This is a genomic window from Pseudomonas sp. 58(2021) (assembly GCF_017491585.1).
Classification (GTDB): domain Bacteria; phylum Pseudomonadota; class Gammaproteobacteria; order Pseudomonadales; family Pseudomonadaceae; genus Aquipseudomonas; species Aquipseudomonas fluorescens_BT.
On sequence record NZ_JAFGYZ010000003.1, the window covers coordinates 230,686 to 346,028 of the forward strand.

103 protein-coding genes and 2 pseudogenes (2 of these 105 only partly in view) are annotated in these 115,343 nt (G+C 60.1%); 74 read left to right on the forward strand and 31 right to left on the reverse strand.

Features of this window, described 5'->3' with window-relative positions; translation table 11 throughout:
• The 8 genes from J5M72_RS04705 to J5M72_RS04740 all read left to right on the forward strand — a co-directional run.
• Positions 1-323, forward strand: the final stretch of a protein-coding gene (locus J5M72_RS04705; RefSeq protein ID WP_207864342.1) for a sugar ABC transporter substrate-binding protein. 988 nt of this gene lie to the left of the window's left edge; the window shows 323 of its 1,311 coding nt (coding positions 989-1,311); the start codon falls outside the window, past its left edge; its stop codon occupies positions 321-323.
• Positions 324-468: 145 nt separating this feature from the next.
• Positions 469-1,395, forward strand: a complete 927-nt coding sequence (locus J5M72_RS04710; protein ID WP_207864344.1) for a sugar ABC transporter permease — start codon at positions 469-471, stop codon at positions 1,393-1,395.
• An 8-nt stretch (positions 1,396-1,403) separates the two neighbouring features.
• Positions 1,404-2,234: a carbohydrate ABC transporter permease gene (locus tag J5M72_RS04715; protein ID WP_007957423.1), complete on the forward strand. Its 831-nt coding sequence runs from the start codon at positions 1,404-1,406 to the stop codon at positions 2,232-2,234.
• Positions 2,235-2,257: 23 nt separating this feature from the next.
• On the forward strand, positions 2,258-3,361 hold the full coding sequence (gene ugpC, locus J5M72_RS04720; protein WP_207864346.1) for a sn-glycerol-3-phosphate ABC transporter ATP-binding protein UgpC: 1,104 nt from the start codon (positions 2,258-2,260) through the stop codon (positions 3,359-3,361).
• Between the two features lie 16 nt (positions 3,362-3,377).
• Positions 3,378-4,850, forward strand: coding sequence for a mannitol dehydrogenase family protein (locus J5M72_RS04725; RefSeq protein ID WP_207864348.1), 1,473 nt, complete (start codon positions 3,378-3,380; stop codon positions 4,848-4,850).
• Positions 4,851-5,159: 309 nt separating this feature from the next.
• Positions 5,160-6,656: a xylulokinase gene (gene xylB / locus J5M72_RS04730; RefSeq protein WP_207864350.1), complete on the forward strand. Its 1,497-nt coding sequence runs from the start codon at positions 5,160-5,162 to the stop codon at positions 6,654-6,656.
• Between the two features lie 13 nt (positions 6,657-6,669).
• A complete protein-coding gene (locus J5M72_RS04735) occupies positions 6,670-7,608 on the forward strand; it encodes a carbohydrate kinase (protein ID WP_207864352.1) in 939 nt (312 codons plus the stop codon).
• Between the two features lie 44 nt (positions 7,609-7,652).
• On the forward strand, positions 7,653-8,273 hold the full coding sequence (locus J5M72_RS04740) for a hypothetical protein (protein ID WP_169430337.1): 621 nt from the start codon (positions 7,653-7,655) through the stop codon (positions 8,271-8,273).
• 143 nt (positions 8,274-8,416) lie between these two features.
• Here the strand turns inward: J5M72_RS04740 and J5M72_RS04745 are convergent, their stop codons facing one another.
• A complete protein-coding gene (locus tag J5M72_RS04745; RefSeq protein ID WP_207864354.1) occupies positions 8,417-9,718 on the reverse strand; it encodes an OprD family porin in 1,302 nt (433 codons plus the stop codon).
• 361 nt (positions 9,719-10,079) lie between these two features.
• Between J5M72_RS04745 and J5M72_RS04750 the strand changes: the two genes are divergently transcribed.
• From J5M72_RS04750 to J5M72_RS04775, 6 genes are read left to right on the forward strand one after another with little or no spacing between them, the layout of a single operon-like run.
• Positions 10,080-12,128: a type VI secretion system tip protein VgrG gene (locus tag J5M72_RS04750; protein WP_207864356.1), complete on the forward strand. Its 2,049-nt coding sequence runs from the start codon at positions 10,080-10,082 to the stop codon at positions 12,126-12,128.
• Positions 12,119-12,976 carry a DUF4123 domain-containing protein gene (locus J5M72_RS04755; RefSeq protein ID WP_207864358.1) on the forward strand — a complete coding sequence of 286 codons (858 nt, stop codon included), beginning with the start codon at positions 12,119-12,121 and terminating at the stop codon, positions 12,974-12,976. Before J5M72_RS04750 ends, J5M72_RS04755 begins: the two co-directional genes overlap by 10 nt.
• 29 nt (positions 12,977-13,005) lie before the next feature.
• Positions 13,006-16,536, forward strand: a complete 3,531-nt coding sequence (locus tag J5M72_RS04760; RefSeq protein ID WP_207864360.1) for a LysM domain-containing protein — start codon at positions 13,006-13,008, stop codon at positions 16,534-16,536.
• Between the two features lie 16 nt (positions 16,537-16,552).
• Complete coding sequence (locus tag J5M72_RS04765; protein ID WP_207864362.1) at positions 16,553-17,551, forward strand: sel1 repeat family protein; 999 nt, start codon at positions 16,553-16,555, stop codon at positions 17,549-17,551.
• A gap of 5 nt (positions 17,552-17,556) precedes the next feature.
• On the forward strand, positions 17,557-18,528 hold the full coding sequence (locus tag J5M72_RS04770; RefSeq protein WP_347709511.1) for a sel1 repeat family protein: 972 nt from the start codon (positions 17,557-17,559) through the stop codon (positions 18,526-18,528).
• Positions 18,474-19,502 carry a sel1 repeat family protein gene (locus J5M72_RS04775; protein WP_243433205.1) on the forward strand — a complete coding sequence of 343 codons (1,029 nt, stop codon included), beginning with the start codon at positions 18,474-18,476 and terminating at the stop codon, positions 19,500-19,502. Before J5M72_RS04770 ends, J5M72_RS04775 begins: the two co-directional genes overlap by 55 nt.
• A gap of 99 nt (positions 19,503-19,601) precedes the next feature.
• Here the strand turns inward: J5M72_RS04775 and J5M72_RS04780 are convergent, their stop codons facing one another.
• Positions 19,602-19,898 carry a hypothetical protein gene (locus J5M72_RS04780; protein ID WP_025109577.1) on the reverse strand — a complete coding sequence of 99 codons (297 nt, stop codon included), beginning with the start codon at positions 19,896-19,898 and terminating at the stop codon, positions 19,602-19,604.
• 491 nt (positions 19,899-20,389) lie between these two features.
• Here J5M72_RS04780 and J5M72_RS04785 point away from each other — a divergent pair, with 491 nt between their 5' ends.
• Together J5M72_RS04785 and J5M72_RS04790 are read left to right on the forward strand one after the other, a co-directional pair.
• Positions 20,390-20,659, forward strand: coding sequence for a DUF2790 domain-containing protein (locus tag J5M72_RS04785; protein ID WP_207864364.1), 270 nt, complete (start codon positions 20,390-20,392; stop codon positions 20,657-20,659).
• Between the two features lie 91 nt (positions 20,660-20,750).
• On the forward strand, positions 20,751-21,149 hold the full coding sequence (locus J5M72_RS04790; protein WP_207864365.1) for a hypothetical protein: 399 nt from the start codon (positions 20,751-20,753) through the stop codon (positions 21,147-21,149).
• Here the strand turns inward: J5M72_RS04790 and J5M72_RS04795 are convergent.
• The gene (locus tag J5M72_RS04795; protein WP_207864367.1) at positions 21,146-21,415 is read right to left on the reverse strand and encodes a DUF1652 domain-containing protein; all 270 of its coding nucleotides are present in this window, start codon (positions 21,413-21,415) and stop codon (positions 21,146-21,148) included. The genes J5M72_RS04790 and J5M72_RS04795 overlap by 4 nt on opposite strands.
• A gap of 371 nt (positions 21,416-21,786) precedes the next feature.
• Here J5M72_RS04795 and eco point away from each other — a divergent pair, with 371 nt between their 5' ends.
• Complete coding sequence (gene eco / locus J5M72_RS04800; protein WP_207864374.1) at positions 21,787-22,272, forward strand: serine protease inhibitor ecotin; 486 nt, start codon at positions 21,787-21,789, stop codon at positions 22,270-22,272.
• A 26-nt stretch (positions 22,273-22,298) separates the two neighbouring features.
• Here eco and ilvA read toward each other — a convergent pair.
• Positions 22,299-23,288, reverse strand: a pseudogene (ilvA, locus tag J5M72_RS04805) (threonine ammonia-lyase, biosynthetic); the annotation flags it as partial.
• Positions 23,289-23,538: 250 nt separating this feature from the next.
• Here ilvA and J5M72_RS04810 point away from each other — a divergent pair.
• Entirely contained in the window at positions 23,539-23,877 is a 339-nt protein-coding gene (locus J5M72_RS04810; RefSeq protein WP_207864378.1) for a DUF2834 domain-containing protein, read from the forward strand.
• On the opposite strand, the gene J5M72_RS04815 is transcribed toward J5M72_RS04810, so the two are convergent.
• Positions 23,858-24,781, reverse strand: coding sequence for a magnesium transporter CorA family protein (locus J5M72_RS04815; RefSeq protein WP_207864380.1), 924 nt, complete (start codon positions 24,779-24,781; stop codon positions 23,858-23,860). The two genes, J5M72_RS04810 and J5M72_RS04815, sit on opposite strands and share 20 nt — an antisense overlap.
• Before the next feature lie 7 nt (positions 24,782-24,788).
• Positions 24,789-26,363: a RimK family protein gene (locus J5M72_RS04820; protein WP_243433206.1), complete on the reverse strand. Its 1,575-nt coding sequence runs from the start codon at positions 26,361-26,363 to the stop codon at positions 24,789-24,791.
• Positions 26,364-26,455: 92 nt separating this feature from the next.
• On the opposite strand from J5M72_RS04820, the gene rimI reads away from it, so the two are divergent.
• Positions 26,456-27,559, forward strand: coding sequence for a ribosomal protein S18-alanine N-acetyltransferase (gene rimI / locus J5M72_RS04825; RefSeq protein WP_207864382.1), 1,104 nt, complete (start codon positions 26,456-26,458; stop codon positions 27,557-27,559).
• A 5-nt stretch (positions 27,560-27,564) separates the two neighbouring features.
• Here rimI and J5M72_RS04830 read toward each other — a convergent pair whose 3' ends face one another.
• Positions 27,565-28,710: a PQQ-dependent sugar dehydrogenase gene (locus J5M72_RS04830; protein WP_207864384.1), complete on the reverse strand. Its 1,146-nt coding sequence runs from the start codon at positions 28,708-28,710 to the stop codon at positions 27,565-27,567.
• 50 nt (positions 28,711-28,760) lie between these two features.
• Entirely contained in the window at positions 28,761-29,084 is a 324-nt protein-coding gene (locus tag J5M72_RS04835) for a hypothetical protein (protein ID WP_207864386.1), read from the reverse strand.
• Positions 29,085-29,277: 193 nt separating this feature from the next.
• Here J5M72_RS04835 and J5M72_RS04840 point away from each other — a divergent pair, with 193 nt between their 5' ends.
• Positions 29,278-30,138 (forward strand): Ku protein, encoded by an 861-nt coding sequence (locus J5M72_RS04840; protein WP_169430321.1) that lies wholly within the window; start codon positions 29,278-29,280, stop codon positions 30,136-30,138.
• A gap of 40 nt (positions 30,139-30,178) precedes the next feature.
• On the opposite strand, the gene lpxO is transcribed toward J5M72_RS04840, so the two are convergent.
• Together lpxO and J5M72_RS28895 are read right to left on the reverse strand one after the other, a co-directional pair.
• Positions 30,179-31,078 (reverse strand): lipid A hydroxylase LpxO, encoded by a 900-nt coding sequence (gene lpxO / locus J5M72_RS04845; protein WP_169430320.1) that lies wholly within the window; start codon positions 31,076-31,078, stop codon positions 30,179-30,181.
• A 572-nt stretch (positions 31,079-31,650) separates the two neighbouring features.
• Positions 31,651-32,127, reverse strand: a complete 477-nt coding sequence (locus J5M72_RS28895) for a hypothetical protein (RefSeq protein ID WP_243433207.1) — start codon at positions 32,125-32,127, stop codon at positions 31,651-31,653.
• Positions 32,128-32,401: 274 nt separating this feature from the next.
• Between J5M72_RS28895 and J5M72_RS28900 the strand changes: the two are divergent.
• The 3 genes and pseudogenes from J5M72_RS28900 to J5M72_RS04860 form a co-directional block, all read left to right on the forward strand.
• Positions 32,402-32,659: pseudogene (locus J5M72_RS28900) on the forward strand (hypothetical protein); the annotation flags it as partial.
• On the forward strand, positions 32,643-34,229 hold the full coding sequence (locus tag J5M72_RS04855; protein WP_169430318.1) for an ABC-F family ATPase: 1,587 nt from the start codon (positions 32,643-32,645) through the stop codon (positions 34,227-34,229). The pseudogene J5M72_RS28900 and the gene J5M72_RS04855, both read left to right, overlap by 17 nt.
• Before the next feature lie 138 nt (positions 34,230-34,367).
• Positions 34,368-35,555 carry an MFS transporter gene (locus J5M72_RS04860; protein ID WP_207864388.1) on the forward strand — a complete coding sequence of 396 codons (1,188 nt, stop codon included), beginning with the start codon at positions 34,368-34,370 and terminating at the stop codon, positions 35,553-35,555.
• A 3-nt stretch (positions 35,556-35,558) separates the two neighbouring features.
• Here J5M72_RS04860 and J5M72_RS04865 read toward each other — a convergent pair whose 3' ends face one another.
• Both J5M72_RS04865 and J5M72_RS04870 read right to left on the reverse strand, forming a co-directional pair.
• Positions 35,559-36,596 carry a dienelactone hydrolase gene (locus J5M72_RS04865; protein ID WP_207864390.1) on the reverse strand — a complete coding sequence of 346 codons (1,038 nt, stop codon included), beginning with the start codon at positions 36,594-36,596 and terminating at the stop codon, positions 35,559-35,561.
• 235 nt (positions 36,597-36,831) lie between these two features.
• Positions 36,832-37,443, reverse strand: a complete 612-nt coding sequence (locus J5M72_RS04870; RefSeq protein WP_207864392.1) for an FMN-dependent NADH-azoreductase — start codon at positions 37,441-37,443, stop codon at positions 36,832-36,834.
• Between the two features lie 131 nt (positions 37,444-37,574).
• Between J5M72_RS04870 and J5M72_RS04875 the strand changes: the two genes are divergently transcribed.
• Together J5M72_RS04875 and J5M72_RS04880 are read left to right on the forward strand one after the other, a co-directional pair.
• Positions 37,575-38,483, forward strand: coding sequence for a LysR substrate-binding domain-containing protein (locus tag J5M72_RS04875; RefSeq protein ID WP_169430314.1), 909 nt, complete (start codon positions 37,575-37,577; stop codon positions 38,481-38,483).
• Positions 38,480-38,839, forward strand: coding sequence for an MmcQ/YjbR family DNA-binding protein (locus tag J5M72_RS04880; protein ID WP_207864394.1), 360 nt, complete (start codon positions 38,480-38,482; stop codon positions 38,837-38,839). Before J5M72_RS04875 ends, J5M72_RS04880 begins: the two co-directional genes overlap by 4 nt.
• A gap of 2 nt (positions 38,840-38,841) precedes the next feature.
• On the opposite strand, the gene J5M72_RS04885 is transcribed toward J5M72_RS04880, so the two are convergent.
• Complete coding sequence (locus J5M72_RS04885; protein WP_207864396.1) at positions 38,842-39,270, reverse strand: DUF1294 domain-containing protein; 429 nt, start codon at positions 39,268-39,270, stop codon at positions 38,842-38,844.
• Complete coding sequence (locus J5M72_RS04890; RefSeq protein ID WP_169430311.1) at positions 39,267-40,097, reverse strand: undecaprenyl-diphosphate phosphatase; 831 nt, start codon at positions 40,095-40,097, stop codon at positions 39,267-39,269. Before J5M72_RS04890 ends, J5M72_RS04885 begins: the two co-directional genes overlap by 4 nt.
• Before the next feature lie 303 nt (positions 40,098-40,400).
• On the opposite strand from J5M72_RS04890, the gene J5M72_RS04895 reads away from it, so the two are divergent.
• From J5M72_RS04895 to J5M72_RS04935, 9 genes are all read left to right on the forward strand, one after another.
• Positions 40,401-42,035 carry a methyl-accepting chemotaxis protein gene (locus J5M72_RS04895; RefSeq protein ID WP_169430310.1) on the forward strand — a complete coding sequence of 545 codons (1,635 nt, stop codon included), beginning with the start codon at positions 40,401-40,403 and terminating at the stop codon, positions 42,033-42,035.
• Positions 42,036-42,116: 81 nt separating this feature from the next.
• Positions 42,117-42,680, forward strand: a complete 564-nt coding sequence (gene pnuC, locus J5M72_RS04900; RefSeq protein WP_207864398.1) for a nicotinamide riboside transporter PnuC — start codon at positions 42,117-42,119, stop codon at positions 42,678-42,680.
• Positions 42,677-43,201 carry an AAA family ATPase gene (locus tag J5M72_RS04905; protein WP_207864400.1) on the forward strand — a complete coding sequence of 175 codons (525 nt, stop codon included), beginning with the start codon at positions 42,677-42,679 and terminating at the stop codon, positions 43,199-43,201. The genes pnuC and J5M72_RS04905 overlap by 4 nt, the downstream gene beginning before the upstream one ends.
• A gap of 356 nt (positions 43,202-43,557) precedes the next feature.
• Entirely contained in the window at positions 43,558-44,007 is a 450-nt protein-coding gene (locus tag J5M72_RS04910; protein WP_169430307.1) for a hypothetical protein, read from the forward strand.
• 1 nt (position 44,008) lies between these two features.
• Positions 44,009-44,578 (forward strand): adhesin, encoded by a 570-nt coding sequence (locus J5M72_RS04915; RefSeq protein WP_207864402.1) that lies wholly within the window; start codon positions 44,009-44,011, stop codon positions 44,576-44,578.
• Between the two features lie 71 nt (positions 44,579-44,649).
• A complete protein-coding gene (locus tag J5M72_RS04920; protein ID WP_207864404.1) occupies positions 44,650-45,618 on the forward strand; it encodes a heme utilization protein in 969 nt (322 codons plus the stop codon).
• A gap of 63 nt (positions 45,619-45,681) precedes the next feature.
• Positions 45,682-46,362: a C39 family peptidase gene (locus J5M72_RS04925; protein ID WP_169430304.1), complete on the forward strand. Its 681-nt coding sequence runs from the start codon at positions 45,682-45,684 to the stop codon at positions 46,360-46,362.
• Positions 46,363-46,406: 44 nt separating this feature from the next.
• Positions 46,407-47,153, forward strand: coding sequence for a hypothetical protein (locus J5M72_RS04930; protein WP_169430303.1), 747 nt, complete (start codon positions 46,407-46,409; stop codon positions 47,151-47,153).
• Positions 47,154-47,198: 45 nt separating this feature from the next.
• A complete protein-coding gene (locus J5M72_RS04935) occupies positions 47,199-48,503 on the forward strand; it encodes a hypothetical protein (protein WP_207864406.1) in 1,305 nt (434 codons plus the stop codon).
• A gap of 81 nt (positions 48,504-48,584) precedes the next feature.
• Here the strand turns inward: J5M72_RS04935 and J5M72_RS04940 are convergent, their stop codons facing one another.
• Positions 48,585-49,910: a sigma-54 dependent transcriptional regulator gene (locus J5M72_RS04940; RefSeq protein WP_169430302.1), complete on the reverse strand. Its 1,326-nt coding sequence runs from the start codon at positions 49,908-49,910 to the stop codon at positions 48,585-48,587.
• A gap of 344 nt (positions 49,911-50,254) precedes the next feature.
• Between J5M72_RS04940 and J5M72_RS04945 the strand changes: the two genes are divergently transcribed.
• The 3 genes from J5M72_RS04945 to nhaB all read left to right on the forward strand — a co-directional run bounded on the left by J5M72_RS04945 (position 50,255) and on the right by nhaB (position 53,669).
• Complete coding sequence (locus J5M72_RS04945) at positions 50,255-50,521, forward strand: hypothetical protein (protein WP_096820315.1); 267 nt, start codon at positions 50,255-50,257, stop codon at positions 50,519-50,521.
• A 281-nt stretch (positions 50,522-50,802) separates the two neighbouring features.
• Positions 50,803-52,092, forward strand: coding sequence for a hypothetical protein (locus tag J5M72_RS04950; protein ID WP_169430300.1), 1,290 nt, complete (start codon positions 50,803-50,805; stop codon positions 52,090-52,092).
• Positions 52,093-52,166: 74 nt separating this feature from the next.
• A complete protein-coding gene (nhaB, locus tag J5M72_RS04955) occupies positions 52,167-53,669 on the forward strand; it encodes a sodium/proton antiporter NhaB (protein WP_207864409.1) in 1,503 nt (500 codons plus the stop codon).
• 46 nt (positions 53,670-53,715) lie between these two features.
• Here nhaB and J5M72_RS04960 read toward each other — a convergent pair whose 3' ends face one another.
• The 3 genes from J5M72_RS04960 to gnd are packed head-to-tail and all read right to left on the reverse strand — an operon-like array spanning position 53,716 to position 57,022.
• Entirely contained in the window at positions 53,716-54,525 is an 810-nt protein-coding gene (locus tag J5M72_RS04960; protein ID WP_169430298.1) for an HAD family hydrolase, read from the reverse strand.
• The gene (gene zwf / locus J5M72_RS04965) at positions 54,522-56,045 is read right to left on the reverse strand and encodes a glucose-6-phosphate dehydrogenase (RefSeq protein ID WP_207864411.1); all 1,524 of its coding nucleotides are present in this window, start codon (positions 56,043-56,045) and stop codon (positions 54,522-54,524) included. The genes J5M72_RS04960 and zwf overlap by 4 nt, the downstream gene beginning before the upstream one ends.
• Positions 56,042-57,022, reverse strand: coding sequence for a phosphogluconate dehydrogenase (NAD(+)-dependent, decarboxylating) (gnd, locus tag J5M72_RS04970; protein ID WP_169430296.1), 981 nt, complete (start codon positions 57,020-57,022; stop codon positions 56,042-56,044). Before gnd ends, zwf begins: the two co-directional genes overlap by 4 nt.
• A gap of 272 nt (positions 57,023-57,294) precedes the next feature.
• Here gnd and J5M72_RS04975 point away from each other — a divergent pair, with 272 nt between their 5' ends.
• The 4 genes from J5M72_RS04975 (at position 57,295) to J5M72_RS04990 (ending at position 62,225) form a co-directional block, all read left to right on the forward strand.
• Entirely contained in the window at positions 57,295-57,477 is a 183-nt protein-coding gene (locus J5M72_RS04975; protein WP_169430295.1) for a DUF6026 family protein, read from the forward strand.
• Between the two features lie 213 nt (positions 57,478-57,690).
• On the forward strand, positions 57,691-59,439 hold the full coding sequence (locus J5M72_RS04980) for a phosphoethanolamine transferase CptA (protein WP_207864413.1): 1,749 nt from the start codon (positions 57,691-57,693) through the stop codon (positions 59,437-59,439).
• A gap of 146 nt (positions 59,440-59,585) precedes the next feature.
• Positions 59,586-61,832, forward strand: coding sequence for a TonB-dependent siderophore receptor (locus J5M72_RS04985; protein ID WP_207864415.1), 2,247 nt, complete (start codon positions 59,586-59,588; stop codon positions 61,830-61,832).
• A 186-nt stretch (positions 61,833-62,018) separates the two neighbouring features.
• Positions 62,019-62,225 carry a hypothetical protein gene (locus tag J5M72_RS04990; RefSeq protein ID WP_169430292.1) on the forward strand — a complete coding sequence of 69 codons (207 nt, stop codon included), beginning with the start codon at positions 62,019-62,021 and terminating at the stop codon, positions 62,223-62,225.
• 81 nt (positions 62,226-62,306) lie between these two features.
• Here J5M72_RS04990 and J5M72_RS04995 read toward each other — a convergent pair whose 3' ends face one another.
• From J5M72_RS04995 to J5M72_RS05025, 7 genes are all read right to left on the reverse strand, one after another.
• Positions 62,307-62,804 (reverse strand): GNAT family N-acetyltransferase, encoded by a 498-nt coding sequence (locus tag J5M72_RS04995; RefSeq protein ID WP_207864417.1) that lies wholly within the window; start codon positions 62,802-62,804, stop codon positions 62,307-62,309.
• 97 nt (positions 62,805-62,901) lie between these two features.
• Positions 62,902-63,483: a DinB family protein gene (locus J5M72_RS05000; protein WP_207864419.1), complete on the reverse strand. Its 582-nt coding sequence runs from the start codon at positions 63,481-63,483 to the stop codon at positions 62,902-62,904.
• Positions 63,484-63,500: 17 nt separating this feature from the next.
• Complete coding sequence (gene zapE, locus J5M72_RS05005; RefSeq protein WP_207864421.1) at positions 63,501-64,619, reverse strand: cell division protein ZapE; 1,119 nt, start codon at positions 64,617-64,619, stop codon at positions 63,501-63,503.
• Between the two features lie 22 nt (positions 64,620-64,641).
• Positions 64,642-64,983: a nuclear transport factor 2 family protein gene (locus J5M72_RS05010; protein ID WP_169430288.1), complete on the reverse strand. Its 342-nt coding sequence runs from the start codon at positions 64,981-64,983 to the stop codon at positions 64,642-64,644.
• A 51-nt stretch (positions 64,984-65,034) separates the two neighbouring features.
• The gene (locus tag J5M72_RS05015; protein WP_207864423.1) at positions 65,035-65,751 is read right to left on the reverse strand and encodes a YafY family protein; all 717 of its coding nucleotides are present in this window, start codon (positions 65,749-65,751) and stop codon (positions 65,035-65,037) included.
• Between the two features lie 88 nt (positions 65,752-65,839).
• Positions 65,840-66,799, reverse strand: coding sequence for an agmatinase (speB, locus tag J5M72_RS05020; protein WP_207864425.1), 960 nt, complete (start codon positions 66,797-66,799; stop codon positions 65,840-65,842).
• A gap of 26 nt (positions 66,800-66,825) precedes the next feature.
• On the reverse strand, positions 66,826-67,917 hold the full coding sequence (locus J5M72_RS05025) for a polyamine ABC transporter substrate-binding protein (RefSeq protein ID WP_207864427.1): 1,092 nt from the start codon (positions 67,915-67,917) through the stop codon (positions 66,826-66,828).
• 99 nt (positions 67,918-68,016) lie between these two features.
• On the opposite strand from J5M72_RS05025, the gene J5M72_RS05030 reads away from it, so the two are divergent.
• The 4 genes from J5M72_RS05030 to J5M72_RS05045 all read left to right on the forward strand — a co-directional run bounded on the left by J5M72_RS05030 (position 68,017) and on the right by J5M72_RS05045 (position 71,634).
• The gene (locus tag J5M72_RS05030; RefSeq protein WP_207864429.1) at positions 68,017-68,916 is read left to right on the forward strand and encodes a LysR family transcriptional regulator; all 900 of its coding nucleotides are present in this window, start codon (positions 68,017-68,019) and stop codon (positions 68,914-68,916) included.
• A 99-nt stretch (positions 68,917-69,015) separates the two neighbouring features.
• Complete coding sequence (locus J5M72_RS05035) at positions 69,016-70,482, forward strand: nucleobase:cation symporter-2 family protein (RefSeq protein ID WP_207864431.1); 1,467 nt, start codon at positions 69,016-69,018, stop codon at positions 70,480-70,482.
• A gap of 70 nt (positions 70,483-70,552) precedes the next feature.
• The gene (locus J5M72_RS05040) at positions 70,553-71,026 is read left to right on the forward strand and encodes an LEA type 2 family protein (protein ID WP_169430282.1); all 474 of its coding nucleotides are present in this window, start codon (positions 70,553-70,555) and stop codon (positions 71,024-71,026) included.
• Positions 71,027-71,076: 50 nt separating this feature from the next.
• Complete coding sequence (locus J5M72_RS05045; protein ID WP_207864433.1) at positions 71,077-71,634, forward strand: GNAT family N-acetyltransferase; 558 nt, start codon at positions 71,077-71,079, stop codon at positions 71,632-71,634.
• On the opposite strand, the gene J5M72_RS05050 is transcribed toward J5M72_RS05045, so the two are convergent.
• Complete coding sequence (locus J5M72_RS05050; RefSeq protein WP_207864435.1) at positions 71,624-72,547, reverse strand: carbon-nitrogen hydrolase family protein; 924 nt, start codon at positions 72,545-72,547, stop codon at positions 71,624-71,626. The two genes, J5M72_RS05045 and J5M72_RS05050, sit on opposite strands and share 11 nt — an antisense overlap.
• Before the next feature lie 84 nt (positions 72,548-72,631).
• Here J5M72_RS05050 and J5M72_RS05055 point away from each other — a divergent pair, with 84 nt between their 5' ends.
• Positions 72,632-73,546 (forward strand): LysR family transcriptional regulator, encoded by a 915-nt coding sequence (locus J5M72_RS05055; protein ID WP_169430279.1) that lies wholly within the window; start codon positions 72,632-72,634, stop codon positions 73,544-73,546.
• Here J5M72_RS05055 and J5M72_RS05060 read toward each other — a convergent pair whose 3' ends face one another.
• The gene (locus J5M72_RS05060) at positions 73,547-73,801 is read right to left on the reverse strand and encodes a hypothetical protein (RefSeq protein WP_007957535.1); all 255 of its coding nucleotides are present in this window, start codon (positions 73,799-73,801) and stop codon (positions 73,547-73,549) included.
• A 154-nt stretch (positions 73,802-73,955) separates the two neighbouring features.
• Here J5M72_RS05060 and J5M72_RS05065 point away from each other — a divergent pair, with 154 nt between their 5' ends.
• Positions 73,956-74,273 (forward strand): DUF883 family protein, encoded by a 318-nt coding sequence (locus tag J5M72_RS05065; protein WP_096820293.1) that lies wholly within the window; start codon positions 73,956-73,958, stop codon positions 74,271-74,273.
• A 55-nt stretch (positions 74,274-74,328) separates the two neighbouring features.
• On the opposite strand, the gene J5M72_RS05070 is transcribed toward J5M72_RS05065, so the two are convergent.
• Positions 74,329-75,360 (reverse strand): Ldh family oxidoreductase, encoded by a 1,032-nt coding sequence (locus tag J5M72_RS05070; protein ID WP_207864437.1) that lies wholly within the window; start codon positions 75,358-75,360, stop codon positions 74,329-74,331.
• 75 nt (positions 75,361-75,435) lie between these two features.
• Between J5M72_RS05070 and J5M72_RS05075 the strand changes: the two genes are divergently transcribed.
• A complete protein-coding gene (locus J5M72_RS05075; protein ID WP_347709512.1) occupies positions 75,436-80,358 on the forward strand; it encodes a DUF6543 domain-containing protein in 4,923 nt (1,640 codons plus the stop codon).
• 229 nt (positions 80,359-80,587) lie between these two features.
• On the forward strand, positions 80,588-81,589 hold the full coding sequence (locus J5M72_RS05080; protein ID WP_207864438.1) for a FecR family protein: 1,002 nt from the start codon (positions 80,588-80,590) through the stop codon (positions 81,587-81,589).
• Positions 81,590-81,645: 56 nt separating this feature from the next.
• Here J5M72_RS05080 and J5M72_RS05085 read toward each other — a convergent pair whose 3' ends face one another.
• The gene (locus J5M72_RS05085) at positions 81,646-83,988 is read right to left on the reverse strand and encodes an acylase (RefSeq protein WP_207864440.1); all 2,343 of its coding nucleotides are present in this window, start codon (positions 83,986-83,988) and stop codon (positions 81,646-81,648) included.
• Between the two features lie 299 nt (positions 83,989-84,287).
• On the opposite strand from J5M72_RS05085, the gene J5M72_RS05090 reads away from it, so the two are divergent.
• Positions 84,288-84,665: a fe2+ zn2+ uptake regulation protein gene (locus tag J5M72_RS05090; RefSeq protein ID WP_207864442.1), complete on the forward strand. Its 378-nt coding sequence runs from the start codon at positions 84,288-84,290 to the stop codon at positions 84,663-84,665.
• An 18-nt stretch (positions 84,666-84,683) separates the two neighbouring features.
• Here J5M72_RS05090 and J5M72_RS05095 read toward each other — a convergent pair whose 3' ends face one another.
• Positions 84,684-84,872 carry a hypothetical protein gene (locus tag J5M72_RS05095; protein ID WP_169430273.1) on the reverse strand — a complete coding sequence of 63 codons (189 nt, stop codon included), beginning with the start codon at positions 84,870-84,872 and terminating at the stop codon, positions 84,684-84,686.
• A 156-nt stretch (positions 84,873-85,028) separates the two neighbouring features.
• On the opposite strand from J5M72_RS05095, the gene J5M72_RS05100 reads away from it, so the two are divergent.
• The 6 genes from J5M72_RS05100 to J5M72_RS05125 all read left to right on the forward strand — a co-directional run bounded on the left by J5M72_RS05100 (position 85,029) and on the right by J5M72_RS05125 (position 92,464).
• Positions 85,029-85,166 carry a hypothetical protein gene (locus tag J5M72_RS05100; RefSeq protein WP_167443772.1) on the forward strand — a complete coding sequence of 46 codons (138 nt, stop codon included), beginning with the start codon at positions 85,029-85,031 and terminating at the stop codon, positions 85,164-85,166.
• A gap of 262 nt (positions 85,167-85,428) precedes the next feature.
• A complete protein-coding gene (locus J5M72_RS05105; RefSeq protein WP_207864444.1) occupies positions 85,429-86,682 on the forward strand; it encodes an MFS transporter in 1,254 nt (417 codons plus the stop codon).
• Between the two features lie 9 nt (positions 86,683-86,691).
• A complete protein-coding gene (locus J5M72_RS05110; RefSeq protein ID WP_207864446.1) occupies positions 86,692-87,822 on the forward strand; it encodes an acyl-protein synthase in 1,131 nt (376 codons plus the stop codon).
• Position 87,823: 1 nt separating this feature from the next.
• Entirely contained in the window at positions 87,824-90,274 is a 2,451-nt protein-coding gene (locus tag J5M72_RS05115) for an aldehyde dehydrogenase family protein (RefSeq protein ID WP_207864448.1), read from the forward strand.
• The gene (locus J5M72_RS05120) at positions 90,258-91,547 is read left to right on the forward strand and encodes an AMP-binding protein (protein ID WP_207864450.1); all 1,290 of its coding nucleotides are present in this window, start codon (positions 90,258-90,260) and stop codon (positions 91,545-91,547) included. Before J5M72_RS05115 ends, J5M72_RS05120 begins: the two co-directional genes overlap by 17 nt.
• Positions 91,547-92,464, forward strand: a complete 918-nt coding sequence (locus tag J5M72_RS05125) for a GNAT family N-acetyltransferase (RefSeq protein WP_207864536.1) — start codon at positions 91,547-91,549, stop codon at positions 92,462-92,464. Before J5M72_RS05120 ends, J5M72_RS05125 begins: the two co-directional genes overlap by 1 nt.
• Positions 92,465-92,502: 38 nt before the next feature.
• Here the strand turns inward: J5M72_RS05125 and J5M72_RS05130 are convergent, their stop codons facing one another.
• On the reverse strand, positions 92,503-93,036 hold the full coding sequence (locus J5M72_RS05130) for a hypothetical protein (protein ID WP_169430267.1): 534 nt from the start codon (positions 93,034-93,036) through the stop codon (positions 92,503-92,505).
• A 382-nt stretch (positions 93,037-93,418) separates the two neighbouring features.
• On the opposite strand from J5M72_RS05130, the gene J5M72_RS05135 reads away from it, so the two are divergent.
• From J5M72_RS05135 to J5M72_RS05220, 18 genes are all read left to right on the forward strand, one after another.
• Positions 93,419-95,410: a methyl-accepting chemotaxis protein gene (locus J5M72_RS05135; protein ID WP_169430266.1), complete on the forward strand. Its 1,992-nt coding sequence runs from the start codon at positions 93,419-93,421 to the stop codon at positions 95,408-95,410.
• 157 nt (positions 95,411-95,567) lie between these two features.
• Entirely contained in the window at positions 95,568-96,014 is a 447-nt protein-coding gene (locus J5M72_RS05140; protein ID WP_169430265.1) for a DUF411 domain-containing protein, read from the forward strand.
• Positions 96,014-96,448, forward strand: a complete 435-nt coding sequence (locus J5M72_RS05145; protein ID WP_169430264.1) for a YqaA family protein — start codon at positions 96,014-96,016, stop codon at positions 96,446-96,448. The genes J5M72_RS05140 and J5M72_RS05145 overlap by 1 nt, the downstream gene beginning before the upstream one ends.
• An 85-nt stretch (positions 96,449-96,533) precedes the next feature.
• Positions 96,534-97,559 carry an alpha/beta hydrolase gene (locus tag J5M72_RS05150; RefSeq protein WP_207864452.1) on the forward strand — a complete coding sequence of 342 codons (1,026 nt, stop codon included), beginning with the start codon at positions 96,534-96,536 and terminating at the stop codon, positions 97,557-97,559.
• 13 nt (positions 97,560-97,572) lie between these two features.
• Positions 97,573-98,526, forward strand: a complete 954-nt coding sequence (locus J5M72_RS05155) for a D-2-hydroxyacid dehydrogenase family protein (protein WP_169430262.1) — start codon at positions 97,573-97,575, stop codon at positions 98,524-98,526.
• A gap of 529 nt (positions 98,527-99,055) precedes the next feature.
• Entirely contained in the window at positions 99,056-100,642 is a 1,587-nt protein-coding gene (glgA, locus tag J5M72_RS05160; protein WP_207864454.1) for a glycogen synthase GlgA, read from the forward strand.
• Positions 100,643-100,660: 18 nt separating this feature from the next.
• Positions 100,661-102,463 carry a malto-oligosyltrehalose trehalohydrolase gene (gene treZ / locus J5M72_RS05165; protein WP_207864456.1) on the forward strand — a complete coding sequence of 601 codons (1,803 nt, stop codon included), beginning with the start codon at positions 100,661-100,663 and terminating at the stop codon, positions 102,461-102,463.
• Positions 102,460-104,538: a 4-alpha-glucanotransferase gene (malQ, locus tag J5M72_RS05170; RefSeq protein ID WP_207864458.1), complete on the forward strand. Its 2,079-nt coding sequence runs from the start codon at positions 102,460-102,462 to the stop codon at positions 104,536-104,538. The genes treZ and malQ overlap by 4 nt, the downstream gene beginning before the upstream one ends.
• The gene (locus J5M72_RS05175) at positions 104,535-107,312 is read left to right on the forward strand and encodes a malto-oligosyltrehalose synthase (protein ID WP_207864460.1); all 2,778 of its coding nucleotides are present in this window, start codon (positions 104,535-104,537) and stop codon (positions 107,310-107,312) included. Before malQ ends, J5M72_RS05175 begins: the two co-directional genes overlap by 4 nt.
• A 29-nt stretch (positions 107,313-107,341) precedes the next feature.
• Positions 107,342-107,674 (forward strand): DUF2934 domain-containing protein, encoded by a 333-nt coding sequence (locus tag J5M72_RS05180; RefSeq protein WP_207864461.1) that lies wholly within the window; start codon positions 107,342-107,344, stop codon positions 107,672-107,674.
• A gap of 107 nt (positions 107,675-107,781) precedes the next feature.
• On the forward strand, positions 107,782-109,941 hold the full coding sequence (glgX, locus tag J5M72_RS05185; protein ID WP_169430256.1) for a glycogen debranching protein GlgX: 2,160 nt from the start codon (positions 107,782-107,784) through the stop codon (positions 109,939-109,941).
• Between the two features lies 1 nt (position 109,942).
• Positions 109,943-110,941 (forward strand): acyl-CoA dehydrogenase family protein, encoded by a 999-nt coding sequence (locus J5M72_RS05190; RefSeq protein ID WP_207864463.1) that lies wholly within the window; start codon positions 109,943-109,945, stop codon positions 110,939-110,941.
• Positions 110,938-111,696 carry a PIG-L family deacetylase gene (locus J5M72_RS05195; protein ID WP_207864465.1) on the forward strand — a complete coding sequence of 253 codons (759 nt, stop codon included), beginning with the start codon at positions 110,938-110,940 and terminating at the stop codon, positions 111,694-111,696. The genes J5M72_RS05190 and J5M72_RS05195 overlap by 4 nt, the downstream gene beginning before the upstream one ends.
• On the forward strand, positions 111,693-112,292 hold the full coding sequence (locus J5M72_RS05200; protein WP_207864467.1) for an SAM-dependent methyltransferase: 600 nt from the start codon (positions 111,693-111,695) through the stop codon (positions 112,290-112,292). The genes J5M72_RS05195 and J5M72_RS05200 overlap by 4 nt, the downstream gene beginning before the upstream one ends.
• On the forward strand, positions 112,289-112,948 hold the full coding sequence (locus tag J5M72_RS05205) for a glycosyltransferase (protein WP_207864469.1): 660 nt from the start codon (positions 112,289-112,291) through the stop codon (positions 112,946-112,948). Before J5M72_RS05200 ends, J5M72_RS05205 begins: the two co-directional genes overlap by 4 nt.
• A gap of 174 nt (positions 112,949-113,122) precedes the next feature.
• Entirely contained in the window at positions 113,123-113,884 is a 762-nt protein-coding gene (locus tag J5M72_RS05210; protein ID WP_169430251.1) for a PIG-L family deacetylase, read from the forward strand.
• A gap of 89 nt (positions 113,885-113,973) precedes the next feature.
• Positions 113,974-114,771 (forward strand): endonuclease/exonuclease/phosphatase family protein, encoded by a 798-nt coding sequence (locus tag J5M72_RS05215; protein WP_207864470.1) that lies wholly within the window; start codon positions 113,974-113,976, stop codon positions 114,769-114,771.
• Positions 114,772-115,156: 385 nt separating this feature from the next.
• Positions 115,157-115,343, forward strand: the beginning of a protein-coding gene (locus tag J5M72_RS05220; RefSeq protein ID WP_207864472.1) for an autotransporter outer membrane beta-barrel domain-containing protein. Its footprint extends 884 nt past the window's final position; only the first 187 of its 1,071 coding nucleotides appear in the window; its start codon is at positions 115,157-115,159; the stop codon falls past the right edge of the window.

Below are 115,343 nucleotides of genomic sequence, written 5' to 3' on the forward strand. Positions count from 1 at the left end.
TGGTTGCCAAGACCGACGGCATCGCCAACGTACCGCCGGGCACTCGCGCCTCGACCTACAGCGACGCCTATATGAGCGCCGCACCGTTTGCCAAGGTCACGCTGGAATCGCTGAAAGCCGCTGACCCGAGCAAACCGACCCTCAAACCGGTGCCTTACATCGGCATTCAACTGGTGACCATTCCTGAATTCCAGGGTGTCGGTACCCAGGTCGGCAAGCTGTTCTCCGCCGCATTGATCGGCCAGACCACCGTCGATCAGGCGCTGACCGCCGCGCAACAAACCACCGAACGCGAGATGAAGCGCGCGGGTTATCCGAAGTAATCCTGCGCATTTCCATGTGGGAGCGAGCCTGCTCGCGATAGCGGTAATCCGGTCTCAATAAATGTGGCGGATGGACCACCCTCATCGCGAGCAGGCTCGCTCCCACAGTGGATCGAGTCTGCCTTTTAAAACGGTTGTGATCACCATGAATACTTCAACTGCCAAAGCCCACATCGACCTGTCGCAGCCCCGGCGCAAAAACCGCGTGGCCAATCCCGGCTGGTTTCTGGTCAGCCCTTCGGTGGCCCTGTTGCTGCTGTGGATGATCGTGCCGCTGGGCATGACCGTCTATTTCTCGATGATCCGCTACAACCTGCTCGACCCGGGCATCAACGAATTTGTCGGGCTGGATAACTTCACCTACTTTCTCACCGATTCCGGGTTCCTGCCCGGAGCCACCAACACCTTGCTGCTGGTGGGCAGCGTGCTGCTGATCAGCGTGGTGTTCGGTGTGTTGATCAGCGCATTGCTGGAGGCCAGCGAATTCTTCGGCCGCGGCATCGTGCGGGTGATGCTGATTTCGCCGTTCTTCATCATGCCCACGGTCGGTGCGCTGATCTGGAAAAACCTGATCTTCCATCCGGTGTCCGGGATCCTGGCCTACATCTGGAAACTGTTCGGCGCGCAGCCGGTGGACTGGCTGGCCCACTACCCGCTGCTGTCGATCATCATCATTGTCTCGTGGCAATGGCTGCCCTTCGCGATCCTGATCCTGATGACCGCCATGCAGTCCCTCGACCAGGAACAGAAAGAAGCCGCCCGCCTCGACGGTGCCGGCCCGATCGCGATCTTCTGGCACCTGACCCTGCCGCATCTGGCGCGGCCGATTGCCGTAGTCGTGATGATTGAAACCATCTTCCTGCTGTCGGTGTTCGCCGAAATCTTCACCACCACCAACGGCGGTCCCGGCTACGCCTCGACCAACCTCGCCTACCTGATCTACAACCAGGCGCTGGTGCAGTTCGACGTCGGCATGGCCTCGGCCGGCGGCCTGATCGCCGTGGTCATCGCCAACATCGCCGCGATCATTCTGGTGCGGATGATCGGCAAAAACCTGACTGACAAAGCCTGAGGCCTGCCATGACTCTTCAACAATCCCGCCGGCTGCAAAGCCTGCTGCTCGGCACGCTGGCCTGGGCCATCGCGATCATCATTTTCTTCCCGATCTTCTGGATGGTGCTGACCAGTTTCAAGACCGAAATCGACGCCTTCGCCACGCCGCCGCAGTTCATCTTCACGCCGACACTGGAGAACTACCTGCACATCAATGAGCGCAGCGACTACTTCAGTTTCGCCTGGAACTCGGTGGTGATTTCCTTCAGCGCCACGGCTCTGTGCCTGCTGATTGCGGTGCCGGCGGCCTACTCGATGGCGTTCTACGAAACCCAGCGCACCAAAGGCACGCTGCTGTGGATGCTCTCCACCAAAATGCTGCCCCCGGTGGGCGTGCTGATGCCGATCTACCTGCTGGCCAAGAGTTTCGGCCTGCTCGACACGCGCATCGCGCTGATCGTGATCTACACGCTGATCAACCTGCCGATCGTGGTCTGGATGGTTTACACCTACTTCAAGGACATCCCCAAAGACATCCTCGAAGCCGCCCGCCTCGACGGCGCCACCCTCGCCCAGGAAATGCTCCGCGTGCTGCTGCCGATCGCCAAGGGCGGCCTGGCGTCGACCGTGCTGCTGTCGCTGATCCTGTGCTGGAACGAGGCGTTCTGGTCGCTGAACCTGACCTCGTCCAAAGCCGCGCCGCTGACCGCGTTGATCGCCTCCTACTCGAGCCCCGAAGGCTTGTTCTGGGCCAAGTTGTCGGCCGTCTCGACGCTTGCTTGCGCGCCGATTCTGATCTTCGGCTGGATCAGCCAGAAACAACTGGTGCGCGGTCTGTCGTTCGGCGCCGTCAAATAAGAATTCGCAAAAGGAGCGCCACCATGGCCAACCTGAAAATCAAGAATCTGCAAAAAGGCTTCGAAGGTTTTTCCATCATCAAGGGCATCGACCTTGAGGTGAGCGACAAGGAATTTGTGGTATTCGTCGGTCCGTCGGGCTGCGGCAAATCGACCCTGCTGCGACTGATCGCCGGCCTTGAAGAAGTCAGCGGCGGCACTATCGAGCTGGACGGGCGTGACATCACCGAAGTCAGCCCGGCCAAGCGCGATCTGGCGATGGTGTTCCAGACCTACGCGCTGTACCCGCACATGACCGTGAAGAAAAACATGTCGTTCGCCCTCGACCTGGCCGGCGTACCGAAAGCCGAAGTCGAGAAGAAAGTCGGCGAAGCGGCGCGCATTCTCGAACTGGGCCCGATGCTGGAACGCAAGCCGAAGCAACTGTCCGGCGGCCAGCGTCAGCGCGTGGCCATCGGCCGGGCGATCGTGCGCAACCCGAAAATCTTCCTGTTCGACGAGCCGCTGTCCAACCTCGACGCCGCCCTGCGGGTGCAAATGCGCCTGGAACTGCTGCGCCTGCACAAGGACCTCAAAGCAACCATGATCTACGTGACCCACGATCAGGTCGAAGCCATGACCATGGCCGACAAGGTCGTGGTGCTCAATGGCGGCAAGATCGAACAGGTCGGCTCGCCGCTGGAGCTGTATCACCACCCCGCCAACCTGTTCGTCGCCGGGTTCCTCGGCACGCCGAAAATGGGCTTCCTCAAGGGCAAGATCGCCCGGCTCGATGGTGCAAGCTGCGAAGTCTCGCTGGACGCCGGCACGCGCATCATCCTGCCGTTCAACGCGTCGAATCTGAGCGTCGGCAGCGCCGTGACCCTGGGCATTCGTCCGGAACATCTGGAACTGGCGCAACCGGGCGACTGCACCCTGCAAGTCACCGCCGACGTCAGCGAGCGGCTGGGCAGCGACACCTTCTGCCACGTCAAGACCAACGCCGGCGAAGCCCTGACCATGCGCGTACGCGGTGACCTGGCGAGCCGTTACGGCGAACAACTGAACCTGCACCTGGATGCCGCCCATTGCCATCTGTTCGATGCCGACGGCGTGGCGCTGACCCGCCCGTTGCGCGCAGCCGCCTGATTTCGAGACTGACCCGATGAAACTGAACAAGCAAAACCTCAACCGCCTCGCCGCCGAAGTGAAACTGCCGGCCTACAGCCTCAGCGACACCCGCCAGGGCATTGCACACATTGGCGTCGGTGGTTTCCATCGCGCGCATCAGGCGTATTACACCGATGCGCTGATGAACACCGGCGAAGCACTGGACTGGGCGATCTGCGGCGTCGGCCTGCGCGCCGAAGACCGCCGCGCCCGGGACGACCTCAAGGAGCAGGATTACCTGTTCACCCTGTTCGAACTCGGCGACAGCGACGACACCGAAGTCCGCGTCATCGGTGCGATCCGCGACATGCTGCTGGCCGAGGACAGCGCCCAGGTGCTGATCGACAAACTCGCCGACCCGCAGATCCGCATCGTTTCGCTGACCATCACCGAGGGCGGTTATTGCATCGATGACAGCAACGGCGAGTTCATGGCGCACCTGCCGCAGATTCAGCACGACCTGACGAACCCGCAACAGCCGAAAACCGTGTTCGGCTTCCTCTGCGCGGCACTGGCCAAGCGGCGGGCGGCGGGTATTCCGGCGTTTACCGTGATGTCCTGCGATAACCTGCCGCACAACGGCGCCGTCACCCGCAAGGCGCTGCTGGCGTTTACCGCGCTGCTGGATCCGGACTTGCGTGAGTGGATTGACGCCAACGTCAGTTTCCCCAACGCCATGGTCGACCGTATCACCCCAATGACCAGCACCGCGCATCGCCTGCAACTGGCGGACAAACACGCCGTCGACGACGCCTGGCCGGTGGTCTGCGAGCCGTTTGTGCAATGGGTACTGGAAGACAAGTTCGTCAACGGCCGCCCGGCCTGGGAAAAGGTCGGCGTGCAGTTCACCGACGATGTTTCGCCTTACGAAGAGATGAAGATCAAACTGCTCAACGGCAGCCATCTGGCGCTGACGTATCTGGGCTTTTTGAAGGGTTACCGCTTCGTCCACGAGACCATGAACGACCCACTGTTCGTGCGCTACATGCGTGCCTACATGGACCTGGACGTGACCCCGCAACTGGCGCCGGTGCCGGGCATCGACCTGACCGAGTACAAGAACACGCTGGTGGCACGGTTCTCCAATCAGGCGATTGCCGATCAGCTGGAACGGGTGTGTTCGGATGGTTCTTCGAAGTTTCCCAAGTTCACCATTCCGACGATCAATCGGTTGATTGCCGATGGGCGGGAAACCAGACGCGCAGCGTTGGTGGTGGCGGCCTGGGCGCTTTACTTGAAGGGCGTGGATGAGAATGGTGACACTTATTCGATTCCGGATCCTCGGGCGGCGTTTTGTCAGGCGTTGGTGGCGGAGGATGCTTTGATCACTGAGCGGTTGTTGGGAGTTGAAGAAATCTTCGGTACGGTGATACCGCGCTCGAAGGAGTTTGTGACGGCGTTCGAATGGTGCCTGAACAGCTTGCGCGAAGAAGGCGTGACGCGGACTCTCGAGCGTATTCTGACCTGAAAAGCCCCTCACCCCAGCCCTCTCCCAGAGGGAGAGGGAGCCGGCCGAGGTGTTTATCCGGGGTACATCGACCTGAAAGTCCGGAGTCGAACTCAGGAATTGAAAAGCACCGAGATCTGCTCCCTTTCCCCTTAAGGAGAGGGAACTGACCGAGGTTCTCTTTCGAGATACATCGACCTGAACGTTTTGAGTCGAACTCAGGAATTGAAAGGCTCCACAATCTGCTCCCTTTCCCCCTCTCCCCTCTGGGGAGAGGGTTGGGGTGAGGGGTGGCTTTAGAAGTCGCCAAAAAACCAACAGGTTCACACCATGCACAACCAACAGCTCTTCCTCGGCATCGACTGCGGCACCCAAGGCACCAAAGCCATCATCCTCGACGCTGTCAGCGGTCAGGTTCTTGGCCAGGGCGCCGCCGCCCACACGATGATCAGCGGCGCCAACGGCCGTCGCGAACAAGACACCCACCAGTGGCTGGAAGCCTTCGCCCTCGCCACCCGCCGCGCCTTGCTGGCGGCGAATGTCGACGGTCAGGCGATTCTCGGCATCGGTGTTTCCGGCCAGCAACACGGGCTGGTGCTGCTCGACGATCAAGGTCAGGTCCTGCGCCCGGCCAAGCTCTGGTGCGACACCGAAACCACGGCTGAAAACGACCGTCTGCTGGCTCATTTGGGCGGCGAAAACGGTTCGCTGGAACGCCTCGGCGTGGTCATCGCGCCGGGCTACACCGTGTCGAAACTGTTGTGGACCAAAGAACAGCATCCAGACGCGTTTTCCCGAATCGCACGGATTCTGTTGCCCCACGACTACCTTAATTTCTGGCTCACCGGCCGTGCGTGCAGCGAATACGGCGATGCATCCGGCACCGGCTATTTCAACGTGCGCACCCGCCAATGGGATTTGCAGCTGCTGCGCGACATCGATGCCAGCGGTCGTCTGCAATCCGCGCTGCCAGAGCTGATCGACGCCCATCAAGCAGTCGGCACGATCCTGCCCGCAATCGCCGAACAGCTGGGCATCAACCCGAACGCGGTGGTGTCCAGCGGTGGCGGCGACAACATGATGGGCGCCATCGGCACCGGCAATATTCAGCCGGGCGCGATCACCATGAGCCTCGGCTCTTCCGGCACGGTGTACGCCTACGCTGAAGCGCCGAAGGTCAGCCCGGACGCTTCGGTCGCGACCTTCTGCTCGTCCAGCGGCGGCTGGCTGCCGTTGATCTGTACCATGAACCTGACCAATGCCACCGGGGCGATCCGCGAACTGTTCGATCTTGACCTTGATACCTTCAACGCCTTGGTGGCCCAAGCGCCGATTGGCGCTGAAGGCGTGAGCATGCTGCCGTTCCTCAACGGCGAACGCGTGCCTCCCCTGCCCCACGCCACCGGCAGCCTGCACGGCCTGACGATCGATAACCTGACCCGGGCCAATCTGTGCCGCGCTGCGGTTGAGGGCACCACCTTCGGCCTGCGTTATGGACTGGATCTGCTGCGCCAGAATGGTTTACAAAGCCGCAGCATTTGCCTGATCGGCGGCGGCTCGAAAAGTGCGGTGTGGCGGCAGATCGTCGCCGACATCATGAACACCCCAGTGATCTGCACCGAGCAGAGCGAAGCCGCCGCCCTCGGCGCGGCGATTCAGGCGGCGTGGTGCAAGTCGTGGTCGAACGGCCACGAAGACACCCTGGCCGACCTGTGCGAGCGCTGCGTGAAGCTCGACCTGAACAGTGAAACCCTGCCGGTTGCCGCGAATGTCGCGGCCTTCCAGCAGGCCTATGAACGCTATCGACTGCATGTCGCAACCTTATAAAGAGCAAACAACTATGTACCTGGTGTGTGGCGAAGCGCTGTTCGATTTCTTCAGCGAAGACGATGCCGGCGGACAGGCATCGAAAGTCAATTTCAAGGCCATTGCCGGTGGCTCGCCGTTCAACGTGGCGGTGGGTTTGCGCCGTTTGGGTGTGGACTCGGCGCTGTTCGCCGGGTTGTCCACCGACTACCTCGGTCGACGTTTGCATCAAGTCCTGCAGGATGAAGGCGTCCGTCCGGATTACCTGGTGGATTTCGCCGCGCCGACCACCCTGGCGATGGTCGCGGTGGGCGCCAATGGCTCGCCCCATTACAGCTTCCGTGGCGAAGGTTGCGCCGACCGGCAGTTGAGTCAGGCACATCTGCCGACGCTGGGCCCGCAAGTGCGCGGCCTGCACTTCGGTTCCTTCTCACTGGTGGTGCAACCGGTGGCCGATACCCTGCTCGCGCTGATTCAGCGTGAAAGCGGCAAACGCCTGATCAGCCTCGACCCGAACGTGCGCCTCAACCCCGAGCCGAACATCGACCTGTGGCGCGAGCGGATCGCCACGCTGGTGCAACTGGCGGATCTGATCAAGGTCAGCGACGAGGACTTGAGCCTGTTGTATCCCGAGCAGGATCCGCAACGCGTCATCGAAGGCTGGCTGCAGCATCGCTGTCAGGTGGTTTTCCTGACCCGTGGCGGTGAAGGCGCGACCGTGTTCAGCCGTGCTCACGGTTCATGGTCGGTGCCGGCCTCTTCAGTGAAGATCGCCGATACCGTCGGCGCGGGGGATACTTTCCAGGCCGCGTTGATCACCTGGCTGACCGAGCATGAGCTGGATTCGGTGGAGGGTGTTCAGCACCTCGGCCGCGAACAAATCGACGCCATGCTCAGGTTTGCCGTACAGGCCGCCGCCCTTACATGCAGCAAAACAGGTCCGGATTTGCCTTATCGCCACCAGTTGACCTGACCGCGTAGACTGGCGCCCTTTTTTGCACGACGGGATGACGGCTTTTGAATTCGGGGCGCACGGTTGGACTGTTGGTACTGGCGACACTGTTGAGCGGCTGCGGAACATCGCCGCCGCGTTCGCCGGAAAACCTCTGCGAGATTTTTCGGGAAAAGAGTGATTGGTACGACGCGGCGCAAGTCACGCAAAAGCGCTGGGGCGTACCGATCCAGGTGCCGTTCGCGATCATGTATCAGGAGTCCGGCTACCGCTACGACGCCAAGACGCCGCGCAAATACCTGCTGTGGGTGATCCCGTGGGGCCGCGTCACGACAGCGTCGGGCTATGCGCAGGCCAAGGATGAAGTCTGGTCCGACTACCAGAAAAGCACCGGCCGCCACGGCGCCGATCGCGAAGACTTCGACGACGCCATCGACTTCGTCGGCTGGTACATGGACAAGACCACTTCGATCAACGGCGTGTACAAGTACGACGCCTACAACCAGTACCTCAACTACCACGAAGGCTGGGGCGGTTTTCGCCAGAAGACTTATGCCAGCAAAGCGTGGCTGCCGCCGGTGGCGCGCAAGGTGCAGAACCGCTCGGACATGTACGGCCAGCAATACGCAGCGTGCAAGGATGATCTGAATCGCGGGTTCTGGAGCCGGTTCTGGCATTGGCTATAGCGAAGACGGCAAAGACGCCTTCGCGAGCAGGCTCGCTCCCACATTGATATCTGCGTCGGACACATATCCTGGGTCCGCTGAAGATCCCCGTGGGAGCGAGCCTGCTCGCGAAAGCAATTGAACAGGCTCTGCAGTTCTAACGGTTACAACACCGAAAAGTTGTAACTCACAATCAACCGGGTCTCATCCACATCCCGGGCAAACTTCTCGTAGTTGGTGCGGTACGTCGCATTGCGCAAACGCAGGCTGACGTCCTTGAACGTGCCGGTCTGAATCACGTATTTCAACTCGCTGTCACGCTCCCACTCTTTGCCTTCCTGATCACTGCCCGGCACCTTGATATGGTCACCGTTCACGTAACGGGTCAGGAAACTCAGGCCATTGATGCCGATCGCCTTGAAGTCATAGTCGTAACGCAGCTGCCAGGAACGTTCCTGCGCGGCGGCGAAGTCGTTGACCTGCACGTAGTTCACCAGGTACGGGTTGCTGCCATCCAGATACGGCATCGAATTGTCGCCGTTCATGCGCTGCCAGCCGGCACTGAAGGTGTGACCGCTGATGCCGTAGGACAGCATGCCGCTCAAGGCGCGGTTGTCGATGGAGCCCGCTTTCGCATCACCGCTGTCAGCGCTTTTCAGCAAACGCAGATCGGCTTTCAGCACGCCGTCACCCAGCGGCTGATTGGCCAACAGACCCACGAAGTGCTGGCGATAGATGTCTTCCAGTTCGGCGTAGTGATACTGCGCCGTCAGACGATCGTTGATCTTGTAGTCGAAGCCGTACATGTCGAAATGATCGGCGGTAGTGTTGCAGGCATAGCGCTTGTTCTTGCAGTGCACGCGAATGTCCTGGGAATCGGTCGAGTCCCGGGCGGTGTACTTGTCCAGACGTGCAGCCATGAAGGTCAGGTCCTTCACTTCCTTTGAAGTCAGCATCGCGCCGTTGAACATGGTCGGCAGCAGACGGCCGTCGTTGTACTTGAGCAACGGCAGATCCGGCAGCAATGCGCCGTATTTCAACACCGTGTCCGAAACTTTCACCTTGGCGGTCAGGCCCATTTTCGCGTACTGACCTTTCGAGCCACGCGGGTTATCGCCGCTGGAAGGCAGCAGGCCGCTGTTGCTGCGGTCGGGGCTGGAATCGAGCTGGAAGCCCGCCATGCCCAGGGCATCAATGCCGAAACCGACGGTGCCTTCGGTGTAGCCCGATTGCAGATTGAGAATGAAACCCTGCGCAGACTCTTCGCGCTTGGACGCGCCCTGATCACTGGTGGTGTGCCCATCACGGAAATCGCGGTTGAAGTACACCGTGCGCGACTCGATCTTCGCAGTGGTGTCTTCGAAAAAACCGCTGGCCTGGACCTGTGCGGTAAAACCGGCACACAGCACGAAGGCTCCGAAGCCAAGCGACTGGCGCGGGGTGATGAGGGGAAATGGGGGACGCATTGAAAACTCCAACAGAACAACGATTGCGCGGGGGCGCAAACAAACTGAAATAGCTCCCGTCCCGGAACAATGAAGAACCGGAAGGCAGTGAACACGCGGGGGTGAACGGCAATGATGGCAGATGGCTTTGACGTGCTACAGGCGACTTTAGTCTGAAACTGACTGGTTGTTCTTGAACGCTGATGGTGGCGATTGCACGGAGTCTCTTGCGGGCAAGTGCCCGTTTCACGGGGGGACACAACCGGCCTAAGGGTTTTCCCTATGGCTTGAGGCCTGTGCTTCTACGGCATTTGCGCCTTGAACGAGGCGGTTTAATCCTGCACCATCCGCCCACGCTAATCCAAAGGACGGAAAACAAGGCATGCTGGACGCCAATGCTACCCACATTACCCTCACGCTCGAAGGCGCTTCGGCCGATCTGCAAGTCCTCAGTTTCACCGGTCGCGAAGCCCTCAACGAGCCGTTCCGTTTCGACCTCGAACTGGTCAGCGCCCGTCCCGACCTCAACCTTGAAGAACTCCTGCACAAGCCCGGCTGCCTGACCTTCGGCGCCACTGGCGAGGGCAAGATTCATGGCCAGGTGTATCGCATCGAGCAAGGCGACTCCGGCAAGACCCTGACCCGCTACAGCCTGAGCCTGGTGCCGCAACTGGCCTACCTGCGGCACAACCATGACCAGCAGATTTTCCAGCAGATGACGGTGCCGAAGATCATTGCCCAGGTGCTGGAAGATCGCGGGATCCTGGCCGACGCCTACAGCTTCCAGCTCGGCGCCGAGTATCCGGAGCGTGAGTACTGCGTGCAGTACGACGAATCCGACCTGCATTTCATCCAGCGTCTGTGCGAAGAGGAAGGCATTCACTTCCACTTCCAGCACAGCAGCAGCGGCCACAAACTGGTGTTCGGCGATGACCAGACCGTGTTCCGCAAACTGAAACCGGTGAACTACCAGCAAGACTCCGGCATGACCGCCGACAAACCGGTGATCAAGCGCTTCAACCTGCGCCTGGAAACCCGCACCAGCCGCGTCAGCCGCCGCGACTACGATTTCGAAAAACCGAAGATCCTGCCCGAAGGTGCCGTCAAATCCGAATTCATGCCGGACCTGGAAGACTACGACTACCCGGGCCGCTTCACCACGCGCGAGCGCGGCAAATTCCTCTCGACCCGAGCGCTTGAACGCCATCGCAGCGACTACAAACTCGCCGAAGGCAAAGGTGATGAGCCGACCCTGACCAGCGGCCACTTTCTGACCCTGGCCGAGCATCCCCGCGCCGAATGGAACGACCTGTGGTTGCTGCTGGAAATCTTCCACGAAGGCAAACAGCCGCAAGTGCTGGGCGAAAACGTCACCAGCGACGTCACCGACAACAAGAGCGATTTCCACCAGGGCTATCGCAACTCGTTCGTGGCCACCCCGTGGGACGCCCACTACCGCCCTGCCCTCGAACACCCGAAACCGAAAGTCCTCGGCAGCCAGACCGCCATCGTCACCGGCCCCGCCGGCGAAGAAATCCACTGCGACCAGTACGGCCGCGTGAAAGTGCAATTCCACTGGGACCGCGACGGCCAGGCCGACGACAAGACCACCTGCTGGCTGCGCGTCGCCAGCGGCTGGGCCGGCGCAGCCTACGGCGGCATCGCCATCCCACGCATCGGCATGGAAGTGCTGGTGACCTTCCTTGAAGGCGACCCCGACCAGCCATTGGTGACCGGCTGCCTGTACCACAAGGAAAACGTCGTCCCCTACGACCTGCCGGCGAACAAGACCCGCAGCACCTTCAAGACCCTGAGTTCACCGGGCGGAAAGGGCTACAACGAATTCCGCATCGAAGACAAGAAAGGCGCGGAACAGATCTACATCCACGCCCAGCGCGACTGGGACGAGAACATCGAGCACGACCAGAAGATTCGCGTTGGCAACGAACGGCATGACACCGTCGAAGCTAACACCTACAGCGAGTTCAAGGTCGAAGAACACCGCATCACTCACCTGGATCGCATCAGTGAAATGCGCGCCAACGATCACCTGACCGTCGCCGTGACCCAGCACCTCAAGGTCGGCACGGCGCAACTGGTCGAAGCGGGAACCGAGATCCACTACTACGCCGGCCAGAAAGTCGTGATCGAAGGTGCGATGGAACTGACCGCCAAGGCTGGCGGCAGCTTCGTCAAAGCCGATGCCGGCGGCGTGACCATCAGCGGCGCCGAAGTGAAGATCAACACCGGCGGCGCCCCGGGCGTGGGTACACCGGCAGCACCGTTGTTGCCCGGGCCGATGAAGGTGGTGGATGCGGATAAGGCCGCGAAAGCACCGCTGCCCGCTCGCCTGAACGAATCAGGCATCACACCGCTGTGCGGAAAACAGAGTAACGGCGCTTGCAGCCGTAAGGATTGCACATGCATGTAAAAGCGCTGAGTGCTTTGCTGGAAGAGCCTCGCTACAACTTCTCGGACCTGCCGGCAGCGAACCCATCGCTGTGTTTCATCATCGACCAGGGGCTTCAGCCACAAGCCATGAGCCGGCTCTACCGGGTGGGTGAGCCCGTAGTTTGCGAAGGGCTGTTTTTCCGAACGGAATTCGTCGAGATACCCGATGGCCCCTTGTGGCTGGTCGCCCCCCGAGGCAGCAAACTGGCTGCAGAAGCTGCAAAACTCTGTGAAGAACACTTTTCGGGAATTGCGATCTCGACACCTGCCCCGGAAAAAGCCCTGGCTCATGCACGCTGGCTGCTCAAAGCCAACGACGGTTCCGGAGGGCAAAGTTTGCTGAGTTACCACAAGCCGAGCCTGTGGGCAGCACTGGCCTACACCGCCGAAAAGACTTTCGATCAGTTGTTGGGTTGCTGGTCGGCCGTTTACGCCCCCGCGCCAGGAAACTTTGGCCAGCAACGTGGTCCATGGTTAGCCTGGGTGGCTAACGCGGAATCGACATGGTCGGGTGACCATGCGGCATTCAACCTTCCAATGGCGGCCGCTCAAGTTCAGGCGCGCCTTGGATGGGTGTATTGGGTGGATGAAGAGTACGAGGCGTTTGGCGAACCCGGCGAGGATCGTTTGAACGATATTGCTGACAATCTCGACCTGCTGCTCAACAACAACATTTATGACGGCGACCACCTGCTCAAACTGGGTCATGCCGTAAACGGTCCACTGTTTGAAACACAGCCTGAGATCATGGCGATCCTGCAATCAAAGGATGAGTCGTTTATCAAAGTAGATCGGCTCCTGGAATCAGCCGCCGTCGCCCAACGTTAACGGCGACGCGACAACAGAACGGAATCACCATGGAAATCACGAATCACGCCGTCATGCCCGGCGAAACCCTGGGCCAGATTGCCTCGCGCTACAACAGCACCGTGGCGCAACTGCGCCAACTCAATCCCTTCATTACCAATCCGGACAACGTCAAGGTCGGATGGAATCTGAGCGTACCGAAAAGCGCCCAAGCCGCGTCAGCCAAACCGGCCGCTGAGGCACCCGCTGCGTCTCAAGCACCTGCCCAGGCATCTCCCGATGCGTCAGCTCAGTGCACGGCTGAGGACCTGGTTGAACTGGACCCCGTCAAGGACGCTCCAGACAAAGCCTCGAAGACCTTCAAGCCGCATGCCCCTCCTTGCAGCAAAACCTTTGCCAGCGCCATTTATGCAACAGAGGAACAAGAGTTCTGGCTGCTGCCCGAGCGTGCAGTGTCTGCCATTAAAGAATCGATGCTCACTCTCGAGAAAATGATTGCGCCGAACAAGGCCCGCGATGCGCGCCTCAACGGGCTGCAAGAGTCAGGTCTGCTCGAGTACTTCCTCGAACCCAAGTTGAGCAACTTCCTCACAGGCGCAAAGCGTGCCCGCATGGAAGAGTTCGAAGCGATGGGCGATGAGATCGAAATTGATCCCGCCACTGCCAAAAAGAGACAGAACGAAGCCAATCGAAACAAACCCGGGTCCGCTCCTGCACAACCTCCTCAGGAGGACACTCCAGATTCCCGCTTGGATCGCTTGAATGCGGACAACGCTGTTCAGCAAAGTATCCACAAAGAAATCATCGACTTTCACAAACGGCGGGCTGAGTGGCGTGCGCTAAAAAAAGAAGCAGTAGCGGCTGCAAAGCTTGAAGGCTACTCCTATGAAAGCGGGACGTTGTACTCCAAGGATGCAATTGAAGCCCGCGCCCGCGTGCAAGCGTATCTCGAAGCCCGGAAAAAGCTATTCGCCAATAAAGACTTCAAGCAGGTGTCACTCGAAGATGTCGCCAAGGCCCTCGCTGAGAAGAAAAAAAGTTACGAGAACATCTGCACCGGCATGACCGACTGCACCGCCGACCTATTCGCTTACGTTTACACGTTGCACAAGAACGCCGACGCGCTGAATTACCACGATTACACCGAATCCATTATCAGAGTTTCAGAATACGGTATCGCGCTTCCAGAGTTCGCGCTGATCAGTGACGGCCTGCCATCGGGCATTGCGCAATTCAAGTTGTACATGGACACCGAGAAGAAACAGGCGGAAATAACCGCACAGCTCCAGGAAAAATACAAACGCTGGATCGAAGCCACCGGGCAAAATGCCCAGGCGCCGGCGGGCCTGGTTGATGTCGAGCGAGCCGAGTGGGATCGCCTGCAGAAAATCAAGGACGACCTGCAGGCAACAGCCCAGCGGAATGTGATCGCCGCCAAACCGGGACGCCACCTGATCTGGGAACCGGAAGAGTTCCAGCCCAAACCCGTCGACCGCATGGTTAAACCCGGGTTTCCTTTGCGTGAAGTCAGCCTCTCCGATGCCAAGGGCACGCCCTTGGGCTGGTTCAGCATGACGAACCTGAAAGACTTCAAGAAAATCATCAAGGAAGATGGAAAAAAAGCCCTCCTGTCCCCCAAGAAGATCGGCGAAAGCTTACCGACCGATGCCACAGAAGACTCGGATAAAAACAGTGAATCCAGCTCGTTCCGCCAATGGCTTCTTGCGCAGGGTGCGATCAAGTTCAATGATCAGGTAGGTGACTGTTTTGATGAAAAAGGCTGGTTCAAGGCCAATGACTTTTACGCTTATCTGAAAAAGCAGGGCTACAAAGTCACTGAGCTGGAGAACAGTGCAACATTGACCAGTTGGGGGAAACACCTTCAGCAACTGGTCTTCAAGAAAAGTGTGCGCGGCAAAATCCGACTGTTCGATAACAGCCCTCAGGCTCAATTCGTCCGCTGCCTGACCCCTCCCCAGCCAAGCATTCACGGTGAAGTGAAGCTGGAAGGTCCAAAAATGAGCGCCGCCGAAGGCTTTCAGATGTCGGCCAACATGGGTTTGAGCCTCGACCTGGCCCGCGGCGAAGTGCAGTTGATGAAGGTCGACATGCCCGCCAAGGAAAGCGCCAAAGACATCACCCTGGATTACCTTCTGGACGGCAAAGCCCAGCAGATGAGTTTTGGCCGGTTTTCCTTTCACTTTGGTGTAAAGGCCTGGGGCTACGCTGGCGCGTCGCTGTTGCTGGCCGGTACCGTCGAGTTGAACCCCATCCTCGGCAACGTCAAATACGGAGCATCCCTCAGCCCCGTCAAACGCGCACAGCGCGAAGACGCCTCGGCCAAAGAAGAACGTGCAGATCACGATGCGGCCAAGAAGGCCAAGGCCGACAGCGGTGACAACAGCCCTACCCCCGACCTTGAACACAAATCAACGTCCGGTACCTATGTCGATACCAAAAGCACAGACCAGGTACTCACCGGCAAAAAAGCCAATGTGCAAATTGAAAACGGGGCAAAGGCCACCTTCAACGTTTTCGGAGGTCTGCAAGCGGCCATCGAACTCACCGGCGCACTGAACTGGGCCCCACCCAAAGACCTCGTCGCACTGCGCACCGCACCCACCATGGGCATCGGCAGCGACAAAGACGCGAAAAAAACCAACCCATGGCTGACGCTCGCCAAGCTGAGTGGGTCTGTAGGGGTTGCGTTGGGTGCGGGATTCCAGGGAACCGCGCAGATATCCCTCGATAACGGGCGCTTTATTCTCAACCTGAAAGCGGCAGTGGTACTGGGGCCTGGTGCTAACGGCAGCTTTAAGTTCGAGATTGGGTATGAGGCGGTGGTTGACATCATCAACTTGTATCGCAAGGAACTGCATAAAACCAAAGGCCGTAAAGTCGAGTGGATGGATCCAGAGGCGAGTGAATATGCCTCAGCGCTTAACGCATTGGGCGCTGCTGGGTTGAATGTGGCGATGGCGTATATGATGCGCTGGGATGTTGTGATGAGTCTGTATGAAGCGTTGACTCGGAGTGGCAAAGGGGGAGCGATCGCGGATGCGGTTGTTGAGTACGGCAACCAGAGCGAGCTAGAAGATTGGTGTATTAACGCAATCCCTAGTGCATTGGGCCCACTACTTAGAACGCTAATTAGCCCACCTGAAGCATTTACTGTAAATGGCGAAGGATCAAAACGAACATACTCTCAATCGGAAGCTCATGCGCTTCAGCAGAAAGCAATTGAGCGAATTCTAGGTTGGATAGTTAAAAATGCAGAAAGCAGCAACACTATTGACAAGGCACAAAGTCAATTTGAGATAGCATGTATGTCGATGAATGAGTTTGGGATAAAGACCACAGACTCAGAGCAAGACTACTGCAAGAATCGATTTGCTCTGGATAGTTTCATGGCAGAGGGTGTTCAGAATTTACTAGACAAACAAAGCAACAGCGCGAGAGAGCGTTACAAAAAACACGTGGAACTTCTCGGCGCAAACCTTTCGGAGTATTGCCGAAGAAATTTCATCCCTCGTCCTAGCTACTCCAGTAGCGGCGCGTCACCGTTCCTTAGAAGCTACTAATGAGCATTGCAAAAAAATGAAGATTTCCAATCCAATCCTATTGCTACTAATACTGCTTTTTGCGCCCCTACAAGCTCAAAGCACCGAAACGAACAACTTAAACTCAAATATCCAACAGGGCTCCAGCCAGAGCCTCGGGATAATTTTATACAATCAACTGAAAATCGACGCCGCTATTCCGCAACTAGAAAAAGAGGCCAAAGCTGGAAATGTAGATTCTCAATACTATTTAGGCGAAGCTCTACGAAAGCGGAATCGCTATATGACCAATGAAGCTCAAGGTTGGTATGAAGAAGCCGCAAATAATGGGTCCGTATTTGCAATGATTCAGCTAGGCCGACAAGATAACGACCTCTGCAAAAAAATGAATAATTGCGCCCCTAGCAAGCATTCAAACGCCGAGTGGTTAAAAGAGGCCAAAGACAAGGTTATAAAGGAAGCAAATGAAGGAGATCCAGAATCCTTATATCTGATGTACGAAATAACATTCGATCGTGACTGGTTAGAAAAATCTGCAAATGCAGGCTACGCGCCTGCACAATACTGGATGGCCATCGGTGATCGACAGGGTGAGGGTTTATTCCTTATACCGGGAAGCCGCGAGCAGGCCGTTAGCCGTTGGTTGAAAATGTCTTCAGAAGGTGGAAACTCTAAAGCGATGATGGACTACATTGAGATTCTTTATAAAAAAGGTGATCTTGAGGGGGTTCGACATTGGCTTCAAGCCGCAGCTGAAACGGGAGATCAAAAAGCAATCAGTAGCTATGCCTCTTACATTGCCCATGCACCTGACCAAGTTGGTTACCCATTGGATCAAGTCAAGGGTTATGCCCTAATCAGTCTACTGAAAGAGTTGGATGGGGGCGGTGCCATTCAGGACTTCGTGCAGGACACACTCGAAGAAATTGGAAGCAAGATGACTGCCGAGCAGATTGAACAGTCAAAAGCCGTGGCAAAGGAGTGGAAAGCCACCCACCCGCCACTCTCTTTCTTTCCTGACAAACTAGGTAACTAACACCAGTGCTGCTGATACGCCACCTTGTTTTGGCATTAACCGTTGCCGTCTATGCTGCGACCAGCTTGGCAACCCCACAAGCAAGCGGGCCAACTTTAGGCGTGAGCTTGTACAACCAGCTTAAAATTAGCTCAGCTATCTCCGAGCTGGAAAAGGAAGCACAATCGGGAAACGTGGAGTCACAGTATTACTTGGGTGAGGCTCTTAGGAAGCGCAATCGCTATATGACTTCCGAAGCGCAACACTGGTATGAGACAGCTGCGAATAACGGCAGCATTTATGCGATGATCCAGCTGGGCCGAAGTAGCCACGACCTCTGTCAACAAATGAAAAATTGCCCATTGGGCGAGAAAAGCCCTGCTGACTGGTTTGAAAAAGCAAAAGGCTTAGCACTTCAAAAAACCAATGAAGGTGACCCCGAATCTTTATATCTAATGTATGAAATAACGCTAAATCGTGACTGGCTAGAAAAGTCGGCAATGGCTGGATATCCCATTGCACAATACTGGATGGCAGTAAGCGAGCGACAGGGCGAAGGCTTCTTTTTCATTCCAGGTAAGCGTGATGCGTCTGTCAAAAAATGGCTACTGCTCTCATCTGAGGGAGGCAATCCTAAAGCCATGATGGATTACCTGCAAATGCTGTACGAAGAGGGAGACATGAGCAGCGTTCGCCATTGGCTTGAAGTGGCAGCAGAAACCGGAGATCAAACAGCTACGAGCAACTATGGCGCCTATATTTCACATACTCCAGATAGTGTTGGCTACCCGTTGGACCTCGTTAAAGGCTACGCTCTTTTCTCCTTGCTCAAAGAACTTGAAGATGCTGGTGGAATAAAAGACTACGTTGATAGAAAAATAGAAAAAATATCTGAAAAAATGACACCAGAACAAATTGAGCAGGCTGAAGGAGTGGCAAAAGAATGGAAGAAGACTCATCCACCTCTTTCTTTCTTCCCAGACAAGCTGGGTCGCTAATTTCAATGAAATTGTTAACATATTTTTTTGCCACATCACTTTTAATTCTCAGCGAGGCCAGTCTAGGTCAACAGCAAAAGCAAGCACCTTCTGCCGGGGTGATTCTATACAACCAGTTAAAATTTGACGCTGCCTTTCCTGCATTGAAAAAGGAGGCTTTGTCTGGAAATGTCGATTCACAGTACTACCTGGCAGAAGCTCTGCGAAAACGCAATCGCTATATGACGCCAGAAGCATGGCACTGGTATGAAACAGCTGCGGCGAATGGTTCCATATACGCAATGATTCAGTTAGGCCGTAAAGATACAGACTTATGCAAGATCATGGAAAATTGTCCCGCCAGTGCCAGGACTCCCGCCGAATGGCTAAGCTATGCGAGAGAACTAACGCTGCAAAACGCCAACAAGGGTGACGCGGAGTCTTTGTTCTTGATGTATGAAATAACACTGGATTACGAATGGCTTGAGAAGTCTGCGAAAGCTGGCTATGCACTTGCGCAGTATTGGATGGCAGTGGGCGAGCGCCAAGGGCGAGGATTCTTTTTTATCCCCGGCAAACGCGACGAATCAGTTCGTAACTGGTTTAGGCTTTCGTCAGAGGGCGGCTACCCTCTAGCCATGAATAACTACTTGGCAATCCTTGAGAATGAAGGAGACAGACAGGCTGTCCATTACTGGCTTAAAGTTGCCGCGGAAACTGGTGAACCAGAAGCCATGAGTAACTATGGCGCCTACATTTCGCATACGCCCGATAGAGTGGGCTACCCACTGGATTTAGTGAAAGGGTATGCAATGTTCTATTTACTGAAAGAGTTAAAGGATGCCGGTGGAATTAAGGATTATGTTGACCAGAAAATAGAAATGATCGCTGAAAAGATGACACCCGAACAAATCGAAGAATCAAAGATAGTGGCTAAAGAATGGAAAGCCACCCACCCGCCGCTCTCCTTTTTCCCTGACAAGCTTGGAAACTAGTTCAAAGTTCTCCTACGGAATTCGGAAGGTCGCGTATAGAAAAAGCGGAACGAGTGAAATGCATTAATGCCTCACTCCTTCCGCTTTTTAGTTACAGCGTCAAACCGGCGCCTGCCAGTTCAACATTTTCTGCTGGGCAACCTGAAGTAAATCACTGCCATCCTGCGTCAGCAGGTACAGCGCATGGGTGATGTGGGGGATGTCCTGGACGTCGGCGTGCTTGAAGCACAGGCAATGCAGGGTTTCGAGCAGGTCGGCTGCGGCGCGGATGCGTTGCACGGCGGCTTCGAAGAGGTCTTTCGGGTTGGCTTGGGTGTCGATGACCAGCGGTGCGCTGTCGGTGACGCCGCTGTTGAGCGGGAGATAGCGGGCGGAGCTTAATTTCAGGATTGGCATTGGAATTACTCGATTAGGTTGTAAGTAACCGCCGACACCGTGACCAAACGATGGGGAGGCGGACTGTGCGCAGGCTTGGTCAACCGAGAACAACCCAACTCAGCACGCCCGAAGGCGACCCTGCACACAGCCGCCACTGCAATGCACTTCGAGGACATAGATGTCCACGGAGCGAATAATGGCACACTTGTGAGGGCTGTTATTTTAGGTGACCAAACCTAAGTCGCTGATTTTGCAGCGACGCCAAACCATAACCGCCCCGCTCCAGCCACCGGAAGCAGACAAGGCACCGGTTCCTGTAGGAAGGCGCCGAGAATCCCCCGAGAAACAATCCCCCTTCAGACAGCCGGCATTCAGCCGGGTTAACCCTCGCTTAACGCCGTGGTCAAAGACTCTACTCATCCGCACGTTCTCAGCTGATGCTGACGCCCAGTGCGGCAGGTCTGGCGTGTTTCACGCCGGGCTTTCTTTCCGTCGCACGGAGTCCCTCCATGAACATTCGTCCGTTCCTGCTCACCACCGCCCTCGCCTGCACCGCGTTTGCCGGGCTGGCCCAGGCCAATGACACGTCCACCAACGCCAAGGCTGTGCCTTACGAATACGGCATGCCGCTGCACGTCAGCAAAGTGATCTCGATGACCGAGCCGCAGACGCAGCAATGCAAGGTCATTACCGCCGACATGAAGTACCTCGACAACGCCGGCAAACCCGAGGAAATCAGTTACCGGAAAATGTCTGACGCCTGCAACTTCCAGAACTGACAGAAAGCTCTGATTTGCGCCTTTGCGGTAGGCGAGCACGGGTCTCGAAGGGTATGCTCGGGGCCCCTCCTCACTGCCGCAAGGATTCGCCATGCAGTTGTCGTTTCGCACGTTATCGACCATCACCTTTTCCCTGTGTTTTATGTTGGCGCTGGCCTGGGGCCTCGTACCGCAAGTACTGCTTTCGATCTGGAGCATTGAATACTCCGAGGCAGCAGGATTTGTCGCACGACGCATGGCGGTGCTGTTCGCGGCGTTGGGAGTGATGTTTTATCTGGTGCGCAACGCGCCGGTGTCGATCGCGCGCAATGCAATGAACAACGGTTTTATCGTCGGCTGTTTTGGTCTGGCGGTGCTGGGGTTCGCTGAATGGCTCAACGGCCACGCCGGCCCCGGGATTCTGCTCGCGGTGCTGGTCGAGTTCGCGCTGGGCCTTGGCTTCTTGCAGGCCCGGCGCGTGACGGTCGAACTGGGTGAAACGGTGCGTTAAACGACTTTCGATCGCGGGGTATAGGGCTGACTTGTCGCGTTTTGCGCCAGATCAGAACGCAACCCGGCAATCAGGCCATTGATTTCGCGACAGCTGTTCAAGTGACTGGCATCGATGCCACTCACCTGCAACTCAACCTGGTCGGTCTGGTGATCGCCATAGACCTTGACGGTCATCGACAGATCCGGGGACAGCGTGCACTGGCAGCGCTTCGGCAGAAAGCTGCTTTCAATGATGTTGCGGAGTTCCAAGGCAGACAGAAACATGGCGAAACCTCTCCTTACTGTGAGACTGCCAATCAAGTATTCACGTCGACCGTTGCCACGGCTTCCCACGGGTGTATCCCCGCTGAATCCTTGGGTGTGACAAGCGGCTGTGATGCGAAATGCCCATTGGAGTGTAGGCGCCCGAACTCGGTGCGCCGCACCAAATCGACGCATAAAACGTGCCTTTCATCGGGTCGCATTCACCTCCTTGCAAATCAATGGCTTGGCGAAAAGGCAGGCAACTGGCCAGTTGCAAAATGCAAGATTCGATTGTGCAGGCACTGCAATTTGCAAGCGGCTGGCGGTTTGCATTCATCGCCTGTGACAGTGAGAATGCCCGTCAACCAACGTACACCCGCCAGGAGGCTTCAATGGGAAATTTCACTGTTTACGCGACTGCCGGCCTGATGCTCGCCAGCCTGTCCACCCTCGCCCACGCCGCCAAACTTGAAGACACCGCGCCTTATCCGAAGGCCGAAGCAGGCTTCACTCGCCAGGTGATCCACCTGCCGCAACAGGCCCAGGAAGAAAACTTCAAAGTCGAAATTCTTGCCGGCAAGACCCTCGAGGTGGACTGCAACCGCCAGCGTCTGGGCGGCACCCTTGAAGAGAAAAACCTGGAAGGCTGGGGCTATCCGTTCTACCGCCTGGAAAAAGTCAGCGGCCCGATGAGCACGCTGATGGCTTGTCCGCCCGGCACCCAGAAAAAACGCGCGTTCGTACCGGTGATCGGTGACGGCTTCACCGTTCGCTACAACAGCAAACTGCCGATCGTGGTTTACGCACCGCAGGACGTTGAAGTGCGTTTTCGTATCTGGTCGGCTTCCGACAAGATTGGCGTGGCCATTCCCGAATAATCTCAAGCCACAACACCACACGCCGCCGCTCGCTCGGCGACGTGACGCAAGCTGTCAAAGTTGATATTGGCGCCGGAATCGATGGCGATCAGCGTCTGATTCCGTGCGCCGGTCTGCGCCACGTACTTTTTGATGCCCGCAACCGCCAACGCGCCGGAAGGCTCGGTGATCGAGCGGGTATCGTCGTAGATATTCTTGATCGCCGCGCAGAGTTCGTCGTTGCTGACGGTGATCACTTCATCCACGCAGAAGCGACAGACCTCGAATCCATAGGCGCCGATCTGCGCCACCGCCACGCCATCGGCGAATGTGCCTACGTTGGGCAGCACCACTCGCTCATCCGCTTGCATGGCAGCCTTCAGGCAGGCCGAGTGCTCCGACTCGACACCGATGATCCGCACCTCTGGCCTCAGGTATTTCACGTACGCCGCAATGCCCGCGATCAACCCGCCACCGCCCACCGGGACGAAGATCGCGTCCAGTGCGCCCTGATGCTCGCGCAGGATTTCCATGGCGACCGTACCCTGGCCAGCGATCACATCGGGATCGTCGAATGGTGAGACGAAGGTTCGGCCCGTCTCCGCGGCCAGTTGCAGCGCGTGGGCCAGGGCAAACGGAAAACTTTCACCATGCAATAGCGCCTCAGCCCCACGACTGCTGACGCCCAGCACTTTCAGTTCCGGGGTGGTCGCCGGCATGACAATGGTCGCGGCAATGCCCAGCTCACGCGCCGCCAGCGCTACGCCTTGCGCATGATTGCCCGCCGATGCCGTGATCACGCCACAGGCCTTCTGCGCGTCGCTCAATTGCACCAGTTTGTTGTACGCACCACGGATCTTGAAAGAGAACGTCGGTTGCAGGTCTTCGCGCTTGAGCAGGATCCTGTTGCCCAGTGTTCCGGACAGGGCCGGCGCAGGTTGCAGCGGCGTGCGCACCGCCAGTTCATACACCGGCGCGGCGAGGATCTTTTTCACGTACTGTTCAAGCAAGGCTTTCTGGTCGGGGCTGTGGCGCATGGTCGTCTCCTGACTTTTTATTCAGACCCCGGAGACAGAAAGTAAAAACCCGCCTCTAGGGCGGGTTGGGTGCTGCAGTCGTGAGCTAGCCCGCCAAATGAGGAATGGCGGTAATAATGCTTGGCTGGCAGCGCAGTACGGTGGAAGTCATGGGCTCGAAATTAGCCCGGGCGCTGCGGGCAAGTCAATGGTGAATTTTGCAGCGAGTCTGTAGGCTGGCCTTTCGCACATCTGACCAAGGAAGGAACGCATGATGTCCATCGCCCTGCCCCTCACCGCTTTGATCGCGTTCAGCGGCTACACCGTTAGCGTGATGCTGCAAGCCGAACAATCGCTGATCCACTTCGGCATCAACCTGATGTCGCGGCCGGACACCGCGCAAGTGGTGATCGATCTCTATCTGCTGGCAACGCTGGCCGGCGTCTGGATGTACAAGGACACGCGCAAGCGTGGGCAGTCGGGCTGGTCGGTGGTGCCTTATCTGTTGCTGACGGCGGTGTTTGTTTCGGTCGGGCCGTTGTTGTACCTGGTAGTCCGGGGCCTGCTGGATCGCAAGCGCCCGGCCCCGGTCATTTCGCCAGACGCCTGAGCCCGAACAGCATCCCTCCCGCCCCCAGCAACATCGCCGCCAGGAACAACGGGTACGACACCCACCACGGCGTCCCGGCGGTCATCATGCTGAATTCCGACATGCCGCCAATGCTGGCAATCAGGTTGAGCGGCAGGAACACCACGTTGATCAGCGTCAGCTTGCGCAGCAGGTTGTTCATGCTGTTGTTCATCAGGTTGCCCCGGGCATCGATCAGCCCGGAAAACACCGTGGAGTAAATTTCCCCCTGCTTGTAGCACTGGTTGTTTTCGATGATCAGGTCGTCGATCAGGCCGAGAACGTCGCTGTCGAAATGTTGTTTCTGTGCGTGATTGCGCAGCCGCGTCAGTACCGCGCCGTTGCTGTGCAGGGCGTTGATGTAATAGATCAGGCTTTCACTGAGGTTGAACATCTGCACCAGATGCTGGTTTTGCATCGAGGCGTTGAATTTTTGCTGCAACTCCCGGGCGACCAGTTTGATCACCTTCAGATGCCCGAGGTAGTGATGGATGTTGTTGAACAACAGGTCCAGCAACACATCCAGCGGCGCATTCAGTGGCCGGCCCGTGCCGAGCCCGTGCAGCGGGGTGTCGTCGGTGGCGATCACCAGCAACTGGCCCGGTGAAAACAGCAAACCGCAGGACGACACCTCGAACGCCAGGCTGCCACCGCCGGAATAGTTCTCGGGGCGTTTCCAGATCAGGAACAGATGATCCGGGTGAAACTCGATCCGCGACACCTCGTCCGGGTCCAGCGCCGAGGCCAGCGCGTGTTCATCGAGCTTGAAATGACTGTGCAACAAGTCACGCTCGGCGGCGTCAGGGTTGCTGAACAGCATCACCTCGGCGTCCAGCCGTTCGACCCGCTGCAGGGCGCCCTGGCTCAGTGCAAAGCTGTTGATCATCGGCCGGTCACCAGGCCTGGCCACGGCGTTTGAGCTCGAGACGGCGCACGAACTCTTCCAGTACCAACGAATACAGATCGTCCTGCAAGTAAGCGTCTTCGATGCCGGCGTCGAGGTTCGGGTTGTCGTTGACCTCGATCACCACCACTTTGTCGCCGGCCTGTTTCAGGTCGACGCCGTACAAACCGTCGCCGATCAGGTTGGCGGTTTTCACCGCCAGCTCCACTACGGCACGCGGTGCTTCGTGGATCGCCAACGTGCGGCATTCGCCGTTCACGTCCTGGCCCTTGGCCTTGTGGTTGTAGATCTGCCAGTGGCCCTTGGACATGAAGTACTGGCAGGCAAAGATCGGTTTGCGGTTGAGCACGCCGATGCGCCAGTCGTACTCGGTGTAGAAAAATTCCTGGGCCAGCAACAGCACCGAGTGTTCGAAGAGTTCGGCGGTGGCTTCGAGCAAAGCCTCCTGGCTCTCGACCTTGATCACGCCACGGGAGAAACAGCCATCCGGGATCTTCAGCACCAACGGAAAACCGAGGCGTTCGCCGACCCGTTCGAAGTCTTCGGGTCGCTCCTTGTAGAGAATTTCCGTGGCGGGCATGCCCAGTTGATGGCTGTTGAGCAGGTCAGTGAGATAGACCTTGTTGGTGCAGCGCAGGATCGACGTCGGGTCGTCCATCACCACCAGCCCTTCGCTCTCGGCTTTCTTGGCGAAGCGGTAGGTGTGGTTGTCGACGCTGGTGGTCTCGCGGATCAGCAAGCCGTCGTACTCGGCCAGCCGTGCGTAGTCCTTGCGTTCGATCAGCTCGACATCGATGCCCATGCCTTTGCCGACTCGCACGAAGTTTTCCAGTGCGCGGGCATTGGACGGTGGCAAGGCTTCTTGTGGATCGTGCAGGATTGCCAGGTCATAACGCGCCACTTGCGGCGAACGCGGTACACGCCAGACCTTGCGGCTGAAACCGTCCAGCGCATTGGCGAACTGATCTTCCTGATCGTCGCGCAACTTGTGCAGGGCACCGGACTTTATGCCTTCGATGTGCCATCCGTTAGTTCGACGGAATTCAACTAACAGAATCGGACACGGGAACACTTCAAACAATTGCCGGGCCAGATCCTGTAACGGTTCGATATGCGTTCTGCCGAAATAAAGTGTCAGCGTAAAACCTTCAGTATCGTTGTAGAGATGATGACTGAGGGCTTTTTCCAGGGTTTTATCCAGGTCGTCCAGCGCCAGACCGTAAAGCGATTTTCGGGTCAGCTCGCTGATGGTGCGTACCGACGGAATCACCTTGTGCCCTCGGGCTTCAGCCAGCAGCGAGCAATAGTAGCCGTGCCCAAGATACTTGTAGCTGCGGCACAGGTTGATCACCTGCACCCGTTTTCCCGGCTCGCTGTCGGGCGGTTGTTCGAGATATTCCTGGGCCGTCAGGATGTCTTCGCTGGGAAAGTACGAGGCCCAGTCCTCCTTGCGTTCGACGATAATTTTCACTTGACTGGAAGTTCTGACCTGCGGTTTTAAATAAGTTGCCGGTGGCAAACTTTGAATGGATACTTCGCGCCAATGACCCTGTACCGCTGACATAGAAATTGATCCGTTGGAGAACAAGACCTTTTCTATTAAGCACGAACTTTTTCGAAAGTCCCGTTTCGTTACGCAACTTTTACGGCGGTCATATGAACACTGTTTTTCGATTGGCGACAGTTGATGATTTACCGGCGCTGCTGGCACTGGAAATGCACTGTTTCACCACGGACCGGCTCACCCGCCGCAGCTTTCAATGGATGATCACCCGCGCCCACGGCCAATTGTGGGTGGCCGAACGCGGAGGTCAACTGCTGGGTTATGCGCTGGTGCTGTTTCATCGGGGCACGTCACTTGCGCGGTTGTATTCCATCGCCATTTCCCCCGATGCCCGGGGTGCAGGCCTGGGCAAGCAATTGCTGCAGCGCATCGAGGCTTGTGCCCTTGAGCACGACTGCGTTTACCTGCGGCTGGAGGTGCGCACTGACAACCCCGCCGCCATCGCGTTGTACGAACGCAGTGGCTATCGGCGCTTTGCGCTGATTCACGACTACTACGAAGACCATGCGGACGCGTTGCGCCTGGAAAAGCGCATTCTGCAACACCACGACTCACGCAGCATCAAGGTGCCCTATTACCGGCAGACCACCGATTTCACCTGCGGTCCGGCCTGCTTGCTGATGGCCATGGGTGCCTTGCAGGCAGCTCGTGTGCTGGAGCGTCGCGAAGAATTGCAGCTCTGGCGCGAAGCAACCACGGTGTTCATGACCGCCGGCCATGGTGGCTGCAGCCCTCAAGGGCTGGCTTTGGCTGCATGGCGCAGAGGGTTTCGCGTGCGTTTGCAGCTGAGCATGACCGGGCCGCTGTTTCTCGACGGCGTGCGTGACATGCATAAAAAAGACGTCATGCGCCTGGTGCATGACGAGTTCATGGCACAGCTGAACGACACCGATGTTGATCAAATCATCGGCACAACACTGGATTTGCCCCGCCTGCTCAACGCCGGCGGGCAACCTTTGGTGCTGATCAGCAGCTATCGTCTGACTCGCTCCAAGTCACCGCACTGGGTGATCGTCACCGACTGCGACGAGGACTTCGTTTATCTGCATGACCCGGATGTCGACCACAGCCAGCATCGCCAGCCCATGGACTGCCAGCATGTGCCGGTCAGCCATGGGGAGTTCGAAAAAATGTGTCGGTTCGGCCGGGGCAAGCTGCGGGCAGCAGTGGTGCTCTACGCCCGCTCACTTGCATGACGCGTTCATTTGAGTCCGACTTTGTACAGCGCACCGTCGGACTCGTCCGTCAGCACATAAAGGTAACCATCCGGCCCTTGCCGGACGTCGCGGATCCGTCGCTTCAGGTCGCCCAGCAGACGTTCTTCATGCACCACCTTGTCGCCATCGAACTGCAGGCGGATCAGCTCCTGCGTGACAAGCGCGCCGATGAACACGTTGTGCTGCCAGGGTTTGAAGCGGTCGCCATCGTAGAACGCCATACCGCTGACACCCGGTGATTTTTCCCAGACATGATGCGGTGCGACGGTGCCTTCGACGGTTTTACCCTGGGCTTCCGGAATAGGCTGCATCGAGTAGTTGATGCCGTGGGTTGCCAGCGGCCAGCCATAGTTTTTTCCGCGTTCGATGATGTTCACCTCGTCGCCGCCGCGAGGACCGTGTTCGTTTTCCCACAAAGTGCCGGTCCATGGATTGAGCGCTGCCCCCTGCGGGTTGCGATGGCCATAGGACCAGATCTCCGGGCGGACACCGGACTGACCGACAAACGGATTGTCATCCGGCACCTTGCCGTCCGGATAGATCCGCACGACTTTGCCCTGCAGCTTGTCCAGATCCTGCGCGGTCGGGCGGTCGTTGTTTTCACCGAGGGTGATGAACAGATAACCATCACGGTCGAACACCAGGCGTGAGCCGAAGTGATTGCCGACCGACAATTTCGGTTCCTGACGGAAGATCACGTTGAAATCCTTCAGGGTTTTGAGGTCGTCCGACAGACGCCCGCGCCCTACCGCCGTGCCAGCCTTGTCACCGGCACCACCGCCCTCAGCGTAAGACAGGTACACCAGCCGATCCTGTTTGAAGTCCGGCGACAGCACCACATCCAGCAATCCGCCCTGCCCCTTGGCCCAGACCTTGGGAACGCCATCGATCGGCGCCGACAGCTTGCCGTCAGCCCCGACCACCCGCAGGTTGCCCGGACGTTCTGTCACCAGCATGCCCTGACGATCCGGCAGGAACGCCAGGGCCCACGGATGCTCAAGACCCTGCGTAATGGTGGTGACTTCAAGGGTGCCCTGTTCGCTTTGCAGCGCTTTGGGAGTGTCGGCGGATACCGGGCCGCAGATCACTGCGCTGGCACACAAGCCGGCTAAAAGGGTTTTACGCAACATGCACGATTCCTTTTGTTCGTTTGAAGGGCTGACAGAAACGGTTCTGCCATTCAACGGTTGCTGTCGCCGTCACGGGCGGGTGGATTGGGAATGAATTTCTGCGGTGTGCTCGGCACCGAGCGCAATGGCTGACCATTGCCGATGCCGCCGTTCTCGACGGTAGGCTGGCGCGGCACTGGCGCCGTATTCGGCCCGCGGATCACCGGATTGGCAGGCTGGGTGCCCTGCATGCTGTTGGGATTGGCCCGGTGAATCGGGCTGTTGTAGGGATTGCTGCTGTTGCCGGTCGGACTTTGCGCCAGCCGCAGAGTATCGGCGTGAACCAGCCCGCCAGTGAGGGCCAGCAATGTGATGCCAAACAGAAAACGGTTCATGAACGGCCTCTCTCGATGCGCTGGGGTCAGAGCCTTCGAGTCCACGCTACGCCGAGGGTTCGGATTTGTTAACCCGTCACCGCTAAACAAGATGTAACACGGCTTGACCTGCCGTTTACCGCCGCCCCCGCAAACAACAGAAACTTTTACGCTGGCAAACAGGTCACCCGAACATCACTCGGAGAACAGCACCATGGCTCGGGCAATCTGGAAAGGCGCAATCAGTTTCGGTCTGGTGCACATCCCTGTGGCGCTGGTCTCGGCCACCTCGTCGCAGGGCGTGGACTTTGACTGGCTGGACAGCCGCAGCATGGACCCGGTGGGCTATAAACGGGTCAACAAGGTCACCGGCAAGGAAGTCACCAAGGACCACATTGTCAAAGGCGTGCAATTCGAAAAAGGCCGGTATGTGGTGCTCAGCGAGGAGGAGATTCGCTCGGCGCACCCGGTCTCGACCCAGACCATCGATATTTTCTCCTTCGTCGACAGCGCGCAGATCCCGCTGCAGAACATCGACACACCCTACTACCTGGCGCCCGACAAGCGCGGCGGCAAGGTCTACGCCCTGCTGCGCGAAACCCTGAACAAAACCCACAAGGTCGCCCTCGCCCGGGTGGTTTTACACACACGTCAGTATCTGGCGGCGTTGATGCCTCTGGAGTCTGCGCTGGTATTGGTGAAACTGCGCTGGCCGCAGGAAGTACGCAGCCTGGACGAACTGGCGCTGGGCAGCGAAGTGACCAAACCCCAGTTAGCCAAAGCCGAACTGGACATGGCCAAACGGCTTGTTGAAGACATGAGCGCCGACTGGAATCCCGAGGATTACCGCGACGAGTTCGAGGACAAGATCATGGCCCTGGTGGACAAGAAGGCCCATGAAGGCAAGATCGAGGACGTTGAGACCGTTGACGGCGAAGAAGAGCGCAAGTCTGCGGATGTGATCGATCTGACGGAACTGCTCAAGCGCAGTCTGGGTGGCAAGGCTGCTGCCAAACCCAAGGCCAAGGCTGCCAGCAAGACAACGACGGCCAAAAAAACCAGAAAGGCCTCGTAAATGAAATCGGGCGACTGTCTTTCAACAGTCGCCCGATCTATCAAATCAGAATGAAGATCGCCAGCAGACCACCAAAGATCGCCCACTTTTCCAGGTAATAGCGCGCGCGATTGCGCTTTTTCAGCTCTTTGCCACGCAGGCGGATCTTGTAGATTTTGGTAAACAAGCGGTTGATACCGCCGGTGCGGTCGCCCGCATCGTTCGGTGCACCGGCGGCCGACATCACAGTACGGCTGAACCAGCCATTGAATGCAGCGGCCCAGCGATACTTCATCGGGCGTTCGACGTCGCAGAACAGAATGATGCGGTTCTGGTCGGTGGTGTTTTCCGCGTAGTGAATGTAGGTCTCGTCGAACATCACCGCTTCACCGTCGCGCCAATGATAGTTCTCGCCATCGACGTTGATGTAGCAACCGGCGTTGTTCGGCGTTTCCAGCCCCAGGTGATAACGGTAGGAACCGGCATACGGGTCACGGTGACGCACCAGTTTAGAACCCGGTGGCAGTTCGGCGAACATCGCCGCCTTGATCGAACCGATGCTCTGCACCAGCTCAGTGGTGCGCGGGCACAGTTGCAGCGCCGACGGATGGCTGTCGCCGTACCATTTCAGGTAGAAACGCTTCCAACCGGTCTTGAAGAAGGAGTTGAAACCGACATCGTCGTACTGGTTGGAGCGCTTGATCGCACCGGCTCGCAGCAGATTCTGACCTTCCTCGCGGATTTCTTCCCAATGGGCCTGCAACGGGCTCAGATCGGGAAAGTCCTTCGGGTCGAGGTAGGGTTTGTTCGGTTTCTTCGAAAACAGATAAAGGAAGCAGTTGATCGGCGCGAGAAACGTCGAGTGGTCGCTCAACTGACGGCCCAGTTTGTGACGCACACGACCGCGCAGGTGTACGTATGCAATGGAAATGACATAAATAGCAGCAATGATGAGTTTCACGGAAATCGTCACACGTCAAAAATGAACAAACTGCGCGCCTGCCGGCCATTGGCTCAGGGTCTGATGCAGTGGCATGAATACAAATACTGTCCCGGTGGCACTTCCTTGAGCCCTTGCCGTTAGCGGCTATTGGGTGATCGGATGGCATTTTAGCCATACTTTGTAACCAATGGTGAACCTCATCTGTGAAAAACTGTCCGCTGATTCGGCCAAACGGCAGCCGTTGCGATCGCGCGCGCGCCAGCCATGCCAGTGACATCAGCGTTACGGCAGATTGAGTTCGACGAAAAGAAGTGGCGGCAGCGCGCCAGACGTGGTGCTGAAGGCAGCTTGAGGCGTTGATTTCCTGGAACCCTACCGAAGAAATCAGAAGAGCACTGCAGAGTTTGTCTCTGAATGCGCGTGTGCTTGGCAGGACGATTCAGGATCGGAACAGATGGGAATCCGGCCACAACAAACGAATGGCCCGGTGGACTGGAGCAGAGTGCCGCAAATGCTGAAGCGAGATACGGATGATCCGCCAGGCCAAAGGTTTAATGAAACCAATCGACCTGGCGAATCATGAACCGCGTTTATTTGGAGGTGGAAAGGCTGGCCTTGCTCAATCCCTTGGTATTGTGATCGCCTGGCGTTGTAGCGGAGATCGCCGTCGCCTTCGACAAGCCCCGTGTCGCTTTAGAATGTGCAACACCTGAAGTCGCTGTACCGTGTCCACGGTCAGCGTTGTGGTCACGTCCCGTGTGCTGACCACTCACGCCGTGATCCCGAACGGCCCTGCCTTCATGATCCGCCTCCTGGCCTTCGGCACGACCATTATTGGAAGCGCTGGCTGAGTGCCCGGCGCTATCGCCGCCATGCCCGGCACCGCCGACACCGCCACCGTGACTGCCGCCACCGCCACCCGCACCACCGTTACCACCACCATGACCACCGCCATCCTTGGCATAGGCAGAAGCCATGACGGACAGTCCGGCAGGCAGTAACGGCGCCGCAGCAAACATCATTACGCACGACATGACGGCAACGAGGTTTTTACTTTTGAAACGCATGATGGCATCCACAAGGGTTGATTTTACTGCCATCTAGGACGCGCTCGGGGACATCGAGTTCAACCACGAGCGATAAAACAAGGTAGCGATACCTCACATATAAAGTGGGTGAGAACATGTCGCTATTGCTACCCGTGAAATGGTCAGGAAACATCCGAACCCGGCGGGCTGCTCCTCAGTGAAAAAAATCCCTTGTTGAAACCTGGACGAAATTGCAGGTATCAGCGCTTGTGCGGAGTGACCGAAGGACGCGACGCCGCCGGCCAGGCCGCAGGTTCGTTATCGTCCGCCATACAACTGCCGCATTACTTATGCGACAATGCGCGCAATGTCTGGCATGAATCCCGCCTTTATTGCCCAACAGCTTGGACGCTGCGTCCAGAGGCTGCTCTCGCCCCACGCCCGCTGGCTCGACGCTGACGGTGACCGTGCCCGGGAAGAAAAAGCTCCAAAATGCCCCAGAAGTGGCCCAAGCGCCAAATGTGCGGCTCGCAACCCATTGATAGGTAAAGCAATTGATCTCCACAGCTAATATCACGATGCAGTTCGGCGCAAAGCCGCTGTTCGAAAACGTTTCGGTGAAATTCAACAACGGCAACCGTTATGGCCTGATCGGCGCCAACGGATGCGGCAAGTCGACGTTCATGAAAATCCTCGGCGGCGATCTGGAGCCGTCTGCCGGCCAGGTGATGCTCGAGCCGAACGTGCGCCTGGGTAAGCTGCGTCAGGATCAGTTCGCCTACGAAGAGTTCACCGTGATCGACACTGTGATCATGGGTCACGAAGAGCTGTGGAAGGTCAAGGCTGAACGCGATCGTATCTATTCGCTGCCGGAAATGAGCGAAGAAGACGGGATGGCCGTGGCCGAGCTGGAAACCGAGTTCGCCGAAATGGACGGCTACACCGCTGAATCCCGCGCCGGTGAACTGCTGCTGGGCCTGGGCATTCCGCTGGAACAGCATTTCGGTCCGATGTCCGAAGTCGCGCCGGGCTGGAAGCTGCGTGTTCTGCTGGCTCAGGCACTGTTCTCCGATCCGGAAGTGCTGCTGCTCGACGAACCGACCAACCACCTGGACATCAACACCATTCGCTGGCTGGAATCGATCCTCACCGTGCGTAACAGCACCATGATCATCATTTCCCACGACCGTCACTTCCTGAACAGCGTCTGCACCCACATGGCCGACCTGGACTACGGCGAGCTGCGTCTGTTCCCGGGCAACTACGACGAGTACATGACCGCGGCGACCCAGTCCCGCGAGCAACTGCTGTCGGACAACGCCAAGAAGAAAGCCCAGATTGCCGAACTGCAGACGTTCGTCAGCCGCTTCTCGGCCAACGCCTCGAAAGCCAAGCAGGCCACTTCCCGCGCCAAGCAGATCGACAAGATCCAGCTGGCCGAGGTCAAGCCATCGAGCCGCGTGAGCCCATTCATCCGTTTCGAACAGACCAAGAAGCTGCACCGCCAGGCCGTGACCATCGAGCAGATGTCCAAGGGCTTCGACGGCAAGACCCTGTTCAAGAACTTCAGCTTCACCGTTGAAGCCGGCGAACGCGTCGCGATCATCGGCCCGAACGGTATCGGCAAGACCACCCTGCTGCGCACCCTGATGGGCGAACTGACCCCGGACGCCGGTTCCGTGAAGTGGACCGAAAGCGCGGAGCTGGGCTACTACGCTCAGGACCACGCCCACGACTTCGAAGACGACGTCAGCCTGTTCGACTGGATGGGTCAGTGGACCCAGGGCGAGCAAGTGATTCGTGGCACCCTGGGCCGCATGCTGTTCTCCAACGACGAGATCCTCAAGTCGGTAAAGGTCATCTCCGGTGGTGAGCAAGGTCGCATGCTGTTCGGCAAGCTGATCCTGCAAAAGCCGAACGTACTGGTGATGGACGAACCGACCAACCACTTGGACATGGAGTCGATCGAGGCGCTGAACCTGGCGCTGGAAAACTACCCGGGCACGCTGATCTTCGTCAGCCACGACCGTGAGTTCGTATCGTCCCTGGCCACGCGCATCATCGAGCTGAGCCCGAACGGCGTGACCGACTTCAGCGGCACCTACGACGATTACCTGCGCAGCCAGGGCGTCGTGTTCTGATAGCGGCCTAGAGTCGAAAGCCCCGCCCCATGGCGGGGCTTTTTATTGCGTCCGGGAAAGATAGTTAGCCTGCTTTCTTTTATTTCACCGCCAAGCCATGATGCGGACTCTCCCACCGCCGCCCGCGAACGAGCCCTCATGTCTGCGCAGCAACAGCCACCTCAAAGCTCCATGGCGATCACCCTGCAGATCGTCTCCATCGTTTTCTACACCTTTATCGCCTTCCTCTGCATTGGCCTGCCGATTGCCGTGTTGCCAGGCTATGTGCACGAACAACTGGGCTTCAGTGCTGTCATCGCGGGTCTGGTGATCGGATCGCAATACCTGGCAACCCTGCTCAGCCGGCCGATGGCCGGGCGCATGTCGGACACTGTCGGGACCAAACGGGCGATCGTTTATGGCTTGTCGGGAATCGTGCTCAGCGGTTTGCTGACGCTCGTTTCCACGCTGCTGCAGGACGTCCCGCTGGCGAGCCTGATCATTCTGATCGCAGGGCGTCTGCTGCTCGGCATCGCGCAGGGCTTGATCGGTGTTGGCACCATCAGTTGGTGCATGGGCCAGGTCGGTGCAGAGCACACCGCCCGCTCCATCGGCTGGAACGGCATCGCTTCTTACGGCGCCATTGCCATCGGAGCGCCGCTGGGTGTGCTGATGGTGGCCGACTACGGGTTTACCAGCCTCGGTATCGCGCTGTCGGTACTGGCCGCCGGCGCCCTGCTGCTGATCCGCAACAAACCTTCCGTACCGGTGGTGCGCGGCGAGCGGTTGCCGTTCTGGGCGGTATTCGGGCGGATTGCGCCGTTCGGTGCCAGTTTGAGCCTGGCCTCGATCGGTTACGGCACCCTGACCACGTTCATCACCCTTTATTACCTCAATCGCGGCTGGACCGGCGCGGCCTACTGCCTGACGGTGTTCGGCGTGTGCTTCATCCTGTCGCGGCTTCTGTTCATTGGCGCCATCGCCCGATTCGGCGGCTTTGCTTCGGCCATCGCCTGCATGAGCATCGAAACCGTCGGGCTGTTGTTGCTGTGGCTCGCCCCCTCGACCGGTTACGCACTGATCGGCGCGGGGATGGCAGGGTTCGGGCTGTCGCTGGTGTACCCGGCGCTGGGTGTTGAAGCCATCCAGCAGGTGCCCAGCTCCAGCCGTGGTGCCGGGTTGAGTGCTTTCGCAGTGTTTTTCGATCTGGCATTGGCGGTCGCCGGGCCGTTGATGGGCGCGGTAGCGCTGAATCTGGGGTATTCGAGGATATTCCTGGTCGCAGCACTGCTGTCCGTGACCGGACTGGCGCTGACCTTGTGGCTCAAGCGTCGGGCAATGGCCTGACGCTTACTGATCCGCCGTCTGCATCCCCGCCCGGGAAGGCTTGCCCAGTGCATGGGAGAAGAACCGCCCGGCTTCGGAAATCAGGTTGCGGTGAATGTCTTCACGATCCACCCCGTCAGCATCGGTGCACAGCGCCGGCATCGCACGGATCTGCTCTTCATTGCACGGCGCCATGAACACAAAGTGTCCCGCACCGGCCAGCAACTTGAAGTCTGGCGCAGTCGGCAGTTTGCGCGCCAGGGCGGCGGCGTTCTTGTCGAACGCCACCAGTTTGTCGCCGTCGCCGCTGTACAGGAGCACCGGCACATGCACGTCGGCCAGGGTGTGCCGACCAAATTTCAGGCTCAGCGGCGCCATTAACAGCAAGGCGTGGACTCGCGGGTCGGCCACCGGTTGCAGGTCATCGCGATCGACGATCAGTTCGCCCTGGGTGTTGCAGGCGTCGCGATCATCCGGACGTTCCTGGCAGTAACGACGCAGGCGATCAAGGTCAGGCTGCGCGCCGGAGAGAATCAACGCGGTCTCGCCCCCCGCCGAGTAGCCGATGACGCCCACTTGGTCGGCGTTGACGAACGGCGCCAGCATGCGATCGCCAAGGGTGGCGGTAATGGCTTCGGAAATCTGGATCGGCCGGCCATAAAGATTGCTCAAGGTGCCGAGGCGGCTGTGATCCCTGGAGTTGTCACCGGGATGAATCACCGCCACCACCACAAAGCCCTTGCGGGCCAGGGATGTGGCCAGATCGTGCAGGGCCAGCGGCGTGCCGGTGTTGCCGTGGGACAGCATCAGCATCGGAAAGCGGCCGAGGGCGATTTTGGTGTCTTCGCCGGCCTCGACCGAATAGCCCTCGATCAGGCTCATGTGCTCGCGGTCGCTGGAGGGATAGAACGCGATGGCACGCATCGGTTGCAGGTCGAGCGGATCGAGGAACGTCATCTCGTGATAACCGACGCTCCAGCGTGGGTACTGGCCGGGGGCTGCGTGCACTGAATTCAGGCTGCCGAGCAGGCAAATCAGTAACGTTGCACAAAGACGCATCATGGGATGCCCCACCCTGTTGTTACTCAATCGAAAGATCCGTTGTGTTCGACGCCCGAAACTCCGAGGTTCGGTGATCCGGCGCGGCGCTGCACTCAGACGTTGATCGTAAGACTGCATAACCCGGGCCAGATTATGTAACAGTCGGACACAAAAAACTCCGTATCCGGCCCTTGCAGAACCAGAATACAGAGTTTTTTGGGTGTTGCCTGAACGAGAGCTGTTCTTTACGAAAGCCTTACGCAGCGGCGAACAGTTGCTCGCTGATGCGGGCGTGGGCCGCGCTCATGGCGTTGTTGCGAACTTCTTCGCCGTAGGCCAGGCCTTCGGCACGGACGATTTCGATGTCGGTGATGCCGAGGAAGCCGAAGACCAGTTTCAGGTAGCCTTCGTGAGCCACGCCCGAGGCCTGACCGGCGTGGATGCCGCCCGAAGTCGATACGATGATCACTTTCTTGCCACCGCACAGACCTTCAGGGCCGGCTTCGGTGTAGCGGAAAGTCTGGCCGGCGACGGCGATGCGGTCGATCCAGGCCTTGAGCTGGGTTGGCACGGTGAAGTTGTACATCGGCGCGGCAACGACAATGGCGTCAGCCGCGATGAATTCGGCCAGGGTGTTGGCGCTCAGTTCGGCTTCGTGCTGTTGTGCAGCGTTGCGCAGTTCAGCGGCGGTGCCGGCGGCCACCAGAGTGGTCGACGAGAAGTGGCTGATGGCGTCGGCGGCCAGGTCGCGGTAGGTCACGACAGCGCTTGGCTCGGCGGCTTGCCAGGCTTTCACGACTTCGGTGCTCAGCTGACGGGAAGCGGAGTTGTCGCCCAGAATGCTTGAATCGATGTGCAGCAGTTTCATAGTGGAATCTCCTGGAAAGAATCGCCGGTGGCGACGGAATGGAGACAATCCTACCTACGAAACCAATAGCTGATTAGACGGCAACAATGCGATAGTTCGTCCCACCGATAGAACAGTTGGATTCGCCCCACATGCAAGACCTCAACGATCTCTACTATTTCGCCAAAGTGGTCGAGGCCGGCGGATTCGCTGCTGCCGGCCGCTTGCTCGGCATTCCCAAGTCGCGCCTGTCACGGCGGATTGCCGAACTGGAAGAACGCCTCGGTGCGCGCCTGCTGCAACGCACTACCCGGCAATTGAAGCTGACTGCGGTTGGCGAGCGCTATTTGCGTCACTGCCAGGCGATGCTGCTGGAAGCGGAAATGGCCGATGAAACGGTGGCCAGCATGTCCAGCGAGCCCCGTGGCCGATTGCGGGTTTCGAGTCCGACGGGGCTGGCCCATGAAATGCTGCCAGTGGTGATCAGCAATTTCCTCGGCAAATACCCACAGGTGCAACTGGAAGTCACCTTGATCAATCGTCGCGTGGATCTGATCACCGAAGGCATCGATGTAGCCCTGCGCGTGCGCGAACACGGCGACGAAGAGCCGATGCTGGTGACCCGCCGTCTGCGCCAGGCACAGATGGTGGTGGTCGCCAGTCCTTCCTTTATACAGGGCGTGGAAATCAATCATCCGCAGGACCTCAAAGCCCTGCCGGTGCTTGGTGCGCTGGAAGCCGATCGCATGGTGCATGTGCGCCTGCTCGATCAGCACGGCAAGAGTTGCGATCTGGCGCTGGAAGCCCGGCTGGGCATCGACGATTTCATCGTACGCAAGGCCTGCGTGCTGGCCGGCCAGGGTTTCACCCTGCTGCCGATGATGTATTGCGAAGCGGAACTGAACAACGGCACGCTGGTGCAATTGCTGCCGGACTGGTCGTTGCCCGGCGGCTGGCTGCAAGCCGTATACCCGCATCGACGCGGGGTGATGCCGGCGGTACGTGCCTGGATCGATCATTTGGTGGAATCGTTCAATGCCTGTGGAGAACGGCTGTTATGAAACAAGGAAAGATGAGCGAAGCGGACGTTGCGGATTTCTGCCTGACATTGCCGGGCGCCCGGGAAGACTACAAATGGGGCGGTGTGCGAGTGTTTTCGATTGCCGGCAACAAGATGTTCGCCTTGCAGGGGCTGCGCGGTGAGTCGCTGGCGTTCAAGGTCGACAAGGACCTGTTTCTCGGTCATTGCGACCGGCCGGGCATTCACCCGGCGCCTTATCTGGCGCGGGCACAATGGATCATCATGCACCCGCCCTACCCCTTGGGCGCCGAGGAACTGCAAGGGTTGCTGCAACGTTCTCACCAGTTGGTGGTTAGCAAATTGCCGAAGAAAACCCGGGTCGGGTTGCTGCTGTAGCTCTACCCCAACGCCAGCAGGTTCGAACCGAGGAACAACTGATCGATCCAGAACACCTGGTGCAGCGCAACGATCACCCAGAACAAAATCTGAAACGACACCTTGCGCGTCTTGTGCCGCAAGACCTGCTGGGCAATCAACGCGCCCGGCCAGCCGCCCGCCAGTTCCACGGCATGCAGGACGTTTTCCGGAGTGCGCCAGGTCTCGGCGCGGGCCTTGCGCTTGTCGGCCCAGTACAGGAAGAACGCCAGCACGCTGACAATCCCGTAGGCCGCCAGCGGCACGCGAGAAATCCCGCGCAACCACATCGACAGCGAGCCGAACAGCGGCAACGCGCAGACGATCAGCAGCACGAACAGCTTAAACTTGAGGTGCTGGATGCGGCCGCCGGACGAGCCGCGATCCGGACGACGTGCGCGGGAATCACTCATGCCCTGGCCGCCGCCCAGTCCACCCAGCCGAACTGCCAGGTCGCCAGAATCAACAGACCGAACACGATCCGGTACCAGGCGAATGCCGCGTAACTGTGGCTGGCAATGAATTTCAGCAAGCCACGCACCGCGATCATGGCGAATATGAACGCCGTGACGAAACCGATGGCGAACACCGGAAAGTCGGCCGGCACGAACAGGTGGCGATACTTGTAGCCCGAATACACCGCCGCACCGACCATGGTCGGCATCGCCAGAAAGAACGAAAACTCGGTGGCGGTCTTGCGCGACAGGCCGAACAACAGGCCACCGATGATGGTCGAGCCGGAGCGCGAGGTGCCGGGGATCATCGCCAGGCACTGGGCGAAGCCGATCTTCAGCGCATCCGTCCAGCGAATTTCGTCGACCGTTTCAGCGTGAACTTCATGCTGACGCTGCTCGGCCCACAACATCACGATCCCGCCCACCACCAGCGCCGCGGCCACGGTGATCGGGTTGAACAGGTATTTGTGAATCAGATCGGCAAAGATCACGCCGAGCACCACGGCGGGCAGGAAGGCGATCAGCAGGTTGGCGGTAAAGCGCCGGGCGCTCGGCTGAGTCGGCAAGCCGATGACCACGTCGAGAATCTTGCGTCGAAATTCCCAGACCACTGCGAGAATCGCGCCGAGCTGAATGATGATGTTGAACGCCATCGCTCGCTCGCCTCCGAAATCGAGCAAGTCGGCAACAATGATCTGGTGTCCGGTACTGGAAATGGGCAAAAACTCCGTCAGCCCTTCTACAACTCCAAGAATCAGTGCCTGCAAGGCGGTCCAAAGGTCCATCAATCCCCCAAAGAGCGATGCGCTCAGGCATGCCCCGATAGTATTTTTTTACGTTCACTGCGTTCAGCGTAGCTGTTTGTCGCTGTACCGATTCCGCGCGCCAAGGATCCACACGAAACGGTCAAAATTCCGTGAAATGGCAACTTGGATTCAGGTTTTCACGCACGGGGCCGAAATCCTATCAGACAAGCCGTAATAGCGCTGCCGCGCTCTACGACTTGGGTCGCGTATGCCCGGGCACGGAAACGTGCTTGGATGCTGGCGGTGATTTATTACAAGAAAAAAAACCGGAGTGACAGCGTTATGAACAGCTTGCGCAGTGTGTCGATCAGCCGACGCTTGTGGCTCATCTTGATTGTGGCGGTGGTCATGCTGCTGACCCTGGGCCTGTTGATGCTCAAGCAGATCCACGATGACCTGTATCACGCCAAGGCCCAGAAAACCCAGCATGTGGTGCAGACCGCCAGTGGATTGCTGGCCTACTACCAAGGCCTGGAAGCGGCGGGGACCCTGACCCGCGACGCCGCCCAGAAACAGGCGCTGACCGCGATTCGCGGCCTGCGCTACGATCAGAACGACTACTTCTGGATCAACGACCTCACACCCGTGATGGTCATGCACCCGACCAATCCCAAGCTTGAAGGCCAGAACCTCTCGGCGATTCGCGATCCGGACGGTTTTGCGGTGTTCAACGAAATGGTTGCCATCGCCAGGGCCAAGGGCGCCGGCATGGTCGATTACCGTTGGCCGAAACCCGGTGCCAGCGAGCCGGTGGCCAAGACCTCCTACGTGAAACTGTTCGAGCCATGGGGCTGGGTCCTGGGCTCCGGCGTCTACGTCGACGATGTGCAGGCCGAGTTTCAGGGCCAGGTGATCAAGGCGTCCGTTGTAGGGCTGGTCATCGCACTGATCATGGGCGTGCTGGTGATCCTGATTGCCCGCAGCATTGTCCGCCCCTTGCAGGAAACCGTGAACGCCATGGCCAACATCGCCAGCGGCGAAAGCGACCTGACCCGCAGCCTCGATACCCATGGGCAGGACGAAGTCACGCAACTGGCGCATCACTTCAATGCCTTCACCGCCAAGCTGCGCCGGGTCATCGGCGATTTGCAGGTGTCCGCCAGCGCGCTGGGCGAGTCGTCGCGGGAGCTGGGCAACGACGCAACCCAGGCCCAGCAGCGCAGCCAGCAACAGTCGCAGCAGATGGAGCTGGTGGCGACCGCCATCAACGAAGTCACCTACGGCGTGCAGGATGTTGCGAAGAACGCCGAACACGCCGCCAGCGAAATGCGTGACGCAGAAGCCCAGGCTCAACAGGGCCAGGTCAACATCGACGGCAGCTTGCAACAGATCGACAAGCTCTCCGGCACCATCGATCAGGCCGTCGAAGTCATCCGCACGCTGGCGACCGAAAGCACGCAGATCGGCAGCGTGCTGGAAGTGATCCGCTCGATTGCCGAGCAGACCAACCTGCTCGCCCTCAACGCCGCGATTGAAGCAGCCCGTGCCGGTGAACAGGGTCGCGGGTTTGCGGTGGTGGCTGACGAAGTGCGTTTGCTCGCGCAACGCACGCAGAAATCCACGGCGGAAATCCAGTCGATGATCGAGCGTCTGCAAAACCATTCCGAGGCCGCCGTGAAGGTGATCGGCGACAGCAGCAAGGCTTCGCAATTGACTATCGAGCAGGCGGGACTGGCCGGGGCGAGTCTCAATGCCATCGGCCAGGCGTTGCGCAACCTCAACGGTCTGAACGCCTCGATCGCCAGCGCGACCCTGCAACAGGCGCACGTGGTCGAGGACATCAACCAGAACGTTACTCAGGCGGCGGGCTTGTCTCACAGCACGGCGCTGGCGGCCGAGCAGTCGAGCGTGGCGAGTGTGAAACTCGGCCAGCTCAGCGAACAACTGAACGGGCTGCTGCGCCAGTTCCGCGTCTGATCCCTGCAACAGGTGGGAACTCATTTCCCACCTGTTTTTCGGTACAATCCGCTCCCTTCCCAACTCCCCCAAGGATCTTGCATGTCCGGGCTCGAACTGTTTGCCGCCGCCCTCGGTGTAATCGCCGTCTGGCTGACGGTCAAACAGAACCCGTGGTGCTGGCCGATCGGGCTGGTCATGGTGCTGCTCTACAGCTGGGTCTTCTTTGAAGTGAAGCTGTATTCGGACATGTTGCTGCAGGTGGTCTACGCCGCGCTGCAAGTCTACGGCTGGTGGCAATGGACCCGCGTCGGAACGCTGCACGACGGACGTGAGGTCAGCCGGCTCGATTCCCGTTCGATTCTGCAAGGGCTGGGCATCGGCGCCGTCGGCAGCCTTTTGCTGGGCGCGGCCATGGCGCACTGGACGGACGCGGCGCAACCCTGGCTCGACGCGGCGCTGACCGCTTTCAGCCTGGTCGCGCAATTCTGGATGGCCCACAAGCGCCTGCAATGCTGGGCGCTGTGGTTCGTGCTGGACGTGATCTTCGTCGGGCTGTTTCTCTACAAGGCGCTGTATCTCACGGCGGCGCTGTACGCCCTGTTCACCCTGATCGCGGTGCAAGGCTGGCGGGAATGGCGCGCCGATCCGGCGTTGCGCACATGAAAGTCGTTGTTCTGACCGGGCCGGAATCCACCGGCAAGAGCTGGCTGGCGGCCGGACTGCAGCGACAGTTCGGCGGTCTGCGGGTCGACGAGTACGTGCGCTGGTTCCTCGAGCAGAATCCCCGTGATACTTGCCTTGCCGATATTCCCGAGATCGCTCGCGGCCAGTTGCGATGGGAAGACGAGGCGCGAGCGCAACAGCCGAGCCTGCTGATTCTCGATACGCATCTTTTGAGCAACATCCTCTGGAGCCAGACGCTGTTCGGCGACTGTCCCGACTGGCTGGAACCGGAACTGCTGGCGCGTCATTACGACCTGCACCTGCTGCTGTCTGCGCAACAGATCGACTGGACAGACGACGGTCAACGTTGCCAGCCAGCGCTCAGCGAACGTCTGGCCTTCTACGACGCCACCAAAACCTGGCTGGAGCAGCACCGGCAACCTTTGCAGATCATTCAGGGTGACTGGGCCGAGCGCCAGGCCCAAGCCTTCGACGCCGTACGAAACCTGCTGGCAGGTTGACCCGGGTCCGGGTTGCCTGCCCCGTGCATTTTCCCCGATTCGGGGTAAAAGTGTCCGATTCTGAAACACTCCTTCCTCTGCAAAGCCCCCGTCTCAACGGCCTTCATCGCTTTGTCATGCGACTTGTTACATCGCTGAAACACCCTTCTGCAAACCCTTGTCCCAGAGCATTGCAATGGCTTTGCCCCGCATAAACTGCAGGGACCTGTTTCAGCGTTGAAACAGCATTTGTATCAGCGCTGCACACTCTTCAGCCAACCCATTGAAAACCCGGAAGATTTAAAAACCGGCACAGCTTTCGCTCTCTCCTTCACAACGCTGACTCGGGCCAGCCCACTGAAGAAGGAATTGCCGCCGTGGGAAACATCAACAAAGCCTTCACTTGCCTTCTGCTGATCGGATCAGCCGCCAGCACTTTCCTCAGTGTCAACGTTCAGGCTGAAGGCAATGGCGTGATCGTGCTCAGTCGCGACGTGCAGCCGATTCCGATCGGACGCAGCGCGTTCGGCAAAGACCCCTACCCGACCACTGTCAATGCCAACCCGTCCGCGCGTATCGACCAGGCAATGACCAGCACCGAACTCAATGACGGCGACTTTGCCAGTGTAGCCAGTGGCTCATCTATCCGCGGCAACATATCCGTAGGGTCCAGCCTGCCGGGCACCAACGTCTTGACCAATCCAAACGGTCTGCCCGGCATGAGCGCCGGCCATGGCGGCGGCGGTGGCGGGACGATTTCCAACACCATCAACCGCTCGCTCAGCAGTGGTCTGGCTCCGCTGACCCGCATGGCCGGAGGCCAATGAAATGAATCGTTCCCTGCTCCTTTTGGCGCTGCTCGGCTGCACCAGCGTGATGGCCGATCCAGGCGCCGTGGACAGCGCCAACATTCAGAACTCCGGCGCGCAGTACAACGGCAACTTCAACGTCAACCAGGCCGCCGGCGACCAACAGCAACAGACCAACGTCAAGTCGATTGCCATCGGCACGTCGGCCAGCGCCACCACCATCATTCACCAGAAACTCGACACCCCCGCCGACCGCTCGATCAATGCGAGCTCCACTATCGGCGGTACCTCATTCAGTAACGGCAACGGCGCACTGGGCGTGAACCAGGGTTCCGGGGCCAACAACCAGATGGCCAACGCCATGCGGATCAGCATCAGTGCTGCACCGCAGAGCGTTGACGATAGCGCCCTTTCCCAACAGAACGTGGCGTTGTTACCGAGCTCAGGAGCAACTGGCATCCCCGGCAGTCGCCAGGTCACGACAAGTGATCAGGCCTTCACCGGCAGTCGCGGGGTAATCCAGGTGAACCAGAGTGCCGGGGTGGGGAACCGAATGGCTAACACCCTGAGCATCCGGGTCGCTGACTGACCCAAACAAGAAGCAGTGCAATTAGAAAGTACCAACACTTAACCAACTAATAAGCACGACGGAGAAACACCATGAAACCTACAATGGCTCTCAAACCACTGGTTTTCGCACTCGCCGCAGTGATGGCAATCGCAGCTCAGGCAGGCGGCCGTGATGAACATCACGGTCATGATCACGGACCCAAAGGCCCAACCCTGGAAGAACTGCTGCAAATCGGCGCTGGTGCCGGTGCAGCAGTGCTTGATGTACAAAACAACAGCGGCAACACCGTGTTGAACCAGGGCACCCAAAACAACGCCACCGTCAGTGGTTCGCTCAACGGCGCCAACGGCAATCTCGGCGCCAACAACGCCGCTGGCGATGCCAACCAACAAGACAACGCCGCTGCCCTGGCAACCGCCGACGAAAGCTTCATCTTTGGCTCTGCGGTATCTGTTTCCAGCGCAACTCAAGTCAACACTAACAACGGTGCTTCCAACTACTCCAGCACTGCCAACGCCAGCCTGAACAACGTCGGCAACAGCGGTTCGGGTAACATCGGCGTGAACAACGCTGCCGGCAACTTCAACCAACAGAAAAACAACCTGGCAATCGCTGTATCCGGTGGTCGTGTAGCTAACGCCGCTGCCGCCGCCAACCAAAGCACCACCGGTCTGGGCGTCGCCAACAACGGCACTCAAACCTACAAAAAAGATACCCTCACTGGCACTGTCAACGCCGCCGGCGCATTCGTGGCCGCAGGCACCGCAGTCACCAAAGACGATGATCACGGTCACGGTGGCTATGGCAACAACGACAGGGGCCATGGCAAAGATCAGAAATCTGATTTCGTTGCCGTGGGTGTCTTCGGTCTGGCTGGCGTGACCACTCAACAAGTGTTGACTCCAGACGGCTGGAAAAACCCAGTCACCAACACCGCCAGCATGACCAACGTAGGCAACAACTGGTCCGGCAACGGCGGCTTCAACAACGCTGCTGGCGTTGGCAACCAACAAAGCAACTCGCTGTCCATCGCTGCAGGTTGCAAAGCCTGCATGTAATCGCGATCGAAACGAAAGCCCCGGAAACGGGGCTTTTCCTCAGTCCGCAAAGGCGTATCGATCATGCGTAAGACTGCCCTCCTCGCTCTGCTTTGCTTCTGTGGCCTGACCCAGGCTGCTCAGATTCCCGTTGCTGCCCTGCCCGGCGGCACGCTCGTCTACAAAAACGTGCAAAGCATCCGTGAGCGCAAGTTTGCCGACATCGTCGAACAAAAAACCGATTTCAGCTGCGGCGCCGCCGCGCTGGCAACGGTACTGCGCCAGGCTTATTGGCTCGACGTCGATGAAGAGCACATCATCAAAGGCATGCTGGTCAATTCCGACCAGGACCTTGTCCGTACGCAAGGTTTCTCCATGCTCGACATGAAGCGCTACATAGAAAGCATCGGCATGCGTGCCAGGGGCTACAAGATCCCACCGGAAAAACTCGATGCGGTCACTATCCCGGTGGTGGTACTGATGGAAATTCGCGGCTACAAGCATTTCGTGGTGCTGCAGCGGGCGGACAAGGATTGGGTCTACATCGGAGACCCCGTTTTAGGACACAAACGCTACAGCCATGATGACTTTGTCAAAGGTTGGAACGGCATTGTCTTTGCCATCGTCGGCCCCGGATACGACAAGACCAATGCATTACGCAGTCCTCCGGCACCGCTGACCGCCAAGAACAAGCTGGATAACTTCAACCCCGTCAAAGATGCTGAATTGATGGACTTCGGGTTCATACAGAGCGACTTCTTTTAATCGCCGATTATAAAGAGTGGGGCTGGATGTCCCGGGAGCAGCAGATGAAAACCTCATACTGGCTGGCCGCCGCCTGCCTGGCAGCGAGCGCGTCAGGCTATGCCAATGCAGGGTTCAAACCCATCGAAATCCAGGATTCGGAGCTGTCACAGCTTCGCGGTCGCTACGTCATGCCGGGCCGGATCATCAGCTTCGGTGTCGTCATGAGCAGTACCTGGCGCAACGCCAGTGGAGATCTGATCGGGGCCTCGGCCACGATGCAATTGCAGGCCGCTTCGGTAAAACCTGAATTCTACGTCTCGACCATCAAGGAACACGGCAATGGCAGTACCCCGGAACTGGGGACTGGCTCGGTCGTGGGTGGCGCGGGACTCAACTCCAGCCAGGGCGTGACGCAGAGTGTGCGCGCCGCTGGCGACGGCAACTCCGCCTACAACAACGTTGCGATCAACGTCAAAGAAGCCAGTCAGGCACCTGCCCTGATGCCCGCCCAGGGCCAGGCCTTGATGGCCGGCCAGACCATTTCGGGCAGCAACGGTGCCGGCAGCGTCGCGGTTTCAGCCACAAACGGCGGTGTGCAAATGGCCATTCAGGCCTCCGGCAATCAGGGTACAGCCTTGCAACAGGTCGCCCAGGGCGGACTGCTGCAAAATACCCGCTTGCTGGGTAACGCGAACGTAGTCAACAACCTGACACAACTCAACGTTGTCCTTAACAATAACGGTATGAGTGCCGGCGCACTGGACTGCAACCTGACTCAACTCAGAGCACTACGCAATATCGGATATTGAACTACGCTGAGTCTCGATCATTGGGCTTAAAGGGACGGCTTATTCATGTATCGATCAGTATCACTGCGTGCCGCTGTATGTTTGAGTACTCTTCTACCCGCGGCGATGCTGCAAGCAGCACCCGATGCCGATGTAGAAGCCCTGAAACAGGAACTTCTGGAGCTTAAGCAACGATACGAAGTACAACAAAAAGCCTTGGCGGTGCTCGAACAGCGAGTCCGCCAGGTCGAAGAGCAACCCGCTTCTCCACCCCCAAAACGCCTGGCCAAATCGCCTTCGGACATGAAAGGCAACCGGGTCGCCACCGGCACCGGGGCTGCAGCAGCGTCGGGGGGCGCCGCCGGGGGCAGTGGCGCATCCTATGGCCAATCGTTGGCCGACGATTCACAACCGGCACAGAGTGTGTCCAACCTGTACGACGAAGCCAGCGGTTTCTTCGGGGGCGGCAAATTCAGCTTCGAAACCGGTATCACCTATTCGCGTTATGACACGCGCCAGCTGATTCTCAACGGTTTCCTGGCTCTGGACTCGATTTTTCTCGGCAACATCAACCTCGACCGGATCAAGGCCGACACCTGGACGCTGGACCTGACAGGCCGCTACAACTTCGACAACCGCTGGCAATTCGACCTGAACGTGCCAGTGATCTACCGGGAATCGACCTATCAGTCCGGCGGCGGCAACGGCGGCGCCTCCAACGTCACCACCGAACAGGACGTCAGCCGCGACCCGACTATCGGCGACGTCAACTTCGGCATTGCGTACAAGTTCCTGGACGAATCGGCCAACACCCCGGACGCCGTGGTCTCCTTGCGGGTCAAGGCGCCAACCGGCAAGGATCCGTTCGGCATCAAGCTGCGCAAGACCGACGACAACAACAACCTGTTCGTTCCCGACACCTTGCCGACCGGCAACGGCGTCTGGTCGATCACACCGGGCATCTCGCTGGTCAAGACGTTTGACCCGGCCGTGCTGTTCGGCAGTCTGTCCTACACCCACAACTTCGAGGAGTCGTTTGACGACATCAGTTCCGATGTCAACCAGAAGAACCCAGGCAAGGTACGCATCGGCGACAGCTTCCAGATTGGCGCCGGGGTTGCCTTCGCACTGAACGAGAAGATGAGTATGTCGTTCTCCGTATCCGACCTTGTGCAACGCAAGAGCAAGCTGAAACAGGATGGCGGGGATTGGCAATCGGTGGTGTCCAGCGACGCCAACGCCGGTTACTTCAACGTCGGCATGACCATCGCGGCCACCGACAATCTGACCATCGTGCCCAACCTGTCCATCGGCATGACCGACGATGCCCCGGACTTCTCCTTCAGCCTGAAATTCCCATACTACTTCTAACCCGCCACACAATGAAAAGGCCCGCTGCGACTTGCATCGCAGCGGGCCTTTTCAGCTTCTTCCCCGAAGAAGCACCGCGCCCTAGCGGATCTGGTGTTTATGCAGCAAGCGGTAGAACGTCGGCCGGGAAACCCCCAGCACCTTGGCGGCCACGCTGAGGTTGTCGCTGTGCCGGTTCAGCACATCGCACAATGCCTGGCGTTCGGCGCGGGTCTTGTAGTCTTCGAGAGTACCCATCGGGGTGGCAATCGATTGCTGGCTGATCAGGCCCAGGTCACGGGCTTCGATCTGTCGTCCTTCGGCCAGCACCAGGCCCCGGCGTACACGGTTGGCCAGTTCCCGGACATTGCCCGGCCAGTCGTGCTTGCCCATTGCAATCAAGGCATCTTCACTGAAACTGCGCGGCCGGCGCCCGGTTTCGTGGCTGTAGAAGTGGGAAAAATGGTTGGCCAGCATCGACAGATCGCCATGGCGCTCACGCAAAGGCGCGGTGACGACTTGCAGCACATTCAGCCGGTAGTACAAATCCTCACGAAAGCGCTTCTTCTCGATCGCCGCTTCAAGGTCGACGTGGGTGGCCGCCAGCACGCGCACATCCACCGGGATCGGCTGGCTGCCGCCCACCCGTTCGATGTGTTTTTCCTGGAGAAAGCGCAGCAGATTGGCTTGCAGCTCCAGCGGCAGATCGCCGATTTCATCGAGAAACAATGTCCCGCCGTTGGCCGCCTCGATACGCCCGACCTTGCGCTGGTGGGCACCGGTAAACGCGCCTTTTTCGTGGCCGAACAGCTCGGACTGGATCAAATGCTCGGGGATTGCCCCGCAGTTGATGGCCACGAACGGTTTGTTGTGCCGTTGCGATTGTCGATGCAGGGTACGGGCGACCAGTTCTTTACCGGTGCCGCTTTCGCCGCGAATCAGTACCGGCGACTCGGTGGGCGCCAGTTTACTGAGCAGCTTGCGCAGTTCGCGAATCGGTTTGCTGTCGCCGAGCAGCTCGTGTTCCGGCTGGTCGACATGAATCGTGCCCTGGCCACGCAGGCGCGCCATGCCGAACGCCCGACCCAGTGTGACCTGCACCCGCGACACGTCGAAGGGCAAGGTATGAAAGTCGAAAAACCATTCACAAACGAAGTCCCCGACGTTCTGCAGGCGCAACACTTCCTGATTCAGTACGGCGATCCACTCGGTGCCGCTACGGCTGATCAATTCCTTGACCGCTTCGGGTCGCTCCAGGTGAAAAGGCTGCAAACGCAGCAAGCCGACATCGCAACTGCGGTCGGCGGCATTTTCCAGGCTGCAACTGTCAACATCCCAGCCGACCGAACGTAGACCGGGCAGTAATCGGTGACAGTCGTCACAAGGGTCGACTACCAATAAACGTCGTAACGCAGGCGCTTCGCTCATGACTGTTCCTTGGCGCCAAATTATAGGAAATGATTGTAAAAACAGTCATTTGGCAGACCTGGCTGTAACATTAGCAAGAATTTGACGGCGCCTTGTATCAATTGCTTATAGGCGTACAAGCGAAGCAGTTATAAGAACCCGTTTTATTAGTCAGCTATCGACTCGAATCTTTCACCCAGCTTTCAAAAAACGCCGTAACAGAGATTGTATGAAAGAAAGTCGAAATTTCTTTAAATCCGGTGTGACCTGTCAGCGGGTTGCGTGCATCAGTACAAGTAACTCGCCGAACGGTAAGCCCAACCGACGGCACATCACTTGATTGGGCACTATAGAGAGAAGACCCCATGACCGCCCCGCTCCGTATCAACGAAGCTCTTTTGATTGCCAACCACGCCTTCAAACCTTTCCAGTGCGTGGCCTGGGCTCCACAAGACGGCAATGGCGAACTGAGCCTGACCGTCATCGACCGCACCAATTCGCAGATTGGCCGCACCCGCATCCCAAGCAGCGCCTACTCCGATCCTGCGCAACTCGAATACCTGCTGCAACAAGCCCGTGCCGAACTGAGCGACGAAGGTTACGCACTGCAGTCCTGGTCGATGCCACACTGATCCGAGGGCAATGCGGATGACTTTCAAGTCATCCGCCCTCTTCTTCAAGTTGCTGAATCCTTTTTAACTTCAGCCACTTTGTATAACTTTCCTCAATACTTTCGCGCCTGAATGCTTGGCAGGCTTGCGACTGGTTCAAAAAGTCACTGTTCTGGCACAGTGCGACCCTCCACCTGTTAGTTCTGTCAGTTGTACTTGCGCTTGTTCAGGGATTGAATGTTTCGCCATGCCGTTATCGCCCCTCTTCATGAATACGGGTCGACTCGCAAGGAGAAACATGCATGTCAATCCAAACCGCTATTGCGCTGCCGACGCTGGCGAACAATGCCGGACAACTCGACAAGTCGTTTGCCAACAACGGCGTGACTCAGGTTTATTTTGCCGGCAGCACATCCAGCCTGACCCAGCATGTAGCTCTTGACCCGCAAGGTCGTATCCTGATTGCCGCCAAGGTCGGCACGCCCCAAGGCAGCCGTTTCGGCCTGGCCCGTCTGCTGGATGATGGCTCTGCGGATCTAGGCTTCGGCTTTCAGGGCAGCGTGATCGGCCAGTTCGCCTCTGGTTTCGAAGCCACGGGCAGCAAGGTTCAGGTCTTGTCCGACGGGCGAATCCTGCTGGCCGGCCTGCATTACGAGTCCGAACATCGCACCTTGCCCGCCCTCGCCCTGTTCGATGCGCAGGGCCGACGCGCCCCGGAGTTCGGCGACAACGGCCGGAAAATAGTGTGTTTGCCCGGCGATCTGTCCATGGGCACTCGCGACACCTGGCTGCCACCCGGCGTCCCGGGGGCAGAAGCCTGCGATTTCGCAGTCCAGGATGACGGGCATATCCTGCTTATTGCCAATCACCACTGCTCACTGGCGGACCACGTCGGCATGCTGATCCGCGTCACCCCCGATGGCCTTCTGGACAAGACCTTCAATGGCCGGGGCTTTGTGATGGTTCGGCACTTGTTGCTCAACACCTGGCTGGGGGGGCTGTTGTTGCAGAAAGACGGACGCATCGTGGTGGCCGGCGCCATCGACTTCCCCCAGCAAGGCCTGCTCGCACGCTACCTGCCGGACGGGCGGCTCGACGAACGCTTTGCGCTGGACGGTTTCCTGGCCTTCAAGGCTCAAGGGCACAGCGCGCTGGTCAACCAGGTCATCGAATCCTCGGATCACCTGCATTGCTTTGGCAGCAGCCGCGACCCGATCCGCTGCCTGGCGCTGTCTGTCCACATCAACGGCCGCCCCGACCTGCATTGCCACAACGGCCAATCCACCCTGCTGGACATCGGCCCCAGTGGCTGCCAGTGGAGCGCCGCACAGCGCATGCCGGACGGTCGACTCATCGCGGCAGGCGCCACGATTGGCGGGGTCGAGGCCGACTTCATCGTCGCGCGCTATCTGGCCGACGGGCGCCTCGACCAAAGCTTCGGAGCGGGCCGCGGCTGGTTGCGCACGCGACTGGGCCGCAGCCTCGATACCGCCACCTCGCTGGCGCTGCGACCGGAAGGAGGCATTCTGGTGGGCGGCTATTCGCTGGATGGCAATTACCGCGCCGTAGTGGCGCGCTATCTGAACCCATGAACAGAAACTTCCTGCACTTGATCTTGCTCAACGCTTGCGGCACCTTGCGCGCTTCTTAAAGCAAGGAGCAACCGATGTCCGGTTCGATGGCTCAGGCGTTCGCGCACAATTTTCTCGGGCATTCGCCCCGCTGGTACAAGGCGTGCATCGTCGGGTTCCTGATTCTCAATGCCGTGGTGCTGTGGTCGGCAGGCCCGGTGGCCGCTGGCTGGCTGTTGGTGATCGAATTCATTTTCACCCTGGCCATGGCGCTCAAATGCTATCCGCTGATGCCTGGCGGTTTGTTGCTGATCGAAGCCCTGCTGTTGAAGATGACAACACCCCAGGCACTGTACGAAGAGTTGCAGCACAACTTTCCGGTGATTCTGCTGCTGATGTTCATGGTCGCCGGCATCTACTTCATGAAGGATCTGCTGCTGTTTCTGTTCTCGCGCCTGCTGCTTGGCGTGCGTTCGAAGATGCTGCTGGCGTTGATGTTCTGCTTTTTGTCGGCGTTTCTTTCGGCCTTTCTCGACGCATTGACCGTGACCGCCGTGATCATCAGCGCGGCCATCGGCTTCTATTCGGTCTACCACCGGGTCGCCTCCGGCAACGATCCGCGCCAGGACAGTGAGTTCAGCGACGATCAACATTTGCCCAAGCTGCATCACGAGGATCTGGAGCAGTTCCGAGCCTTCCTACGCAGCCTGCTGATGCATGGCGCTGTCGGGACTGCACTGGGCGGCGTCTGCACGCTGGTCGGCGAACCACAGAACCTGCTGATCGGCCATGAAATGGGTTGGCACTTCGCCGAATTTTTCCTCAAGGTTGCGCCGGTTTCCCTGCCGGTACTGGTGGCCGGTCTGTTGACCTGCATGCTGCTGGAGAAACTGCGCGTGTTCGGCTACGGCACCTTGCTGCCGGACAACGTCCGCGCCGTTCTCGCCGATTACGCCACCGAAGACGATGCCGAACGCACGCCTCGCCAGCGTGCCGCGCTGCTGGTACAGGGCGCTGCCGCCTTGATCCTGATTGCCGGGCTGGCATTTCATATCGCTGAAGTGGGCCTGATCGGCCTCATGGTGATTGTCCTGATTACCGCTTTCAGCGGCATCACTGACGAGCATCGGCTGGGTAGCGCGTTCAAGGACGCCATGCCGTTCACTGCGCTGTTGGTGGTGTTTTTTGCCGTGGTGGCGGTGATCCATGAGCAACAGTTGTTCGCGCCGTTGATCCAGTGGGTGCTGGCATTGCCCGCCGAGCAGCAACCGGGGATGCTGTTCATCGCCAATGGTCTGTTGTCGGCGATCAGTGACAACGTGTTTGTGGCGACGATCTACATCACCGAGGTCAAACAGGCATTCCTGTCCGGCCACATGAGCCGTGAACACTTCGAGACGCTGGCCATTGCCATCAACACCGGCACCAACCTGCCAAGCGTGGCGACACCCAATGGTCAGGCTGCATTTCTGTTTCTGCTGACGTCGGCGATTGCGCCGCTGGTGCGGCTGTCGTACGGGCGAATGGTGTGGATGGCGTTGCCCTACACCGTGGTGATGGGATTGCTGGGCTGGTATGCCGTGAGTTACTGGCTGTAAAAACAACAACGGGAGCCCTGGGGCTCCCGTTTTTTTTAAGCATCGATCAACGCGACAGTATGTGCTGCTCGATGACTTGCGCCACACCGTCCTCGGTGTTTGGCCCGGTCACCACATCGGCCTGACGCTTCACTGCGTCTTCTGCCTGGCCCATGGCAATCGACAGGCCGGCGACATGAAACATTGCCGGGTCGTTGCCGCCGTCGCCGATCGCTGCCGTCTGGGCAAGCGGCACGCCCAGATGTTCGGCCAGAGTCACCAGTGCGGCGCCCTTGTTGGCTTCCAACGCCGTCACGTCCAGATACACCGGCTGCGAACGCGAGACCTGCGCCATCCCCTCGACCGTAGGCAGCAAACGCGCCTCCAGTTCGATCAACAGGCCGGTGTTGTTGCTGGTCGCCACAATCTTGTCGATGCGCTCCAGGTACGGCTCGAAACTGTCGACCACCACCGGCGGATAACCCAGGCCATGCTGCTCACGCGGGACCATCGGCCCGTGCGGATCCTTGAGCAGCCAGTCGCCGCCACTGAACACCCAGATTTCGACCTCCGGCTGATCGGCAAACAGTGCCAGTGCCGTCAGCGCCGCTGTGGCTGGCAGGTAGTGAGCGACCAGAATGCTGCCGTCCGGGTTGACGATCGTGCCGCCGTTGAATGCCGCAGTCGGCAGATCGACGCCCAGGGCTTCGATCTGCTGCAACATGGCCTTGGGCGGGCGCCCGGTAGCGAGGCTGAACAGCACGCCCGCTTCGCGCAACGAGCGCACCGCATCAATGGTGCGCTGACTGAGGCTGTGATCGGGCAGCAACAACGTGCCGTCCATGTCGCTCAGCAGAAAACGGATCGGCTCTCTCATCCGAGACCATGCCAGACGCGACCATCGCGAGTCAGCAGATCATCGGCGGCCTGAGGCCCGTCTTCGCCAGCGGCGTAGCTCTGTACGCTCGCGTCCTGTTGCCAGGCGTCGAGAAACGGCTGCACCGCACGCCAGCCGTTCTCGATGTTGTCGGCACGCTGGAACAGCGTCTGGTCACCGGTCAGGCAGTCGTAGATCAGGGTTTCGTAGCCGGTGGAAGGCTGCATTTCGAAAAAGTCCTTGTAGGCGAAACCCAGTTCGATGTTGGCCATGTTCAGCGCCGGCCCCGGCCGTTTGGCCAGCAGGTCGAACCACATGCCTTCGTTGGGCTGGATCTGGATACGCAGGTAGGTCGGCTGCAACTCATCGACCTCGGTGTCACGGAACTGCGCATACGGCGCCGGTTTGAAACAGATGACGATCTCGGTGTCGCGCACGCTCATGCGCTTGCCGGTGCGCAGGTAGAACGGCACGCCGACCCAGCGCCAGTTGTCGATCATCACCTTCAGCGCCACGTAGGTTTCGGTGGTGCTGTCGGGTGACACGTTGGCCTCTTCGCGATAACCGGCCACCGGTTTGCCTGCGACTTCACCGGCGCTGTACTGGCCGCGCACCGAGTTGGCCCGCGCCTCTTCGGTGGTCCATGGACGAATCGCGCCGACCACCTTGGCCTTCTCGCCCCGCACCGCATCGGCGCCGAACGCGGCCGGCGGCTCCATTGCGACCATGGCCAGCAACTGGAACAGGTGATTGGGCACCATGTCCCGCAGGGCGCCGGTGTGCTCGTAGAAACTGCCACGGGTTTCGACGCCGACGGTTTCGGCGGCGGTGATCTGCACGTGGTCGATGTAGTGGTTGTTCCAGAACGCCTCGAACAGGCTGTTGGAGAACCGGCTGACCAGGATGTTCTGTACGGTTTCCTTGCCCAGATAGTGATCGATCCGGTAGATCTGCTTTTCCGACATGACCTTGAGCAGGCAGGCGTTCAACGCCTCGGCGGTTTGCAGATCGGAGCCGAACGGCTTTTCGATCACCACCCTTCTGAACGCTTCGGGGGTTTCTTCCAGCAGTTGTGCGGCGCCGAGTCGGCGCACCACTTCGCTGAAGAAACGCGGCGCGGTGGCCAGGTAGAACACCGCATTGCCGGTACCGCTGTCGGCGATTTTCGCCGCCAGCGCGGAATAAGTGCTGTCGTCCAGGAAATCGCCCTGGACGTAGCTGATACCTTTGGCGAGCTTGGCCCACAAGGCTGGATCAAGCATCTGATCGCCCTTGCCGACCTTCGCTGCCACTTCGGTGCGGATGAAGTCTTCAAGCTTTTGGGCGAAGGCTTCATCCGTGATGGCGTTGTGATCAACGCCCACGATCCGCAGATTTTCGTCAAGCAAGCCGTCGCGGCTGAGGTTGTACAGCGCCGGCATCAGCAAGCGCTTGACCAGGTCGCCGTGGGCACCGAACAAAAACAGCGTGGTCGGTGGTGCGGGTTCTGCCTTGGATTTTCTGCGGATCGTATGAGTCATTTCTTCGCAGTCTCTACGTGGCCGCCGAAGCCGAAGCGCTGGGCCGAGAGGATCTTGTCACCGAACGTGCCCTGGCCGCGGGAGCGGTAGCGCGAGAACAGCGAGTTGGACAGCACCGGTACCGGCACCTTTTGTTCCATGGCCGCTTCGATGGTCCATTGACCTTCGCCGCTGTCGGCCACGGAGCCGGAGAAACCGTCGAGTTTCGGGTCGACCGCCAGGGCATCGGCGGTGAGGTCGAGCAGCCACGACGACACCACGCTGCCACGACGCCAGACTTCGGCGATGTCGGCCACGTTCAGGTCGAAACGCTGGTCTTGCGGCAGAAGCTCGCTGGACTTGGTCTTGAGGATGTCGAAGCCCTCGGCGAAGGCCGCCATCATGCCGTACTCGATACCGTTGTGAATCATCTTCACGAAGTGACCGGCACCGGCGGGACCTGCGTGGATGTAGCCGTGTTCGGCACGCTGGTCATCGGATTTGCGATCCTTGGTGCGCGGGATGTCGCCCATGCCCGGCGCCAGAGCGGCGAACAGCGGATCCAGACGCTTAACGGTGTCGGCATCGCCGCCGATCATCATGCAGTAGCCGCGCTCCAGGCCCCAGACACCGCCGGAGGTACCGACGTCGATGTAGTGCAGGCCCTTCTCGGCCAACGTCTTGGCCCGACGGATGTCATCCTTATAGTTGGTGTTGCCGCCGTCGATGATGGTATCGCCGGCCTCGAGCAGATTGCTCAGCGTTTCGATGGTGTCTTCAGTCGGTGCGCCGGCCGGCAGCATGACCCAGACGGCACGCGGCTTGGCCAGGCCCGCGACCAGCGCAGGCAGATCGGCGACGCCGGTAGAGCCCTCGGCGGCCAGGGTGTCGACAAAGGCGGTATTGCGGTCGTAAACAACGGTGGTGTGACCGTTGAGCATCAGACGCCGTGCAATATTGCCGCCCATGCGGCCCAGTCCAATAATCCCGAGTTGCATGTGCTGATGCTCCTTACTACAAATAAAAGTGTGTCAAAGGTTATAGCCCAACGCTCTCAAGGAGGTTAGTCCAGAGCGTCGGTGTGAAGTTTCCGGGCATTGTGCCCGATCCAGACTGATAACGTCGGGAAACGTGGCGAAGACACAACGACCATGAAAAATAAAAAAGTTCCATTCACGAGCAAAAGAAACCAGAATCGGCGCCGATAGCAGGTCAAGGCTCGAAACCGGGGCTGATCTGCAGTTGAGACACGCCATTTGCGAGGTGAGCAATGGGCACAGTACACACAGCAATGCCGCCACAAACCCTCTACGTCACGATCCGCCGCGATGAACTTCGTCAGCTGAAGGACGAACGCGACCAGCTTAAACAAGAGTTGGCGCAACTGCGCCTGATGACCCAAGGCGTCGAGCCACAGCCTCTGCCACGCGTCCAGCGCTCACCCCACGCCTGACCGCCCGCCTGATCGGGAACCGCTGCCCTGCTGTTCCCGACATGATCCGCCCTCTGCCATTTGCAGCAACTAACGAAGTTTTCACATTCGCTTGTTGATACTCCGGCCCATTCTGCCGTGCGTGTCCGCGCGCGGCTTCCGTTCGTCGGTTTCATGCTCCCGAGTTCATGAAACGTCCCGGCGGTGGCAATGGTGACTGAGTTGGAGTGCTGAATGGCATTGTTTAAACGCAGCAAGACTGCTGCGGCAGGTTTTGACTGGGCCGGTTTCATCTGGCTGTTTGTATTCTTCTGGTACTTCTCCGGAATCACTCAACTGCTGATCCAGCTGACGGGCACCTCCGGCTTCACCGGATTCCGTCAAGCGTTCGTGATGAGCGCCGTCTGGCTGGCGCCGATGCTGCTGTTTCCCAAGCGCACCCGTCTGCTCGCCGCCGTGATCGGCGTGGTGTTGTGGGCCTGTTCGATGGCCAGCCTGGGTTACTTCTTCATCTATCAGCAGGAGTTCTCCCAGAGCGTCATCTTCATCATGTTCGAGTCGAACGTGTCGGAAGCCGGCGAGTACATCACCCAATACTTCGCCTGGTGGATGATCCCCGCGTTCCTCGCTCACACCGCCTTCGCCTACTTCCTGTGGACCCGCCTGCGCCCGGTCTACATGCCTCGCGGCCGGGCCTTCGTGGCGGCCATGGCGATTCTGATCGCAGTGGTCGGCTATCCGCTGGTCAAGCAGACCCAGCGCACCGGCAGCTTCGCCGGCGGTTTCGAGAAGTTCGAAACCCGCATCGAACCGGCCGTGCCATGGCAGATGGCCGTGGCCTATCACCGTTACCTCGAAACCCTCGGCGAAATGCAGGGCATGCTCCACAGCGCGAGCAAGATTCCGCCCCTGCATAACCTCAAGGACTCCGGTGCCAATCAGCCCGCAACACTGGTGCTGGTGATCGGCGAGTCCACCAACCGTCAGCGCATGAGCCTCTACGGCTATCAGCGCAAGACCACACCGGAGCTGGACAAGCTCAAGGATCAACTGTCGGTCTTCGATAACGTCGTCACCCCGCGCCCGTACACCATTGAGGCGCTGCAACAGGTGCTGACCTTCGCCGACGAAGAAAACCCGGATCTGTACCTGTCCACACCATCGCTGGTCAGCATGATGAAACAGGCGGGCTACAAGACCTTCTGGATCACCAACCAGCAGACCATGACCAAGCGCAACACCATGCTCACGACCTTCTCCGAACAGGCCGACGAGCAGGTGTACCTGAACAACAACCGCAACCAGAACGCCGCGCAATACGATGGCGACGTGATCGAGCCGTTCAACAAGGCTCTGACCGATCCGGCACCGCGCAAGCTGATCGTCGTGCATCTGCTCGGCACGCACATGAGCTACCAGTACCGTTATCCGCCGAGCTTCGACAAGTTCCAGGACCGCAACGGCGTTCCGGCCGGCGTGCGTGACGATCAGGTACCGACCTACAACAGCTACGACAATGCAGTGCTGTACAACGATTTTGTGGTCTCGAGCCTGATCAAGGACTACGCCAAGTCCGATCCGAACGGTTTCCTGCTGTACCTCTCCGACCACGGTGAAGACGTGTTCGACTCGGCGGGCCACACCACCCTGGGTCGTAACGAAAACAAACCGACCGCGCCGATGTACACCATTCCGTTCATGGCCTGGGCGTCGCCGAAGTGGCGCGAAAACCACGACTGGAGTTTTGCCGCGGATCTGAGCCGGCCTTACAGCAGCGCGCACCTGATCCACACTTGGGCGGACCTGGCGGGTTTGAGTTTCGATGAACTGGACCGCAGCAAAAGCGTGGTCAGCGACAGCTTCAAGCAGCGTCCGCTGCTGATCGGCAACCCTTACGAACGCGAACAGCGCGCCTTGATCGACTTCAGCCTGATGAAGCCGAAAAAGCCCGAGGACGCCCCGAAGGAAGTGGTCAAGCAGTAACCTGGAAAGGGCCGGAAACGGCCCTTTTTTCATGCCCTCGCAACACCTGGAAATGACAATATTTCTCGCTTGTCACTAAATCGCCCTCTCCCCCTTCGTCTTTGAACCAAAGGAAATTTTCCCCCGAAGACAAGGAGTCGGCTGCGATGTTCGCGCCCATCACCCGTTCCATGACCCTCACCCTGGGCCTGTGCAGCGCAGCACTGAGCCCCGACCTGCTGGCTGAAACCGAGGCTGAAAAACAGCCGCAGAGCGCCGCCTCGGCACTGGAACTGGCCTCCACCAGCGTCACCGCCGAAAGTCTCGGCAGCACCACCGAAGACACTGCGTCCTACACCACTGGCGCCATGAACACGGCGACGCGATTGAACCTGTCGATCAAGGAAACCCCGCAATCGGTGTCCGTGGTCACCCGTCAGCAGATGGACGATTTCAAGCTCGGCACGTTATCCGAGGCCATGAGCCAGACCACCGGCGTGGTGGTCCAGCACAACGACTCGGACCGGGTCAGCTATTCGGCACGCGGCTACCCGATCAACAACTTCCAGATCGACGGGATGCTCAACACCTTCAGCCGGATGAAGTCCGACGCCGACACGATTATCTACGACCGGATCGAAGTGGTTCGCGGCGCCACCGGCCTGACCACCGGTGCCGGTGATCCTTCGGCGACGATCAACATGGTGCGCAAGCGCCCCACCGCGCAATTGCAGGCGCTGGCCGGGGTCAGCGGCGGCAGTTACGACGATTACTACAGCTACGTGGATGTGGGCGGGCCGCTTGCCTTCGACGGCCGTCTGCGCGGGCGCAGCGTGCTGGCTTATCGCGACAGCCAGTCGTTTCGCGACAAATATGCCCTGCAACGGGAAGTCGGCTACGGCATTCTCGAAGCCGACCTGACGGAGTCGACGGTACTGGCAGTCGGTTATGACTATCAGGACAAGCAGGTGCAAGGCAGCTCCTGGGGCACGGTGCCCTACTGGAACGCCGACGGCAGCAGGGCCGGCCTGGGTCGTTCGACCAACATGGCGACGTCCTGGAGTTCCTGGCCGATCAAGGACAAGACGGCCTTCGCCACTCTCGATCAGGCACTGGCCGGTGGCTGGCATCTGAAAGCGGCCTACACCCATCGCCAGAGCGATACCGACGGCAAGATCTACTACGGCGGCGCGGGGTTCCCTGCGCACGACCGCAGCGGGATGACGGCCTACACGTCGCACATGATCGGTACGCAGAAAATGAAGACGTATGACTTCAATGTCTCGGGGCCCTATACCTTGCTCGGTCGCGAACACGAGTTGATGTTCGGTTACGGCGAAGCCGATCGCAGCGAACGCAACCCTTACACGATCGCAGGCGTGGTGCCGCCAGGTTACGGGCAGATTCGCGACTGGAAATACATGGGGGATATCGCCAAATTTCCGGACACTGTCACCGGCCTGACCGGTTCCACCTCAAGCACCCGGCAGAAGGCCGGTTACCTGGCCACGCGCCTGAGCTTCACCGATGACCTGCATGCGGTACTCGGCAGCCGCTACGGCAGCTGGAAATCCTCGACCTCCTCCACCGCGTTCGATGACCACCTGCAAGTGAGCGGTATCGACGCCAGCCGTCAGCAACACAACGACATGTGGACGCCCTACGCGGGTCTGCTCTACGACCTGACGCCCGAATACACCGTGTATGTCAGCTACACCGACATCTTCAACCCGCAGGAATATCGCGACGCCAACCGCAAGTTCATCGAGCCGGTGGTCGGCAGCAATTATGAAGTGGGCCTCAAGGGCAGCCTGCTCGACGAGCGCCTGAACCTGGCCACCGCCGTGTTCTGGAGCAAGCAGGACAATGTCGCCGAGCTGGACGACTCGGTCGCGCCGGATCCGGTGACAGGCGAAGAGTTCTACAAGTCCGGCGGCAAGGGCAACAAGGTCAACGGTTTCGAAGCCGAAGTCTCGGGCGAGGTCCTCGATGGCTGGAACATGACCGCCGGCTACACCTACACCCACGCGGTCAACGGCGAAAAAAATCGCGCCAATACCAACCAGCCGCTGAACATGCTGCGTCTGTCCACGGCCTATCGCCTGCCGGGCGACTGGCACGCCCTGACCGTGGGCGGCGCGGTGAACTGGCAGAGCGATGTCTATGGCAGTTCGAACCGACCGGTCGGCCGTGGCACCGATGGCCGGATCATCACCGAGCGAGCGCGGATCAGTCAGGGGGCGTACACCGTGGTCAAGCTGATGTCGCGCTATGAATTCGACAAACACTTGTCGGCATCGCTGAACGTCGACAACCTGTTCGACAAGAAGTATTACGACAACGTCGGCTTCTACAACGGCGTTTACTGGGGTGATCCGCGCACCGTAACGCTGAGCCTCGACTGGAAACTTTGAAGCCCTTCCCTGCGACCTGCGCGCGCCATCGGCGCGTGCAGCATTCGTCTGCCACACCTCGGAAACAATCAGTAAAACCTGCACTAAACGCGCGTTAACCCCAGGTTAATACCCGTGGCTGAAAGTGCGCCCCGAAGCACGGATTCATGGACGAACGGCTCCGACATTTTTTCGTAGGAGACAACCATGAAAACCACGACTGCACTCCTTGCCGGTCTGATCACACTTGCATCCGCCAGCGCTTTCGCCGAAGGCGGTGCCGAGCGGATGCGGTATCACTGGGAAAACTTCCCGGTCCACACCGCCCAAAGCCAGCAGGCTGACACCAAAACCAGCGAACTTCGGGTCCCGGACGACCAGACCGCACAGGTCACCGAACATTACCGTCCGTGAGACAAAAGTTTACCGATGGACCTGCGACGGCTGCGTTCTGGCTTCGCAGATGACAGTTGGGCGCCCTTCAGGGCGCCTTTTTTATGCCTGCAATTCTTTGATCCAGAACAGCATGCGCCCGTGACTCGGGTCAAACATGCCCGGCGCAAAGCCGAATTTGGTGTAGGAGCCCTGAGCGACAGCGTTACCTTCGAGCACCTCCAGGGTGATTTTGCAGCAGCCGCGCTGCCGGGCGATTTCCTCGACCTTGCGCAGCATTTTCTGGCTCAGTCCCAGACCACGAAACTTTGTCACCACCGACACGTCGTGGACGTTGATCAGCGGTTTGCAGGTGAAGGTCGAAAAGCCCTCGAAGCAGTTCACCAGCCCGGCCGGTTCTCCACCGACAAAGGCCAGGACGCTGAACGCGTGGGGCCGTTTGGCCAGTTCTGCGGGCAATTGCTGCAACAGTTCAGGGGCAATGGGATGGCCGCCGCCCATCGGGTCTTCGGCGTAATGATTGAGCACCACACCGATGGCCTCGGCATGCAGCGGGTTGGTGTAACTGGCTTGAAGTACAAGAATCTCTGCGGAATCCATTTCCATCCTCGATCGCACGGGGCCCCGGTGCGTTTGATACGCACTGACAGGCTCGGCGACCTTAGCGCGAGGCAGGCCCGGCCACAACCCGACGTTTTCAGTGGCCCCAGATGAGTTGTTCGGTCCAGCCCAGTTCGGCGAAATCCTCGGCCCGCAGACCGGACTCGCCAGCACAGAAAAACTCGTCCAGTTGCGGCGGTTTCACCGGTGTGCCGCTGAGCATGGCGTGGACCTGACCACGATGGTGGATCTGATGTTCGAACAGGTGCGAGATCATCCGCAGACGACTGTCGTGTTGCGGCGTTTCACGGGCGATGGTGACGATGCGCCCCAGATCGCCATCGCGCAGTTGCTCGCAGTAGGCGATCAAGCGGCGGTCGACATGGCCCTGTTCGCGGCGCAAGGCCTGCGCCTCGGTGAAAGGCTCGTGCGCATTGAAGAACACGTAGCAATCGGGATGCGGCTCATCACCCCGCAACTCGCGCTCCAGTGCATCGACGTAAAACCAGTCGCAGGTGAGGATGTGGTTGAGGGTCAGGCGGATGCTCGGGAAGAAACTCACCCGTGGCGCTGCCAGCTGCGCGTCGTCGAGCTGGCTCCAGGCCTTGGCCAGTCGATGGTTGGCCCAGGCATTCTGATAGGCCATGGTCAGCAAATGGTGGGACAGTGGCTGAGTCATGTCGCGCCCTCCGTGCATCAAGTGTCGGCAAAGCGTTGCAGCTGCATCTCCTGCAAACGGCTGAGGGTCCGGCGGAACGGGAATTCCAGGTAGCCCTCGGTGTACAGCGCGTCCATCGGCACATCGGCCTCGATGTACAGCGGCACCTTGCGGTCGTAGCACTCGTCGACCAGGGCAATGAAACGCCGTACGCCATCATCGTGCACCGACAGTTGCGGCAACTCGCGGTCGCCGGCCAGCACCCGCTCGGCGCCGTCCTCGGTGCCACGGGCAATCCGCCCTTCGCGCTTTTGTGCGCTCAGGTTCGGCACCTCGCTCAACAGAATAGCCCGGTAGGTGTCGCACAGCGCGATGAAGTCCATGGCCGCGAACGGTTGCTCGCACAGATCGGCATAACGGCACCACAACACCGACTCGCTGGCCTTCACCACATTCAAGGCACGGTAGCCGACCGGAACCGGTTCCGATCTGGCGCTCTGCCCGGCCGTCAGCGCGTCAAACACCCCGGCCAGCGCGCAATCCTGCTCCGGCGCCGCCACCCAATAACGTTGCTCGATGGCGCCCGGATGCAAACGATGATCCTCGGCGCCGTTCACCGCGACCACCTGCATATGCTGCTTGATTGCGGTGATCGCCGGCAGGAAGCGGTCGCGGTTGAAGCCGTCGGCATACAGTTGATCCGGCGGCAGATTGGAGGTGCAGACCACCACCACGCCTTCGTCGAACATCACCTGGAACAGGCGCCCGAGAATGATCGCGTCACCGATGTCATTGACGAACAGCTCATCGAAACACAACACCCGCACTTCAGCCGCCAGTTCCCGAGCCAATGCCCGCAGCGGGTCGGCGATGCCGGTCAGTTGAAACGAGCGCTGATGGACCCAGCCCATGAAGTGATGAAAGTGCTGCCGCCGCGCCGGCACCCGCAGGCTTTGATGGAACTGGTCCATCAGCCAGGTCTTGCCGCGCCCGACCGGGCCCCACAGGTAAACGCCGGTGACCGAACGGGCACCGGCGTGCAGGGCTTCATGGCATTTTTGCAACGCCCAGACCGCGTGCTCCTGGGCTTCATCCTGGATGAAGCCCTTGTGCTCGACGGCATGTTGCCAGGCGCTTAAAGGGGAGTCGAAAGTCATGCGCGGCAGTATGCCACGATGGCTACACGGAAATATCCAGCCGTGCGATTTTGCCCTGCTCGTTGAGGCGGAAGGTGTAGCGCAGTTCCAGCGGGCTGCCGGGAAACGTCCCGGAAATCAGCCCTTGCACCAGCACCTTGCCGGTGCGCTGCTGAACGCCGAGCACTTCGACCCGCGGCTGATAGCGCTGCGCAGTATCTTGCATCCACTGCGCGATGGCCTGCGGGCCGACCTGATGATGACCTTCATCGAACACGTGGGCATCCTCGGCAAAAAAACTGCCGACCCGGGACGTATCCCGAGCATTGGCGGCGTTGATGTACTCAACGATGGCCGGAGCGAGTATCGAGGTGGGATGGAACATGAGTGCAACTCCTTGTTTTCGATTCTGTCGCCATCCTAGAACAGCCTTGCGTCAGTTTTTGTCAGGAGTGAAACGCCCGCTTTCGTCCATTTGCATCTGCCGCTGCCAGGTGCGCAGCAGGTCACTGCGACGTCCCGGATAACGCTCGCCCTGCAGACTGGCGGCGGAGATCCGGTCGGTTCTGAAGGTGCGATACGCGCTGCGCAACTCGCACCACGCCACGATAATCCGCACCTCGTTGAGAAAACCCAGCGCCAGGGGCCAGATCAAGCGCTGGCTCGGCACCTGTTGGGCGTCGGCATAATCGATGTGCAGCTTGGCCTGATCGCGGATCGACTGACGGAACACATTCAACGGCACCGCGTTCTGCGGGAACCCGTAACCGGGCGGCCCGGGCATCACCGTCGGATTGCGCAGCGCTTCCTGGGCCTGCGGGTCCAGCACCGCCGCGATTTTCGCCAGCGCGTCGGCAGCGGCTTTGCTCAGGACCTCGTCGCCACGCTGATCGACATAACGCAGGCCCAGCACAATGGCTTCGGTCTCATCGGCGTTGAGCATCAGCGGCGGCAGAAACAGACCGCTGCGCAACACGTAACCGATGCCCGCCTCGCCATGGATCGGCGCACCGAGTGCGGTCAGTTCGGCGATGTCGCGATAGAGGGTGCGTTCGGAGATTTCCAGCTCGCAGGCCAGCGTCGCCGCGGTCACCGGGCGCTTCTTACCACGCAGCACTTGCAGCAGGGTCAACAGACGAGTGGTGCGCGACACGGTGTGAGGCTCCGGGCAGAAATTTGCCGGAGCTTAGCAGAGCCTGGTGTCAGAAATTGTCAGGAGCTTTCACCAGGCTCAGAGCTGATCACGCGTCGACTTTGTGCCTGGCCGCGTACAGGCACAGCATCTCCATGGCCAGGGTCGCCGCCGCCAGCGACGTCACGTCCGCATGGTCATAGGCCGGCGCCACTTCCACCACGTCCATGCCCACCAGATGGATCCCGCGCAATCCGCCAAGGATTTCCAGCGCCTGCACCGTGCTCAACCCGCCGCAGACCGGCGTCCCCGTGCCCGGAGCAAAGGCCGGATCCAGACAATCGATGTCAAACGTCAGGTACACCGGGTTGTCCCCGACCCGCGACCGAATGGCCTCGACGATCGCTTCGCAGCCGCGGCGATGCACCTGCCGCGCATCCAGCACCTGAAAACCCTGATGATCGTCATTGGTGGTGCGCAAGCCGATCTGCACCGAACGCGCCGGATCCACCAGCCCTTCCCGCGCCGCGTGCCAGAACATGGTGCCGTGATCGACCCGCTTGCCGCCCTCGTCCGGCCAGGTGTCGCTGTGGGCATCGAAGTGGATCAGCGACAATGTGCCGTGCTTGCGGGCGTGAGCCTTGAGCAGCGGATAGCTGATGAAGTGATCGCCGCCGAATGTCAGCATCGCGCTGCCGGAGCTGAGGATGTGCTCGGCGTGGGCCTCGATGCTTTCGGGGATGGTGTGCGGCGAGCCGTAATCGAAGTCGCAGTCTCCGTAGTCGATCACCGCCAGATGATCGAACGGGTCGAACGCCCATGGCCAGTGCCGTTCCCAGGCAATCCCGGTGGATGCAGCACGAATCCCGCGAGGCCCGAAACGGGCGCCTGGACGGTTGCTGGTGGCGGTGTCGAACGGCACGCCGCTGACCGCCACGTCCACGCCGCGCAAGTCGCGGCTGTAGCGCCGGCGCATGAAACTGGTGATCCCGGCGTAGGTGCTTTCGGCAGCAGTGCCGAAAAGGCTGTTACGGGTCAGGGCCTGATCGTTTTGCGTTGGCACGTCCATCGGTGTGCTCCTGTTGTTAGGGAAGGCTATTGGCGGCTACGGAAAGTGGTCCACAAACGTGTGCGCTGGCGCATGTCCTTGAGGCTCATGCTGCGGTCGGCGTACAGACGCTCGCGCACTTCGGGTTTCGGGTAGATGTCCGGGTCGTTGCGCACTGCTTCGTCCACCAGCGGCGTGGCGGCCTGGTTGGCGGTGGCAAAGAACAGCGTATTGGTCAGCGCCGCCACGGATTCGGGGCGCAACATGAACTCGATGAAGGTACGAGCGGCCTCGGGGTGCGGCGCGTCCTTGGGAATGGCGAGATTGTCCTGCCACACCAGCGTGCCTTCTTTCGGGATTCGGTAGGCGACCTCAAACGGCTTGTTGGCCTTGCGTGCCTGATCGGCGGCCATGCTCGCATCGCCGTTGTAGGTCAGCGCCAGGCACACGCTGCCGTTGGCCAGATCATTGATCTGCCGGCCCGTGGCGACGTAGAGCACCGAGGGCTGCAACTGCTGCAACAAGGCTTCGGCGGCGGCCAGATCGTTCTTGTCGGTGCTGTAGGGATCTTTACCGAGATAGTGCAGCGCCAGGCCAATCACTTCCTGCGGCGAATCGAGAATCGCGATCCCGCAATCCTTGAGTTTGCTGGCGTATTCGGGCTTGAACAGCAGATCGAGGCTGTTGAGCGGCACGTCCGGCAGCCGCTGTTTGACTGCCTCGACGTTCATGCCCAGGCCGAGGGTGCCCCAGGTGTACGGCACGCCGTAGCGGTTACCGGGATCGACCGCCGCCAGTTTTTCCAGCAGATCCGGATCGAGATTGGCGTAACCCTTGAGCCCTTCGTGGGGGATTTCCTTGAGCGCGCCGGCAGCCAATCCACGGGCCAGCACGCTGGATGAAGGTACCACCACGTCATAACCGCTGCCGCCGGTAAGCAATTTGGTTTCCAGCACCTCGGAGGTATCGAAGGTGTCGTAGCGCACGTGGATGCCGGTTTCCTTTTCGAAGCGCTGCAGGGTTTGGGGCGCCACGTAATCGGCCCAGCTGTAGAGATTGAGGGTTTTCTCTTCGGCCTGGGCGGCGATGGAGACGGAAAGCAACAGCGCGGGCAAACACAGCTTGAACAAGGGAGCCATGACGAACACCTGACCGGAGGAAGTGGTGGCAGGATGCGCCGTCGGATACATTGGAAAAATATCAAGTTTGTTAACCTGACTTTATGCCGGACTAATGTGATGCTCGGTCAACTCCACGATGTCGATTTGCAGCTGCTGCGCCTGTTTCTCGGGGTGGTCGAGTCCAATGGTTTCAGCGCAGCCCAGGGTGAACTGGGGCTGAGCCAGTCGAGCATCAGCCAGCAAATGGCCAAGCTGGAAACCCGTCTCGGCTATCGGGTGTGCAACCGTGGCAAGGGTGGTTTCAGCCTCACACCCAAAGGCGAACAACTGCTGATCGCTGCGCGAGGCCTGTTCGATTCGATCGAGACTTTTCGTCATCAATCCAATGGCGTGGCCGGACGCCTGATCGGCGAAGTACGCCTGGGCCTGTCGGAAGCGGTCGATCAATCGGTGCTGCAACGGGTGGCGGATGCGATCCGACGCTTTCGCGAGCGGGACGAATCGGTGCGCATCGAGCTGATCAGCGCCATGCCCGGCGAAATGGAGCGCCTGCTGCTGCAACAGCGGCTGGACCTGGCCATCGGTTACTTCTCCCAGGTGCAGAACGCGTTCGACTACCGCGAGCTGTTCCGCGAAACCCAGCATCTTTATTGCGCGCCCGGGCATCCACTGTTTAACGACGATGCGCCCGACGACGCGGCGTTAAAGGCGTGCGACCGGGTCGATCACCCCTACCGGTTTCTGCGCAGTGACGAGCCGTTCCAGGGCAAGGTCTGCTCGGCCCGTTCGGAACAGGTCGAAGGCACCCTCGCCTTCATTCTGTCCGGCAAACACGTCGGCTACCTGCCCGACCATTACGCCCGCCAGTGGCAGGACAAGGGTCTGCTGCGGCCGGTGCGCGAAGGGGAATTGAGTTTTGACGTGGCGTTCCATCTGGCCCGGCATCGGGCGCAGGTGCCGGGAGATGCACAAAGGGCTTTTGAAGAAGATCTGCTCTCAGCCTTTGGTCGAACCTGACCTTTTGGGCAGTTTTAATGCGTTGCCCTCGCCCCTCGCTTGCGGCATCCTGCGCACCCATTTTCCGACCCGGCCCCGCATTGCGGCACGCAAACCACCATGACCGCCTCTGAAAAAGCCCCGCGCAACAACGATCTCATCTACGGCCTCAACGACCGTCCGCACTTCACCGCAACGGTGTTTGCCGCGCTGCAGCACGTGCTGGCCAGCTTCGTCGGCATCATCACCCCGACCCTGATCATGGGCGGCGCCCTCGGCCTGCAAAGCGAAATCCCGTACCTGATCAGCATGGCGCTGTTCGTCTCGGGCCTCGGTACCTTCGTTCAGGCCAAGCGCTTCGGCCCGGTCGGTTCGGGGCTGCTGTGCCTGCAAGGCACCAGTTTTTCCTTTATCAGCGTGATTCTCAGCGCCGGTTTCATGGTCAAGGCCCGGGGCGGCGGCACCGATGAAATCCTGTCGACGATCTTCGGCGTGTGCTTCTTCGCCGCGTTCATCGAAGTGGTGCTGAGCCAGTTCATCGGCAAGTTGCGCATGCTGATCACCCCGGTGGTGACCGGCACCATCATCACGTTGATGGGCCTGTCGCTGATCAAGGTGGCGATGACCGACATTGCCGGCGGCTTCGGCGCAGCGGATCTGGGCGCGGCCAGCCATGTGTTCCTGGCGGCGCTGGTGCTGGGCACCATCGTGGTGTTGAACCGGGTCGACGTGCCGTTCCTGCGCCTGGGCGCGATCGTCATCGGCCTGACCCTCGGCTACGTGGTGGCGTGGCTGATGGGCACCGTGGACTTCGCCAACCTCCCCGAAGTACCGGTGGTCAGCGTACCGGTGCCGTTCAAGTACGGTTTCAACTTCGACTGGGTGGCGTTCGTGCCGGTGGCGGTGATTTTCCTGGTGTCGCCGCTCGAAGCTGCCGGTGACCTGACCGCCAACTCGATGATTTCCCGGCAACCGGTCAAGGGCCCGTTGTACATCCGCCGGATCAAGTCCGGGCTGTTGGCTGACGGTCTCAACTCCGCGATGGCGGCGGTGTTCAACAGCATGCCGATGGTGACCTTCGCCCAGAACAACGGGGTGATTCAGCTCACCGGCGTGGCCAGTCGTTACGTGGCGTTCTTCATTGCCGGCCTGCTGGTGCTGCTGGGTCTGTTTCCGATGATCGGCGCGGTGCTGCAACTGATGCCGAAGCCGGTACTTGGCGGCGCTGAGCTGGTGATGTTCGGCACCGTGGCCGTGGCCGGGATCAAGATCCTCGCCGAGGCCGGCCTGCATCGGCGCAACATGCTGATCGTGGCGATTTCCGTCGGCATGGGCCTGGGCATCGCCGCCGTGCCGGAAGTGCTGCGCGAACTGCCGCAGGCGTTGCGCAATATTTTCGAATCGCCGATCACCGTGGGCGCACTGTGTGCGATCGTGCTGAATATCTTCCTGCCGGAAGAGTTCATCGAACTGGAAGAAGATGACTTCGACCCGGAAGCCTCTATCCTTCAGGTCATGGAAAACCCCGACCTGCCGGCCAAAGCTGAACCCGCCGCGCCGGCCGCTGTCGCACAGTTGAACCGCTGATCCTGTCCGCTCGATGAAAAAAGGGCTGATACCGGCAACGGTTCAGCCCTTTTTCAATGAGAGAGCATCAATGCGTCGTATCCAAGCCGTCATCCTGTCCCTGCTTCTGCTCTCCCTCAGCGCCTGTGCGCTGTTTCCCAACCGCGACCCGGTGAACATCAACGTGGTCGGCCTCGAACCGCTGCCGAGCCAGGATCTGGAAGTGCGCTTCGCGATCAAGCTGCGCGTGCAGAACCCCAACGAAACGCCCATCGACTACAACGGCATCGCGCTGGATCTGGAGGTCAACGGCCACTCCCTGGCGTCGGGTGTGAGCGATCAGACCGGCTCGATTCCACGGTTTTCCGAAACCATCGTCAGTGTGCCGGTGAGCATTTCCGCGTTCTCGGTGCTGCGCCAGACCCTGGGCCTGAGCCAGACGCAAACCCTCGACAACCTGCCCTATGTGCTGCGCGGCAAACTGGCGGGCGGGTTGTTTGGCACGATGCGTTTTGTCGACACCGGCAAGCTGAGTCTGCCCAGGGCCAGTGCCGCCACTTGGTAAAGATGCGTTAGGCTGCACGGCCCACCGTCAGAACATGGAAGTCGTGGTTTATGGAAGACACGCCCACGCTGTACACCGAACGGCTGATGTTGCGCCCGCTTGAACTCGCGGATGCCGAGGCCATCCAGCAGCAATTTCCCCACTGGGAAGTGGTGCGTTATCTGAACGTCTTCGTGCCCTGGCCTTATCCGGACGACGGCGCCCTCACCTACCTGCGTGACATTGCGCTGCCGGCTATTGCGGCAGGCAAAGAGTGGCACTGGACGATTCGCCTCAGATCGGCGCCAGAGCAATTGATCGGCAACATCAGCCTGATGGACGAGCCGGACAACCATCGCGGGTTCTGGCTCGCACCGGCCTGGCAGGGCCAGGGCTTGATGACCGAAGCCAGCGAAGCCGTGACCCGATATTGGTTCGAAACCCTCGATCGACCGTTGATGCGCGTACCGAAAGCCGCCCCGAACCTTGGCTCGCGAAAGCTTTCGCAGCGTAGCGGCATGCGCTTGATTCGCACGGACGAGGATGACTTCGTCGGCGGTCGCTTCCCGCGGGAGATCTGGGAAATCACCCGCGAAGAATGGCGGCGCCGACAAACCGTCAAACCGTGAAACGCACGCCTGGTTTGGCGCGCTCGTCGACACTCAGCTCGAACACGTCCGGCCGGGCATAGTGGCCGACCACGTCGTAGTCGTAGCGGGCCCGCACCAGTTCATCGGTATCGATCTCGGCGGTGAGCAAGCCAGCCTCGTCGCGCAACGGCCCGGCCAGCACATCGCCCATCGGCCCGACGATCACACTGCCACCGGCAATCAGTGGTCGATCCCCGGGCCAGTTGGCGATCTCCACGCCCAGTTCGTTCGGCGAGGCCTGCACCTGACAGGCGCTGACCACGAAGCAGCGCCCTTCATGGGCGATATGGCGCATGCTGACCTGCCACATCTCGCGCTCATCCACGGTCGGCGCGCACCAGACTTCAATGCCCTTGGCGTACATCGCCGTGCGCAGCAGCGGCATCATGTTTTCCCAGCAGATGACTGCGCCGAGCTTGCCGACCTGAGTGTCGAGCACCGGCAGCGTCGAACCGTCGCCCTTGCCCCAGATCAGCCGTTCGGTGCCGGTGGGCATGAGTTTGCGGTGTTTGGCCACCAGGCCTGCCTGCGGGTCGAAATACAGCGCGGTGCAATGCAAGGTGCTGCCGACCCGCTCGATAACGCCGATCACAAGGTTGGCCCCGGTACGCGCCGACAGCCCGGCCAGTGCTTCAGTTTCAGCGCCCGGCACATCGATGGCGTTGGCGAAGTAACGGGCGTAGGCCTCGCGGCCTTCCGGCAAGCGATAACCCAGCTGCGTGCCAAAGCCCTCGCCCTTCGGGTAACCACCGAGCAAGGCTTCGGGCATTACCACCAGCGCGGCGCCGGATTCGATGATTGCGCCTTCCCAGCTCAGGATCTGTTCCAGTGTTTCACCCTTGCCACCGGGCAAGGCGCCGATCTGCAGGGCGGCAACGATTGATTTTGGCATGGCGGTCACTCCGTGAAGTTCAGGTGTTGCTCATTCTCCGGCGCCACGAGATCATGAATAAAGCCCGACTCACTGCTGAATGATATGAACCAAATGAATATCGCAGACATCGATCTCAACTTGCTGAAAGTCTTCGAAGCGCTGCATGAAGAATCCAGTGCGAGCCGTGCGGCGTTACGTCTGGGCGTGACCCAGTCGGCGGTCAGCGCAGCGTTACGGCGGTTGCGCGAGGTGTACGGCGATCAATTGTTCGTGCGCACCGGTCGGGGCCTGGCGCCCACCCTCAAGGCCAATCAGTTGAAACCGGTGGTCAGCGATGCGCTGAACAAGTGCCGGCAGAGCCTGGCGATGGTCGACCCGGCGGCCAATCAGTACGACGGGCGCTCGGTCAGCGTCGGGCTGTCGGATGACTTCGAGATTGCTTATGGGCGCCGTCTGATCGAAGAGATCGGCCGACGCGCGCCGAAGCTGCGTCTGATCTTCCGCCAGACCCACAGCCAGATCGTCGCCCGGGCCCTGATGGAGCGCAGCATCGACCTGGCGATCACCGCCGGCGGGTTCGCCGAGCGGCTGCTCAGCCGTCAGGTACTGGGCGAAGGGGGTTACGCGTGTCTGGTGGACCCGGCAAGCCTTGAGCCCGGCCAGCAGCAGATCGGTCTGGAAGAGTTTGTCGCCCGGGAACACATTCTGGTGTCGTCGGGTGGTTTTATCGGAATCACCGATGAAGGGTTGGCAGCGCTGGGGCTGACTCGCCGGGTCTGCGCCTCGACCACGCACTTTGCGGCGTTGCCGCATCTGCTCAGGGGCAGTACGGCCGTGGCGACCATCCCGGCCCATGCGGCGCAGGCCATTGCATCGCTGAGCGGGCTGGCACTGCTGCCCTGCCCGCTGGCGCTGCCACGCTATCCGGTCGAACTGGGCTGGCGCACCAATACCCAGATCGATCCCGTGGTGCTGAAGGTTCGCGAAGCGATTGTTGCCAGTTTCAAGACCGAATGATTACTTGTTGGCCGCCATCAGCCGATTGACTTCACTGCGCACCATGTTGGCAAACTCCGGCGGCGACATGCCGTCCAGTTCAGCGCGTACGAACTCGGCCCATTTGCCCTTGCGCTTGGAGCGCTCGCCGAACAACCGCGCGGCTTCGCCCTTGGCTTTGCCCAGATTGTTCTGCCAGAGTTCGAACAGTCGGGATTTCTCGTCTTCCAGCGCAGCGCGCTCTGCGAGGGATTTGTCGGCCAGATTGAAACTCATGGGGAAATACCTGTTGCGTGAAAATGGCGACATCTTACACGCTGGAGGGAAATCTCCGGCGCTGGTTTTTCCTTCGCGGAGAAATTCGCTGCAACTTTTCAAACAGCGCCATACTCCATTGTTCACTGTCCATTCACCTGCAAGGAGTCACCCAATGGCCCGCAAAAGCGCCGTTCAAGCCGCTGAAGACCAAATCAAGGATCAAGCGTTCAGCGAACTTCAGGCTCTGATCGAAGAGTCGGACAAACTGCTCAAAAGCAGTGCTTCACTGGTCGGCGAGGAAGCGGAAACCCTGCGCGGACAAATCGCCCTGAAACTGCAGCAGGCGCTGGACTCCGTCTCCAGCGTGCGTGACCGTACGAAACCGGCGGTGGATGCCACCGAAAACTACATCGGTGGCCATCCGTGGCAGACCGTCGCCATCTCGGCCGGTTTCGGTCTGGTGGTCGGTCTGCTGCTCGGCCGCCGCTGAGCGCAACGAAAAAAAGGCGAGCCCTGCGGCTCGCCTTATTCATGTCCGGCAAATGTCACTCGCCCGCCAGTTCCCGCAACTGCGCCAGGGTTTGCTCATCCAGCACGATGCCCTCAGCCAATGATTTGGCCCGCTGCAAATGCCGCCGATCACCCGGCAAACGCTTGAGCCCTACCCCATGCATCTGCCTGACCAGTTCCTGGCTGCGTTCGGCAAAGCTCTGCCCGGAAGTCTTGCTCGGGTCGATCACGATCAACAACTGACCGGTCCACGGAGTCTTGGCCCCGGGATGATTCTTCCAGTCGAATTCGAACGAGAAGTTGCCACCCGTCAGCGCAGCGGCGAGCAGTTCAACCATCATCGACAGCGCCGAGCCCTTGTGCCCGCCAAACGGCAGCAACGCGCCGCCTTCGAGAATCGCTTTCGGGTCGCAGGTCGGCTGGCCGAGACTATCCACGCCCATGCCCGCCGGCAGTTTTTCGCCCTTGCGCGCGGCAATCTGCACGTCGCCGTGAGCGATGGCGCTGGTGGCCAGGTCGAACACGATCGGCGCACCGTCGGCCCGTGGCGCGGCGAAGGCGATCGGGTTGGTGCCGAACAGGGGTCGGTCGGCGCCGTGCGGTACCACGCAGGTCATGCTGTTGACTACGCTCAGCGCCACCAGGCCTTCGTCGGCAAACGGCTCGACGTCCGGCCACAGCGCGGCAAAGTGGTGGGAGTTGCGAATGGCCAATATCGCGATCCCGGCACTGCGGGCCTTTTCCACCAGCAATGGACGTGCCGCCGCCAGGGCGGGTTGGGCAAAACCGTTGCCGGCATCGACGCTGACAAACCCTGAAGCCACATCCTCGACTTTCGGCACGGCCTGGCCGTCGACCCAGCCACTGTCGAGGGTCGAGACATAACCGGGAATCCGGAAAACGCCATGGCTGTGGGCGCCGTCCCGCTCGGCGTTGGCACAGTTGTATGCCAGGGCCCTGGCGACCTCGTGCGAGGTGCCGTGACGGATGAAGATTGTTTCCAGCAGTTGAGTCAACTCGTCCAGAGACACCCTGGACGAGACCGCATGATCGTTTGGCGCAGACATCTGAAGCTCCAGAATGATTATTGGAGGGAACAACAGCGTACGAACTGACGCATCCGGATTAACCACGGGCAGCCGGTGGCCTGTCAACCCTGCAATGCATGCAGCCATGGTTACCGTGCAATACCCCGGTACCACCTTCATCTGTCTGCCTGCTTTTACTTTCCGGTCTCGAACCTCACTGCACTTTCATTTTTTCGAGACTTGACGATGACCGTACCCACTGGCGCATTACTGTTCCCCGAAGCGCTCGACAACCCGGGGCTGTGGCCCGAGCTGGGCAGAACCCATGGCCTGGCGGAAAAGGATTTCAGATGGCTGGCCAACGTCAGGCTGGCGTCCGATGCCTTGCGGCGCCAGCAACGGCCGCCCATGCTGGCCGAACGCATTCTGCTCAATCCTGACGGACAGAACCCGGTGCCACTGCCCGGCGCATTCGTTCTGAGTGATATACCGTACGAAAAGGGCCAGATTCTCTACACCCCCTATGACGGCATCCGCAAACACCACAGTCGCGCGAACCTGACGGCTCAACTTGAAGAACGCCTCAGAGAGGCCGACGATCAGGACACGTTGCTGGCGTTTGTGCCCTTGACCCAAATTCGAAGGCTGCAAAATGCCAAGCGTGTTTCGGTGACGTTTTCGATCATTGAAGGTGATGTATTCGAGGATCGTGATGCCACCCTGAGCCAGGGTTCGCTGCTCAATGCCCAGGCCATGCTGGACGAACTCAAAAAACTGCCGACCCTTACGCAATTGCTCGACAGCGTGCTGGATGAACTGCTCATGCCTCACTTCGGAGCATTGCAACAAAGCCGCACCCGCGTCAGCGTTTACACAATCAGCGAAAAAGAAGGCAATCAAGAGCCCATCGGGAATACCCGCAAGGCACAGTCCATGACTCTGAGCGAGGCGGTGCTGACTCACTACCGCCATCAGCGCTGGCCGAGTATTCGGCTTGCGGAGTTTTCCCACCCCGCCAGGACACCAGGCCCCCACGATCAGGAACAATGGAGAACCGCCGCCATCCAGGCGTCGGGCATGCTGCCGGCCCTGCTGTTTCGCCAGCTGGAACATTACTGGAATGCCGCTGCAGTCTTCGGGTCAACGCGCCGCACATTCCTGGCCCGGGTGCTGGAGGACCAGGCCCGCGTCGACTGGATGCTCAAGCGTGAAGCCGGAGTCCTCGAGGCAAAGCAGTTCAACACGCTGCATCAGTTGATCCGGCCGACTGTCGACGGCGGCCCCGGCCCCTTCGCTGAAACCGTACGTCTCTGGGAGAACCCGGCCAACCATGTGGAGCTGGCAGGTTCGCTCATGATCAGTAGTGGGTCTGACGCTTTTCTCTACACGCCTTCTCAAGGGTTGCAGCAGCTTGAGGACTATCGGGATCTGAAAGCGACCCTGCAAAGCAAATTCATCACCAAAGGCCACGAAGACGAACTCTATGCGCTGCTGAGCCTGGAGGAGCGCAGCCGCTTTCTGGGTTTCGATCAGCCTCAGGTTTCGGGGGACCGGGTAGCCGGCGAGGTGTTCGGGTTCCTGAGCGAGTCGATCATCACCAAGCAACGACAGAACCTCGAGTATGCCCTGCAAGTGTTTCGCCTCGCCGACGGAACGGTGAACCTTCACGCGCTGTTCGACAAAAGCCTGGATATCCGCTCGATGATTCACCAGCGCTTGCAACGACTCGATGTGCAGGGACGCTGGAGCACACAACCGCTCTGGTCCGGCAGTCAGCAGCCTTCGCTGCTCCTGGCCGACAAGGCCCGCGCAGCCATCAAGACGTTCCATGCCGTCGAGTCTCCTCTTCTGGAGAAACTCGCAAAGCAGCCCATGACAACCCGCGATGCCCAGCGCGACTGGTTTGAAAATATCAAAGCGGATCTGGCGCACGCCTGGTTCGTCGGCGTGAATGGCGAAGCCCGGCTCAGGGCGTCGAGCGGCAGTCTGCCTGCGTGGGCCCGAGCCGTCGTCGAAACCGTCATCGATGCCGATCGGCCGAGCCGTACGGAACGTCAGGGAGTCGGAGGCTTTCGACCCGATGCCTACGCCCTGACGCTTGAGGCTCCCGACGGCAGGACAGTCTGGCGCCTGGCCCATTGTGTGTTCATGACCGAGCGCGGAGGCCTCGACGCCCATCATTCCGGGCGTACCGTGCTATGGACGCCAGCGCTGGGACTTGAGGTGTTCGATAACGTAGCCCGCGCCCGACAAGCACTGCGCCGGCGATTGCTCGACAACGTTGAAAGACTGTCACTGCTGGAAAATATCTCGCCCGCACAGTATCAACCGCATCAGCTCTATACCTTGGGACAGTTTCAGATCATCAATCGCAATGTGTTGCATGAGCGCATGCAGTCGGGGATCGAGCACTATCTGGCGTGCTGCGAACAAGTGCGTCAACGCATGGATGAAGGGGCGAAACGGGAAAAGGCACTTGCAGTACTGCGCCAGACACCGCCCGGAACCAACCTGCGTCTGGCGATTGAGCATGCCCGAGCCATCGAAAATCAACAGACTTTTCCAGCCTGGCTCAGCACGGCTCCGGTCCGTGATCAGAAACGACACATCGAGCTGCTGGAGCGGTGGAACCGCAATGTCATTGATGACAAGGATTACCTGACTGGCGTTACGCCGCTGGCCGATCATGTCGAACAAGCATTGAAGACTTCGCTCGACCTGCGTTTTCCGGGCGAGCATCTCGATCCCCGGCAGATCGAGATCATCCCCGATCTGGCATTGGCCGGCCCGCCCCTCGATCTGGTCGAGTTTGCCCTGAATCACGTCAACGTACTCCAGGGCACGGGGTACCGGGTGGTTTCGAAAACCGCCGAAACCTTGCCTCCCGGACTGGATCGCAACGCCGTCGATCAATTGTTGTTGTCGCTGGAGATTCCGGCTACCTACGGTCACAAAGTGATGGCCGCCCTCTCGACGGATACGGTCGAAAGTCGTGAACGCAAGCAGCGCTTTTTCCACCAGGTGCCCTGGCAACTGATGCAACACGCCCATGCGTTGAAACTGCAGCAGCACCTGTCTGCTGGCGCCTATACGCAAGTCTGCCAGGGACTGGACATGCCCGATGGCTACGCCCGAGCCACCGTTCCTGGTGCGCACGTCGTCGTCAGTCCGCTTTCGCTGATCAAGACCCCCGGGGCAAGTGCCGAGACCGCAGCAGGGCTTTATGTTTTTGCTCCGGGTCAGAATCACGTGGGGCCGCTGGTCCTTTACGCACCGTATGCTGAACAGGTGTTTCAGGAGTTCAAGAACGAAGAGGCGCTGATCGCCGCACTGAATACACCGGGGGCTCTACAGAATTTGCTGCTTCGGCGCTTGCCTGCCGGACGACGAGCCATCTTTCGCAATCTGCTGGCCGCCACGGCGGGTCAGACCAGCGAGATGACGCTGGCGAGCCGCCCGATCGAAGGCAACCTGTTGGAGCAGTTGTACAGCGATAACCTCAAGCTCTTGCAACAGCAGCTTGAATCACAGGTCGAGCGCGAAGCGCAGTCCGATTGGGATACGGCCAAAACGCTGTTCAGCGGTGGAATCAGGCTGGTGTCGAATACGCTGCAAGGCAAACTGGCCATCGTGCCGTTTCTCTGGCGCGCCTACGAAAACTTCAAGGATTCGGCCGAAGCCTTGCAGAACCATCACTGGAAACAGGCGTTGAAATCCTTTATTGCCGGTGGCGTGCAGATGGTCCAGATGGCGCTGTTGCCGCAAATATCGGCCGGGGCCGAGGTTGCCGAGCTGGAAGCCGACGAGCTTGCGGGGCCCGATATTGGCGACGTCGAATCTGCCTCGCCGATGCGCACCCTGATGCAGTCATCAGAAGTCATCGACGTTCAACTCAAGGATCTTGCCTATGATTCGGCGGCGGGCACCTACCGGCAACCGGCCAGCCATCGAGATTATGCAGCCATCGATGGCAAGGTCTATCAGGTCACGAAGAGTGACGCGTCCTGGCAACTGGCAGGTGCAGGAAAATACAGCCCACTGTTTCAGAAAAAAGGGCTGGCCATGGTTCGTGTGCCGGCTCACCAGAGCGTTCACTACGGCCAGGCTTTCAGGAAACTGGCCGGCCGGCCCAGCCTCTCGAACCTGCGCCACTCAATGTTGAACGTCGAGGCGCGCGGGATGGATGAGATCCGCCTGAAGTACCCGGAAAAGGCCAGAGTGCTGGTGAACGCCATCGATCTCGCCCGACGCTACGCTTTCTACTGCCTGCATAACCTGACTCTCCTGCGCCACGGCACTGAGAATCTTCGGGTGAGCCGTTTTCTTGAAAGCTTCTTTGATGTACCTGCCATCGACACCGCAATGCTTGCCAAGATCAACAATGCGATCCTGCCGATCTGTCGGGCATTGGTGGATCCCGCCGACGAGTTGCTGGATACCGACCGTTTCGTCGTCGGCTCGAACAGGCTCATGAACGACGTGATTGCGTTCGTGCTGGACGGTGACGCAAAAAAAATAGTGCATTTCACCGAACACTTTTTCGATCAGCAACTGGATCAGTACAAGATCTACCTGATGGAGCCGTTCGATATCGATGCCCATGCACAGGCATCAACGCTGATTCACGAATTTTCCCATCAGTTCAGCAAGGCGCTGGACATTGCTTCATTAAGAGCCCGGGAGCCGTTCAGCGACCTGATCTCGACCCTCACCGCTTCCGGAGCCCTGCTGTTTCAGGAACTGGTGTTCGATCAGGTATCGGCCTTGTCACTGAATACCCCTCGGGCTCAACTGTTCGCGGAATGGAATACCACACTCAAGTCCTGGGTCAGCATCGACAACATCCCCGAAATGCAGCTCATCAGTGACGAAGTTCTAAGGTTGACGGGCAGCCGAACCATTGAGGAGGCGCGCAACGCCTTCCTCGATCCGCAGAGGCCGGACGTGCGAATCGACGTCATCCTGCGCAATGCCGACTCCATCGCCCGCCTGATCTGTGAAATCGGCAGACAGCTGGATCCGGTTCAGTCTCCTTGAAACAGGCAGAGCGCGGGCTCGATGCCCGCGCATTCCTTGAGGGCGACCGCAAATGCGAAGAGTGCGCTTTTGATCAATTTTTCACTCGATTCATGAATACTGTTCTCAATACATCCTGTTTTGAGGAGGTATGACGGGGAAACCGGCCCCCATTGATGGGAAATCGCCATGACGGCGGTTCTCGCCACCTTCCCGTCAAGGTTAGAATGCAGTAAATCAGGACGAGTCAATGACCCAGAACACCCTATCCGAAGCTGAATACGATGCGATCACCGATGCCGCTGCGCATTGGTGCATGCGCCTGCACGCCGTCGACTGCACCGCCGAGGAACGGCGGGCGTTCGAACAATGGCGCAATGCGCACCCGCTTCATGCCTTCGAATACGAGGCCATGCTGGAAATCTGGGAGGTTGCCGAACATTTGCCGCGCCCCGAACCGGCGGCGGTCATATCGATCAGCCAACCACCCCGCACCTGGCGCCAATACGCGGCAGCAGCCTGCATTTGCGCGCTGGCGCTGCCACTGACAGCCTGGGCCGGCTGGAACCTTGGCTGGCTGCCCGACAGCTATCAGCACTTCGCAGCCACCGACACGGTTCGCCATGTCACCCTTGGCGATGGCAGTCAGGTCGAGTTGAACCTCAACACCGATCTGACCTTCAGTAACTACAAGAACGAGCGTCGCGTCACGCTGAAAAAGGGTGAAGCCTTCTTTGAAGTCAGCCATGACCTGAGCCACCCGTTCATCGTCAAGGCGGCCGAAGGCAGGATTCGCGTCACCGGTACCCGTTTCAACGTCTGGATGTATGAAGACCAGGTCAAAGTGAACCTGGTCGAAGGTTCGGTGCTGGTCACCAGCAACACGCAGCTGTCGGGTGACGGTCTGCGCCTGGGCCCTGCGATGCAGGCGCGCTACAAGCATGGCGACGACATGCCGCAAATCAGCCAGACCTATGCGAGCGACACCTCATTGGCCTGGCGCAACGGCAAACTGGTGCTCGACAACCTGGCACTGAGCGAAGCCCTGCCGCTGATCAACCGTTATCTGGACAAACCGCTGATGCTGGCCGATAGCGCCACAGGCTCGATCCGGGTCGGCGGCATCTATAACGTCAAGGAGCTGAACAGCTTCGCCAACTCGATGCCCAAGGTCCTGCCGGTGTTCATCACCCGCAACCAGGAAGGCAATCCGGTGATCAATCCGATGCCTCAACAGCCACCAAAAAGCTGAGGCCGCTCCTGTGAGGGAGCGGCCTTCAGTGGTTGATGCAACATCGTGACGACTGATTACTGCGCCGCCACGTTCCCCGTTTTATCCGGTTCTTCACGCACGCTTTGCACCTGATACTGCGGATCCGCCTTGATCTGCTGCTCGGTGAACGGCAAGGCGCTCCACTGTTTTTTCGAGAAAGCCTCGGTCTGGTCTCTGGAATATTTCGACGCCGGATCGCTGGACAATGAAAACGCAAGCAGCCCCTGAGCGTGCGGCCCCGTGTCGTCGAACGTTACCACTTGCAGGTAACTGGTGCCGCTGACCACTTCCAGTTTGCCGTCTTCACGCGCAACGCTCTGGATCGCGTTATAGATACCCAACGTGCCCGGCCCGCCATGGATCGGCGTCTGCTGGCCGCCGCTGCTGGCCACCTGAACATCGCCCCAGCGGGTTTGCGCTGTCAGCCCCATCTTGTCGGCCGACTCGGCTGACGCCAGCATTGCCTCGCGCAGCGCGCCGGCCACTTCGGGCTTTTCGACCGCCAGACCGCGCGGGGTGTGTTGCGCGTCTTTCGGATCGAACGGTACGCGCCAGACATCCGGCGACTCCTGCAAGGCTTGCATGATGGACTGGAAATGCACCAGTCCGATTCCCGAATCCAGGTTGGCTCGACCGTCCCATGCCTTGAGACTGGCGCACACGGGCTTCAATACCACTTCGGCCGCGCCAGGCGTACCACAGAACTGCAACAGATCCGGCAGCACCTGGCCGGCCAGGTACACCTGATCGTCCATCACCATGTGCTGCAGATCCTGCACCGACACCGGCCCTTTTTTGCCCAGGCTCGCCAGACGATCCAATGCAAACCGCGAACGCAGGCCCAGTGGCTGGTCCTGCTGGCTGATCAGCGGAGAAAAACCGGTCAGCGGTTGTGCCGGGTTGGCCAGCCACGCCGAATCATTGGAATGCTGGACAAAGTCCTTGCGCAGCAGTTGCGGCAATTGGCTGGCTGCAAAGATCCCCTTCTGTGCCGCTTGTGGATCGATGCCCCAGGCGCAGTCACTGTTGGAGCCGTCGAGAACGATCATTTGCAGACCGATACGCGGGTCGCTGCATCTGGCGAGTTTGTCGGCACTGACGTTCGGCACCACCGACAGGTTCATGTAAAGCGTCTGGCCTTTGTCATCCACTGCCAGGGTATTGACCCACGGGATGCCCTGAATCCTGTGTACCGAATCCTGCAACTCCTTGAGGCTGGCGGCGTGGTTCATCGCGTACCACTGCGTCAGCACGCGGTCGTTGTCGAGGTTGGCATCGCGCAGGCTGTAGGCGTATTGATTGTCCCAGTCGAGCTTGCCCGGCCACTGCACGATCGGGCCGAATTGCGAGCTGTAGATGTCCCGCGAGACCGGCACGACCTGGCCATCGGCCTGTTTGACCTGAACGGTGACGGTCTGCTTGCTCAATGGCAGGGATTTCCCGTCCAGCAGGTAGCGGGTCGGATCCTGCGGATCAAGTTGCAGGCGATACAGGGTGAAGTGTTTGGACGCGTCGACGGTATGGGTCCAGGCCAGATGCTGGTTGAAGCCGATATTGATCATCGGCAGCCCCGGCAACGCCGCGCCCATCACATCCAGTTTGCCGGGAATGGTCAGGTGCATCTGATAGAAACGCATGCCGCCGACCCACGGAAAATGCGGGTTCGCCAGCAGCATTCCGCGGCCATTGAATGAGCGCTCGCTGCCCACCGCCACCGCGTTGCTGCCCCGGTCCAGGGCAAAACGTTGCAGGCGTGTGGCAGCCAGTCGATAGGCCCGAACATCCTGTCCGACCTGAGCGCTGGCCTGCGGTGGAGCGGCGCCTGCCAGTGCTTCGGCGAACTGTCCGACGCCGCCCTCCACCAGCAGCCGGCGTGTCAGCTTCACCAGGTCTTGGGCGGTCATATCCCGCACCCACTCGCCCTGACACTGTTGTGGCAGCCCCTGCTGGCGACGCTCGGCCAAATAGCGGTTGTAGCCGGCGGCATAACCTTGCACCAGATCACGCACCTCGACCGGCTGTGCCTGCCAGAAGGCATTGACCGCCTGCGGGGTGTTGAGCCATTGGAAGAACACATCGCTGACGCGGTTCTCGCGCTCTTCGACCGTGAACTGCTCGGGTCCGAAATAACGTGAACGCTCGCCGTTGACTGTCACGATCTCGTTGGCCAGCAGGCACAGATTGTCCTGTGCATAGGCGTAACCGATGCCGAACCCGAGGCCACGCTCGTTCTGCGCACGGATATGCGGTACGCCAAACCCTGTGCGCCGAATGTCGGCCCCGGCCTGGGTGGCAGGACTGAACGCCTGCGCCGACAGGCTCAGCCCGAGAAACATGCCGGCAAGGGTCAGCCCGGTTAACTGCCTGGAAATAATCACGCTCGCTCCTGATCGAAATGCCTGAGAGCGGATCCACACGTATCGAACCTTTGAGGGGCGGCGGATCCGTTCTGGAAAACACCCACGCGTCCACGCGCAATGAGCCTGACCGGGAAACGAAACAGATGAAAAAAAATTTAGCGGATTTACCGTCAGCTCAAAGCCTTGATCACGCGGAAAAGACGAATCAACGACAAATTTTCTACATTTTTCGCTTCATGATTTGTCGGGCTGATACGTCTTGATTAGAGAGAGCACCAGAAACCCTTCCTGATCAGGCTCTGAAAAGGAGTAATCGCATGTACAACCTGCAACTACCATCGGACGGTAGCCAGGCACCACAAGGAGCTTCCATGGGTTCGCACGCCGGCGTACTCGGACAACGGGCCGAACGCCACGGCAATGAACGTATTCGTCTGCTGCTCAAGAGCTTCGGCCTGCGCACCAGTCTGATTCGCCTGAAAGTCATCGACGCCTTGCTGATCGCCGCCGAAAGCGACCGGAGTCTGGGCGTGCGCGGTGTCCACAGCCAATTGCTGGACCTGGGCATTCCGCTGTCGTTTCTCAGTGTGCGCGAAGTGTTGAAGCGCCTGTGCGCCGAAGGCGTGATCACCTTCAACGCCGACAAGAGCTACAGCCTGCATCCTCAGGCTGCTGCCGTCCTCAACAACCACTGAACGCCTTCTTGAGCGCCGTCAGGGTTTGACCTTGCGGCGCATCACGCCGTTGATCACCACCACGACCACCGCCACACCGATGGCGATGTACTGGAACATTTTTTCGCTGAGCATCCCGGCGTTCTGCATCCACGACAGGCCAAGCATGATTGCCAACACGCAGAGAGCGATCAGAATCGAGTATTTCAAACGTTGCGACTGGGTCATTACGGGTTCCTGAAAACTTGGAAATGTATCGGGTTTGTATCGGCGCTGATGCCATGCGCATACCGACTCACGGGGATGCGCCGCTGCAAACGAGGTCTCATGTTACAGCCGATAGAGCTTTGGCTCCATGCGGCGTCAACCATGAGGACTTTTGAAATGCTGCGTCGAATCACCTGGCTGATTCCAGTTCTGGCACTGCTCACACTGAGCGGCTGCATCATTTTCCCCCACGGCGGCTGGCATGGCGATCATCGCTACTATGGTGGAGGCCCTGGTTACTACCAGCATCGGTAAATCCGACCTTTGCAGAGCACCGACTACGCTCTCTTCAAATGAAACATTTAATTGAATACCCATAAAAAATGCCCACGAGGATGTGGGCATTTTCCGTATATATCCCGGCTCAAAATGTCGGATGTTTCGCAATCCCGAGTAAGTAATCCGTCAACCGCAATACCCAGCAAACCTGCGACATACTGAGTAGTAGCTACGACGTAGGAACCTTGCCCCCCTCTCCCTACCCTTTGCGCTCCCTCTCTTGAAGGCATGGAAGCGTATGCAAAGAACCCTCATTGAACTCCCGCCGCTACAGATCCTTGGCTTTTGCCTGGCGATTTCACTGTTCGAAGGACTGACCTATATGGCCAGTGATCTGGTGATGCCTGCCATGCTCACGGTCACCCAGGACCTCGATGCCGACCCACGCCATATCCCCTATGCGTTCAATCTGTATCTGATCGGAGGCGTGTGCCTGCAATGGCTGATCGGGCCGCTGTCCGACCGGTTCGGCCGCCGCACGCTGCTGCTTGTCGGCTGCGCGCTGTTCGGGATGACCTGCGCAGCAGCGGTCGCGACACCCGGTATCGAAGTTTTCAACGCATTACGGCTGTTGCAAGGCATGGGCCTGGGATTCGTGGTGGCCGTCAGCTACCCCGCGCTTCAGGAAGTGTTCTGCGAGGCGGATGCCGTACGGCTCATGGCGCTGCTTGGCAACATCGCCTTGCTGTCGCCATTGCTCGGCCCGTTAGTCGGCAGTCTGCTGCTGGAATGGCTGAGCTGGCGCGAACTGTTTCTGGGTCTGAGTCTGGCCGCCGCCATCGCGTGGCTCGGGCTCTATGCCTGCATGCCTGAAACCGTCGGGATCGTCCGGCACGATGGCAGGCAGCAGGCGCCGGTTCCACTGTCCTGGCACCAGACTCGCCTTCGATACGCGGCGCTGTTGCGCACCCCGAAGTTCCTCGGTGCAAGCCTTGCACTCGGGCTGATGAGCCTGCCATTGATCGTCTGGATCGGTCTTTCTCCCCTGTTGTTGATCCAGCTGCTGGGGCTGTCGACTCAAGAGTACGCCTTATGGCAGATCCCGATCTTCGCGGCGGTCATCGCCGGCAATCTGATCCTTGACCGTTTGCTGGCATCTCGCGAACTGCCGCAGCTGATTCATCTGGCGCTCTGGCCGTTCTGCCTGGGACTGCTGATTCTGCTGGCCGGCGCGCTGACCGGCGCCACCCTTGGCCTGTTGATCTGCGGTCTGGTGCTGTACGCCGTGGGACTGGGCATGAGCAATGCCGCGCTCTATCGGTTGGCGCTGTTTTCCAGCGATGACAGCAAAGGCCTGGTGTCGGCGGCGATCGGCATGATCTCGATTGCAGTGATGGGCGCCAGCGGCTCGATCATCGCCGCGATCGGCGGGGGCTCCCGCCTTGAATCCTTCGCCTTGTGGGCCGCACTGGGTGGCCTGCTGAGCCTTCCATTCCTGTACCGGTTTTTTCGGGCCTCCCGCCAGGAAACCGTCTCCTCGACACATCCATAAGGACATCCCATGTTCCATTTCCCTCACAGCGACGCGCTCTGTGCGTTGACGCAACCCTATTGCGCGCAATCCATGCCAGCGGGGTTATTCGACCAGGCCATGGCCGAAATCTGCCGGTTTCACTGTGACCACACGCCCGGTTACGAACACTGGTTGAACGCCAACGGCCTCACCGTGGCCGACGTGGACAGCCTCGACGACTGGTCGCAACTGCCCCCGGTCTTCGCCAGTTTCTTCAAACAGCAGCAACTGCTCAGCCCGACCGGCGCAGACGCTCTGGAGCTGACATCGTCAGGCACCAGCGGCCAGAAAAGCCGCATGCGCTATGACAAGCGCAGCCTTGGGGCCGCCCAGTTCATGGTCGAACGGATCTTTAACCACTATGGCTGGGACAACCCGCAGACACCGTGCAATTACTTGCTCCTGAGCTACGAGCCCGAGTCCGGCAGCCGCCTGGGTACGTCCTTCACCGATCAGTTTCTGTGCCGGTTCGCGCCCGTCAATCGCGTGGCCTATGCACTGCGCCACACAGGCGGCGGTCATGAGTTCGACGGCTTTGGCGTGATCGCCGCATTGCAGTCCTTCGCCGATGAAGGCTTGCCGGTGCGGATCTTCGGCTTCCCTGCCGTTCTTTGGCAGACCCTGCAACGCATGCGGGCCACCGGGGCGGCTGATCTGCAACTGGCAGAAGGCTCGCTGGCACTGTTTGGCGGCGGCTGGAAGACCCATGCGGCGCAAGAGATCCCCCGTCAGCAATTGTACGAACGTATCCACCGCCAATTGGGCATCAAGATGTCCCGCTGCCGTGACGGTTACGGCGCGGTCGAGCATCCGGTGCCGTATCTCGAGTGTGCTCACCATCGTTTCCATGTTCCGGTCTATTCGAAGGTCTTCGTGCGCAATCCATCTGACTTCACGGTTCAGCCTTACGGCCGTCAGGGCTTGCTGAGTTTTGTCTCGCCTTACATTTCGTCGAGCCCGGCCCATGCCGTGGTCATGAGCGATCTCGCCACCCTGCATCCGGGCACCAGCTGTAGCTGCGGTCTGGCCACCGACTGGTTCGAACTGCATGGCCGCGCCGCGACCACGGCCGGCAGAAGCTGCGCCATGGCCGCCTCTGAACTGCTGGGGAAGCACTGACATGTACCTGATCAACGGACAGCTCCACACCGACTGCACCTTCGACGCCGCACTGCAACAGCTTGACCTGGATTTGCCACAACGGTTGGCCAAGGCGCTGGACACGGCGATCGTCCTTGACGCAGCGGCCACCTTTGCCGCACGCCTGCAGAACCCGGACCTGGCATTGCCCCTCGACGCTGAACAACGCCAGTCGCTGATCGAGTTCTGCCAACCGGATGCGCTGCGGCAAAAGCTTGAGCGCGAACTCGGCGAACAACCGGGCAGCCTGCGCCGCTTCGATTATCGTCAGCCGCGCTTCGAGCGCTGGAGCCCACTGGGCCTGGTGGTTCACATCACCCCCGGCAATGCGCCGCTGCTGGCGTTCTGCGCCGTGATCGAAAGCCTGCTGGCCGGCAACGTCAACTGGTTGCGCCCCAGCAGCAGCGACCAGGGCCTGACGGCGCGATTGCTCCACGCTTTGACGCAGTGTGATGCGACCGGCCAGATCGCGGGGCATGTCGCGGTCGTTCCGGCAACCACCGCCCGGATCGGCCAACTCTGCCAACGCGCAAACGGCGTGTCGGCGTGGGGAGGCGAATCGGCGCTGCAAGCCATCCGCCAGCAACTGGCACCCGGATGTCGCTGGATCGACTGGGGCCACCGTATCAGCTTCGTCTACCTGACACCGGCAGCGGTCACACCGGCGGCCCTGGACGCCGTGGCCGATGAAGTCTGTCGCCTTGACCAGCAGGCCTGCTCCAGCCCGCAATGGCTGCTGGTGGACAGTGACGACGAAAGCACCCTGCGTTCCATCGGCGAAGGCCTGGCCGAGGCGTTCGAACGCCGCGCCCGACACTGGCCGGCCCTGTTGCCTTCGGTTCAGGAAGCCTCGGAAATCACCACCCGCACGGCGATGGCACGCCTGGCTTACAGCTTTGCCGGGGCCACCGGTCATGTCTGGCAGGCACCGGACTGGCGAGTCATCTGGACCCACGACCCGCAACTTGGCCCCTCCCCCCTGTTTCGCAGCCTGTTGCTCAAACCACTGCCACGCACGCAGCTCACGGACACACTGTTGCCTTGGCGAAACGTGCTGCAAAGCGCCGGTCTGATCTGCACTGAACACGACATCGCCGAGCTGGCCCAGACGCTGATTGCCGCAGGCGTCACACGAGTCACCCCGGTACACGCGATTCACGACGGCTACGAAGGCGAACCCCACGATGGCGTTTATGCCTTGCAACGCTTGAGCCGACGCGTGTCGGTCAGCCTGCCGGGCACCACGCTGGCAACCCGCGCCACGCTCGACCCTGTGCCGACGTTTCCCGGCGTGACCGACTGGCCGATCATGAGCAAAGACGTCTTTGTCACCCGCCCGATCCACCCGGCGGCCCGGTTGTACTTCCGTTCCGGCGGCAGCAGCGGCACTCCTGCGCTGTCCGGCTACAGCTACCGGGATTTCGATCGGCAGATGCGCGCCAGCGCCGACGGCTTGTTCGCGGCCGGTCTCGACCCGAACCGGGACCGGGTGATGAACCTGTTCTTCAGCGGCGGGCTGTACGGTGGATTCTTCAGTTTTTCCAAGGTGCTGGAACTGCTGGGTGTCACACACCTGCCGATGGGCGCACCGGCCGATGACGACTATCGCGACATCGCGCAGTTGATCATCGATCAGCGCGTCACCGTACTGGTTGGCATGCCCAGTACTCTGCATCGTTTGTTTCTCAACGAGCAGGCACGGCTGCGGGACTATGGCGGGATCGAAAAGGTATTTCTCGGTGGCGAACACCCTGGCGAACAAAGCCTTGCGCTGATGCGCGACTGTGGTGTCAGGCTCATCCGTTCGGCCGTTTACGGCAGTGTCGATGCCGGGCCGCTCGGCCACGCCTGCCCGGCCACCGGCGATGGCGTGTTCCATTTGATGAGTGATATCCAGCATCTGGAAATTGTCGAATTCGACGCCGATCGACCAGTGACCGGTAGTGAAACCGGACGCCTGGTATTCACCTCCATCGAACGGGAGGGTCAGGACGTCCAGCGCTACGACGTCGGTGACAGCGGCCGCTGGCTGCCCGGCAATTGTGACTGCGGCCTGCCCACTCCGCGCTTCGAACTGTTGCAGCGGCACGGCAGACTCGTGCGCATCGGTACGGACTTCATCTGCCTGTCGCAACTGGCAGAGCATCTGCAGAGCGATTTTCAGTTGATCCTCGAACATGCTCCGGACGGCCTGGAACGCATGCGGTTTCGCAGCCCACGGCAACCCGATGATGTTCAGCATCGCCTGTCGGGCTATCCGACGCTGGCCACGCTCATCCAGACAGGCCTGCTGACGGTAGAGGTGGAAGTCTGCGGCAGCACCGAATTCACCCGCAACAAACACAGCGGCAAGACGCCGCTGCTGATCGACAATCGGGGCATTGGTCCCGGCGCAAACAGGCAAGGAGCCAATGATGAACACACGATTTGAACTGGAAGAACTGGTGACGTTTGCGCGACAGCATTCAGACTTCTATGCACGCCATTTTGCCGGGCTTCCCCGGCAGATCCCATCGCTGGAAAAACTGCCGGTGATTGACCCCGTTCAATACTGGAAAGGCAGTCATGACCTCGACCAATGGCCTGTCCTGACCGCGCCGCTGAATGACGCGCTGATCTTCAAAACGGGAGGAAGCACCAGTGCCGGGAAGTTTTCACTGTTCCGGCGCGAGGAGTGGCGAACACTGGTGACGGACTTCGGTCGCAGCCTCGACGCGCAGTTGAGCACCGGGGACCGGGTCGCCAACCTGTTTTTTGTCGGGGATCTGTATGCCAGTTTTATCTTCACTCACGATGCGCTGACGCATATGGAAATCGAGGTCGTCGAGTTTCCGTTCACCGGCCATGTCGCCTCGGGCGCCCTGGCCGATGCGATTGCCCGGCACCGGATCAACGTGCTGGCAGGTGTGCCCGCCCATCTGCTGACCTTCGCAGCCTGGCTCGAGCAACAAGGTCAAGTCCTCGAAGGCGTCACCACCCTGCTCTACGCCGGCGAAAGCCTGTTTGACGCACAGTTGCAACGACTCAGGCAGGTGCTTCCCAATGCCCGTGCAGCCTCTATCGGCTACGCCAGCGTGGACGCCGGGTTCATCGGAGCCAGCCATCGTGACTGCGACCTGGGAGAACATCGGGTCCCCGAACGCCACGCTGTGCTGGAAATTCTCGATGAGCAGACCGGCGAAGTGATCGAGGAATGCGACCGTGTCGGACGCCTGGTGATAACCAACCTGACACGCCGGTTGATGCCTTTGATTCGCTACCCGGTCGGCGACCGGGCCTGCTGGCGAGAGCCGAGCGGGACATCCCGGCGCAAGTTCGCGCTGATGGGTCGTTGCGCCGACAGCCAGCGAATACGGGTGGGTATTCTGACCCTGCTGCCGCAGGCGATCGGCGAGACCGTGCGGCGGGTCACCGGGAGCGATGATTGGCAACTGGTGATCGAGCAGGATGAGGCGATGGATATCCTGCGCCTGCACTGGGCACCGAACGCCATGACTCCGGCAATGGCTGAAACCGACCTGACGCTGCACCGTGCATTGATCGAAGACTATCCGTTGATCGAGCAACTGAGCGCCGATCACTTGCTGGCGTTGCGGGTTCGCTGCTGCCCGGTTCAGGAACTGGTACGTCATCCACGCTCCGGCAAACGTCAGCGCGTGCTGGACCGGCGCGACTATAACGCCTCTGGCAAGGAGCGTTGCTGATGGAATCGATTACGCTGCGAGGTTACCGCGCCAGTGACGCCGCCGCCGTGAGTCGTCTGTTCAGAAAGATCTATGGCGATCATTACGCCCAGCCGCATGTCTATCTGCCCCGCATGATCAGTCAGAACCATGCCGACGGCCACTGGCACTCGTTGGTGGCGGTGACGAAGGATCAGGTGGCGGGACATGCCACGTTGATTCTCGACCAGGGATCGTCCGTCGCCGAACTGGCGCTGAGCGTGGTCGATGAACAGTTCCGTGGTCGGAACATCGCTACGCGACTGAGCCGACATTTGCTGATCCATGCGCAGGCGCTCGGTTATCAGGGGGTCACGATCAAGCAGATGACCCATCACCCCTACACGCAGAAAATGGCCACCAGTCTTGGTTTTCACAACACCGGTCTCCTGCCCGATCATGCTCCGTCGCCCTTTGGCGCGGCCGGGACGGAATCGCTCGTTTTGGGTTACGCCCCCGTCGATGGCTATCGGCGCCCGCTGCCGGCGTTGACGTGGCCGCAGGAATGCCGTGAGTTCATGCAGCGGATGTGCGAGGTGTTCGGAACGCGGTTGAACGTTTCGCCCTGGATCGGCGCGCCGGCGCAGCTGAAACAGCAATGGGGGCGTTATGACGGGGTCTTCAGCGAAGTCGACGACAGTTTGCTCAAGCAATTGCAGCAACTGCCCGCCCATTGGCTGATATCGATCAGGCTCAGGCTCGCACAGGGTTTCGACAATGCCTGGCGCCGGCTTTCGGCGATCGGGTTCGTATTCACCGGAATGGCGCCCGATGGCCGGGGTGAGGGATGGCTGGCGCTGTTTCATCGCGGATTCCAACCCAGGCCCCTGACCCTGCATTGCCCACAGATGCAGCGCTTGCATGACGACATGCAGCACCGGCAACTGACCGCTCCATAAAATGAAAAGGCCCGCTCCGTTCCCGGGCGGGCCTTTTTTCATGCCTTGGCTTTGACACCTTGATCGGTTGGAGGCTTGCGTTCCCCACCCTGACCGTAAGTCTTCAAGTTCTGCAGCACATAGATGGCTTTCTTGTACTCGGGGATCAACGTATTCGCGTACTTGTTACCCTTGAGATTGTTGTTCTGGATGGTTTCCAGCTGCGTCGCGAAATACTCCAGCGCATTGAACTTGGCGTCCGGATCCTTCTGTACGCCGAAGCGATCAAACTTGTCGCCGGCGTTGAGCAACGTCATGGACGTGATCTCGGAAATCAGGCCCCGGCTACGCAACATTGCACTCAGGCTGCCCAACTGCTTGGCTGAAACACTGGTGGGATCGAAACCCTTGATGTTCTTGTGCAGCCCCTGCTTGTCCATCTCCGCCGTATTGATCGCGGTGGGGTCGTTACCGACCAGCGCCAGCATCTGCTTGACCTTCAGGCTTTGAGAAACCGGTTTGCTTGAACTTGCGGTATCTCGAACCAGCAAACCCGCCTTGGGTTGCCAGGCGCCGGTATAACCAACGGTCATGAGCGTGCTCCTTGCGAAAAGAACATGAAAAATATCCTTGTGGAACGTCTTGAATTGCCCGGAGTATCGGCCGGCAAACGAATGCCACCAACCCATTTTTCACTTTTTTACAATTTATGTACATTTCCGATACAAATGAATGCAAGCCCCAGATTTACTGATCCGAAGCCCTTTTCCCGGCTTCAATAAAATCGACTTTTTACTCTAAAAAACGGGCTGGTTAGTTTTAATGTGTCGAGCCTGTTACTGGCCGATCAACGTTCCGGAATTCTTTTAGTACGCCAGTACCTAAAGCTTCCTCGCGTCGCGACGATATGTAAGGGATACCCCTACTGTTTTGCTCCCATCCCCTAATAAGAACGTTGCTCAAGGACCGGTCTCCATGCCCGCATTCCGTACCATTCAGGCTCGCTATACGTTGTTTCTGGTTCTGTTCATCCTGTTGTTGTCGGTCCTGACCGTGGTGGGCATCAGCCAACTGGTCGCCCCCAAACTGCGCCATACCGAAGAGCAAGTCGTGCTCAACCGCATCGCCGAGGTCGCCCAGCAGATCCAGGGCGAACTGAACAAGGTTCAATCGCAGCAACGCAGCATCACCCAGACCATTCCCCTGCTCGACAGCGCCGCCATCGATACCGTGCTGCCGGGGCTGGTGGATCAGTACGGCGAATTGAAAGTGTTCGGCGGTGGTATCTGGCCGTTGCCCGGTCAGCGTGAGGCGGGACGCAACAAGTTCAGTACCTTCTGGCACCGTGACAGCTCCGGCAAGCTCGCCGTGAACACCTTCTGGAACAGCGACGCGGCCCCCAACTACTACGACCAGAGCTGGTACAAGGGCGGCATGCAGACCCCGCGCGGGCAATGCGCCTGGGCCGCTGCCTATAAAGATGATGCGAGCGCCGAGCCGCGCACCAACTGCGCCATGGCCATCCAGAAAAACGGCAGCGCCTGGGGCGTATCGACCATCGATGTGACCCTGGGCTTCTTCAACGACCTGGTGGCGCGCAAGGAAAAAGACCTCAATGCCGAAATGCTGATCGTCGAGGCCGACGGCAAGATCATCAGCAACAGCTCGCGTATCAGCGGCCCGATCGTGTTGAAGAACATCAGCGAACTGGCCGCCGGTTCTACCTTCGCCAGCCAGGTCAAGGCTGGCCTGCAGAATCGCGATCAGGCGCAGCGTGTCGAATTCGACAACAACGGTGAAGCCAGCACCTTCTTCATGCGCCCAATCGAAGGCACACCGTGGTTCCTCGCCACTGCACTGCCGACCAAAATGCTCACCGCGCAACGTGACGACGTACTCAGCAGCCTCAGCCTGTTGCAGATTCCGCTGGTGATCCTGCTGGTGCTGCTGCAGGTCTACGCCATTCGCCAACTGGTTTCGCGCATGAAAGCGCTCAAGGCCAACATCGATTCGCTGTCCAGCGGCGATGCCGACCTGACCCGCCGCATCACCATCCGTGCCGAAGACGAACTCGGTGCCATTGGCCATTCGGTCAACACCTTCATCGCCTATCTGCAAAACATGATCGGCGAGGTCACCCAGGCTACCGGCGCCATGGCTTCAAGCCTCGACAACCTGCAGCGCACCTCGGCACACACCAGCCAGATCCTGCTGCGCCATGCCTCGGAAACCGACCAGACCGTTACCGCCATCAACGAGATGAGCTCCACTGCCGAAAGCGTCGCGCAAAACGCTGCCGAAACCGCGGCGTTTACCCAACGGGCCAACGAAAATGCCGACCGCTCTCGGGTCGTGGTGGGCGAAGCCACCAGCAGCGTCGTCGCGCTGATCGATGAAGTGGCCAGTGCGACGCACAAAGTCGAAAACATGCAGCAGGACGCCCAGCGCATTACCGAGATCCTGGGGGTGATCGGTGCGATCGCCGGGCAGACCAACCTGCTGGCGCTCAACGCCGCCATCGAGGCTGCCCGCGCCGGCGAACAGGGGCGCGGTTTCGCCGTGGTCGCCGATGAGGTACGTGCCCTCGCTGCCCGGACCCAGGCCAGTACCTCGGAAATCAACGAAATGCTGACCCGCCTGACCCAGGGCGTAAGTTCCTCGGTCAGCGCCATGGAAAACACCCAGGCCAGTTGCCAGTCCGCTGCCGACGCCACCGCCCGGGTCACCAGCGGGCTCGACGACATGGCCGGCTCCGTCAGCCATATCAACAGCCTCAGTGCCCAGATCGCCACGGCCGCCGAACAGCAAAGCGCCGTCACCGAAGAAATCAATCGCAGCATGGTGCAGATCCGCCACATGGTGGATGAGCTGGTGCAAAGCGGCCAGGCCAGTGAAACCAATACCCGCCAGCTCCTGGAGGCCAACGGTCGGGTGAGCGCAATCATGGGCCGGTTCAAGGTCAGCTGACGGATTTGTCATCTCGCACTCAGGAGGCTGTCAGCTTTGATCTACGATCATGCTGACAGCCTGCCTTGTATCAACTGGAAACACTCCGTTGATGCCGGGTCGGAAAAACCGGTCAAAATGCGTTCTTTTTGACCGTCACCCGAGTCGAGAACCCTGCATGAAAAACCCTCTGCGTCTGGCCGCCCTGAGCGCCCTGCTCCTTTCCTCCCTGGCGCAAGCCGCCGACCTCATCCCGATCGAAGTCCATCGCGACGCCAACTGCGGTTGCTGCAAGAAGTGGATCAGCCACCTGGAGGCGAATGGCTTCAAGGTCGAGGATCACGTCGAGGCGGACATGAGCTCCTTCAAGCAACAACACGGCGTACCGCCACGCCTGGCCTCGTGCCATACGGCGATCATCAACGGCAAATTCGTCGAAGGCCATGTGCCCGCCGAACAGGTGCTGGCGCTGAGCAAGCGTGACGACCTGCTGGGCGTAGCCGCACCGGGCATGCCGATGGGCTCGCCGGGCATGGAGATGGACGGCATGAGCGATGCCTATCAGGTGATCGGCCTCAAGAAGGACGGTGCCGATGTGGTAGTGGCGGATTACCCGGCCCATTGATGACGGCGGGTTATCTCGGGCTGTTCCTGGCCGCGTTTGGCGCGGCGACGCTGCTGCCGCTGCAATCGGAAGCCGTGCTGGTCGGGCTGCTGGTCAGCGATCGTTACTGGCTGTGGGGGCTGTTGGCTGTGGCGACACTGGGCAATGTCCTCGGTTCGCTGGTCAACTGGTGGCTGGGGCGCGGGCTGGAACGGTTTCAGGACCGCCGCTGGTTTCCGGTCGGCCCGAAGCACATGGCCCGCGCCCGTGTTCACTATCAGCGTTATGGTCACTGGTCGCTGCTGCTCAGCTGGCTGCCGGTCATCGGCGATCCCCTGACCCTGATCGCCGGGGTCATGCGTGAACCCCTCGGGCGCTTTCTGCTGATCGTCACCCTCGCCAAAGGCGCTCGCTACGGGGTGCTGGCGATGCTCACCCTCGGCTGGCTCGGTTGAACGTTCTGCGGTGGACGTTGCCTGTGTTTAACGTCGCCCTAATCCGGCCGTTCCAGCATCGGCCGATTTCCTGTGGAGTTGTCCCATGTCTGTGTCGCTGACCCGCTGGCTGCCCGGCCTGTTGCTGACCGCTGCCCTGCCCCTGCTTGCTCATGCCGAAGGCCCGCAGTACGGCCCGCAATTGCAAGGTTTCGAGTATCCCTACACCCTCAAGCACTTTGCCTTTCAGTCCCAGGGCCAGTCTCTGCAGATGGGTTACATGGACGTCGCCGCCCACGGCAAGGCCAACGGGCGCACCGTGGTGCTGATGCACGGCAAGAATTTTTGCGGCGCGACCTGGGACAGTTCGATCAAGGCCCTGAGCGAGGCCGGTTACCGGGTGGTGGCTCCGGACCAGATCGGTTTCTGCACCTCCAGCAAACCCGAACATTATCAATACAGCTTCCAGCAACTGGCGGCCAATACCCAGCAAATGCTCAAGGCGCTGGGCATTCAGAAAGCCACCCTGCTCGGCCACTCCACCGGCGGCATGCTCGCCACCCGATACGCCCTGCAATACCCGGATCAGGTCGAGCAACTGGCGCTGGTCAACCCGATCGGCCTGGAGGACTGGAAAGCCCTCGGCGTGCCGTGGCGCAGCGTCGATCAGTGGTATCAGCGCGAACTGAAAGTCACCGCCCAGGGTATTCGCGACTACGAGCGCAGCACCTATTACGACGGTCGCTGGAAGCCGGAATTCGACCGCTGGGTGGACATGCTCGCCGGCCTGAGCAACGGGCCGGGCAAGACTCAGGTCGCATGGAACTCGGCGCTGATCTACGACATGATCTTTACCCAGCCGGTGTACTACGAGTTCAAGGATCTGAAGATGCCGACCCTGTTGCTGATCGGCACGTCTGACACAACGGCCATCGGCAAGGACATCGCACCGCCCGAAGTGAAGGCGAAAATCGGTCACTACGAGGTGCTGGGCAAGCAGGTCGCGAAGCTGATCCCGCAATCCACACTGGTGGAATTCCCCGGCCTGGGCCACGCGCCGCAAATGGAAGAACCGACGCAGTTCCACCAGGCGCTGCTCGACTGGCTGAACAAAACCAATCCCGTTCGTTGAGGAGTCAAGGCTGATGGCGGTGCAGATTGCAGTAATCGATGACTGGCAGGACGTGGCGCGGGACGTGGTCGACTGGTCGGTGCTGGACAGTCTCGGTGAAGTGACCTTTGTCCATGAGTACCCGGCGGACAACGCCACACTGGCCGAACGACTGGGCCGGTTCGAGGTGATTTGCGTGATGCGCGAACGCACGCGCTTCGATGAAGACCTGCTCAAGCGTTTGCCGAACCTGAAACTGCTGGTCACGGGCGGCATGCGCAACGCGGCGCTGGACATGCCGGCCGCGGCCCGACTCGGAATCAGGGTCTGCGGCACCGACAGCTACAAACACGCCGCACCGGAACTGACCTGGGCGTTGATCATGGCCGCCACCCGCAATCTGGTGAACGAGGCCAATGCCCTGCGTGCCGGACAATGGCAGCAAGGTCTGGGCGGCGACCTGCACGGCAAGACCCTCGGTATTCTGGGGCTCGGCAGTATCGGCCAACGGGTCGCGCAGTTCGGGCAGGTGTTCGGCATGCGCGTCATTGCGTGGAGCGAAAACCTCACCGCCGAACGCGCCGAACAGGCCGGCGTCACTTATGTCAGCAAGCAGCAATTGTTCGAACAGGCCGACGTGCTGTCGGTGCATCTGGTGCTCAGCGACCGCAGCCGTGGTCTGGTCGATGCCCAGGCGTTGGGCTGGATGAAGCCGACCGCCCTGCTGGTCAACACGGCACGCGGGCCCATTGTCGACGAAGCCGAGCTGATCAAGGCCTTGCAGAAACAACGCATCGCCGGGGCGGCTCTGGATGTATTCGATCAGGAGCCGTTGCCGGCACTGCACCCGTTTCGCACGCTGGACAATGTACTGGCCACGCCTCATGTCGGGTACGTCAGCCGACAGAACTATCAGCAGTTCTTTTCGCAGATGATCGAGGACATTCAGGCCTGGTCGGCGGGAGATCCGCTTCGCCTGCTGAACTGACCTTCGTCCCATTCGCGAGCAACCCCTGCCCGCGAAGCAGCACCCACTGACCGCACGTCCACATTCCTGCACGCACCGCAACAGTGCGCGCACACTTTTCTCGCGCCCGAAAACGTGACTGACCGGTCACCAATTTGCATCATCGATGCCGCCAGACATGCACTTCGTCGGGGCGCGTCTCGTCCCCAAGCCACGGTTTTTGCGACCTCGCAACAGATTGTCGAACAATTCGTCCGATTGCCCTGGCCCGCTCTAGGATCTGGCCTAGACTGGTTTTCGCGAGGCGAAACCGACCGGTCACAACGCGGAAATTTTGTCGAAACTTTTGCTGATCGCGACGGGTCATCTGAAAGACAGGGCCAAAGCGACTGGTTCATTCCTTGCAACGGCCCCTTCACCCATTCTGCTTGCGCGTGTTGGGTAGCGTTCGCTCACCGATGCGTGGCGCGTTTGCGCCCGGCCACAGGACCTGGCCGTGGACATCGCTTGTTCAAGACAAGAATCAGATCAAAAAAGACGGGAGATTCATATGATCAGTGCGGCATTGGAAATTCAGGGAGAACGGGCTCATCAGCCGATGGGTGAATCGAGCACCGTAAGCGTTCCCGGCAGCCGGTCGATCAACGTCCCGAGCACCAAGACGCTGACGCCAGTGGCCAGTCAGAACCCCAACAAGAAGAAAGTGTTGTTCGTGACCTCGGAAATCGCCGATCTGGTGAAGACCGGCGGTCTGGGAGACGTTTCTGCCGCCCTGCCCCGCGCCATGGCGCATCTGCATGATGTCCGGGTGTTGATCCCCGGTTATCCGCAAGTGATGAACAGCGAGAATCCGATCCACATCATCGGTGAACTGGGTGGCCACGCCGCGCTGCCGCCTTGCAAGATCGGGCGCATGGACATGCCTGACGGTCTGGTCATTTATGTGTTGATCTGCCCTGAACTGTATGCCCGCGACGGCGGCCCTTACGGTGCCAACAACGGTCGCGACTGGCCGGACAACCACATCCGTTTCGCCCGACTGGGTCTGGCCGCCGCCGATATCGCCGCCAACCTCGCGCAAATCCACTGGTGCCCGGATCTGGTGCACGCCCACGACTGGCCGGCCGGGCTGGCGCCTGCCTATATGCACTGGCGCGGGCAACGCACGCCGACCCTGTTCACCATTCACAACCTCGCCTATCAAGGCGTGACCAGCCTGGGCTCGTGCCCGGAACTCGGGATCCCCGCCCATGCCCTGCAACAGGAAGGCATGGAGTTCTACGGCAAGATGTCGTTCCTCAAGGCCGGCATGGCCTATTCGAGCCACATCACCACGGTCAGCGCCACCTACGCGCAGGAAATCACCACCCCGGATTTCGGCTGCGGTCTCGACGGTTTTCTCGCCGCCAAGACCCAGCAAGGCTTGCTCAGCGGCATCCCCAACGGTATCGACGAGAGCTGGGACGCCGCCACCGACCCGCACCTGTTTGCGCCGTTTGCCATCGGCGACTGGGAAGGCAAAGCCGTCAACGCCGCCCACGTGCGCGAATTGTTTGGCCTGCAAGACTCCAAAGGCCCGCTGTTTGCCGTGGTCTCGCGTCTGGTCTATCAAAAAGGCCTGGACCTGACCGAAGCCGTGTCGGAATACATCGTCCAGAACGGTGGCCAGATCGCGATCATCGGCCGTGGCGAGCCGGAAGAAGAACAGGCCATGCGCGAACTGGCGCTGCGCTTCCCCGGCCAGATCGGCGTGCGCATCGGCTTCAACGAAACCGATGCCCGACGGATGTTTGCCGGCAGCGATTTCCTGCTGATGCCTTCGCGATACGAACCTTGCGGCCTGAGTCAGATGTACGCCCAACGCTTCGGCTCGTTGCCGGTAGCGCGCAACACTGGAGGGCTGGCCGACACCATCGAAAACGGTGTCACCGGTTTCCTCTTCAACGAATCGACAGCGGACAGCTACCGCGAAGCCCTGGGCCGCGCGTTCAAGGTATTTGCCTTTCCCGAACTGCTCAACGCCATGCGTTGCCGGGCGATGGCGGCACCGTTCAACTGGTGCAAGGCCGTCGAACCCTACGCCGAACTCTACGAACAACTGGTGGCCAAGGCGCTGGGCAAAACGCACCACAAATAACCAGGGAGGTTTTCAACGATGCCGTCACGGACACCTGAAAGCTGGCCCCACGGCGCGATCATGCTGGATGCCGACCACACACAATTCGCGCTGTGGGCGCCGGATGCATTTTACGTCAGCGTCGAGCTGGACAACGGCCAGTCCCTGCCCATGCTGCCCCAGGGCGAGGGCTGGTTTGTCATCAAGACCCACTGCCCTGCCGGCAGCCGCTACCGTTTCAACATTGATGGCGAACTGGAGGTGCCCGACCCGGCCTCCAGGGCGCAGGACGGTGACCTGGACCGTCTCAGCGTGGTGGTCGATCCGCACCTCTATTCCTGGCGCAACACCACGTGGCAAGGCCGCCCCTGGAATGAAGCGGTCATTTATGAACTGCATGTCGGTGCCCTCGGCGGGTTTGCCGAAGTCGAGCAGCATCTGTCACGCCTTGCCGGGCTCGGTATCACCGCCATTGAACTGATGCCGATCGCGCAGTTTCCCGGCGATCGCAACTGGGGCTATGACGGCGTGCTGCACTATGCGCCTCAAGCCAGTTACGGCACGCCGGAACAACTCAAACACCTGATCGACAGCGCCCACGGTTATGGTCTGGCGGTGATCCTCGACGTGGTCTACAACCACTTCGGCCCCGACGGCAATTACCTGCATCGCTACGCCAAGGGCTTTTTTCGCGAAGACAAACATACCCCGTGGGGCGCGGCCATCGATTTCCGTCGTCGTGAAGTGCGGGACTTCTTCGTCGAAAACGCACTGATGTGGCTGCTGGAATACCGTTTCGACGGCTTGCGCCTGGATGCGGTGCATGCCATCGAAAGCCCCGACTTCCTGCCGGAACTCGCACGTCGCATACGTCAGCAGGTCGACCCGTCCCGGCATGTCTGGCTGACCATCGAGAACGAACTCAACCAGTCAAGCCTGCTTGAGGAAAATTACGACGCACAGTGGAACGACGACGGCCACAACGCCCTGCATGTATTACTGACCGGTGAAACCGACGCCTACTACGCGGACTATGCATTGCAACCCACGGAGCAACTGGCCCGCTGCCTGAGCCAGGGTTTCGTGTTTCAGGGGCATATCACCCGCCACGGCGAACCACGGGGCGAACCCAGCGAGCATCTGCCGTCCACCGCCTTCGTGCTGTTCCTGCAGAATCATGACCAGATCGGCAACCGCGCCTTCGGCGAGCGCTTGCATCAATTGGCCGACCCGCGCGCGGTGGATGCTGCGACAGCGTTGTTGTTGCTGTCGCCGATGATTCCCCTGATGTTCATGGGCGACGAATACGCGGCCCAACAGCCATTCCTGTTCTTCACCAGCCACCATGGCGAACTGGCGAAGCGGGTGCGCGAAGGTCGACGCAATGAGTTTGCGGCATTCAGTGCCTTCTCGGATCCGCACAAGCGCGAGCAGATCCCCGACCCCAACGCCGAGCAGACCTTTCACGCCTCACAACCGCGTCTGATGGGTAACGGCACACCTCGGCAACAGACAACACTGGCGCTGTATCGCCGGCTGCTGCAATTGCGCCATCAATACATCATTCCAAACCTGTCCGGCACTCAAGCGCTCGGCGCCCAAGTGCTGGGGCCTGGCGCCGTCAGCGCACGCTGGCGACTGGGCGATGGCAGCGAGCTGCGAATCGACCTGAACCTCAGCGACACGCCAGTGGTCAACCTTCCACAGACCGAATCGGTGTGGCTGTTTCGCCAGCCATCCGACGCCGGCCTGTCGGATGAGGGGCAACTGCCCCCGTATTGCGCGCTCGTCAGCCTCACGGCCGCAACCCCTTTGCTACCCCTGGATGGAGAGCGCCTATGAGCGATGCGCAACTGGAAATTCTCGCCAGCCGAGCCGGCCTTGCCGTCGACTGGATCGACGCCAACGGGCGAGCGCAAAAAGTCGCCCCGGCGGTGCTGCGCAATGTGCTGATCGGCCTCGGTCACCCGGCCGGAACGGCCCAGGAAATCGACGCCAGCCTGCTCGAACTGCAACAGGTACAGGAAAATCGCCAGCTACCGCCGCTGCTCACTGCCGATGTCGGCGTGGGCGTGGATCTGGCCCGCTATTTCGAACCCGAGACCCCATGCGAGATTCACCTTGAGGACGGCTCGCGACTGAGCCTTAAGCTGGATGCCCGGGCCGTGCTGCCCGGCGAGATTCCGGTCGGCTACCAGCAAGTGCACATCGCCGATCAGCAGTTCACTCTCGCCGTGGCACCGCAACGCTGCTTCAGCGTGGGTGACGCGGTGGACAACCCGATCCCTCGCGTGTGGGGGCTGAGCGTGCAGCTTTATGGCTTGCGCCGCCCCGGCGATGGCGGTTTCGGCGACACTCAGGCCCTGGAAGAACTGGCCCGGGTGGCCGGCGAGCGCGGCGCCGATGCCTTGGCGATCAGCCCGCTGCACGCGATGTTCAGCGCCGATACCGGGCGCTACAGCCCTTACTCGCCGTCCAGTCGGCTGTTTCTCAATCCGCTCTACGCGGCGCCGGGTGCCGTTCTCGGTGAGCGTGCGCTGCGCGATGCGATTGAGGCGGCCGGCCTGGCCGATCAATTCAAGCAGCTTGAAGAGCTGCCCCTGACCGACTGGCCGAAAGCGGCCGATGCCAAACTGAAACTGCTGCAAGCCCTGTATGACGGTTTCATCAGCGGCGAACATCCGCTGCATGCCGATTTCTCCAGTTTCCGCGATGCCGGCGGAGAAGCGCTGGAAAACCACTGCCGCTTCGAAGCTATTCAGGAAATGCGTGCCGCCCGTGGCGAAAGTCTCGATTGGCGCCAATGGCCGGAACACTGGCACGACCCGCGCGGCGCCGCACTCGGCGCGTTTGCCGAAGAATACGCCGAGCGCATCAGTTATTTCGCGTTCTGCCAATGGCTGATCCACCGTTGCCTGGAGCGCGCCCAGACCGCCGCCTGCAGCGCCGGCATGGGCATCGGTCTGATTGCCGACCTGGCCGTGGGTGCCGACGGCGCCGGCAGCCAGGCCTGGAGTTTTCAGGATGAACTGTTGGCGTCGCTGACCGTCGGTGCACCACCGGACATCCTCAATCGCTCCGGCCAGGGTTGGGGTATCTCGGCGTTCTCCCCGGAAGGTCTGGTACGCAATGGCTTTCGAGCCTTCATCGACATGCTGCGCGCCAACTTCGCTCATGCGGGTGGTTTGCGCATCGACCATGTCATGGGCCTTCAACGGCTGTGGGTGATTCCCAACGGTTCAGCGCCGGCGGACGGCGCGTATCTGTATTACCCGGTGGACGACCTGCTGCGCTTGCTGACCCTCGAATCCCACCGCCATCAGGCGATTGTGCTGGGCGAAGACCTCGGCACCGTGCCCGATGGCCTGCGCGAAAAGCTGATCGCCCGGGCCATGCTCGGCATGCGCGTGCTGTTGTTCGAACAGGACAACACCCATTTCAAACCGATCCTCGACTGGCCGGACAACGCTTTGGCCACCACCAGCACCCACGATCTGCCGACGCTCAATGGCTGGTGGCATGGCCGGGATATCGACTGGAATTCGCGACTCGGGCTGATCGACGCCAACGGCGAAATCGACTGGCGCCGCTACCGCGAACGCGAGCGTGAAGGCCTGCGCGGCGCCTTGAGTCAGGACCCGCAAAACTTTCGCGAGGAATCCCACGAGGCCGATCAGGTAGTCGACGCCGCTGTGCGTTTCCTCGGCCACACCCGCGCGCCGCTGGTGCTGCTGCCACTGGAAGACGCGCTGGGCCTGGACGAACAGGCCAACCTGCCCGGCACCATCGACACTCATCCGAACTGGTCGCGACGCTTGCCCGGCAACAGCGAAACGCTGCTCGATGGCGTCGATGCTGCGCGACGCCTCGAGCTGCTGGCCTGTGCCCGCCTGCAAGCCGCCGAGCGTGACCAATGAGTGCAGTACAAAACCAGACCTTGAGAGCCACGGTGCGCCTGCAGTTTCACAAGGGCTTCACCCTCGATGAGGCGGTGCCGCTGGTGCCGTACTTTGCCCGGCTCGGCATCAGCCATATTTACGCCTCGCCGCTGCTCGCTGCCCGCGCCGGCTCCATGCACGGCTACGACGTGGTCGACCCGACCCGGGTCAATCCCGAACTGGGTGGCGAACCGGCGCTGCGCCGACTGGTCGCGGCCTTGCGCGAACACGAAATGGGGCTGATCCTCGACATCGTCTCCAATCACATGGCAGTGGGCGGCGGTGACAATCCTTGGTGGCTCGATCTGCTGGAATGGGGCCGGCTCAGCCCCTATGGCGAGTTCTTCGACATTCAATGGCACTCGCCCGACCCGTTGATGGAAGGCCAGTTGCTGCTGCCTTTCCTCGGCACCGATTACGGCATTGCGTTGCAGGACGGCACACTGCCGCTGGTGTTCAACGCCGAATCCGGCACCTTCCACGTCGAGCATTACGAGCATCACTTCCCGATCTGCCCCGGCGATTACGGCGAACTGCTCAAGCCCGATGAGCCGGCAAACGAAGCCCTCAAGTCGCTGGCGGACCGCTTCAGCAGCCTCAGCTACCAGACCGATGCCCGCTCGCTGTCAATATCGCTCAAGGAAGAACTCCAGCAACTGGCCAGCGACCCGCACATCCTGCAAGCCATTGAGCACCATCTCACGCGCTACGACTCCAAGACCGAAGACGGCTTCCAGCGCCTGCATCAATTGCTGGAGCGGCAAAGCTATCGTCTGGCGAGCTGGCGCACGGCGGCGGACGACATCAACTGGCGGCGCTTCTTCGACATCAACGAACTCGGCGGCCTGCGGGTCGAGCGGCCTGCGGTATTCGAAGCGACCCACGGCAAGATCTTCCAGTTGATCGAAGAAGGCCTGATCGACGGTTTACGCATCGACCACGTCGACGGCCTCGCCGATCCACGGGGTTACTGCCGCAAGTTACGGCGACGCCTCGATTTTCTGGCACCCGGGCGACACTTGCCGATCTACGTCGAGAAAATTCTCGGGGCTGGCGAAACCCTGCACGCCGACTGGGCGGTGGATGGCAGCACCGGTTACGAGTTCATGAACCAGCTGTCGCTGCTGCAACACGACCCGGACGGCGAACACGTGCTCGGTGACTTGTGGCAACGCCGCACCGAGCGCCCCGCCGCGTTCATCGAAGAAGCCCAACTGGCGCGCCAGCAAATCCTCAACGGTTCTCTGGCCAGCGACTGCGAAAGCGTTGCCCAGGCGCTGTTGCAAGTGGCGCGGGACGACCTGATGACCCGTGACCTCACGCTCGGCTCGATCCGCCGGGTGTTGCAGGCGCTGATCGTGCACTTCCCGGTGTATCGCACCTACATCAGTGCAATGGGTCGTACGACGCAGGACGACGTGTTTTTCCAGCAAGCCATGGACGGTGCGCGTCAGGCACTGAGCGAAAGCGACTGGCCGGTGCTTGAGTCTGTGGCCGGCTGGCTCGGCGGCCAGCCATGGCGGCGCAAACCCCGTGGGCGTTCGCGCAAGCTCCTGCGCCACGCCTGCGTGCGCTTTCAGCAACTCACCTCGCCCGCTGCCGCCAAGGCCGTGGAAGACACCGCGCTGTATCGCTCGGCAGTGCTGCTGTCGCGCAATGACGTGGGCTACAACACCGAACAGTTCAGCGCCCCGGTCAGCGACTTTCATGCGACAAACCAGCAACGCCTGGCGACATTCCCCGACAACCTGCTGGCCACCGCCACCCACGATCACAAACGCGGCGAAGACACTCGCGCACGATTGGCCGTGCTCAGCGAGCGCAGCCACTGGTACGCCGAACAGGTCGAGCTGTGGCGCGCCCTCGCCCGGCCGCTGCGCAATGACGATCAGATGCCGTCGGCCGCTGACGAATTGATCCTCTATCAAGCGCTGCTCGGCAGTTGGCCGCTGCAATTGCGCGGCGATGACCACGGCGGATTCGCTGAGTACGCCAGACGCATCTGGCAATGGCAGCAAAAGGCTCTGCGCGAAGCCAAGTTGCAAAGCAGTTGGAGTGCGCCGAACGAGGCTTACGAAAACGCCGCCCAGTCATTCACCGAGCGGCTGTTGCTGGCGCCCGAAGGCGAGCTGCTGCGCGGGGCGCTGGCCAAGAGCGCCAACAGTATTGCCGCTGCCGGCGCCCTCAACAGTCTGGCGCAAACCTTGCTGCACATGACGGTGCCGGGGGTGCCGGATCTGTATCAGGGCAATGAACGCTGGGACTTCAGCCTGGTGGATCCGGACAACCGCCGGCCAGTGGACTACGCCGCCAGGCAGCAGGCGCTGGAAGCACCCGGGCCGGTTCAGGAACCGCTGGTGAACTGGCGCGACGGACGAGTCAAGCAAGCATTGATCGCCGAGGTGCTGCGCCTGCGCGCCGACTACGCCCAGTTGTTTCGTCAGGGTTCGTACCAGGCCCTCGAGGTGCTGGGCAGCCAGGCGCACAACGTGCTCGCGTTTGCCCGCGAGCACGAGGGGCAACGGGCCATCGTCATCGTGCCGATCCGTTGCGCAACCCTGCTGGAAAACGGTGCCGTGCCGCAGGTCGATGCGCTGCGCTGGGGCGATACGCGGGTTGAATTACCGTTCGCCGCCTCCGACGAAAATCTGAAGGGACTTTTTTCGAGCACCGCAGTCACAAAAAACAGGGAGCTGGAGGTCAGCGCTGCGCTGGGGGACTTCCCGGTCAATCTGTTTATCCAACACTTCTAGAAGCATGAGTTCAGTTCAGGAGCATTGCGATGAGTACCGACGATAAACGCATCCGCGAATTCGCCTATCAGATCTGGGAATCGGAAGGAAAACCCGAGGGTCAGGACGCCCGCCACTGGGAGATGGCGCGCAAACTGGCCGAAGCCGAGGCATTGGCGCCCAAGAAATCGCCGAAAGCCGCCGGCAGTAAAACCGCTGGCAAGACCGCCACCGGCAAAGCCGTCGATGTCAAGGCACCCGCTGCCAAACCCAAGGCCACGACGACCAAGGCCAAGCCTGCCGGTGTCGCCAAAGTGATTCCCCCGGGCGAAAAAGCCACCGAGAAAAAGCCCCGCGCGCCGCGCAAGCCGCCTGCGGTCTGACGCTCCCCGAACCATTGATTTGAGTAACCGTGTGGCGAGTTCGCTCGCCACCGAGGGCTGACTCGTCCTCGAAAAAAACCACCCCCGATTTTTTTGCAGGAGCACCTATGACCCGTCCAAAGAAAGCCGAGCCCGCCGCGCACCCCGAACCCTCGCGAATCCGTGAAGGTCTGCCCTTCCCGCTCGGCGCAACCTGGGATGGTCTGGGGGTGAACTTTGCGCTGTTTTCCGCCAACGCCACCCGGGTCGAACTGTGCATTTTCGACGATGCCGGCGAGGTCGAACTCGAACGCATCGAACTGCCGGAATACACCGACGAGATCTACCACGGCTATCTGCCCGATGCGCATCCGGGGCTGATCTATGGCTACCGGGTCTACGGTCCGTACGACCCGGCCAACGGACATCGCTTCAATCACAACAAGTTGCTGATCGACCCGTACGCCAAACAACTGGTGGGCGAGTTGAAATGGTCCGAAGCGCTGTTCGGCTACACCATCGGCCACCCGGATGCCGACCTCAGTTTCGATGAACGCGACAGCGCGCCCTACGTGCCCAAATGTAAAGTCATCGACCCGGCGCACACCTGGGGCAACGACCATCGCGTCAGCGTGCCGTGGGACAAGACGATCATTTACGAGACCCACGTGCGCGGCATCAGCATGCGCCACCCGTCGGTGCCGGAAAATGTGCGTGGGACGTTTGCCGGGCTGATGGTCGACGACGTGCTCGAACACATCCGCAAACTGGGTGTATCGACCGTCGAACTGTTGCCAATCCACGCTTTCGTCAACGACCAGCACCTGCTGCACAAAGGCATGACCAATTACTGGGGCTACAACAGCATTGCGTTCTTCGCCCCGGACCCGCGCTACCTGGCCAGCGGCAAGATTGCAGAATTCAAGGAGATGGTCGCGCACCTGCACGAAGCCAATCTCGAAGTCATCCTCGACGTGGTCTACAACCACACTGCCGAAGGCAACGAACAAGGCCCGACCCTGTCGATGCGCGGGATCGACAACGCCTCGTACTATCGATTGATGCCGGACGACAAGCGCTTTTACATCAACGATTCCGGTACCGGTAACACCCTCGACCTCAGCCATCCGTGTGTGCTGCAAATGGTCACCGACTCGCTGCGCTATTGGGCCAGCGAAATGCACGTCGACGGCTTCCGTTTCGATCTGGCGACCATTCTCGGTCGCTATCACGACGGTTTCGATGAACGTCACAGTTTCCTGGTTGCTTGCCGCCAGGATCCGGTACTGCGTCAGGTGAAAATGATCGCCGAGCCTTGGGATTGTGGTCCGGGCGGTTATCAGGTTGGTAACTTCCCGCCAGGCTGGGTCGAATGGAACGACAAGTTCCGCGACACCGTGCGCGCCTTCTGGAAAGGTGACGACGGCCAGCTCGCCGACTTCGCCAGCCGCATGACGGCCTCCGGGGAAATGTTCAACCAGCGTGGTCGGCGTCCTTACTCATCGGTGAATTTCGTCACCGCCCACGACGGTTTCACCCTCAACGATCTGGTGTCCTACAACGACAAGCACAACGAGGCCAACGACGAAAACAATCAGGACGGCAGCAACAACAACCTGTCCTGGAACCACGGCGTCGAAGGCCCCACCGACGATCCGGAAATCAATGCGCTGCGCCACCGGCAGATGCGCAACTTCTTCGCCACGCTGCTTTTGGCCCAGGGCACGCCAATGCTGGTAGCCGGCGACGAATTCGCCCGCACCCAGGATGGCAATAACAACGCATACTGCCAGGACAGCGAGATTGGCTGGGTCAACTGGGACCTGAGCGAAGACGGCAAGGCGCTGCTGAAATTCGTCAAGCGCCTGATCAAGTTGCGCCTGGCGTATCCGATCCTGCGCCGCGGGCGTTTTCTGGTCGGCGAATACAACGAAGACATCGGGGTCAAGGACGTGACCTGGCTGGCACCGGACGCCACGGAGATGACCACCGAGCACTGGCACGATGCGCACAACCGTTGTCTCGGCATGCTGCTCGATGGCCGTGCCCAGGAAACCGGCATCCGCCGCAAGGGCGCCGACGCGACGTTGCTGCTGGTGGTCAACGCCCATCACGACATCGTCAACTTCACTTTGCCGGAAGTGCCCGAGGGCAGTTTCTGGACCTGCATGGTCGACACCAATCAACCTTCGATTCGTGGCCAGGAACGCTTCGAATTCGGCCACGAGTACTCGGTCACCGGGCGCTCGCTGTTGTTGTTCGAGCTGCAACGGGAAGAGGAAGACTGACATGGAGCTGTCCGACTATCTGGCACTGCGTACACCGGACTATGGCGATACCGCCGCCCTTGGACGCTGCCTGCGGGAGATGGTCGAGGCGGGACTGGATCGTCTGCCGTTGCCCGGCAGCGGTCGCACGCTGGAACGCTGGCAACGGCTGGCCGAGGTCGGCGGCCATGATCTGGGGTTGTGCAAACTCTACGAAGGCCATACCGATGCGCTGGCCATCATCGAACAACTGGGCGGTTCGCCAACCCCCGGCAGCACGTGGGGCATGTGGGCGGCCGAACCACCGCAGGCACGGGTCCGGGTCACGCCTGCGGGGCATATGGTGCGATTGCACGGGCGCAAGGCGTGGTGTTCCGGGGCGGCAGTGCTCAGCCATGCGCTGCTCACCGCCTGGGATGACGACGATCGTCAGCAACTGGTAGCGGTGGCGCTCGATCAATCAGGTGTGACCGTCACCGACCAAGGCTGGCAAGCCATCGGCATGGCGGCCACCGAAAGCGTCGAGGTGCTGTTCGACAATGTCGAGGCGCAGGCCATCGGCAACCCCGGGGATTACCTGCAACGACCGGGGTTCTGGCACGGCGGCATCGGCATCGCCGCCTGCTGGTACGGTGCCGCGCGGGAAATTGCCGAACGCCTGCACCGGCATTGCGCCAGACGCGAAGAGCCCTACGCACTGGTCAGTCTGGGTGCGGTCGACGCCGCGTTGCAGGCTGCTGCCCAGGTCCTGCGCGTCAGCGCGCTGGACATTGACTGTCACCCTCAGGCCAACGCCGAATTGCTGGCGCGGCGGGTCCGTGCGGTGGTCGAGCAAGCTGCCGAACAGATCATCCGTGATACCGGGCACGCGCTGGGGGCCGGGCCGTTTTGCAAGGATCGACATTTCGCGCAACTGATCGCCGACCTCCCGGTGTATCTGCGCCAGAGCCATGCCGAACGCGACCTCGCCTCACTCGGCCAACTGATCGCCCGGCAACCGGCTGAGGCATGGGCGTTATGAAAAACAATCCGATCGTCGGCCAGGGCACGAGTCTGGAGCAATGGCAAGCGTCCCGTCAGTTGGCGGCGCTGGACAGCATCGACATTCTTGACCTCGTACCACCGGGCTCACGGGCCGTGGTCATCGCGCCTCATCCAGATGACGAAGTGCTGGGCTGCGGCGGTCTCCTGCAACGGCTCGCCGCTGCAGGGCGTGTGCTGCAACTGATTTCGGTCACGGACGGCAGCGCCAGTCATCCCGGATCTGCACGCTGGCCCGTGGAACGCTTGAGCGTGGTACGTCCGCAGGAATCCGCCGAGGCCTTGCGCCGCCTCGGCCTGCCGATGCATCAGTTGCAATGGCTTCGCGGCGGCTTCCCCGACACCCAAGTGGCGGCCCGCGAGTCTTCACTCTGCGACTATCTGACAGGCTATCTGCAAGCCGGCGACGTGGTCTTCACCACTTGGCGCGAGGACGGCCACAGCGACCATGAAGCCGTCGGGCGGGCCAGTGTCGAAGCGGCCCGGCGCGTGGGGGCGATTTGCCACGAACTGCCGGTCTGGACCTGGCACTGGGCAGACCCGGAAGACGCCAAAGTGCCTTGGGAGCGGGCGCGAAAAGTCGCCCTGACAAAAATGCAGGTGGCGCGCAAACGTCATGCCGTGCACGCCTTCGCCAGTCAGCTGGAAGGCGATCCCAGCGCGTGCCTGGCGCCGGTTCTCCCGCCGCATGTGCTCGACCGACTGCTGCAACCGTTTGAAGTGGTGTTTCTGTGAGCGTCGAGGATCGTTACTTCGAGGGGTTGTTCGCCGACAACAATGACCCTTGGGGATTTCGTCAGCGCTGGTACGAGCAACGCAAACGTCTGGCCACCCTGGCAGCCCTGCCCCGGCCGCGCTATCGGGCAATCTTCGAACCGGGTTGCGCCAACGGCGAACTGAGCGCAGCCCTGGCCGAGCGCTGCGACCGGCTGTTGTGCTGCGACACCAGTAGCGCGGCGGTGAATCTGGCACGCACCCGGTTGAGCCTGTACGAACATACCGAAGTCCGGCAATGTCGTCTGCCGGGGGACTGGCCCGATGAGCAGTTCGACCTGATCGTTTTCAGCGAAATCGGCTATTACCTGGATCGGCAGGATCTGACCGCTGTGATCCGCCGGATCACTGACTCCCTGACCGCCGACGGGCAGTTGCTGGCCTGTCATTGGCGGCCGGCCATCGAGGGCTGCCCGCTCAATGCGCGCCAGGTGCACGACCTGATCCACGAACAGTTGCACCTGCCGCGACTGGTGCTGCACCAGGAAGCGGATTTCCTGCTGGAAGTGTGGAGTCGCGATCCCCGTTCCGTGGCCACGCTGGAGGGCCTGCGATGATCGGTATCCTGATCCCTGCGCACAACGAGGAGGAACGGCTCGATGACTGCCTGCGGGCGGCCCTGCGCGCTGCCGCCCATACCCTGCTGGGTGGCGAGCCGGTCGAGGTGCTGGTGGTGCTCGACAGTTGCACCGACCGCTCGGCAGAGGTCGTCAGTCAGTACCCGGTCCTGACGCTGAACATCGACGCGCGCAATGTCGGCAAGGCGCGAGCCTGCGGCGCACAACACCTGCTTGAGCGGGGTGCGCGCTGGATCTCCTGTTCGGACGCGGACAGCCGTGTCGCCGACGACTGGCTGGTGGCACAGCTTGGACTGGGGGTCGACGCGGTATGCGGCACCGTGACGGTCGAGCACTGGCAGGATTCCCTGGATGACGCGGCGCAGATTCATTATCACCGCCACTACCAGGCCCGCGATGGGCACCGGCACATCCATGGCGCCAACCTGGGAGTCAGCGCGCAGGCCTACCGGCGCGCCGGCGGGTTCGAGCCCCTGGCCTGCGACGAAGACGTGCAACTGGTGCGTCAACTGGAACGTTGCGGGGCCAGCATCGCCTGGAGTCATCGGCCGCAAGTCGTCACCAGCGCCCGTCTCGACAGTCGCGCACGCGGTGGCTTCGGCGACTATCTGCGACAGCTGGCACAGACTGAATAAAAAAAAGCGGATCAGATTGATCGGCGGCGCGACGAATCGCCGGTCTTGAGCAATACTCTGCATCGCGGCAATCCAGGGTTCGGAGCGCTGCCGGGTTATCAACCAGCCTTCAAGGGTCAAGCACGCGTGGCCGTGCGCGACGGAAGGCCCGACACCACAAGGATGTCCTGCCCCATGAAACCGTTATCCCTCAATGAAAGCGGCCTGCCTGCACAAATCTGGAACAGGGCGGCGCAACTCGACAACATTCCCGTCATCAGCACCCATAATCTGGTCCCGGCCGGCGCCCGCGCCGTGGTCATCGCCCCTCACCCCGGCGACGAAGTGGTCACCTGCGGGGGCCTGCTGCAACTGCTGTGCAGCCTGGGTCATCCCCTGCAATTGCTGTCGATCACCGATGGCAGCGCCAGCCATCCCGGTTCGCGTCAGTGGTCGGAGAAACGCCTGAGCGTATTTCGCCCTCAGGAAAGCGTCGAGGCCTTGCGTCGCCTGGGCTTGCCGATGCACAGCCTGAAATGGGTCCGCGGCGGCTTCACCGACAATGCCCTGCTCGACCAGGAAGCCCTGTTGACCGGGTTCATCTCCCGTTACCTGCGCCCCGGCGACGTGGTGTTCAGCACCTGGCGCGAAGACGGCACCGACGATCATGAAGTGGTCGGCCGGGCCAGCGCCGAGGCTGCCCGCCAGGTCGGCGCGGCCTACCACGATGTGCCGGTCTGGGCCTGGCACTGGCCGGAGCGCGATCAGGCACAGATTCCCTGGCACCGCGCACGCAAGCTGCGCCTCGACACCTGGACCGTCGCGCGCAAGAGCCACGCCACTCATGCCTACGCCAGTCAGCTCAATGGCGAACCGGCGATCGGCATTGCGCCGCTGTTGCCCAAGGCTATTCTGGAGCGCATGCGTTTGCCCTATGAGATCGTTTTCGTAGAGTGATCAACGGCCGCGGGCACCTCACTCAAAGTGAACTGCCCGCCCTCCCGGCCAGTCGCATGAACAGGCAGTCATGATTCAGAGGAGTGACCGTGTCCAGCGACCCCAAGCGTCATGCCATCGACGCACAACCCTTGAACCCCTCCGTCATCCATCGCCTGCGCGTGCTGACGGTCAATACACACAAGGGTTTCACCGCACTCAATCGGCGTTTCATTCTTCCCGAGCTGCGTGAGGCCGTGCGCAGTACCCGTGCCGACCTGGTGTTCCTTCAGGAAGTGGTAGGCGAGCACGAGCGGCATTCCAGTCGCTACAACGATTGGCCGCAGACCTCGCAGTACGAATTCCTCGCCGACAGCATGTGGAGCGATTTTGCCTACGGCCGTAATGCGGTCTATCCCGACGGGCATCATGGCAACGCCCTGTTGTCGAAATATCCGATCCGCGAATATCGCAATCTCGACGTCTCGATCACCGGCCCGGAACGACGCGGGTTGTTGCACTGCATACTGGATGTGCCGGGACATGCCGAAGTGCATGCCATCTGCGTGCACCTGAGCCTGCTCGAAAGCCATCGGCAATTGCAGTTGCAGCTGCTCTGTCAGTTGCTCGAATCCCTGCCAGACGATGCGCCAGTGATCATCGCCGGCGATTTCAACGACTGGCAAATGCAGGGCAACGTCGCCCTCGCCCGTCGCGACTACCTGCATGAAGCCTTCGAACGTCATCACGGCCGGCCGGCCAAGACCTACCCCGCACGCTTTCCGCTGTTGCGACTGGACCGGGTCTACCTGCGCAATGCCAGCAGTCACGATCCGCAGATTCTCGGCAGCAAACCCTGGACGCATCTCTCCGATCACCTGCCGCTGGCCGTCGAGGTGCATTTGTAAGCGCACTATTGACAGCCCGGTGGCGTTTCAATGGAGCGGGCACGTCGAAGCGCCCCCGTGACAGACCGACTGTCGGCTGCGGTCGGCCTCACTCGAACGGCTGAGGCAGCGATTCACCCTACAAACAAGAGCTTATATAAATACGTAAAAACAAAAGCTTGCGACTTCCGTTCGAGATCAACCACTCATCGTTCATTTTCTTGACGCAGTGTCAGCGGTCTTCTTAGCTCTACCTTACTACCCCCGGAAACACTACCCGGGGCGAGCCCCCGGAGATTCGTGAAAACGAGCCCCCAAGGTTCGCCTCGCTCCATTCGGTCGCCCCTCATTCGGGTAGGAGAGACGCCAAGGCGAGACACCGCATGCGATAGCAAGGCAGACGTTCATGAAAACCTCACTCACTTCACAAGAGATCAAAATCACCTTCTGCACCGTTTCAAGCTCCCTCCTGCTGTGTTCGTCCATGGAGGCGCAGGCCGGCCCTGCGGCGGACGAAACCTCGCCCTGGTATCGGCAGGACGTCGCCGTCCTGACCCTGCCTGAAACCATCATCACCCCCGATCCGCCGCGTA

What these genes read in the sequence shown, in the direction of transcription:
- J5M72_RS04980 (WP_207864413.1), top strand. Translation starts at nt 57,691, where the DNA reads ATGGCATTGTTTAAACGCAGCAAGACTGCTGCGGCAGGTTTTGACTGG.
- J5M72_RS28895 (WP_243433207.1), bottom strand. Translation starts at nt 32,127, where the DNA reads ATGCGTTTCAAAAGTAAAAACCTCGTTGCCGTCATGTCGTGCGTAATG.
- J5M72_RS04815 (WP_207864380.1), bottom strand. Translation starts at nt 24,781, where the DNA reads ATGATCAACAGCTTTGCACTGAGCCAGGGCGCCCTGCAGCGGGTCGAA.
- J5M72_RS04745 (WP_207864354.1), bottom strand. Translation starts at nt 9,718, where the DNA reads ATGCGTCCCCCATTTCCCCTCATCACCCCGCGCCAGTCGCTTGGCTTC.
- J5M72_RS04890 (WP_169430311.1), bottom strand. Translation starts at nt 40,097, where the DNA reads ATGGACCTTTGGACCGCCTTGCAGGCACTGATTCTTGGAGTTGTAGAA.
- J5M72_RS04810 (WP_207864378.1), top strand. Translation starts at nt 23,539, where the DNA reads ATGATGTCCATCGCCCTGCCCCTCACCGCTTTGATCGCGTTCAGCGGC.
- J5M72_RS05105 (WP_207864444.1), top strand. Translation starts at nt 85,429, where the DNA reads ATGCAAAGAACCCTCATTGAACTCCCGCCGCTACAGATCCTTGGCTTT.
- J5M72_RS04750 (WP_207864356.1), top strand. Translation starts at nt 10,080, where the DNA reads ATGCTGGACGCCAATGCTACCCACATTACCCTCACGCTCGAAGGCGCT.
- J5M72_RS04715 (WP_007957423.1), top strand. Translation starts at nt 1,404, where the DNA reads ATGACTCTTCAACAATCCCGCCGGCTGCAAAGCCTGCTGCTCGGCACG.
- xylB (WP_207864350.1), top strand. Translation starts at nt 5,160, where the DNA reads ATGCACAACCAACAGCTCTTCCTCGGCATCGACTGCGGCACCCAAGGC.
- J5M72_RS05180 (WP_207864461.1), top strand. Translation starts at nt 107,342, where the DNA reads ATGAGTACCGACGATAAACGCATCCGCGAATTCGCCTATCAGATCTGG.
- J5M72_RS05190 (WP_207864463.1), top strand. Translation starts at nt 109,943, where the DNA reads ATGGAGCTGTCCGACTATCTGGCACTGCGTACACCGGACTATGGCGAT.
- J5M72_RS04870 (WP_207864392.1), bottom strand. Translation starts at nt 37,443, where the DNA reads ATGAAACTGCTGCACATCGATTCAAGCATTCTGGGCGACAACTCCGCT.
- J5M72_RS04940 (WP_169430302.1), bottom strand. Translation starts at nt 49,910, where the DNA reads ATGAGCGAAGCGCCTGCGTTACGACGTTTATTGGTAGTCGACCCTTGT.
- J5M72_RS04995 (WP_207864417.1), bottom strand. Translation starts at nt 62,804, where the DNA reads ATGGATTCCGCAGAGATTCTTGTACTTCAAGCCAGTTACACCAACCCG.
- J5M72_RS04930 (WP_169430303.1), top strand. Translation starts at nt 46,407, where the DNA reads ATGAAAACCTCATACTGGCTGGCCGCCGCCTGCCTGGCAGCGAGCGCG.
- J5M72_RS05210 (WP_169430251.1), top strand. Translation starts at nt 113,123, where the DNA reads ATGAAACCGTTATCCCTCAATGAAAGCGGCCTGCCTGCACAAATCTGG.
- eco (WP_207864374.1), top strand. Translation starts at nt 21,787, where the DNA reads ATGGGAAATTTCACTGTTTACGCGACTGCCGGCCTGATGCTCGCCAGC.
- J5M72_RS04875 (WP_169430314.1), top strand. Translation starts at nt 37,575, where the DNA reads ATGCAAGACCTCAACGATCTCTACTATTTCGCCAAAGTGGTCGAGGCC.
- malQ (WP_207864458.1), top strand. Translation starts at nt 102,460, where the DNA reads ATGAGCGATGCGCAACTGGAAATTCTCGCCAGCCGAGCCGGCCTTGCC.
- speB (WP_207864425.1), bottom strand. Translation starts at nt 66,799, where the DNA reads ATGGACGTGCCAACGCAAAACGATCAGGCCCTGACCCGTAACAGCCTT.
- J5M72_RS05025 (WP_207864427.1), bottom strand. Translation starts at nt 67,917, where the DNA reads ATGGCTCCCTTGTTCAAGCTGTGTTTGCCCGCGCTGTTGCTTTCCGTC.
- J5M72_RS05065 (WP_096820293.1), top strand. Translation starts at nt 73,956, where the DNA reads ATGGCCCGCAAAAGCGCCGTTCAAGCCGCTGAAGACCAAATCAAGGAT.
- J5M72_RS05010 (WP_169430288.1), bottom strand. Translation starts at nt 64,983, where the DNA reads ATGTTCCATCCCACCTCGATACTCGCTCCGGCCATCGTTGAGTACATC.
- J5M72_RS04790 (WP_207864365.1), top strand. Translation starts at nt 20,751, where the DNA reads ATGCAGTTGTCGTTTCGCACGTTATCGACCATCACCTTTTCCCTGTGT.
- J5M72_RS04935 (WP_207864406.1), top strand. Translation starts at nt 47,199, where the DNA reads ATGTATCGATCAGTATCACTGCGTGCCGCTGTATGTTTGAGTACTCTT.
- J5M72_RS04985 (WP_207864415.1), top strand. Translation starts at nt 59,586, where the DNA reads ATGTTCGCGCCCATCACCCGTTCCATGACCCTCACCCTGGGCCTGTGC.
- J5M72_RS05125 (WP_207864536.1), top strand. Translation starts at nt 91,547, where the DNA reads ATGGAATCGATTACGCTGCGAGGTTACCGCGCCAGTGACGCCGCCGCC.
- J5M72_RS04820 (WP_243433206.1), bottom strand. Translation starts at nt 26,363, where the DNA reads ATGTCAGCGGTACAGGGTCATTGGCGCGAAGTATCCATTCAAAGTTTG.
- J5M72_RS04895 (WP_169430310.1), top strand. Translation starts at nt 40,401, where the DNA reads ATGAACAGCTTGCGCAGTGTGTCGATCAGCCGACGCTTGTGGCTCATC.
- treZ (WP_207864456.1), top strand. Translation starts at nt 100,661, where the DNA reads ATGCCGTCACGGACACCTGAAAGCTGGCCCCACGGCGCGATCATGCTG.
- J5M72_RS05175 (WP_207864460.1), top strand. Translation starts at nt 104,535, where the DNA reads ATGAGTGCAGTACAAAACCAGACCTTGAGAGCCACGGTGCGCCTGCAG.
- J5M72_RS04860 (WP_207864388.1), top strand. Translation starts at nt 34,368, where the DNA reads ATGTCTGCGCAGCAACAGCCACCTCAAAGCTCCATGGCGATCACCCTG.
- J5M72_RS04905 (WP_207864400.1), top strand. Translation starts at nt 42,677, where the DNA reads ATGAAAGTCGTTGTTCTGACCGGGCCGGAATCCACCGGCAAGAGCTGG.
- J5M72_RS05130 (WP_169430267.1), bottom strand. Translation starts at nt 93,036, where the DNA reads ATGACCGTTGGTTATACCGGCGCCTGGCAACCCAAGGCGGGTTTGCTG.
- J5M72_RS04920 (WP_207864404.1), top strand. Translation starts at nt 44,650, where the DNA reads ATGAAACCTACAATGGCTCTCAAACCACTGGTTTTCGCACTCGCCGCA.
- J5M72_RS05115 (WP_207864448.1), top strand. Translation starts at nt 87,824, where the DNA reads ATGTACCTGATCAACGGACAGCTCCACACCGACTGCACCTTCGACGCC.
- J5M72_RS04725 (WP_207864348.1), top strand. Translation starts at nt 3,378, where the DNA reads ATGAAACTGAACAAGCAAAACCTCAACCGCCTCGCCGCCGAAGTGAAA.
- glgA (WP_207864454.1), top strand. Translation starts at nt 99,056, where the DNA reads ATGATCAGTGCGGCATTGGAAATTCAGGGAGAACGGGCTCATCAGCCG.
- J5M72_RS04765 (WP_207864362.1), top strand. Translation starts at nt 16,553, where the DNA reads ATGAAGATTTCCAATCCAATCCTATTGCTACTAATACTGCTTTTTGCG.
- J5M72_RS05000 (WP_207864419.1), bottom strand. Translation starts at nt 63,483, where the DNA reads ATGACTCAGCCACTGTCCCACCATTTGCTGACCATGGCCTATCAGAAT.
- J5M72_RS04950 (WP_169430300.1), top strand. Translation starts at nt 50,803, where the DNA reads ATGTCAATCCAAACCGCTATTGCGCTGCCGACGCTGGCGAACAATGCC.
- J5M72_RS04960 (WP_169430298.1), bottom strand. Translation starts at nt 54,525, where the DNA reads ATGAGAGAGCCGATCCGTTTTCTGCTGAGCGACATGGACGGCACGTTG.
- J5M72_RS04865 (WP_207864390.1), bottom strand. Translation starts at nt 36,596, where the DNA reads ATGATGCGTCTTTGTGCAACGTTACTGATTTGCCTGCTCGGCAGCCTG.
- J5M72_RS04735 (WP_207864352.1), top strand. Translation starts at nt 6,670, where the DNA reads ATGTACCTGGTGTGTGGCGAAGCGCTGTTCGATTTCTTCAGCGAAGAC.
- rimI (WP_207864382.1), top strand. Translation starts at nt 26,456, where the DNA reads ATGAACACTGTTTTTCGATTGGCGACAGTTGATGATTTACCGGCGCTG.
- J5M72_RS05045 (WP_207864433.1), top strand. Translation starts at nt 71,077, where the DNA reads ATGGAAGACACGCCCACGCTGTACACCGAACGGCTGATGTTGCGCCCG.
- J5M72_RS04915 (WP_207864402.1), top strand. Translation starts at nt 44,009, where the DNA reads ATGAATCGTTCCCTGCTCCTTTTGGCGCTGCTCGGCTGCACCAGCGTG.
- J5M72_RS04945 (WP_096820315.1), top strand. Translation starts at nt 50,255, where the DNA reads ATGACCGCCCCGCTCCGTATCAACGAAGCTCTTTTGATTGCCAACCAC.
- J5M72_RS04880 (WP_207864394.1), top strand. Translation starts at nt 38,480, where the DNA reads ATGAAACAAGGAAAGATGAGCGAAGCGGACGTTGCGGATTTCTGCCTG.
- pnuC (WP_207864398.1), top strand. Translation starts at nt 42,117, where the DNA reads ATGTCCGGGCTCGAACTGTTTGCCGCCGCCCTCGGTGTAATCGCCGTC.
- J5M72_RS05055 (WP_169430279.1), top strand. Translation starts at nt 72,632, where the DNA reads ATGAACCAAATGAATATCGCAGACATCGATCTCAACTTGCTGAAAGTC.
- J5M72_RS05195 (WP_207864465.1), top strand. Translation starts at nt 110,938, where the DNA reads ATGAAAAACAATCCGATCGTCGGCCAGGGCACGAGTCTGGAGCAATGG.
- J5M72_RS05110 (WP_207864446.1), top strand. Translation starts at nt 86,692, where the DNA reads ATGTTCCATTTCCCTCACAGCGACGCGCTCTGTGCGTTGACGCAACCC.
- glgX (WP_169430256.1), top strand. Translation starts at nt 107,782, where the DNA reads ATGACCCGTCCAAAGAAAGCCGAGCCCGCCGCGCACCCCGAACCCTCG.
- J5M72_RS04925 (WP_169430304.1), top strand. Translation starts at nt 45,682, where the DNA reads ATGCGTAAGACTGCCCTCCTCGCTCTGCTTTGCTTCTGTGGCCTGACC.
- J5M72_RS04780 (WP_025109577.1), bottom strand. Translation starts at nt 19,898, where the DNA reads ATGCCAATCCTGAAATTAAGCTCCGCCCGCTATCTCCCGCTCAACAGC.
- J5M72_RS05095 (WP_169430273.1), bottom strand. Translation starts at nt 84,872, where the DNA reads ATGACCCAGTCGCAACGTTTGAAATACTCGATTCTGATCGCTCTCTGC.
- J5M72_RS05090 (WP_207864442.1), top strand. Translation starts at nt 84,288, where the DNA reads ATGTACAACCTGCAACTACCATCGGACGGTAGCCAGGCACCACAAGGA.
- J5M72_RS05145 (WP_169430264.1), top strand. Translation starts at nt 96,014, where the DNA reads ATGACGGCGGGTTATCTCGGGCTGTTCCTGGCCGCGTTTGGCGCGGCG.
- J5M72_RS05100 (WP_167443772.1), top strand. Translation starts at nt 85,029, where the DNA reads ATGCTGCGTCGAATCACCTGGCTGATTCCAGTTCTGGCACTGCTCACA.
- J5M72_RS05035 (WP_207864431.1), top strand. Translation starts at nt 69,016, where the DNA reads ATGACCGCCTCTGAAAAAGCCCCGCGCAACAACGATCTCATCTACGGC.
- J5M72_RS04795 (WP_207864367.1), bottom strand. Translation starts at nt 21,415, where the DNA reads ATGTTTCTGTCTGCCTTGGAACTCCGCAACATCATTGAAAGCAGCTTT.
- J5M72_RS05060 (WP_007957535.1), bottom strand. Translation starts at nt 73,801, where the DNA reads ATGAGTTTCAATCTGGCCGACAAATCCCTCGCAGAGCGCGCTGCGCTG.
- J5M72_RS05155 (WP_169430262.1), top strand. Translation starts at nt 97,573, where the DNA reads ATGGCGGTGCAGATTGCAGTAATCGATGACTGGCAGGACGTGGCGCGG.
- J5M72_RS05135 (WP_169430266.1), top strand. Translation starts at nt 93,419, where the DNA reads ATGCCCGCATTCCGTACCATTCAGGCTCGCTATACGTTGTTTCTGGTT.
- gnd (WP_169430296.1), bottom strand. Translation starts at nt 57,022, where the DNA reads ATGCAACTCGGGATTATTGGACTGGGCCGCATGGGCGGCAATATTGCA.
- J5M72_RS05040 (WP_169430282.1), top strand. Translation starts at nt 70,553, where the DNA reads ATGCGTCGTATCCAAGCCGTCATCCTGTCCCTGCTTCTGCTCTCCCTC.
- J5M72_RS04775 (WP_243433205.1), top strand. Translation starts at nt 18,474, where the DNA reads ATGGAAGAAGACTCATCCACCTCTTTCTTTCTTCCCAGACAAGCTGGG.
- nhaB (WP_207864409.1), top strand. Translation starts at nt 52,167, where the DNA reads ATGTCCGGTTCGATGGCTCAGGCGTTCGCGCACAATTTTCTCGGGCAT.
- J5M72_RS05050 (WP_207864435.1), bottom strand. Translation starts at nt 72,547, where the DNA reads ATGCCAAAATCAATCGTTGCCGCCCTGCAGATCGGCGCCTTGCCCGGT.
- zwf (WP_207864411.1), bottom strand. Translation starts at nt 56,045, where the DNA reads ATGACTCATACGATCCGCAGAAAATCCAAGGCAGAACCCGCACCACCG.
- J5M72_RS04840 (WP_169430321.1), top strand. Translation starts at nt 29,278, where the DNA reads ATGGCTCGGGCAATCTGGAAAGGCGCAATCAGTTTCGGTCTGGTGCAC.
- J5M72_RS05070 (WP_207864437.1), bottom strand. Translation starts at nt 75,360, where the DNA reads ATGTCTGCGCCAAACGATCATGCGGTCTCGTCCAGGGTGTCTCTGGAC.
- J5M72_RS04835 (WP_207864386.1), bottom strand. Translation starts at nt 29,084, where the DNA reads ATGAACCGTTTTCTGTTTGGCATCACATTGCTGGCCCTCACTGGCGGG.
- J5M72_RS04885 (WP_207864396.1), bottom strand. Translation starts at nt 39,270, where the DNA reads ATGAGTGATTCCCGCGCACGTCGTCCGGATCGCGGCTCGTCCGGCGGC.
- J5M72_RS04830 (WP_207864384.1), bottom strand. Translation starts at nt 28,710, where the DNA reads ATGTTGCGTAAAACCCTTTTAGCCGGCTTGTGTGCCAGCGCAGTGATC.
- J5M72_RS05140 (WP_169430265.1), top strand. Translation starts at nt 95,568, where the DNA reads ATGAAAAACCCTCTGCGTCTGGCCGCCCTGAGCGCCCTGCTCCTTTCC.
- J5M72_RS04760 (WP_207864360.1), top strand. Translation starts at nt 13,006, where the DNA reads ATGGAAATCACGAATCACGCCGTCATGCCCGGCGAAACCCTGGGCCAG.
- J5M72_RS05030 (WP_207864429.1), top strand. Translation starts at nt 68,017, where the DNA reads ATGCTCGGTCAACTCCACGATGTCGATTTGCAGCTGCTGCGCCTGTTT.
- J5M72_RS05205 (WP_207864469.1), top strand. Translation starts at nt 112,289, where the DNA reads ATGATCGGTATCCTGATCCCTGCGCACAACGAGGAGGAACGGCTCGAT.
- J5M72_RS04975 (WP_169430295.1), top strand. Translation starts at nt 57,295, where the DNA reads ATGGGCACAGTACACACAGCAATGCCGCCACAAACCCTCTACGTCACG.
- zapE (WP_207864421.1), bottom strand. Translation starts at nt 64,619, where the DNA reads ATGACTTTCGACTCCCCTTTAAGCGCCTGGCAACATGCCGTCGAGCAC.
- J5M72_RS05080 (WP_207864438.1), top strand. Translation starts at nt 80,588, where the DNA reads ATGACCCAGAACACCCTATCCGAAGCTGAATACGATGCGATCACCGAT.
- J5M72_RS04710 (WP_207864344.1), top strand. Translation starts at nt 469, where the DNA reads ATGAATACTTCAACTGCCAAAGCCCACATCGACCTGTCGCAGCCCCGG.
- J5M72_RS05120 (WP_207864450.1), top strand. Translation starts at nt 90,258, where the DNA reads ATGAACACACGATTTGAACTGGAAGAACTGGTGACGTTTGCGCGACAG.
- J5M72_RS04755 (WP_207864358.1), top strand. Translation starts at nt 12,119, where the DNA reads ATGCATGTAAAAGCGCTGAGTGCTTTGCTGGAAGAGCCTCGCTACAAC.
- ugpC (WP_207864346.1), top strand. Translation starts at nt 2,258, where the DNA reads ATGGCCAACCTGAAAATCAAGAATCTGCAAAAAGGCTTCGAAGGTTTT.
- J5M72_RS04785 (WP_207864364.1), top strand. Translation starts at nt 20,390, where the DNA reads ATGAACATTCGTCCGTTCCTGCTCACCACCGCCCTCGCCTGCACCGCG.
- J5M72_RS05150 (WP_207864452.1), top strand. Translation starts at nt 96,534, where the DNA reads ATGTCTGTGTCGCTGACCCGCTGGCTGCCCGGCCTGTTGCTGACCGCT.
- J5M72_RS04990 (WP_169430292.1), top strand. Translation starts at nt 62,019, where the DNA reads ATGAAAACCACGACTGCACTCCTTGCCGGTCTGATCACACTTGCATCC.